Below are 115,343 nucleotides of genomic sequence, written 5' to 3'. Positions count from 1 at the left end.
TGTGGCCGAGGCCGCAAAGGTGATCGAGAACACCCAACGCGACCTGAACATCGCATTGGTGAACGAGCTGGCGATGATCTTTGGCCGGATGGATATCGACACCGATGCAGTTCTGCGCGCCGCGGGGACCAAGTGGAACTTTCTACCCTTCCGCCCCGGTCTGGTGGGCGGTCATTGCATCGGCGTAGACCCCTATTACCTGACCCACAAGGCAGAGGCCGTGGGCTATCACCCTCAGATCATTCTGGCCGGGCGTCGGTTGAATGACAGTATGGGCGGCTATGTGGTCTCGCAACTGGTCAAGCGGATGATGCGCGAGGGGATCAATGTTGCCGCCGCCCGCGTGCTGGTGATGGGTCTGACCTTCAAGGAAAACTGCCCCGACCTGCGCAACACGCGCGTTGTCGATATCATTGACGAGTTGCAAGACTATGGCGTCACAGTCGATGTCCACGACCCCCATGCGAATGCAGTTGCCGCGCAGAAGGAATACGGGATTTCATTGACTTCGCAGCCTGAAACCGGTGCCTATGACGGTATCGTTCTGGCAGTTGCGCATCAGGAATTTCTGGCGCTCGCCCCAGCCGAGATACGCGCCTTTGGCAAGGATCAAAGCGTGTTGTTCGACGTCAAATCCTGTCTACCGCCAGAGGCCAGCGACCTCCGGTTGTAAAAAAAAACCGGCGCTGTGCTGCGCCGGTTTATCCTGTCTTATCCGCCGAAATCGTCCAGCATGATGTCTTCGCGGTCCACGCCCAAGTCCAGCAGCATGTTGATGACCGACTGGTTCATGATCGGCGGTCCACACATGTAGAACTCGCAATCCTCGGGCGCAGGGTGGTTCTTGAGGTATTCCTCGAACAGCACGTTGTGGATGAAGCCGGTATAGCCTTTCCAATCGTCCTCGGGCTGCGCGTCCGACAAGGCGACATGCCATTCGAAATTGTCGAACTCTTCGGCCAGTTGGTCGAAATCCTCGACAAAGAACATCTCTTTCTTCGACCGTGCCCCGTACCAGAAGCTGATCTTGCGATCGCGGTTCTGCAACCGCTTGAGCTGATCGAAGATATGGCTGCGCATGGGGGCCATGCCTGCACCACCGCCGATGAATACCATCTCTTTTTGGGTATCGCGGGCGAAGAATTCACCAAACGGACCCGAGATGGTGACCTTGTCACCTGGTTTCAGGTTGAAGATATACGACGACATCTGACCCGCTGGGATACCTTCCGACCCTGGAGGCGGCGAGGCCACGCGGACGTTCAGCATGATCATGCCCTTTTCATCCGGATAGTTGGCCATGGAATAAGCCCGCTCAATCGGTTCGGCCACGACGGATTCGTATTGCCACAGATTGAACTTGTCCCAATCTTCGCGGTATTCCTCTTCCACGTCGAAATCGGTGTATTTCAACTGGTGCGCAGGGGCTTCAATCTGGATGTAACCACCGGCGCGGAAGTTCACATCCTCGCCTTCCGGCAGGTCCAGCGTCAGGGCCTTGATGAAGGTCGCCACGTTTTCATTCGAGCGAACGGTGCATTCCCATTTCTTGACGCCAAAGACCTCTTCGGGGACTTCGATGTCCATGTCCTGCTTGACTGCGACCTGACAGGACAGACGGTCACCGCACGAAGCCTCACGCTTGGTGATGTGGCTTTCCTCGGTCGGCAGGATCGAGCCGCCGCCAGAATGCACCCGCACCCGACACTGCGCACAGGTGCCACCGCCGCCACAGGCCGAAGGGACGAACAGCTTCTCGGCCGCCAGGGTTTGCAGCAGCTTGCCCCCGGCAGGGACCGAGATGGTTTTCTCACCGTTGATGGTGATGTTCACGTTCCCGGTCGACACCAGCTTGGACCGCGCAGCCATGATGATGGCCACCAGCCCCAACACGATCAGGGTGAAAAGAACGACGCCTAAGCTAAAGGTTTCCATGCGTCCCTCCTTACAGTTTCACGCCCGAGAAGGACATGAAGGCCATCGCCATCAGACCCGCGGTGATGAAGGTGATCCCAAGCCCTTGCAGGCCGTCGGGAATGTCCGAGTATTTCAGCTTTTCGCGCACACCCGCCATCGCAGTGATCGCCAGCGCCCAGCCAAAGCCCGAAGACAGACCATAAGTCGTCGCCTCGGCAAAGTTATAGTCGCGTTCCACCATGAACAGCGAGCCACCCAGAATGGCGCAGTTCACCGTGATCAGAGGCAGGAAGATCCCCAGCGCGTTGTAAAGTGGCGGGAAATACTTATCCAAAACCATCTCGAGTATCTGAACCATGGCTGCAATCACACCAATATATGAGATCAGGCCAAGGAAGGTCAGGTCCACATCCGGGAAGCCCGCCCAAGTCAGCGCGCCTGGTTTCAGCAGGTAGTTCAGCAACAGGTTGTTGGCAGGCACGGTGATGGCCTGCACAACCATGACCGAGATGCCCAGACCCAGCGCGGTCGAAATCTTCTTGGACACGGCGATGAAGGTACACATCCCGAGAAAGAAGCTGAGCGCAAGGTTTTCGACAAAGATGGCCTTTACGGCCAGTGAAATCAGACCTTCCATCAGTGGGCCTCTACCTGCTGAATTTTATATTCACGCTCTTCCACCTGGTTCGGCTTCCATGTGCGGAAGGCCCAGATGATCAGACCGATGATGAAGAACGCTGACGGAGGCAGCAGCAGCATCCCGTTGGGCACGTACCAGCCACCGTTGTTGACGGTCTCCAGAATGGTGATGCCAAACAGCGACCCGGCCCCGAACAGCTCGCGGATGAAGCCCACCAGCAGCAGGATCAGGCCGTAGCCCATACCGTTGCCCATGCCGTCGATGAACGACGCGACGGGCGGGTTCTTCATCGCAAACGCCTCAGCCCGGCCCATCACGATACAGTTGGTGATGATCAGGCCGACAAAAACCGACAGGGTTTTCGAGATCTCAAACGCATAGGCCTTAAGGATCTGGTCCACCAGGATCACCAGCGAGGCGATGATCACCATCTGCACGATGATCCGGATCGAGCCGGGAATCTGGTTGCGCAGGCACGAGATAAAGAAGGACGAGAACGAGGTCACGAAGATCACCGCCAGCGCCATCACCATCGAGACCTGCAGTGACGAGGTCACCGCCAGCGCCGAACAGATGCCCAGCACCTGCAGAGTGATCGGGTTATTGTCGACAAGCGGGTCGACCAGCATCTCTTTCTTGGTCTGAGACATCAGAATTCTCCTGCTTGCAGTTTGGCCAGAAACGGAGCGTAGCCCGCATCCCCCATCCAGAACCGTACAAGGTTATCGACACCCACCGAGGTCAGCGTCGCCCCGGCCAGCGCGTCGACGTAAAAGTCGGGGCCAGCGGCGGGCTGCGATTTGGCAACGGTGATCTGCAACTCACCCGCGTCATCGCGCAGACGTTTGCCATTCCACAGTGCCTTCCAGCGCGGGTTGTCCACCTCGGCCCCAAGGCCCGGCGTCTCACCATGCTGATAGAATTGCAGGCCGAAGATATCGTTGCCGTTGTTCTCCAGCGCGATAAAACCATAGAGCGTGGACCACAGGCCATAGCCATGCAGCGGTAGGATCACTTTATCCAATCCGCCCGCATCATCGCGCAACAGGTAGATCACGCGGTACTTGGACTGACGCCCAATGCCAGCCGGGTCATTGTCCAGCGCAACGCTCAGGTCCGGGTCGCTGGCCGCAGCGATGTCATCAAACGTGGCAGCGTCGAACTGATCGTCGACGAAAGCGCCCGTCGACAGTTCAAGTACATGCGGTTCGAACGCAGCGAACGCTTCGGAGACGTCGACACCCGGCTCATAGACACCGGCGACTTGCAGAACGTTGACCTGCTTGTCCTTCAGCGCGTTGGCCTCTTGCACCGGGCGCAGGCTGACGGCTGCGGCGGATACGACCATCGAGGCCACAAGGCAGACAGCGACCGCGACGATGATCGTTTTGCCGACAGAATCCGGCGAGGCGGCCAGAAACTTGGCAATCGCGCCTTTTGGTTCTTGGGACTGCGTATCAGACATGGCGACGCGCCCTCCGTTTAATGTTGGCCTGCACGACGAAATAGTCGATCAGCGGCGCAAAGACGTTTCCGAAGAGGATAGCCAGCATCATGCCTTCGGGGAAAGCAGGGTTAATGACGCGGATCATCACAACCATGACACCAATCAGCGCACCGTAGATATAGCGGCCCATGTTGGTGTGGCTGGCCGAAACCGGCTCGGTCACCATGAAAGCCAGACCAAAGGCGTAGCCGCCCAGAACGATGTGCCAGTACCAAGGCATCGCAAACATCGGGTTGGTGTCTGACCCGATCAGGTTCAGCAAGAGCGAGAAGCCGATGGTTCCCGCCAAACAGCCGAGGATCAGGCGGTAGTTGGCGATTTTTGTTGTCAGCAGGAAGGCCAGGCCGATCATACAGGCCAGCGTCGATGTCTCACCGAAACTGCCCTGAATGGTGCCGAAGAACGCATTGGCCCAGGTGATCCCGTCAGCCGCCAGCGCCTGAACGCCCTCGGCTGCGGTGATCCCCAACGCGGTCGCGCCCGAGAAACCATCCACAGGAGTCCAAACCGAATCCCCCGACATTTGCGCAGGATAAGCGAAATACAAGAACGCCCGCCCGACCAGTGCGGGGTTGAGAAAGTTCTTACCGGTGCCGCCAAACACCTCTTTGCCGATGACAACGCCGAAGATTATGCCCAAAGCGACCTGCCACAGCGGTGTCGATGCCGGAAGGATCAGCGTGTAGAGCATCGATGTGACAAGGAAGCCCTCGTTCACCTCATGCCCGCGCACGGTGGCAAAGATGACCTCGAAAATACCACCCGCGACCAGCGTCGTGATGTAGATCGGCAGGAAATAAAGCAACCCGTGCAACACATTGGCAAACAGGCTGGACGGATCCAGCGAGATACCGAACATCTGCAGCAAAGCAATCCGCCAGCCGGTAGCCGCATCCGGGCCAAGCGTCGCAATAGCTGAATTCGCCTGATAACCCGTATTCCACATCCCCCACAGGATGCACGGGATCGTCGCGATCACGACATAGGTCATGATCCGCTTCATATCCACGTAGGACCGTGCGTGTGGGGCGACGGTGGTGACGGTTTTCGGAGTGTAGATGAAGCTTTCGACCATCTCGTAGATGGGGAAATACTTCTCGTACTTGCCGCCCTTGGTAAAGTTCGGCTCAATCCGATCGAAGAAGCTGCGCAAACCCATGTGGATCAGCCCTCCTTTTCAATCTTGGTCAGGCAGTCGCGCAGCGCCAGCCCGTATTCATATTTTGCCGGACAGGCAAAGCCCACAAGACCCAGATCTTCTTCGTCCAGCTCCAGCGCGCCCAATGCCTGGGCAGTGTCCGTGTCCATAACCAACAAAGCGCGCAGCAATTGCGTCGGCAGGTAGTCCTGCGGCATCAGCTCTTCGAACACGCCCGTCGGCACCATCGCACGACGCCCGCCGTTCAGGTTTGAAGTGAACGCATACAGCTTTTTCGCAAAGGCCGAGCCCAATACCGGCTGTACGGCGAATTTCGACGGCATTGGAAGAATCCAACCCATCGTGTGTTGATCGTGATCTTCACGGATGATCGAAATCTGCCGCGCAAAGCGCCCCAGATAGGCGGTTGGACCTTCGGCCTGCGCGCCCGACAGGATCGAGCCCGAGATAATCCGGGGCGTCCCGTCCACATCGATCTCGTCGCGGGTCAAATCGTCGGTGGACGCGCCCATGACAGTACGGATCAAGCGCGGCTGTCGCGCGCCCGGACCGGTCAGAGCGATCACGATATTGGGGTCCAGATAGCCGGTCTGCATCAGGCGACCAATGGCGATGACGTCCTGATACCCGATGGTCCAGACCTGCTTGTCCCCCGCCAGCGGCTCGAGGAAATGGATATGCGTCCCCGCCAGCCCCGACGGGTGCGGACCTGCAAATGCGGCGGCTTCAACTCCCGGCACATCGGCACCCGGTATCGAGTCACCCTCTTTGTGGCACAGATAGGTCTTACCTTCGGTTAGGTTCGCGATCGCCGCCAGACCCGCAGCGAACGCATCCCCTGCATCAGCGATGATCACTGCTGCATCACCCGCCAGAGGCTCACTGTCCATCGCAGTCACGAAAATCGCCGCGGGTGCGCTTCCAGGTTCAGGCATCTTGGAGTAAGGCCGGGTGCGGAACGCCGTCCACAAACCCGCTGCGCATAGTTTCTCGGTGATCCCTGCCGCACTGTCGCCATTGCCCACGCCCGAGAAATCAATGCCAGTGTCATTCGGGTCCGAGACCTCGATTACCACGCTCTGCAGCACGCGTCGCGCGCCCCGGTTAATGGCTACGACCTTTCCGGTCATAGGGGCCACCATCATCGCGTCCGGCGCGTCCTTGTGGCAGAACAGTGCCGTGCCGCGCTGAACGGCATCGCCCTCTTGCACCAGCATCTTGGGTTTCAGGCCAATATAGTCGCCGCCGAGAACACCGACAGTCGAAAATTCGGGCCCCGGATGAATCGTCTGATCCGGCGCACCCTGCACCGGCAGCTCGAACCCTTTTTTCAGTTTGAAAGTTTGCATGTCGCTACGGTCTTCCAAGCCTCTTTCCCGTTCTGCCGTGTCTTTTTGCCGGGTGTCCGCCAAAAATCACTGCAGAGATAAACGCCAGCACCCGGCAATACATAAGCTAAGACTGCCTATGATGCGTGACTATGTCATAATCACGGTCCCTTTACGCGGGGAAACGATCAAACGCAAACCCGTTACCGCCCAAAGTGACCCGAGAATGTCACTTTCGTTTGAGAGAGCCTAATAAAATGCATATCGCACCCTGTGCGTGACCGTTGTAAGCACGCTTTATGAAACACACAAATGATCTTGAGATTTTTCTGGTCGCAACACCCGGCCTAGAAGCACCCCTGTATGCTGAGGCTGTTGAAAATCGGTTTCAAAACTCCAAAATCGTTCCCGGCGGTGTGAGCTGCCTTGGGTCATGGTCCGAAGTCTGGCGCGCCAATCTGTGTTTGCGCGGCGCGAATAAGGTTCTGGTTCGTCTGGGCAGTTTCCCAGCTGTGCATCTGGCGCAACTGGACAAGCGTGCGCGAAAATTTCCGTGGTCCGAAGTTCTGCGGCCCGATGTTGCCGTCAAAGTCGAGGCGACCAGCCGGAAGTCCCGGATTTACCACGCAGGTGCTGCTCGGCAGAGGATCGAACGCGCGATTGCGGAAACCTTGGGTGTCGAGATCTCGGCGGATGCTGGTTTGCGTGTGCTGTTGCGTATTGAAAAGGACATCTGCACTTTGTCTGTAGACACCTCCGGTGATCCTTTGCACAAACGCGGCCACAAACCTGCCGTTGCCAAGGCGCCAATGCGGGAAACGATGGCCGCAATGTTCTTGCGTGAATGTGGATTTGATGGGTCCGAGCCTGTTTTGGACCCGATGTGCGGTTCCGGAACATTCGTCATCGAAGCAGCTGAGATCGCTTTGGGCCTTCACCCGGGTCGCTCGCGAAAGTTCGCTTTCGAAGACTTGAAAAACTTTGATCAAGATAGCTGGAACGAGATGCGGAACGTCACTTCCGTCAAAGAGACCCAAGTGGTGTTCCGAGGCTCGGACCGCAACAGCGGCGCGGTTCAAGCGGCCAGCACCAATGCGGACCGTGCCGGTGTGTCGACCGTTACGGATTTCCAAGCTCGGGCTGTGGGCGATATCAAACCAGGTCACGAAACAGGTGGATTGGTGATCGTTAATCCGCCCTATGGCGCTCGAATCGGGGACGAGAAACGTCTTAGGTCGCTCTATGGTTCATTTGGCAAGGTCATGATGTCCAGATTCAGGGGGTGGCGTGCAGGGATCATCACCAGCTCTCCGTCCCTCGCACGCGCGACCCGCCTGCCCTTGTTGCCTGCAGGGCCTGTTGTCGATCATGGCGGTACCAAAATCCGTTTATATAGAACAGAGACGTTGCGCTGAGAGCCTTGGCTCGGGGACTGGTACTATATGATCCGTGTGTTCGAATACCTCTTGCACATCCAAAAGCCGAGGTATAGATCACGCGCCACGGTCGGAGTGTAGCTCAGCCTGGTAGAGCACTGTCTTCGGGAGGCAGGGGTCGGAGGTTCGAATCCTCTCACTCCGACCAATAAAACAAGGCGCCCAAGGGCGCCTTTGTTGTTTTCAAGACAGTGATCCGAGGTTCGTTGAACCTGAGCTTTAGTCGAACTCCAACGCACTGGCAGCTTTACGTAGATGCTCCGGGCTGTAGCGCGCGTAGACGGATGCGGTAATCCGAGAGTCTGAATGACCGAGAAACTGAGCAATCTCATCCATTGAGATACCTGACTCAGCCATATGAACAGCCGCCGTGTGCCGCAGGACGTGCGGTGACACATCAGGCAGGCCCGCCGCGACCGCGGCCGCCTTGAAGCCTTTCTTGATCGACTTCACTGGTCCGCCAGCCCATTCCACGACATACTCAGATAATGCGGCCTTCTGGGCATTCAAAAGCGCAGAATACAGGCTCTCGGTCATGGGGACGATGGCCCTGCCCTTCCTCCGTCCGTCAACAGTTCGGAGATTGATCTGACGGCGCTCAAAGTCCACCCGATCCCACGTGAGTTCTAACACGGCCGTTACCCTAGCTGCCGTCGACAGCATCAGCCAGATAGCCAACTTGATGTGATGTGCGCAGTCGACCGCCAGGAGCTGTGAAATCTCCTGGCGCGTCAGATACCTCTCTTTGGGGGCCGGTTTGCTGGGGCGCTCGATGTAGGGTGCTCTATCAATCAGCCCGGTCTTCTCAGCCCAATTCAAACAGGTCCTTAGCTTGCCAAGCTGCGTCCAGATCGTGCCGTCCTGAATACCTGCCTGTCGCCGATCGGTGATGTAGGCTTTACAGTCCCGCACGCTTATCTGTTCCGGACGAAAGGCACCAAACCAAGGCAGCACAGAACGGCCAGTGTATTGCATGCTTTCATGCACCGGCCGACCCTCGACTGTCACGCTGTAAGCATTCCAAATTGCGGCTACGGTCAGTTCATCCTTTCCGGATGTCTGGGCGAGAAGGACATCACGGGCTTCGGCCTCCGCGCCTTCGAGGGTGTCCGCAGCAAGACGATACCTGCGTCTGCGTCCATCTTCCTCATACCAGACAACGACGAAGCGGTTGTTGAGTCGACCGATGCTATATTCCTGCACTGCTCATACTCCTCTACTTTGTGTGCCGGGATGCGAAACTGACGGCGAACTCTGAAATGTTCTAGCTGACCGGTTTTGCAGAGCTGGCGGACAGTCTCAGAACTGCAGCTCCAGCGCTCTGCGAGAGTTTTGGGTGTATACGGCGGGGACAAATTGCGCTCCTTCTCTTTGGCAAAATCATTTAGCTTATAGCGATCGCGACGAGGGATGCGCCTAAGATTTCAATAAAATTCATAACTCATTGAAATGAAATAAAAGAATTTCCAGTCGAGATAGTAAATACTTCAAGACTTACACCTTGGAGCAGACTACGGCGGAAGCTGTCGGGTATACATTCGTTCTTCTTAGTTTGTTAAAAAACGTGCCGTTTGCGAGTAAAGACAAGCTTCACGCAAAAGTAGAGAAGAGTGTTTTGAAATCGTTCACTAGAACTGATTGTTGCCCCTCTAACCTCGCCTCCTAAGCCACCGAATGCGTCCATTCTGAAGACATGGCATGAGTTCACTCCTCCAAAAGATCGACCAAGAACTCGGACACCGGCTCAACACCTGACATCCAAAGGTGATCCCGAGCCCGTGTTGCCGCTACATACAGAAGGTGCCGTTCAGTGTTCATAACTTCGTCTAGTTGTGCCTCGTCTTTTGCAGATAGCAACCGTCTCTCGTCCGGGAGTATTCCGTCGTTTAACGCGCCGATCGCTACAGCACGATACTCAGCACCTTTTGCATCATGCATCAGCATGATTTGCACATTCTCTTCCGACAAGGCTGCGGCGTAACGTTCCGCATCAATTTCGTTTCTCAGCAATACTGCAAATTCGGAAGGCGGCACGTCGTCGTCTGACAGCCGACTACGCACCCATTGGACAAGCGCTTCAAGTTCAGCATCGGAATTGGCGAAAGAACGGAACACTGGCACGGGACCATCGAATACCGAGGTGACACCGGTCCTGGACTCTTCATTGCCGTCTGCCTCGACCAATGTTTCGGGAAGCAGCATGTCGCTTTGGCACCTTATCTGATGTGACGTTCGGTAATTCACCTTCAGACTGCGAGAACGCCCTCTTAATTCAATACCAGCCGCCGTCCAGGGGAACGGTGCACGGAATATGCGCTGACCTATATCACCGGCGAAAAACAAACCGTTCGGTTTGTTGCCGACCTGGCGACCAAGCAGCTTCAGTTCTGCAACTGAGATATCCTGCGCTTCGTCAACAAGAACGTGGTCGAAGGGTAGAGCTCCAAATTCGGAGAGTTCATGGGCAAGCTGTGCCTCGGTTGTTACGGACTCCCGCGCAAGCCGCTCGCGGACGGCTTCAAAAACTTTCCAGAGGGCGTCCCGGCGCGACGCCGCCACTCGGACTTTTCGCCCAAGGCGTGGCAGTTCGCGGTAAGCCTCTTGCGTGCGGATGTCCCACGCATCGACTACCAAAGTCCATTCGTCGAACAGGAAATCTGGATCAACTAGCACTTCCAAGTTAGCAGACGCTTCAACTAGGAAGTGGCGCAAAGATGTCTCATCAACAATCTCGCTATTTCCGAAGGCCTCGTGATGCAGTCGAGCAATTAGCACTGGCAGCGCCTCGACAACGATGCGTTTCATGGCATCTGGCGACGCCACCTGCGGAATTTTGTCTCGGAGGTTGTCCGCGAGCTTGCGGTTGAATGTCGTCAGCAAGACCTTCGAGTCAGTGTCTTCCGCCAAACGTGCCGCGCGGTGGAGCGCAACGACAGTTTTGCCAGTTCCGGCCGAACCAATCACACGAGCAGGGCCATTGAAGTCGCGATCTACGTATTCCTGTTGAGTGGGATGTAGGAAGACAGCCCATTTTTCCCACGGCGCATCCAGGGCAGCCTTAAGCTCCTCGACGTTTTCCAGAACGCGGAAGCGGCGCATCGTATCGGGGTGAGCCCATGGATCCGCTCCGTCCGCGGACACGGCAGCCGGCGTAGGTGTCTCACCAACTGCAGCCGAGAGGATAGCATTCGCCGCCTCGGTTGGCAGCCGCCCAGCAATATCGAGCACCGTGTCCTCAGTCACATCCCGCACGGTATCGAGCCAGTCTACCGGCACGCCCCAGGACAGGAGTGTATCGTCGTCCTGCTCAGCCAATGGTCTCGGCAATTCAACGGCTTTCTCGATGTAACGCTGAACAACAACCTCTTCGACCGTTTCACGTGCTTCGACGATCTGTATGGCGCCTGTGCGGGGATGGCTCTCAATCCTTCTTGTCTCGGCCCAACGGTATGCCGCATCATGGTGGCCGACCCAAGCCAGAAGGGTTTGTCCGTCTTTCTTATGTATAACCATCCGGACGTCGCGGTTCACGCGCGCAGTCCAGAAATTTGGGTCTCGGGCGCGGTCGACCCGGTGCATCGACAGGCCAGGCAGGCTCGGATCCATCTGAAAATCGAACGCTGCCGTCTTGACCTGCTTTTGCTCGTGGTGAGTTAGCTTGGCGAGTGCGTCGTAAAAGGTATCGGCGATGCGGTGGGTCATTCGAGCTCACGCTTTTGCATGTCCGCAACGAATTTGGTGAAGGCCTCATCTCGTCGCTTGCGGTCAAGGCGCTCCTTCTCTGCTTTTCTGACTTCCGATATCTGTCGCGACTTTCGAACCTTCTCCATTACCGCCCAACGCTCTTCGGGCGAAAGCACATGTAGGCCAGGAGCGTCGTCGCCCAATGCTGCATTCTTCTTCTTTGGGCGTCGACCACCAGGTTTCACACCCGCCCTGCGGTCATCGAGAATGTCCTCAATTCGGTCGCTTCTGTCGCGAGGCGAAATCTTACTTCCTTTTCCCACACATAAAACGGTCGAGCCACCTCGGTAACCACCTCCACTCATTTCTAAACCCCCAGCACCTTCATCACTTCATCTCCAAGATGGTTGATGACCTTGACCGCTACACGGCCGGACTTGGGGCGAGCGAAGGGGCGCGACACGGTGCGTTTCAGGCTGTCCCAGGCTTCCTCGTCGATCTCTCCCTTCAGCGTCGTCTTTAGCTGCTTGTAAGGGATGTCTGCGCCTGGGAAATAGGCGTGTCGGACGAAGAAGGATTCCTCGTTATAGTCAGTGTCAATGAACCAACAGGCGATGTCGTCCGGCTCGGACGACACCACTTGGCCAGTCGCTGGCTTGAAGATGTCCACGCCCAGCAGCTCGATCCGCAGTTTATCGCCTTCTTCTTTCACCTCGATGTCAGGCTCGCCGAACACAACAAACAGGTTACCGCCTCCTGCCTTAAGATCATCGGACATGTGCAGATCAGGATTCATCCGAGCCTGCAGGATCGGCAGGCGGCCCAGCTTGCGGAATTCGGCGGTGTGGGCGTCGTAGTTGAAGGCACATGTGATCAAGATGTCGAACCCCGCATCCACGGCCTCGCGCGCGGCGGCGGTCAGGTCGGCACGTTGCAGGGTTCCGTATTCCGGGCCGATCAGTATGCCAGCCTTGCGTTCCGTGTCGCCCTCAAAATAGCGGCCCTCAGCAGCCAACCATTCTCCAGGCCAAGGCTGGAGAGAGGTGAACTCCACCCTGTCGGTTTTGTCCACCTGTTGCACCCCAGCCTTCTTGAGGTTTTCAAGGATGGCGGCCCTGTAATTGTCTGCCTCAGACGCGTCGGAGGCGCGCTTGCCATGGGACGCGTCGACCTCGTCGACCAACTCTCCATGTTCGTTTACAGCCTGCGTGCGGTGGGGCGAGAGGCTTTCGACAGTAAACGGCCCGGCCACACGAACGCGCTTTTTGTCCTCATAAGGTTTGTCATAAAGAAATTCGTAATCGGCCTTGGCGGCGATGGAGGCGTCGATTTCTTTCTGTCGCGCGATCCGTGCCTCCCAGAAAGCAGCGAGCGCTTGTATTGCCGCTTCGGGCCAGCCCTCCGGTGCCTCGCGCGGGACTTCCCATTCCATAAAGCCGTTTGTAGGAGCCATCTCGCCGGAGGGCATTTCGACCTCGTCAGAGGTGGTAAAGTCAATCTCGGTCCCTTTGCGGCCGCCGCTGTCCACAGGATAATTAGCAGGGTGGTTCAAAAGGGCAGTGTTTAGGCCTGACAGAGCAGCTTCAACCGCCGGCTGGAGCTCAGTCCAGATCTGATCGATCTCCGTATTGTTGGCGATGGATTTCAGCGTGACATGGGGCACGCGCTGGTAGACGAAGCCGTGGCGGATGTCATTGTAGGTCGCAGCTGTAGCGGGGGCTGAGCGGGAGACCTCGGCTTCCTTCTTTTGGCCTGCCTCAGAGTCCTTGAGCAGATACCAGGGGTATTTCGCCCCCATGATTCTCGCACGGGCGAGGGCAAGAGCGACCCTTGAGGTGTCGACGGTGATCCAGCGCCGCCCCCATTGTTCGGCGACGTGGGCCGTGGTGCCGGAGCCGCAGGTGGGATCAAGCACAAGATCACCGGGATCGGTGGTCATGAGGAGGCAGCGTTGGACCACAGTGTTACCAGTCTGAACGACATAGATCTTTTCGCCACCGAATTGGTTTTGCCCCACTGTGTCTGTCCATAAGTTGGATGCGGGATAGACCGGGAAGTCGTTATACTTTCGCAAGTAGGAAGCGTTCCTACTTGTATCGAATATCCGCGCCGCTCTTTGGAGGCGCTCGAACCGTGGTCTATCCGTTTTCCAGTAATTGGGTTCAGGCCGAAATCGCATGCCTTTCTGAAACACGTCATACCGCGAACCAGGGCTTTGCGAGCGTATTGAGTCTGGAAAAATTAGAGCCGCGCCATCCGGCAGTTTGACGTCCCCATTTTTTGAAGTAAACCTTGACACAGGTGAGACCTCACCGAACTCATCCTGCACGCGCGAATATCCGGTTCCACCTGGACCACCGGGAACTTTGAAGTAGTAAAAGGGACGGAATTTCATTCCATCTTTTTTGCGAGAATACCAAACGATTATGTCAAAGACACCCGACAAGTCATTGCTTGTTGACGATGTGGTTTTCGCAAAGACTATTTCATTGACAAAGTTCTCCTCCCCAAACACTTCATCCATCAACGCTCGCACTCGGTGGACGTTCTCGTCTCCGATCTGAACAAAGCAGGATCCGCTCTCGGTCAGAAGCTCTCGCGCCACCACCAGACGGTCGCGCAAGTATTGCAAATAGGAATGGATACCATCGCGCCAAGTGTCGCGGAAGGCCTTCACTTGCTCAGGCTCGCGGGTCAGGTGCTCCAGCTTTCCGTCCTTAACGTCACGCGAGGTCGTAGACCACTGGAAGTTGGAGTTGAACTTGATGCCATAGGGCGGGTCTATATAGATCGCCTGAACCTGCCCTTTCAGCCCTTCCCGCTCGGCTAGCGAGGCCATGACCTGCAGCCCATCTCCCAGGATCATCCGGTTCGACCATTTGCGGTGGTGGCGGTAGAACTCGATCTCTGCCTCGCGATCTTCATCGGTGATACCGAAGTGATCAAATAGATCCGCGCCGCCGCCTTCCCCGTTGCGCTTGTTGCCGGCACGCAGGTCCTCGATGATCGCCTTTGGATGAACTTGTTCCTGCATGTAGATCGGCGGCGCATCCACAGTGACCGCCTCTTGATCAATGTCCTTACCGCGCCAGATCAGCTGCGGATCAAGATCCGGGTTCCGCTGCTCATAAGCGACCTTGATAGGCCGGGCGCCCTCAGGATCCATCATCGGCGCCAATTCCGGTGTTGGAATATTCAGCCGTTCGTCATCATGGGTAATTGGCTCTATGGGAGTTTTCTTGTCGGTCATTGAAAGGCCTTACGGTCGAATTTCGTAGCAGCGCTTTGCAGCACTTTTTCTTTGAATTCAGCGAGATCGTTTTTCCAGGTTGGCGGAAGCGCCTCTTCAAATGCGGCGTTTTCCTTAAGCATTGATGCGGTCCAATCAGTCTCACCATATCCCATTAGATACTTATCCAGGATCCGCTCGCCGCTAATACCCTGAAAAGGCGTTCCCTCTGCGCAGGCTGTGATGGTTTTGGCGCTTTCCGCAAACCCGCTTTCGTCGAGTAGTCTGTAGAACTCGACCATTCGATCGAGTGTATCCGCTTTTCGAGCACGAACAGCCTTTGCAGCTAGTCGATCAAATGGTGTCCAATTGTCAGGAGCTACAAACCACGTCAGCTTGGTCATTCCCGATACTATTCGAAAATTTCTCTTACGTGCGGGACTTGCCAGTTGTTCTTTTAGGGATTGGATAGAGGCGACTAATTTTGACGCACGCTCAGAGAATGAACTGAATTCTTGGCCAGAAAAAGCGTTCACGTGCTCGCTTACCACGTCAACACCTGAGTCATTAGAGGGGAGATTCCGTCTAAAGTTGTAGGTCAAGGCGATAGCTCGCACATCATCACGTGTAAGCTTGCTTTCGTTCCCGATTACCATCTTCGACCGCGGGCCGTCGAATGCCAACCACCAGCGAACGGCCTCGACCACCGCTACTCTGAACATTGTCTTGTGATCCGGGAATGTCACGCGGTGACCCTTCCGAGCATTTTGTCGATCGCCCGATCCAAGTCTGGACCGAAGTCATGAGCGGACCGAAGTTCAGCAAATCCCCAGCGTCCGAAGCCTTCGAGCCGATTGACGGCAGGGATCCATTTGTTGCGCATGGTTTCAGCCTTGAGCATGGCGTCGTGGCCGCGGAAGCCCTTGACCTCGATAACAAGAGTCGTTGGTTCTGGCGCGTCCAGTCGGATCAGGAAATCGGGCCGATAGATATGCGGCTCGCCTTCACGAAGGTATGGCACCTCGAAGCCGAGGTTGTGGTTCTTGGTGTAAGCTAGGACCTTTGGGTGATCCTCGATCCGGGCGGCCAGTTTGTCTTCCCAGTCACTGTCAGTAATGATCCAGTTCAGGTGACTGCGATCCGGACGCGGCCAGTAACGCGTGGCGACAGATGTGTTGAAATGCACGCCCATGGTCGACCCTTCGGGTTGGTAGGGGTCAAGAACAGCGCGCAAGATACTATCACCGCGCGGCCCCTCGATGAGTGCGCCAAAGATGATGTCACAAACTTCGTCGGCGAGTTCGCGATACAAGAGCTGGGCGGGCACCGTATCGCCCTTGCATTCGAAATGACCCTCTTTCAACCACTGCAGAACAATCCGCTTAGCCGGCATTAGCAGATGCATCTTTGGCGACCCGTTCTCGTCGCGCAGCTTCTCGAAAATCATGTGCTTGGCGACATTGTATGCGATCGTCGAGAGACGCGCGGTCTTGAGATAGTCAAGATTTAGCTTCTCACTTTCGCCAACGATGCCTTGCATGGTCACCACTGTAGCGGCGACTTTCTCGGGCGTCAGAACATACGGTTCAGTGTTTGAAAAATCGACCTCCAACCTCTCCGATGGCAGCTCGGCTACGTAGCCCTGCACACGTGGAAAAGTGATCTCGAGGTGATCGCGTTCGGGCGACATGGCACGCACCTGTATGACATCCCGCGGCTTCTGTGGCGGAGCTACACGAGGCTGGTCGGAGAAGTTCAGTCCATCAATACCCATGATGTCAGCATATTCCGTGCGGAATAGCTTGGTTTCAGGGTCGAGGTCGTAGGACAATCGGCGTAGAGCACGCCCGATGACTTGCTCGCAGATGAGCTGCGTGCCAAACGCGCGAAGACCGAGAATGTGGGTTACGTTGTTTGCGTCCCATCCTTCCGTCAGCATGGAGACTGACACAACGCAGCGCACCTGCTCTCCAAGACGGTCCTTTTTCCCGACGGTATTCATCACCTCACGAAGGATGTCGGCGTCCGTGAGGTCCTCGGATGAGCCACGCTCCGCTTGTTCTCTACGAAAGGCTTCGATCTCTTCTGCGTGAGCCGCCCGGAACGTCTTATCGATGTCGCCGCCTGCTTCAAGGGTTGCGCTGTCGATTAGGACAGTGCGCGGCCGAGGAAGCCGTTCATCGTCTGCAGTAGAAAAATTCGCAAAGAGAGGACATTTCCCGTGAACAACTTCAATGGTGCCGTCCGGGTTCTCACGTTCATACCCCGACATGTAGTCGCGAAGAAGCTCAGAGTTAGTTGTGTTGTTACAAACGACGATGAAAACGGGTGGTATTCCTACACCTTCTTGTTGCCAGAGTTTGAATGTCTTCTCGTAATGGCCGTAGAGGGCATCGATCGCCGTCTTTAGTGGAATAGGCAAGCTCTGAGGATTTGGTTTGGTTTGGCCCCGCGCCTTTTTAGGCATCTTTTTCCCGATTTCCTTCCAGAGATCACGGTAGAGCGGCACCTCTCCGCTAGGAAGATTGTCGGCAACGGGAACCCGAGGCAACTTCACGATCCCGCATTCTATTGCATCCATCAGCGAGAAGTCAGAAACGACCCAGGGAAAAAGTGTGCCTTCTACCCATCCTGAGCCGGCAAGAAAGAAGGGAGTGGCAGACAGATCATAGACGATCTGCACACCAAGTTGACGCTTAGCGGCTTCGAGCCCCGAGATCCAAAGGCGAGCGGCTTCGGCGTTTTCTTCAGCCTCTTTTTTCTCTTCGCCCTTGAGACGCTCTGTTTCTGTATTCGCGCGCTCGCGATAGCAGTGGTGAGCCTCGTCATTAATGACATTGATCTTACCCAGCCCCATTAGTTCAGGCATGACCCGTTTGATCATTTGTCCTTCATTTTCGAGTGTTCTCAACTGGTCTCCATGGCCTTGCAGAGCCGATCTTGTGCCCTTGGCAAGTTGCAGAGTCTCACGCAGCTTGAACGCATGATAATTGGTGAGAACAATTTTGGCCTTCTGCATCTCTTGCATGAGATCTGTCGGCACAAGGTTTAGTCGAGCGTAGTAATTTTCAGAATCATTTGGCAGCAGAACGCGCAGGCGGTCTCGGATCGTGATACCTGGGGTCACAATCAAGAAACCGCGCGAGTATGATTTGGAGTTAGGGCTTCGCACTGCATTGAGCGTTTGCCAAGCTATAAGCATCGCCATAACAGTGGTCTTTCCGGCACCTGTGGCTAGCTTCATCGCCACCCTGAAGAGGTCGGGGTTTGCCTCTGCGTTTGCGGCTTCCAGCCTTGCCCGGAAGCGTTTGCCCTGCGAACCCATCTTCGGCGCAACTTCGGCCAGAAAGATTGCTGTTTCCACTGCCTCAAGCTGGCAAAAAAACGGCCGGATCGTCTGGCTTTCATCCTTCTGGATGGCACGCCAGTGTTGCAACAACCTCTGTGTCGTTGGTGTTACCCGCCAATCGTTTGGATTAGGTATGGCCCGCCAGCTATCAACCTGACTACGCAAGTCGTTGACGAACTCAGTTACGTTGTAGGCCATCTCTTGGGACTCGAGGCCAGCCTCATTCAAACCAAGTTCCGCTTGCAAGCCACCGCTCTTCTTAACGCTCTTTGCCTTCGGCATCGCCGAGATAAGATCGGAACGTCGGCGACTCGGGACGATGCTATCTGTAGGCCGACCGCTCGCGTCAAGTTCCCAGTGCTCCGCAGGCACAAAGTAGGGCGAATTGAGGATGGGATGCTCGAAAAATGACACAAATGCCTCACGTAAATAGATTTTATCACCAAATCAGTTGATTGGCACACATGCAATGGTTGTTTCAAATGCGAGAAATTGAAGCAACCCATCGCGACGACACTGCAAGAAAAATATTTAATAGTTCAATCCTTCAGACTCCTAACGGCGCGTTTCTCCTTGTCCTGCACCTATTCAGGCTGGATATTTCTCACCTCGTCCAGACCCGCGACAATTTCGGTCTCAGAATCAGTGGCACGGTCTTCGAGTAGCGCAGATACCAGCCTTTCAGTTTCACCCAATTGTCTTGTAAGCCTGCTCTGGTAGGTAGCGGACAATTTGAGAACGCACCATCATTTCTCTGGCCACTCGTGCACGCGTGCATCGTGACTGGTTTTTCAACAGTAAGACCACATGAAAATACTTAGAATGAGTAATCACTTTAACCCCTGCAGAAATAGGACTTTCCCCCCAGGGCAACACAAGCCTTATCTGTGATGTCCTGGGGGGATAATCTGCATATAACAGGTGGTGAAGAGCTTCTGACACTAGGTGGCTTCCATTGACCTAGCAGCGCTCCGATCCCGGCTTTGAGGCCAAGCGGTTACAGTCTTTCGACTGAGCAACACGTCCGGCTTTCCTCCAACCTAGACGTGATCGGTTGTTGTGACCCGGATCTAAGCCCGATGCACATTGCAACCGTCTTTCTGTGCCATTTCGTCATACGACTGGCGGCAACCACTTGGGGCGTCCGATGCTTTCCACCGGGGAGCGATCCAAAGTGATCTTTCCTGCACCTTCCAGATAGGTGACTCGCTGCCCGGTCATTTTCCCGGCGCCGGCGTTTCTTGTTGGTCTGGTATGAGGTGTCAAAGAACATAGGCATCGAAGCGCGTTGTTCTTGGCTGACTGCTTGCTGCTTTGTGCTGCCGTAACGGCCTCTTAAAAATACCAAAATTCAGCTTCGCCCACAAGGCGATTTCCAGGGCGAAATGCACTTTTATCTTTAGCACGAGAGTTTTGCGTTTGGCACAAGGGGACAGTAGATATGTATAGAACACGCGCGCAATGCCGCAGTCTCCTATGCGCATCAACAGGCCGGCTGGGACGCTCACTGGCAGCGTCCAACGCAGTTTTCGACGCAAGACAGCACTGATGTTATAAAGCACGCCCTGAGCGCTCTCAGCGCTTTGGATCGTTCGCCCACAATGTGACCATTGCTACAGGAGGTTTGGACCGTCCGGATTCTGCGGACCCAGAACCCATCCCCTTAATCATGCGTGGGAAAACCTAGGACTTCGATGTTGTTGGGATCTGGCGAACGGGCTTGAGCGAGGCGCTGAGCCATTCCTCACCCACTTGCGTGATTGGGCCTATTGTTTGCGACTCAGCACCCATCAGACAGATCCAGCTGTTGCTGGTCTCCATTTTTTCAAACCCGAATTGTCCCTGCGACTCACGCTTTGGCCGACCACAACAGAACCAATAACTATGACTGCTCCTATGGACTGGGTGAAGCTAAGCGTTTGTCCCAAGTATACCCAGCCGAGCACGACAGCTGTAACAGGACTCATCATGCCGAGCATCGAGACTGCACTGGGCTCCAGGCGCGCTATTCCTCGGAACCAAAGAGCATAGGTTGCTGCAGCACCGATCAACCCAAGCCAAATCAGGCCGGCGACATTTGTCGCGCTGAGCGCAGGGAGAGGCGGCTCAAGAAACAGAGCGACTGGCAGCAGTATCAAACCACCGGCTGTTAATTGCCACGCTGTGAAACTCAGCGCCGAAACCGGAGGTTGCCATTTCCGGCTGAGAACAGTGCCAGCAGCCATTGACGCGGCTCCTCCCAAACCCGCTGCTATACCGATCCAATCAAGTTGTGCTTCTGGTCCGATCAGCAGCAGCGATACACCGATTACGCCAGTCGCGGCGGCGCCGAGCGCACCAAGTCGGATTGGGGTTCCCAGCCATCCCCAAGCCATCAAAATCACGATCATTGCTTGCAACGATCCCAGGGTGGCGGCCACACCACCAGGTAACCTATACGCAGCAACGAAGAGGAGCACCCAGAACAGAGCAAAGTTAAGACTGCCTAAGACGAAGGTTCGGCCGAGCCATTCCCGTGGTGGAACGCAGCGCGTCACTGCAAGCAACAACAAGCCAGCAGGCAGAGCTCGTAACGCAGCCAGGGTAATCGGATAGCCAGCCGGGAGCGCTTCGGTAGTTACCAGATAAGTGCTTCCCCATACCGCTGGGGCGAGTGAGGTGAGAAGAATATCGGTTGAGCGTGACATTTTATGTCTCCCGGCAGAGGCGTTTGAGAATTTGAGTGAGACGTCAGAAGCGCGCGGGTTACGCTGCTTCCGCTTGGAGGTTTGATCCAGCGAGACATGCGGCAATTCTTGCAACATGAGCTCCCTGGAACCGCGCTCCGGCTAGGTCAGTTTCGGTAGGCGTGCGGGAACCATCAGCACCGGCGATCGTTCCGGCACCATATGGTGCGCCGCCAATGATTTCTTTTGATGTAGTCTGGCCAGCAAATGTGTAGGGCATTCCGGCAATCAGCATCCCAAAGTGTTGAAGCGGGACTTGTGTTGTCAGAAGGGTGGCCTCGTGCCCGCCATGTTGCGAACCTGTTGATGCAAAGACCGCCCCGACTTTTCCAACCAGAGCATTTCTGGCCCAAAGCCCTCCGGCCTGGTCAAGGAAGGACTTCATTTGCCCAGCCATCATGCCAAATCGGGTCGGCGTTCCCAGAATTATCCCATCATAGTTTTCCAGATCTGCCGGCAAGGCGATAGGCGTATCATCCACGACATAGCCAGCCTGCTGGCGGACTTCCTCAGGGACGGTTTCGGGCACACGCCGAACGTCAACTTCAGTGCCGGGAACACTTCTTGCACCTTCAGCTTCGGCATCGGCCAATGTGTGGACGTGGCCATAGCTTGAATAGTAGAGAACGAGAATACGTGACATAGGATACCTCTCAGGGCTGTGACTTGTTCCCTGAGAGAATGGAATTTGTTGCGCCGCCAATTAAGGCGCGCTCTTTGACAACACTCTTTACTTGTATTGAATAATGTCAGGACCTGAGAGCCTGGCGCAGATGATCAAGAAAGGCTGTAACCTTTGCGTCCATTCCCAAGCGAGATGCTGTAACGGCGAATACTTCCGGCGCAGGCAGTTCGTGGTCAGGAAAAACTCGCACCAAGGCCCCGCTGGCTTCGGGAGCATCAGAGACGAACTCGGGCAGTGTTCCGATACCTTGCCCCGCTATTAGCAGATCCCGCAAAACGAGGCTGTTGCCGACGCGCACGCGTGGATCAAGCTCTAATGTTGTGACATCTTCGGCGGCCGAGAGCTTCCAGCTCGTCAAATGATCAGCAAGCAAAAAGCCGATGATTGCGTGGTTTTTCAGATCCGCTGGCTGGGTCGGCGTCCCATATCGCTCCAAATAGTCAGGAGACGCAAATATTCTTTGCCGCATCACGCCGATCCGTCGCGCAACAAGGGCCGAATCCGGCATGGCAGCACGGATGCGTATCGATAGATCGAAGCCGCCCTCGACCATATCGATCACCTTGTCGTCCATCGAAAGAGTAAATCGCAGATCTGGATAGGTTTCCAAGAACTCTGGAAGCATCGGTGCGATAACGGTTTGGCCGAAGGAACTTGACGCATTCACCCGAAGGTGCCCACGCATCGCTTTTGCACCTTCCCTGATGGTCTGTTCCGTTTTTTCGACCGCGTCGAGAATTCCAATTGCGTCTTGGTAATAGAGACTGCCAGTGTCAGTCAGTGACATGGATCGGGTCGTTCTGGTGAGGAGGACGGTTCCCAGACTTTCTTCCAGAAGCTTGATTTCTCTGCTGAGAAGCGCAGGAGAAACACCAAGGTCTTCCGCCGCGCGGGCAAAGCTACCGCGCTCAACGATGCGGCGAAAAGCTTGCATGACTGACAGTTTGTCCAAGTTATGACCCTTCGAAAAAGCTGCTTTTAACGTGTTACGCGATAGATCGGCTCGAAGACATGCCCAAACTCACATTCTTTCAGGTCGAGCTGATCCAATTCAGATCTGTTTGGGGAGCATCCATCACACCTATGATCAAGAGCTTGGGAGTGGTTCTCGGCTTTCAGCGCTCCTCCCTACAATCTCCCCATCACCAGCCTCTCTATTAGACAACCAGCTTTTAGGGCTGACCTAGCACTACTTTGTATATCAAGGCACAGTCAGCCTCTACGCGGTGCAGCTCACTATTCACGACTATTCCCCGACAATTAGCAATCGTCGGTTTCTCTGCTTCGGAGACGCTCAATACACTGCCTGGCTTAGACCTGTGCTTATGCACTGTATGAGGTTTTGTCTCTGGAGCGCTGTGCTCTGGCCTGAGTTGCGTCCGTCTTCTTCTGTGTGTCAGGTGTTAGATGGCCTGTGTTTCGTCGCTGTGCGCGCTTTTCTGGCCTGTGTTGGGATATGTAGATTCCGGAGAGCCATGTTTTATTGGGTTTGTTTCGATCAAAGGTTTACATTTTTCTGGAAAAAACCTGATTTCGGTCCGGATTTGTCAACTTAATGTAAACTTAGTGTAAACCTTTTGGCCCGAAATCGGCTGTTTTGAGGGGTGAAAGGTTTACATTCCGTCCATCCCGGCCGTCGCGATGTAAACCTTTGTCAACTTTATGCAACCTCTGAGGTTGCGCGAAATCCACATTACGCAGAGCAATCTGGAACGCATCTTCTTTTTTTTCGGCAATCCGGTAGCTATCAGAAAGAATAGAAAAAAGAGAATATGGCGAGCAATGATAACGAACGGTCAGGCGGACATTTCGCGCTTTCTTAAGCGCTGCGTTTCGATTGACCTAGAGGTGGACCCCATTTCCACCAGAATATTTGCATTCGCGGCCACAACGCACGCTGACTCCCGACCGGCCCTAGTTGAAAAAAGCAACTCCGCCTCGGCACTCTCGCAACTCGACACATATTGTAACGGTTTCGACAGTGTCATCGGTCACAATATCCTACACCACGACCTGCCCCACCTGGCCGCTGCGGCGCCCCGGTTCGCTGCCTTGGCTGAAGCACCAATCGACACACTCTGGCTCAACCCTTTGGCCTTCCCGCGAAATCCGTATCACCATTTAGTCAAACACTATCACGACGGACGGTTGCAATCTGGTCATGTCAACGATCCCGAAAAGGACGCGCGACTGGTCTTCGAAGTGCTGCAAAACCAGATTGAGGCGTTCGTCAAGCTAAACACAGTAACCCCAGATGCGCTGGTTGCCTATCATTTTCTTGTCACACGCCCTCCACGCAGCGGAGGGTTTGACGCACTTTTTACTGCTTTGCGTGGCATTAGCAGACCCGATGAAAAAGAAGCTTTTAACGCTGTTCGCCGGCTTTTGGCTGGGCATGTATGTATGCATCGGCTCGAACAGACTCTGGGTCGGATGGAAAACCCCAACCTTGCCTGGCCTTTGGCCTACGCCTTGTCGTGGATTTCTGTGGCTGGCGGCGACAGTGTCATGCCACCTTGGGTTCGCATGCAATTCCGCGAGGCCTCACTGATTGTGCGTCACTTGCGAGAGGCCGCTTGCAATGATGACTCTTGTCAATGGTGCGTCGAACAAAACGATCCCAAACGGGCGCTAGACCGCTGGTTCGGCTTTCCGTCCTTCAGACCCGAACCCATGGACGAATTTGGTCGACCCCTACAGGAACGCATTGTGGCCGAGGCAATGGCAGGCAAATGCGTTCTGGGCATCCTTCCGACCGGAACCGGCAAGTCGGTCTGCTATCAGATTCCAGCCCTTTCGCGGTTCGACAAGACCGGTGCGTTGACCGTCGTTATCTCACCGCTTGTCGCACTCATGGCCGATCAGGTGCAGGGCCTGGCGAGAGCCGGGATATCCTCGGCCGTCACGATCAATGGTCTTCTGTCGCTGCCTGAACGTCACGATGCTCTGGACAAAGTGCGCATGGGCGATGCTGCGATCTTGATGATTTCACCCGAACAGCTTCGCAACAAGTCAGTTCGCAGCGCTCTGGCACAACGCGAAATTGGCCTTTGGGTGCTGGACGAAGCACATTGCATCTCAAAATGGGGCCATGATTTCAGGCCCGACTACCGCTACGTCAGCCGGTTCATCAAAGAAAACTCCGGCGACGCCCCCGCTCCGATACTTTGTCTTACCGCCACTGCCAAACCCGAGGTAGTGCGCGATATAAGAGAGCATTTCAAAACACGACTGGATCAGGATCTGATCCTGCTTGACGGTGGTGCCTCGCGCACGAACCTTTCCTTTTCGGTGCGTGAAACCCAGCGCGCGACGAAACTAGCAGATATTCTGAACGCGATCGAACAGGGCTTGCCCGCCTCTGGCGTCTCCGGAGCCGTGGTTTATTGCGCGACCCGAGGTGCGACAGAACGCGTGGCCGAATTCCTAAAACAGCAGGGTGTGAGCGCCGAACGTTTCCACGCTGGTCTACCTCCAGAAGAAAAGCACGAGATCCAGGAGCATTTCCGGACGGGCGAATTGCGCGTAATTGCTGCGACCAACGCCTTTGGCATGGGCATCGACAAACCTGACATCCGTCTCGTAGTCCACGGCGACGTGCCTGGCTCGTTGGAGAACTACTTGCAAGAGGCAGGACGTGCAGGACGTGACCGTGACCCCGCTAGCTGTGTGCTATTGTTCAACACTGAGGATGTAGAACGCCAATTCAGCCTTTCGGCCCGTTCCCGCCTTGCGCGGCATGAAATAGGTGCCATCCTTAAAGCGCTGCGTCGATTGGATGTGCGCACTCGAGACGAAGGTAAGATCGTCGCCACTCCGGGCGAGATCGTGAGAGAAGAAAAAGACTTTGAATTCCAGCGTGACAACAACACTGAAGACACGCGCGTAAAGACCGCCGTTGCTTGGCTGGAGGAAGCGAGTCTGTTGCGGCGCGAAGAAAACAGCGTGCAGGTCTTCCCCGCATCCCTACTCGTGCGCGATGTGGATACCGCCGCCACCTTGTTGGATAAGGCAGACATCACGGGCGCTCGGCGCAAACAACTGCTGGCAATCGTGCGTCATATCGTAAACACCCCTGTGGGAGAAGGTGTTTCCACCGACGAATTAGCTGGAGCTAGCGGGCTCTCTTCCGCTGAGTTGCGCAAGGCGCTGACCGATCTAGAGGCGATGGGAATTGCCAGTGATGACACCAACATAACCATCTTCGTGCACTCTGGCGTGGCCGACGCGTCGCAAGCACGGCTGGATCAGGCCGCCCGGCTTGAAGAGGACCTAATCGCCGTTATGCGAGAAATGGCTCCCGATGCTGATCAGGATGAACCGATTCCATTCAACCTCTCTATTGCCTGCCAGGAATTGAGACAGCGCGGCCATGGCGAGGTGCGACCGGATCTGGTCGAAACCCTGCTGCGTGGCATGGCGCAGGATGGGCGTGACATGGAGGGTGGGCGCGGTAATCTATCCTTACGGAAAACGGCTCGCGGTAGCATACTTGTGCGACTTCAACGGTCGTGGCGCTATGTCGGTCAAACCGCGGAATTGCGCCGTCAGGGTGCACAACGCCTACTGGCGCATCTTCTATCCCTTGTGCCGAAAGGCACACACGGCAAGGACGTTCAGGTCGAGACCACTCTGGGAGCGATGCTATCCACAATTACCGGCGACACCCTTTTGCGCAGCAGCATCAAAGACCCAAACCGGCTGATGGACCGGGCACTTTTATGGCTGCATGAACAGCAGGTGGTTACGCTGGGTCGCGGGCTGTCAATTTTTCGCCCGGCCATGACAGTGCATCTTGGCTCCAAAGGCGGTGGTTTCACCGTCCAGCATTTTGCACCACTCGAGGAACACTATGACGAACAGACCATCCAAACCCATGTGATGGCAGCCTACGCAGAAAAAGGACTGGAAAACATTGAGACAGCGCAGCGCTTGTCCGACGACTATTTCGTGCTGGAGCAAGACGCCTTCATGCGCCGATGGATGCCGGGGCGCGGAACCGAATTCCGGCGTCAGGCCACTGGTGCCACCTATAAGGCAATTGTCGACGACTTGGGCAATCCGGTGCAGCAAAAAATTGTGCGTGACAACCGGGAACAAACCAACGTCCTTGTGCTGGCAGGACCAGGCTCGGGCAAAACACGAGTCCTGGTTCATCGCATCGCTTATCTGCTGCGCATCAAACGCGAGGATCCCCGCGGTATCCTCGTGCTGGCCTACAACCGTCACGCAGCTGCCGAAATACGTGAACGCTTGCGCCGGTTAGTAGGAGATGACTCAACCTTAGTAACCGTCTCAACTGTTCATTCACTGGCTATGCGATTGGTCGGTGCTAGTTTTGCTGGAACTCAAACAATCGAAGCCCCCGATTTCAAAGGTCTATTGCAGAGGGCCGCGGCCCTACTGCGAGGTGATGGCCTAAGCAAGCAAGAGGCCGAGGCGCTGCGTGACACACTGATACAGGGTTATCGCTGGATTTTGGTCGATGAATATCAGGACATTGGCCCCGACGAATATGCGCTGATCGCTGCTGTGGCGGGTAGAACGCTGGACGATCCCGATCTGCGACTCAGTCTCTTTGCAGTGGGTGATGACGATCAGAATATTTATGCCTTCTCCGGTGCATCGATCCGCTACATCCGCCAGTTTGAACAGGACTACGCTGCAAAACCGGTTTTCTTAACCGAGAACTACCGCTCTACCGGTCATATCGTCGCCACCGCCAACGCCGTGATTGCAGGGGCCGCCGCGCGCATGAAGCTGGGTCACGACATCACCGTTAACGAAGACCGGAGAATGACTGACCCCGGTGGGCAACTGGCCAAATTGGACCCAGTCGCGCAGGGCCGCGTCCAAATCCTTGAATGTCCGGCCGGGGATGACGCCCAGGCCATGGCTGCGCTGGAAGAATTGATCCGTATATCTCGTCTTGACCCCGATTGGACGTGGTCACGCGCCGCGATTATATCACGCGATTGGCGCAAGTTGATACCAGTGCGCGACTTTGCTGAAAACCTCGGCATACCTGTCGAAATGGCCAACGAAAACATGCCAAGCCTCTGGCGGATGCGCGAGATGCAGGCATTTGTCAAAGCCCTACGCGAGACCCCCACAGAGCTTTATTCGCTCGAACGATTGACCGAAGTGCTGAACACAATTCCTCCCTCGCTCTGGACCAACCGAATTGGCGAAGGACTAGGCCTTCTGGCACGCGAAGTCGGATCGCGAAGCTTGCCTGTCCCAGACATAGTCGAATGGTTCGCAGAATGGGCGCGAGATAGCTGGGACGAACAGCGAGGTCTAAAGCTACTTACGGCTCACCGTGCGAAGGGGTTGGAGTTTGACGATGTGGTCATCCTAGATGGTGGATGGGAGCGTCCCTCTAAAGCAGAAGATCAGGACGCCCCCCGCCGATTGTTCTACGTCGCCATGACACGTGCTCGCCGCAGCTTGGCCGTGATGAGCAACGACAACCACGAATACCTACCAACAGAAGCACCTTCGGTTCTGACCCGTCGCGTGTCACCCGACATGAAGGCGTTGCCCAGTCCCCGCCGTTTTTTTCAAGCAGCTGAAGCGCGGATGGTTGATCTTTCCTATGCTGGACGCCTGCATCCAGGCCATTCTTCTCTGAGTGCTGTTAATGCGGCACGCGTCGGTGATGCAGTGTTATTGGTAAAGGACGGCGACCGCTGGTTGCTACACAACGAAAAAGGGCAAGTGCTGAGCCGCATGTCCAAATCCTTCGCACCACCGCCAAATACCCGGTTTGAGAGGGGGGAAATCGCCGCCATCCTTAAATGGAGAAAAGAGGACTCAGGTGAAGCCTTCCACCATACGCTCCGCCGCGATGCATGGGAGGTGGTTTTGCCGGAACTCGTTTTCGTGTCCGTCAACTAGGACATCACTAACAATTTTCATGTTTCCAGAGGGATCCAGCGAGGCTTAGCACTTCAACCATTCCTCCCCGCCTTCCTACTACGCAATTCCATCAAGCTCTCCAAAGCTCGCATAGGCGCCGCAATAGCTGCACCCGGCGCAGGGTAATGCCGAGGTCGCTGTCATTGCTAACATCGCGCAGGAAACGCAGCCAGGCGCGTTCGTTAGGTGTCAGATCGTCATTCTTATCACACATGTATCTTATCTCCCGAAAATCGCGTTGATCGCGGCCTGTGACCTGCTGGTCAGTCTGGGATCGGTGTTGCTGGAAGCCTTACGGATCGCCTGCAACCAACCAACTTCGTTTGCAGTGACGGGTTCACCGAACACCTCCACAACGGCCTCAGCTGCCGTCCGGCCGATCGCCTGCTCCAGGGCGAGCCGCATCACGAAGGCCGGATCTGCTTCCAGAGCGTGCGCCAGGGCCGGGACGCGATCCAAGGCCACCTTGGAGCGGCCCTGCTTGATCATCGTGATCATGTTCTGGTTCACATAACCGGCCTGCGCCGCGATCTCCGCCTGGCTCTTGGTCGGCTTCAGTTCGAGCACCCGGCGTTCGACATACATCGCCATCCGGGTGTCTAAGTGCGGTTTCTTTGTCATCGCTATCCTCTCAGATCTGACGCAGCAAGCGCTGCATGTCTTCGATATAGCGAAGGGGTGATTGGGGATTCCGAGGGAAATGATACGCCGTTTGTGTTCCCGTATTCTCGTTAATAGAAAGCGAGCTCAATACTTCCGCCTTGACGGTCACGACGTCGTAGTTTCAATTTCTCTCATAGGTTTAGTGTTTTTTGGGGAAATATGTTGGCCTTCCGGTTCGTTCACACTGCAGATATTCATTTGGACTCACCGCTAAAGTCTCTAGCCATGCGCGACGAAGCACTGGCCGAAGTAGTTGGGAACGCGACCCGAACCACATTCAGGCGGATTGTCGATCTGTGCGTGTCTGAAGATGTCCAGGCGCTGCTGATTGCCGGCGACCTGTATGACGGCAGTCAAACATCAATGAAAACTGCTCGTTTCCTCGCTCTAGAGATGGAGCGCCTAGACGCAGCGGGCATTCCGGTTTTCATTATCCGCGGCAACCACGATGCGGCGTCCAAAATCACGCGTGAGCTAGTTTTGCCGGAAAACGTGACGGTGTTCCCGGGCAAAGCACAGGTCGTCGAGACTGACTGGAACGATCATTCAGTTGCTGTTCACGGTGTTTCATTTCGTGACCCCCATGCACCCGACACTCTGTTGAACCGTTTTGCGCCACCAGTGATGGGGGCTTTCAATATAGGAATGCTACACACGTCCCTCGGCGGAGCACAGGGGCATGATCCATATGCACCTTGCACGCTGGCCGAACTTCAAGCGACCGGGTTCGACTATTGGGCGCTGGGGCACATCCACCGGCGGACCATTCATACCGGCACGACAACTGTAGTCATGCCCGGAATACCGCAGGGTCGCGACATCGGCGAGGCCGGGAACAAGTCGGTTTCGCTGGTTTCGGTGGCCGACGACGGTTTGATCGCAGTAGAGGAACGGCACCTCGCGATGGCGCAGTTCGAACGGCTCTCGGTGGAATGCCACCTATTGTCTGACTGGCCAAACCTAATTGAGGCGCTGAAGCATGCTCTGCACACAGCGCGGCGTGACCACGCTGGTGAGCACCTGATCGTCCGACCGGTGCTGACCGGAGAAACTCCATTGGCCTGGAGAGCGGGTCGTGACCTCGACCTGCTACACGCCGAGGCGCAGAACGTCGCCGAGCAGATCGGCACGCTTTGGATCGACAAGATCGAGCTTGCGTTGTCCGCCGTCAGCAATGCGCCCACTGGAGGCGCGTTAGAGGAACTGGCTCAGATCATCACGCAGCGAGGTCTTCCCCTTGATGATCCGGCCGTTCTGGAAGACGTGGAACGTCTGCTGAAGTATATCCCACGAGAGTTGCGAGCGCTCCTGGGTGATAGTCAGGAAGAGACAGCCGCGACTATTGTCCATGCGATGCAGCAGGGTGCAATGGAGGTTCTTGCGCGCCTCGAAGAGACCGATGGTTGAGCGATGCGATTGAACCGGCTCGACCTCACCCGTTTTGGCAAGTTCACTGATCTGAGCCTGTCGTTTCCCGTCCAAACACCCGGTAACCCCGACCTGCACGTGATCTACGGTGCAAACGAAGCTGGGAAATCCACCTTGCTCGAAGGTTGGCTGGACATGCTGTTTCAGATCCCCGTGCGAAGCAGCATGGGATTCATTCACCCCTATCAGTCGATGCAGTTGGGGGCCGTGCTAGAAATCGACGGGCAGACGCATGAACTGCTTCGGGTCAAGAAACGTGACAATTCTCTGCTCGACGCCAGCGGTGAACCGCTGGGTGAAGCGCTGCTGCATGGCGGTCTGCGAGGACTCGACCGCACATCCTATGCGGCGATGTTCTCGCTCAATCGACAGACCCTGGACGAAGGAGGCGAAAGCATCCTCGCCAGCAAGGGGGATCTCGGTGAGTTGCTGTTTCAGGCAAGCGCGGGGATGACCGATTTGGCGGCGCAGTTGGACGAATTGAATACAGAGTCGGAGGGGTTCCTGAACAGGACCGGACGCAAGGGTGCGTTGCGCGATCTTTGTGCCGCCTACGACGACTTGGGAAGGCAGATTAAGGAATTGGACACTGCTGCTTCCGAGTATGCTCGCCTATCGACTGAATGCGATCGGACCAAAGATGCCTGGCACAAGGCGCGCGAAGCGGCAGAAGCTGCACAGACCGATGTAATCGAGACCGAACGTCACATCGCAGCACTACCGCTTTTGCCGCGGCTGGACCGTCTAGAGGCGGAGATCGCCAGTTACGGTTCGCTGCCAGAACCTCCAGAGGGATGGCTTGCCGAACTTCCCGAACTTGACCGCACGGAGACCGCCATTGCCACCCGACTTGAGGCCGCGAAAAAGACTGTGGCAGGGTTGGTAGCCGAATTAAACGACCTCCCACCCGACGGGGTGGTTCTGAAAGCACGCGAGGACATCGAGGCGGCGGAACAATTGAAATCGGCCCATGACACCGCGGTGGAGGACTTGCCCAAGCGGCACGGAGAGCTCGAAGCCAAGACGCAAGCAGTCAATGATTGCCTGTCTCGACTGGGGCACGTCGGGGCGGATCCGACCAAGCTGTTGCCCGAGGCAAGAAGCCTGGGGCGCCTGCGCGCGCTGATCGAAAAAAGTTCTGGTGTTGAAACCGCGTGCGATTCTGCGACTAGAGAATTGCAGCTTGCTAAAGATGACCTCGAGCGCGCTGAGCGGCGTTTAAGTAAGGCTGGAGGCAGCGTGTCAAATTTGGGTGGGCTGGCCGGTTTGGTGCAAAACCTTCGCCGCGACGATCCTGTCGGCGCACACGACCGTGTAAGCACCGAGCTTGAAGAGAAGGAAGCGCGTTTGAAATCGGCCCTGTCTGCGCTTTCGCCCTGGACGGGAAACAACGATGAACTGGCGAGTTTGACTCCACCAGACGACGCCGCTCTTGAGCAATTGGACGCGGAAATCGCCGAGGCTGATAGGGCGATCGACCGGGCGGATGATTGGCTGGATCAACTAGAACAGTCTGTGACCCAAGCTCTCGCTCGACGCGATGCAGTCGGAACAACTGCCGTAGTTACTCTGGAAGAAGCAGCTCAAGTGCGAACACGTCGGGAATTAGAATGGTCCCGCCACCGTGCGGATCTGACGGACAAAACTGCAGAGTGCTTTGAGGTTGCGATGCGCCTCGACGACCAGGTGACTGCCACACTTGCGGATCAGCGCGCCCATGCCGAAAAGACAGCCGAGGCCGAGCGTGCGTTGGTCGAAGCCCAACAACAAGTTGACGCTGCCAAAGTGAAATCGGCCGAGGCCATGGAGCGGCGCAAAAACCTGGCGAAACGGCTTGCCGGAATCGCTGCCAGGGTCTCCCCCGCACTCCCCACCGACATCGACCTGCCAACTTTCCGCGCTTGGCTCGACAAGCTCGACATAGCACAGGATGCCCTGGTCAAGCACGATGACAAGGCGCGCGATCTTGCCCGGCGCGTGCAGGTCGTTGCCCAGGCTCGTTTGGATATTTCGAACGCTTTCTCACAGGCGGGCCGCGCAATACCCAAAGTTACGAGCCTGGCCCTAGCCCTTGAAACCGCTCAATCTCTCTTGGACCAGGCGTCTAAGGTTGAGGCTTTGAGCGAGACCGAAGCCGAGGCCCGCCAGAACCTGACCAGACGTGAGCGCAACAAACTAGAGGCAGACGACGCGCGCGCCGCATGGCAGGTGGAGTGGGAAGCCGCCTGTGCCGACACTTGGATGGCTGACGCGCCGCCCGCTGTCGACGAGATGCGTGCGATCCTCGAAGAGCTCGACCAACTACGTGAACATCAGGACCGCATCGGTGAACTGACCCACCGGATAACGACCATGCAATCCAACCGCGAAAGGTTTGAAAAAGAGGCTCGCGATTTGGCGGTTCGCATCGAAATGCCTTCCGATCTGCCAGCGACTGATCTGTGGCGTGACATCACCCGGCGACAGCGCGCAGCGGAGAGCCGCGAAGATCAGCGAGCCAACCTCTCAGATCGTTTGACGACGGCCAAACAAGCCCTCTCGGAGTTGGAAGAGGAAGCCGAGATTCATCGCAATCGGACCGTCGAATTCTCCCGTCACTTTGAAGTTGAAGTTTGGGCCGAAGCGCGCGACGCGCTCACGCGAGCAGGGGAACTGTCGAAACTGCGTGAAACTCAGCGCGAACTGACCGAAGACCTCTGTGCAGGGATGCGATGCGATACAGTCGAAAAAGCACGTGCGCAACTGCGTGATCTAGATGCCGATGCGCTCGCCGCACGCGCCGACAGCCTGCGGACCGATTTGAAAACCCTGCGCACAGCACAGGAAGAAGCACAGGACGACTTCCGCAAGGCGGAAGACGCCGTCGAAGCGGTCGGTGGCGATGACGCAGTTGCCCGTCTGGAAGAACAACGCCAGACATTGTTGCTTGAGATTGAGGACGGCGCCCGGCGCCACCTACGGCAGCGTTTGGGGCTCTTGGCAGTCGAAGCTGCTCTCAGGAGCTATCGTGACACTCACCGCAGCGGTATGCTCGAACGCGCATCAGAAGCCTTCCGCATCATGTCGCGGGACCGCTACTCCGGCCTCGCCGCACAGCCGGATGGTTCCCGCGAAGTATTGGTGGCGCTGGCCGCTGGGGGTGGCTCGAAACAGGCTGACCAACTCTCAGACGGCACCCGGGCTCAGCTCTACCTTGCGCTACGCATTGCAGGCTACCACGAGTTTGCTCGCAACAACGGCCCAGTGCCGTTCATTGCCGATGACATCATGGAAAGCTTCGACGACGACCGCACCGCCGAGGCCTTCGGCCTGCTAGCTGAGATGAGCAAAAGCGGTCAGGTGATCTACCTGACTCATCACGCGCATCTCTGCGACATCGCGAGAAATGCTTGCCAATCTGTGTGTATTCACGAGTTACATGAGTAGGTTGTCGAAACCGTTAAAACGCCGTCGCTTAAATGTAAGAAATCAAGGAGGCTACCCAAGTATGCCGCAAGAGACTTGGTCGCGGTGGAGATGTTACTTCTACACAGGGATGCATTCTGCAACCAATCTAACTGAAGAGGTCGATTGTTGATTCGGATTCAGGTGAATGTGCGCGTTAGTCGCTTGAAAAGTATTGAGAATTGATGTCTATCTGGTTTGAGAGGTGGGCTTTGAAACTAATTTTTTGTTGTCAGTTGGAGTATTAAGTGCAGCAGACGCTATTCAAACATCCTGTCTCGGTTGTCCGAAGGATTCCAGCTTGGTAGAAGGCCTGAAGCATGTCACTGGTTTTGAAGACGGTTCGGGCTTTTCCGCGAGGTCGGACGACAGAAGAATTGCTTGTTCTCGTTGGTGCGGCTTTTTCACATGACAAGCGGCTTGCGACTCTAAGCGAACTGGAGACTCTATTTCGCGATGGTTTGATAGCTAAAGGCAAGGACGGTCGCTGGCGTGCAAAGGTCGACGGTTTAAAACCCAGACATGAGAGCGTGTCGGCTTCGAGAGGTAGAGGACCGGAGGGCTTCGTTGATGTCATTCACGCTGCCAACGCTTCCTTCTCCTTGGAACCGACGGCGGTCGAACTTCCTGATCAAGAGGACGAAAGTTCAGATGCTCCGGATCCGCAGGCGCTGCTGAGATATTGGCGCTCGGCCTTGCGTGCCGATCCACGAGGAGCCACGACCCAGGTTCTCGACAAACATGGAATCGAGTGGGCGTTGATCTCTGGGCGTGGCCCTATCAGTCCCGAAGAAGGGCGAACTCTGACTGTTTCAATTGAACTCGACGCGATTGATCCTGTCTTTCGAGAGGCTCTGGTGCGAAGGGAAGGTCACGAGAACGCGCTCGCAGTGGGTTGGCCGATGGCGGTCGGACGACGTGGCGGAGTTCCTGTCTTCCAACCCGTTGGTATGTTCGCAGCAGCTTGGGACCGCAAGGATGACCGGCTAATCCTGACGATTGATGCCGATGATGTCCTGGTGAACCCTGATTGGGTCAATAGTGCCGCTCGTGCCAGCGGTTGGAAGCGCGACGACCTCGCTGACCTTTTTTTCGCGGACGATGGGCTGGGGCTGCGGGCTCAGGATTTTGTGGAGAAGGTAAGGATTGCCGTTGCCAGTCAGATACGTGGTCGCGTTGTCGGCGCGGACCTCGCCACTCAGCTCGATGCCTCGGCTCAAGGGATATTTGACAGCGCTGCGATCTTCCTTCCAACTGACTCTTCCTTCACCGCGGGTGCTGCTCGTGACCTGGATGCAATTGCGACATGGCCGAAGGACCGCCTTGAGAGAACTGCGCTTGGCGCAGTATTCGGGCTGGACGTTCAAGACGGCACGGACAAGGCTGCTGCAATCGACGCAGTTCCGCTAAACCAGGAACAGTTGCGCGCGGTTCGATCAGCATGCCAAGCACCTTTGACTGTCGTGACCGGTCCGCCTGGGACTGGCAAAAGCCAAGCGATCGTATCTATGGCCGCGTCAGTGCTCGCAGATGGTGGCAGTGTTCTCGTCGCCTCCAAGAACCATCAGGCGCTTGATGCTGTGGAGGACCGTCTTGGCTCTCTTGCTCCGGACGTCCCATTCGCCATCCGGACACTGAACCCGAATGATGAGACGGATACGGGCTTCAAGGACGCCCTCAAACAACTCATCGACAGCGAAAATGTGACGCGCAACGCCCCTCTTGACGATTTTGCATTGGGCCAGCTGAAAAGTGACGCGATCGCAAGAAGCGAAATGGTCAGCATGATCGACAAGATCACGGATTTGGAATGCGAAATTTCCGATATTCTGGACCGCATTCAGGTCCGAGAGGATCGCGGGCGACCCGACAACCAAGACCCAGAAGACGTTGGACCAAGACAAAGTCCCCTGCTCCGCTTTGTCTCTTGGATTGGTTCGTTTTTCGCCAAGCGCCTCGCCAAAGAAGCGCCGGCGACAGACCGTGCTTCGTCTCGTCTCGGTATGAGCCTCAGAGAACTTCAAAGGGCACTGGCCGACAAAAGATCTGAACGCGATGCGCTTGGGACACCTGACGACCCGATCGCCCTAGGCGAGAAGATTCGGGAAGCGACCGAGAAACTCCTGCCTGGCATTCTGTCTGCCCGGACACATCTCCCGGAGGACGAGCGACGCGAAATCGCCGAACTCTACGATGACTGGACATTCGATGGTGGGCGGGGACATCCCCCCACAGACCTTTCGCGCGTCCTCATTTTACATCGGCCCTTGTGGCTTGCGTCGATCTTGGGAACGCCTCGACGCATACCTCTCGATGACGGGCTGTTCGACCTTGTGATTTTCGACGAGGCGAGCCAATGCGACATCGCGACGGCCGTTCCGTTGCTGGCGCGCGCCAAGCGGGCAGTCGTTGTTGGGGACGATCGACAACTGTCATTCATCCCGCAACTCGGTCAGGCTCAGGACCGCAATCTGATGCAGGCTCAGGGTCTACCGGTTGCCAAAATGGGGCGCTTCGCACAAAGCCGCCGTTCACTATTCGATTTCGCATCGCGCGTATCTGTTGCCAAAAACAGGATTACGTTGAAGCACCAGTATCGCTCGGCGGGCCCGATCGTCGATTACATCAGCGAGAACTTTTACGGCAACCAGTTGCAGACCTCGTATGACCCGAGGCGTCTGAGAGTGCCAGAAGGGGTGCGCCCCGGCCTCGCATGGGAACATGTTCCTGCGCCCGCGGTCCCGCAAATGGGCAACGTCAATTCGTCGGAAGTGAGCGCAATTGTTCGCCACCTTAAAAAGCTGATCGTTGAAGACAAATACACGGGCAGCATCGGGATCATAACGCCGTTTCGCGCCCAAGTGGCCGCAATAGAGAGCGCGGTCGATGCCGTTCTCGATGAACCCAAGCGCATTGCCTGCGAGCTCAAGGTTGGCACAGTCGACGGTTTCCAGGGACAGGAGCGGGATCTCATCATGTTCTCGCCGTGCGTCGGTCCACGCAGCCCGCAGTCTGGCTTGACCTTCTTTCAGCGAGATACTCGTCGCTTGAACGTTGCGATTTCGCGGGCCCGGGCGGTTGCGATGATCTTCGGCGATCTCGATTTTGCACGTTCAGGGCAATCGAAGGCGCTGGCCAAGCTAGCTTCGAGGGCGACGGAAGCGCGGACTAAACGAGGCGAAGGTGTCTTCGACAGCGATTGGGAACGCAAAGTCTACCACGCTCTTAAGAACCGCGGTCTGGATCCACAGCCCCAGCACGAAATAGCTGGGCGGAGGCTCGACTTCGCGTTGTTTGGAGCGAATGGCGTAAAGCTCGACCTCGAGGTCGACGGACGCAGATGGCACGAAAGTCCGGACGGACGTCGAAAGACATCCGATCTCTGGCGCGATCATCAACTGAAGTCCATGGGTTGGCGGGTGCGCCGGTTCTGGGTGGACGAACTTTCAAGGGATATGGAGGGGTGTCTTGACCGAGTCGAACAAGACCTATCGTAAGTCGAGCAGAAACACCGCAGTTGCGTTGGGGCTGGGTGGGGCGGCCGTCCTTGCCTCGGGCTTTCTAGTTCTGCAAATCAACTCCCTCGACCGTCGATATGGCCGTATCGAGGAAAATCTCGGCTACTACACCGGGGAACTACAATCCGCGCAACAGCAACTGGCTCTTGCTCGTGAGCAATTTCGCGAACTTTCTGACCAGAAGCAAAGTTTGTCTCAGGAAGTCGCGAGCGCCGAAAGCAGCCGGCAAAGCGCGGCTAAGAGAGAGGCGGATGCGCAGGCTCGTCTCGAACACAGCCAGGCTCAATTGACTGCAGTGCAAGACCGTTTGGCCGAAGCACAAAAAACGATTGCGGATGCGCAACGAATTGAGCGCGAAACTACTCAGGCTTTGCAGCGAAGAAATAGCCTCGTAACAGAGGTGGTCGACCTTGAAGGCGAGGTGCAGACCCTCAAAGAGAGCCAGCAAGAATTGTCTGCGGGGGTCGATCAAACACAATCGGCTGTCGATCGCCTTGAAGAGAGAAGGACTGATCTCCAGCGCGAAGTGGATAGACTTGCGCCCGCTGTTGAAGACCTTCGTGCGCAGGAGCGTCGTGTCGAACAACTGCGAAATGACGAGGATCGTCTCGAACAGAGCCGCGCCGATTTGAATGCGAATATTGCAAGTGCACGAACTGAATTGGCGACCAGGGTAGACGAGGCCGTAGCCGCCGAGGAGAGGCTACGCGCGCGTCAGGCACAGGTCGCATCTGCAGAAGCTCAACTTGAAAAGCTGAATTCAGAACTCGATGACCTTGAGGCTAGAAAAACCGACATGCAGGCAAGCGTCTCGGGTGCAGAGACGCGACTTTCTTCATTGCAAAACGAAATGGAGGTCGCACAGAATGCGGTGACGCGAGCTGAAGCTCAGCGCGCTCAAACCACGGAAGCACTTAACATCGCTCAGGAACAGTTATCGACGCGAAGCGCTCAGCTTTCTACACTTCAGTCGCAGATCGCATCGGCAGATGAAGAGCTGGCCGAACTTGCCGAGAAACGGGCGGAATTCAGCAAATTGCAGGCTGAAGTAGATCAGCTGCAAGCACGTCGAGCGACACTTGAGGAAGTGCTGCCCGAACTCGAGAGGCGGGTTCAGGAAAAACGGGCCAACTTGGGCTCGATCACGACAGAAGCGGAAACAGAGCTCGGGCGTGTTGCTGATCTCAAAGGCCAGGCTTCCAGTCTGAAGGCCGAAGTCGAGCGCCTCAAACAGCGACACGACGAACTCCAGATGGAGACGCAGACCGCCGCGAGTGCGGCGCAGGCCGCCCGAGCGTCCCTTCAAGCCGAGCGCACTCAACTTGAGGAAATCGAGGCACTTTCGAACGCGCGGACGACTGACCTCAGGCGTTTGAGAGAGGCTCTCGCTGCTGCCGAAGATGAGCTTTCCGAGACACGAGCGGAACTGTTGAAGCGACAGCCAGTGGACGAGGAACCAGTATCAACCACAAGTGAAAGCGCTGGCACTGGTGAAAAAGCTCAGTCTGACAACTCCGAGCCATCGAGCAGCGATCAGTGAGGTAACCGAGAATGCTTACGGACAATACAATACTTGTGCTGGCGATTGCGGGTGTCCTGATACTGCTCGCCGTAGTTCAACTTTTTTTGGCCGCCCGCCACGACAGGGCAGTAACGGCAGCAGGCCCGATTGAGGAGCTTGCCGTTTACGAGAAGCGGCTTGAAGAAAAGCAGCGGCTCATGGACGACCTCGAAGCAGAAGTCGAAAAACGCCGAGAAGCGATGGCCATCGTCACCGACATCGAGGCTGAGGTCGACGGTCTGCGGCGTCAGAAGGAGGAGCTTCTTACAGAATGGGAGAGCCTCCGAGAACGCCGGGACGAAGTTGCGGCTGTTCGCAAGGAAACAGAGGACGCTGTTGTCGAACGCCAGCAACTCGAAACGGAGATCGCTCCGCTGCGGGCGGAGTATCTGGAGGTTAAGGAACGTCTGGAAAAAGCAGAAGAGCTCATCGAGCGCACTGATGATTTGAAGAAGGATCATGACCGAATTTCCAAGCGTGTCGAAGAGCTTCGCAACCAACAGCAGAAGCTCGAAGAAGCTGAAGAAAGAGTTTCTCGTCTCGAAGAGCGCTTCTTCGAACTTGAGGCGTCAAATGCCCGGCTGGAAGGTCGGAAAGCGTCTCAGGAAAGCCAGTTGGCAGAATTGGAAAGCCGCATAGCATCGGAACACGAAGTATTGGCCGCGACCCATACCGAACATTCCCGGTTGGATGCCGAAGTAGCCGCGATGAACCAAGAGACACGTCGCTACAAGGGGGAAATTGAAACTCTCCAAGAAACAAGGAGCGCGCTTGACGCTCGATTGGCGCACCTCAAGGCCGAGATAGCTCGCCGAGAAGGTCGAACTGTCGACGGGGACGCCGGAGATACAGATCCGCTCCGCGAACTCAAAGAAACGCCACCAGTCATCACGGCAATGAGGACGTGGGACAAAGCGCCCCGAGAGAACGAGGCGGACGCCATCAAACGCGTTGAACGGCGCCTTCGTGCAAAAGGTCTCGACTATCCTGCTCGCACGCTTCGTGCCTTCCATACGGCCATGAAAGTCAACGAGACAACCCAGATGGCAGTCCTTGCCGGCATTTCTGGGACCGGCAAAAGCCAGCTCCCGCGTCAATACGCGGCCGGTATGGGCATCGGGTTTTTGCAAGTTCCTGTGCAGCCGCGTTGGGACAGTCCGCAGGACCTGATGGGCTTCTATAACTATATTGAAGGCAAGTTTCGACCCACAGACATGGCACGCGCTCTTTGGGCGCTCGACGAGCTTAACAACGACGACGCGGAACAGGATCGCATGATGATGATCCTGCTGGACGAGATGAACCTCGCAAGGGTCGAATACTACTTCTCGGATTTCCTCAGCAGGCTGGAAAGCCGCCCCCGCCCCGACGATGTCGGCGATGCAAACGAACGCAAGGACGCTGAGATCGAGCTGGAAATTCCGAACATGGAACGGCCACCCCGGATTTTTCCAGGTTACAACCTCTTGTTCGCGGGAACGATGAACGAAGATGAAAGCACGCAGTCGCTGTCCGACAAAGTTGTCGACCGTGCTAATATCCTTCGTTTTTCCGCCCCGAGGAAAATCAAAGACGGACGGGCAGAAGGAACGGTCGAGCCTACGTTGGCTCTTTCTCAACAAACATGGGAAAGCTGGGGGCGGTCGAGTGTGTCTGTCGATGGTGATCGGAGTGTCACCAGCCGGATCGAACAAATGGTTGATCTGATGCGGGATTTCAAACGGCCTTTCGGGCATCGGCTCGGACGTGCCATCATGGCTTACGCAGCGAATTATCCCGAGGTGGAAGGCGGCCGTGGTGTCGACGACGCTCTCGCAGATCAGGTCGAGATGCGCCTTCTCCCGAAACTCAGGGGTGTGGAAACAGATATGGCCGGTCCCCAATTCTCAAAATTGATAAACTTTGTGGAACGCGATCTGAGGGACGACGCCCTGGCGCAAGCGATCGGTGAGTCAATGTCCCTCGCCGAGGCAACTGGACAGTTCGTGTGGAGCGGGGTCACGCGTTGATGCGGTTTCTGGCCCGTCCATGGGCGACAAAAGCCCTTGGAGGGGACGAAGCCTTTGGGCCCGAAGACAGTCTGATCGGTAGCTACCAAGGGGCGAACCCAGGCGGCTATGAATACGTGACGCTCTTGAAAGGAAACGTCCGAGGTAACGATACCGGAACAGTTCTGTTTCCATATCCAAAGCGTGAGGAAGCTGTCGGGCCTGCGCGTAAGGGCTTCCCGGTGCGTCCAAGGTCGGGGCACGATCCTGCCACTCCGGACGAAGAAGAAGGCGCAGAGGCCCTTCGGCACATGAACGAAGTTCTTGCGCGCATCCAGGAGCTGGAAGAAGCGATTGAAGACCCTAGCGATACATGGGGGCGCTTGAGGGATGCTTGGAAGCGTGCCGAGGATGAAGCCGAGCCCAAAATGGCAGAGATCGTTCGGCAGGCGCGGGGCATGCTTCCGGTGCTTCGCGATCTGGAAAAACGCATCCGCCGGGTTCTACGTAGGCACCGGGAGCTGACTCCCCTTGATCGGGTGCAGGAGATGGATCGGGCCTCGATGGTGTGGCTTAGCCGACAACCAGGGCGAAACATTGCGGAACGTGCAGGTTCTTCGCAACGAATTCTTGCGACGGTTCGCCGTGAGAATTTCGATACGCTCGAGAACCGTGTGCTGCATGCCTACACGCGTCTTGCCACAGATGTTGCACGCGAATGGACCCGTGAGCACCCTCGTGCAAAGGACAGTGTTCGCTACAAACAGGTTGAGGCTTTTAGAAAGGCCTGTCGAGTATTGTCGCGAACACTCAGTGACCTTGATGTCATGATCGCGTCGGCCGGCGTCCAGCCAAACTATGTGCTCATTCAAGATCGCAACTATCGCGAGGTTCATGAGGGATGGCTTAGGCTTCTTTTACGCCGAAAAATTGAAGATGATCTTTGGGCTTGGCAGGCCGAAACTTGGACGGATTTCTCTGTTCTGTCGATCATCCTTGCCATCGACGAATTGGACGAGGCAGAACTTGTCGCTCAGTCGCCGATTTCGTGGTGCGGTGAGGCAACAGGTGGACGCTGGTTCAATCAGGATCGGCCGATCGCCGTCTTTTGGCTTCGCGACACCAACCGCATTGTTGAAGTCCAAGCACGCCCTGAGCGACCAGGAATCATGTTGAGCGCGGCACAAGCGCACGTCGCCCTCAGAATTTCCGATCCAAAACGGGCTGACCTTCCGCGCAGGGTCGCGGTATGGACGCCACATGCGATGCGTAGAATTGACCTCAAGGATGCTGTGCAGGGGGCAGCTCAACTGCTTCACCAAATCCAGCCCCTCGCTCAGACGGAAATTTTACGGAATGGGCTGATCATGACCCCAGCACGTGGAGTCGCTGCTGGAGAGAGCGCAGCTTATGGGAGAGCGAGCGCTACGGCAATCGCCATAGGCCCTGCCGGTGAAGACCTCTCGAAGGGATTCCAAGCGGTGCGCGACTTTATTCGCAGTGAGCTATACGAGGTCGCAACATGACCGACCGAAAACTGTGCGGTTTCGACCTCAACGGATGGAGGGATTTCGTCGCGAAGAATTGGCACTCTGTTCCGGGTGAAGACGAAATCATTGGGCCTACCGACATCGTCCCAAGTGGCCCGCTTTCGTCGATTGTGCGGATCGGAGAAAGCCGCCTCTCAGGTTGGATCGGAGGACCGCAGGCTGACATTGCTCCGCATGGTCGCGGTGGTGGTTGGGGGGATGTCGGGTCAGAAGGAAGACGCATTCCCGTTCGGTCACTGCTGGAAATGCAGGATGACGGTGTCGAAAAACTCGCTCAGGCATTTTTGGGATCTGCTAGCGGTTCAGCAAACACGGTCGTTTCGATCGATGAGGGCCCGGATGGCGATGAGGTCATCCAGGAGCACCTTCTCGAGGCAGTTGCTCGAGGGAAGTTCCGCAATGGTGCATTGGTCTGGCGGCCTGTTCTTACCGCGTTGTTCGCCATTCATCGCGATCAGGTTACTGAAGGGCATCTTGTAGGCGTCGTCTCCCATCAGCGCCGAGGCTTGTCTGTTCAAAAACTGCGTATTCGAAGCGCCAGGAATGTTCTCGCTCCGGAGAGACGCGAAGCCGCTGCGCAAATACCGTGCGACGCTGGATACGAGTCCCTTTTCCAATGTGCCCGCAACGCCGCTGTTGGAACCGAGGGTTTTTCGGCGCGAACAGCTCATCGTGCCATCGCAAATTCGGTCGGAAAAGCTGGCTTAGGGATGGATTGCTATCCTGAGATGCTCCGCGTGCCCAACGGTGATTGGGAACTCTTGGACCTTACCAATTATGATGCGTCTGAAGCGGTCAGTATACCGTGTTCAGAGCTTAGTCTGGCCGATTGCGACATCGTTCTCTTTGAGACACTGGCGGAAGGTAGGCTCAAAGAACGCTTGAGTGATGCTATCCAAGAAGCGTCGCCAGTTGAGGTGCATTCACTTCCCGCAACGGCTGTTGCGGAAGGTGCGTTGGAAGCAGCACGCCGAGCCGGGGACGGGGAACCGATCTTCTTCGACTTTCTACCACGATTGTCCACCATCGTGTTCGGATCGGACGGCGCAAAGAATTTCGATCTTATACGGAAAGAAGAAACGCTCGAAGCAGGTCGGATTTACAGAAGCCCTGAAGCAGCATCTCTCGCAATTCCGGCAGGGCAGGAGAGCGTCTCAGTATTCCTGCGGAAAGAAGAAGCTCCCTGGCCTCGAAAGGCAAGCGTATCGCTTGGAACTCCCCTGAAGCATCAAGCCGCCGTTTCGCTTTGGGTAGAACAGAAGCCGGCCGCCGGGCGTGCGCGAATCCTCATGGAAGCGCCGGACTTGGGGCGGAATTTCGTGGTGGATTGGGATGAAGCACTGGAAGAGGAAAGGCCCTGGTCTGAGATCATAGAGAGTTTGGATACGCAAGTATCAATTCCCAAACGTCTGGTTCTTCCCTGCGGCATGGAGGCATGGCACGACAGCGACCGTTCCGCGGGTATGCTAACTTTGCTCGAATCCGAACCTAATCGCAGCCGCACGGATTGGGCGACCCTTCGGCAAAAACTTTCACAGCGTCCATTTGGCAAATACTGCATCTCAAGTGACGGCGACGTGCCTCCGGAGATCGCGGCAGAAACCCTTGAGCGGTTTGAAATTCTGACCAGCAAAGCGCTTGAGGTTACTGAAAAGCGCCTGAGGGGCGAAAGCGGTTACGGAACGGAAGACAACGAGGCTCTCAAATTCTTGAGTTGGCAGTTCCGCCGATGCCCGCGCGATGTCGCGACGTGGCTGATGGACTGTATTGAAGCGTCCGGGCGCAACCACCCGTTCGTCAAACATCAAGCAAGTTGGGTTCTCGTATATCAGGGCCTTGGCCGCATAGTCGGAAGCGAAGAAGACGAAGCGAGAGCAATGCGGTTGCTTCTGACATCGTCCATTGAGGACTGGACCTGGAACCGGCAAAGCGCGGCCATGGCTTTCATGCTGTCTCGTTCTGACAGCGCTCCATCTTACCTGAAACGAGAAGACGTAGTGAAGCTGACCAAGAGGACAATTGCGGACTTCCAACGTAATATCGGCGGCCAATATACAATGTTTAACTACGCGCCTTTCCTACTTGCAGGCCTGGTAAGATGGCGTCTCGTTGATCCTAGTGCATTGGTGATCGGGGCCGACCCGTTGGCGGATGACCTCTTGGCTATCATTGAGAAAACAGAGCGCGACCTGAAGGCCCGTCGTGGGGCCAATACTAATTTCCAAAGGCGGCGGTTGAAGTTCTTGCCTATCCTCCAAGACCTTAAGTCAGAACTGGCGGGAGAAGGTTCGAATCCTGACCTATTGTTGGATATCTATGGAGCAAGTGGAACGTGAACATGAGCGCGCAGGTAGTCTGAGAATTGGCGTGACAGAGCCAAACAATATCCCTAAGAAGCGTGATGTTCAACATCTTTACTTTTTGTTGAACATACGCCATGTTCAACAAAATTAAAATCCGTTGAGCACAGTGGAAGCCAAGATGTTCACGCGCCATTCATCCATAGCACATGCCGCTTATCACGATCTCCTGCGTTCACTGCGGGACGATTCTGTTTCGGACATCCGAGGCACCCCCACACGAGTCGAACGCAACGACAGGACCTACTGGTATGACACCTACCGGGTCGGTTCCGATGTCAAAAAGCACTACTTGGGAGAGGATTGTGAGGAACTGCGCGGCAGGCTGGAACAGCACAAAACTTTGAAAGCCCAACAGGAAGACCGCCGCCGCAACCGGGCGCGCCTCGTGCGGCTCCTAAGAGCAGAAGGTTTCCTGGGTCTGGACGCTGCCACGGGCAGCCTGCTCTCTGCGATGGCAACGTCCGGCGTATTTCGTCTAGGCGGCACCATAGTGGGGACGCACGCCTTCCGCCTTTACGAAGGTGAATTGGGTGTGCGTTTCGACATGGATATGACCGCTCACACGGATGACATCGACATCGCCAGCTTTTCCAGGTTGTCGCTGGTGCTGGAGGACACTGCATCACCACCGCTGGAAGATGTGTTCCGCGATTTCGACTTCATGGCGCAGCCCAGTCTCACGGCTGGACGCACCTGGCGTTGGAAACAGACACGAGGCGACACGCTGATAGAATTCCTCACTCCATCATTTGGTGAGGATGAGGATGTGCGCGAACTGCCCGCTTTGGGAGTGGATGCGCAAGGACTGCACCATCTGAACTACCTCATCGCGGAGCCAATCAACGCTGCTGTAACCTACCGGAGTGGCGTTTTGGTGCAAATCCCGCAACCAGAACGCTATGCCATCCACAAGTTGATCGTCGCGGACCGTCGCCGTCCCGGTGAAAATGCCCTCAAAGCAGAAAAGGACAGACGACAAGCCGCGTTTCTAGTCGAGGTGCTTGCTCAGGATCGGCCGGACGAATTGAATGACGCCTACGAAGATGCACTCTCTCGTGGCCCCAAGTGGCGTTCTAGGATTGAGGCTAGCCTGGACCGCATGCCGAAAACGCAGCGGCTGTTACGGGAATTGCAGGATTAACGCGCATGTAGACAGTGCTCTCAGGTTCAATGAACCTGTCGAACCGTGTCTTAGTTGGTTTGCTTGGCAAAGCAGGTTGAAAAACAGGGCCCCTTTGACCAAAAATCAATAACTTGGCCACCTGCGCCGATCTTCGGGAGGCAGGGGTCGGAGGTTCGAATCCTCTCACTCCGACCAATAAAACAAGGCGCCCTAGGGCGCCTTTTTGTTTTTAGAGGAATGGCCGCAACGATATCCGCAACGTTTCGTTCGATAGATGTGCTCAGTTCGTTCACTACGGGCATCCACCAACTGCCGAATTAGCACTTCATATCTTCCAGTCCATAATTCCCGCTGCGTTCTTAAGCGCATCTTCAATGACGCGGAGGCCTTTCAATGGGCGTGTGACATAATCTGTCCCAAAACCGCTCGAATAAGATTCGAGCCAGATTTGATCGTTGCTTCTGAGGCTCGCAACACTCCTGTAGCAAGTAAAATCAAACCGGCGAGACACCATTCACATTCAGGTAGATCGCGTAAAGGCTGCTGGTTCCGGCTGCGAACAGCCGGTTCAGCTTGGCGCCGCCAAAACATACATTTCCGACCATCTCGGGTATGTGCACCTTGCCGATCAGATCTCCTTGGGGGTTCAGGCAATGAATACCGTCTGCGGCGGAACTCCAGATGCGGCCTTCACGGTCTGGCCTGAAACCGTCGAACAATCCGGCAGAGCAATTGGCGAAAACCTCACCTCCTGAAAGGGTTTTTCCGTCTTTCGATATGCTGAACCGGCGAATATGGGCCGGGCCTTCGGGGTCATGCGTGATACCGGTATCCGAGATATAGAGTGCGCTCTCATCCGGTGAAAAAGCCAAGCCATTAGGTTTGACGAAATCAGTTGCAACCGCTGTCACCTCGCCCGATGCCGGGTCCACGCGATACACGTGGCAAGCGCCAATCTCGCTGTCGGCGCGCTCTCCTTCATAGTCCATCATGATCCCGTAGGAGGGGTCCGTGAACCAGATGGACCCATCCGATTTGACAACCACGTCGTTCGGTGAGTTCAAGCGCTTTCCCTGCCATGCGTCCGCCAGAACCGTGATGGATCCATCATGCTCGGTTCGGGTGACACGCCGGGTCAGATGTTCGCAGGACACCAGCCGACCCTGCCGGTCCACAGTGTTGCCGTTGGCATTGTTCGAAGGTTCCCGAAACACCGAGACCGAGCCATCGGTATCGTCCCAGCGCATCAGACGATTGTTGGGAATGTCAGACGGAATACGGCCGGAACGGTTCCTGAAAGCGCTTCAGCAACAAGGCACAACGCTACCCCGCGAAATCAAACGGCTGCGTGTCGATATCGCCAAGGAGCACCTAAAAGAAGACCGGATGACAATTGCGGAGATTGGTCTGATGCTTGGCTATTCCGACAAGTCCCACTTCACTCGCTTTTTCCGAGGTCAAACCGGAATGACACCAACCAGGTTCCGCCTTGGCTTGTAATTAAGTAGCAAATACCTGGAGTGGTTATCCACTACTTAACAAGTGCGGGCCGACAAGACAGTGTCAGACTTCAAACACCTTCAAATCGGCGAAAAGCCAAAGCGATCAACCCGGCGAGGACCATATAGACCAAGGCCAACAGCAGAAGCGGCTCGTATACGATAAACGTGTCAGATCGAACCCGCGAAGAGACTGCGTAAATCTCGACCACCGTGATCGTTGCGACCAAGGGTGTCGCTTTGAGCTGCAGGATCGTTTCTCCGCCCAAAGTTGGCAGCACGTTGCGCACAGCCTGGGGCAGCCATATCCGGCGGAACATCGTAAAACGTGGCATTCCGAAAGACTTTGCAGCCTCAAGCTGCCCTTTCGCGACACTGGAAAACGCACCCCGCATCACCTCGCCTTCATAACCAGCGAAGGACAAGGTCAACGCAAGCACCGCATAAGGCCATGCTTGGCGCAGGTAGGGCCACAGCTCTGACGACCTAATCCAAGGAAACTGCGGAAACAGCGAACCCAGTCCGTAATACAACAGCCAAATCTGCAACAGCAGGGGCGTGCCTCGGATTATGGTGCAAAACACTCGGGCAGGTGTTGCCAGGTACCAAGGGCCGATCGCCTGCGCCAAGCCCAGCGGCACCGCCAATAAAAACCCCAGAACGGTTGTCACCACCAGTAGCCAGATCGTCGTCCAAAGGCCCTGCAACGCCAGCGGCGCGTATTGCGGGATCCAATCCCATCGCAACGAAAAGGCACACCAGATAATCAGGGCTGCAAACAACAGCATCATAACGATCCGGTGCGGCTGCATCAGCGCTTTCACGGTGATCACGAGGAACCCCCTTTCAACGAAGGCTGACCACGGCGCGCCCATTTCTCGATACGGGCAAAAACCGCACCCGAGAAAAGGGTGACCATGAGATACAGAAAGCCCGCCGCCAGAAAGAAGGTAAAGTAAGCACGGGTACTGCTTGCCGCCTGTCGTGTTTCAAGTGTCAATTCACTGAACCCGACAACGGCCAGCAAGGCCGTATCCTTGGTCGCGATAAGCCACAGATTGGCCAAGCCTGGCACCGCAAATCCCATCATTGCTGGGATCGTCACGCGACGCATGATCATAAATGCGGGCATTCCATAGGATTTTGCCGCTTCGATTTGCCCGACAGGAACCGCCTTGATAGCCCCACGAAGCACTTCGGTGGCATAGGCCCCCTGTACAACGCCCAAGACCCAGATGCCTGCGGCGACACCGCTGATTTCAACTCGACCTCCTCCGAACGCCTCAGAGATCTTGTTGATGATATCGCTGCCGACATAGTACAGGATCAAGATCAACACCAGTTCAGGCACCGCCCTGATCACCGTTGTATAAATGGCAAGAAGGTCACGTGTGACCTTCCCCCCATAGAGTTTCCCGTAGGCACCGAACAGCCCGATTATCAGCCCCATTCCAAAAGCGCCCACGGCGATCTGCAGGGAATTGGCAAGCCCGCGCAACAGGTTGCCGCCCCAGCTTGACAGCGACAGCAACTCGGCGCTGGCGCCGAGGCTCAGTGTCTCGAATAGTCCGGTCACAACAGCGCCTTAGTAGATGCTGGTGGTGAAATAGCCCTCGGTGATTTTCTCGTGCGTGCCGTCAGCCAGGATCGCCGCGATCCCTTTGTTCAGCGCTTCCAGAAGCTCGGTATCGCCCTTGCGTACGCCTGCACCCACACCACGGCCCAGAATCGCCGGATCATCCGCAACGGCTCCCTTGATCTCGCAGCAGCTGCCATTGTCCGAGTTCACGAAATCCGCCATCGCGATGCTGTCTGCCTGGGTCGCATCAATTCGGCCTGCGAACAGATCTTGATTGGCTTCGTCCTGAGTCTGGTAGACTTTCAACTCGGCGTCCTTGAAGTATTCCTGCGCATAGGCTTGGTGAATCGTCGAGGCCTGAATGCCAATGATCTTGCCAGCCAGCGATTCAGGCGTAGGCTCAATATCAATTGATTTGTCGGCCACAATCACCGCGGGCGTATTGTAGTACGCATCACTGAAGTCGATAGTTTTCAACCGCTCTTCGGTGATCGACATCGAGGCCATGATCGCGTCGATCTGCTGACCAGTCAAAGACGGAATGATGCCGTCCCAGGCAACAGGCGTAATCACGCAGTCAAGCTCGGCCGCAGCACAAACCGCTTCGATGACCTCAATTTCCCAGCCAACCCAGTTGCCCGCGCTGTCCGGCGAGGCGAATGGTGGATAGGGTTCAGCTGCAATACCAATCTTGACTTGCTCGGCTGCAGCACCGCCTGCCGCCAGCATGGCTGCGGCAGAGACTGCAGTCAGGAATGCTTTGATTTTCATAAGTTTCTCCGTGTTGATAGCGTTTATTTTTGTTTTATCCGACCGAGCTGAGGAATTGCTTCAGCCGCTCGGATTGCGGATTTCCAAAGATCTCGGCAGGTGGGCCCTGCTCTTCGATACGACCTTGATATAGGTAGACGACGTGGTTCGCGACCTCGCGGGCGAACTTCATCTCATGCGTGACCAGCAGCATGGTCCGCCCCTCAGCGGCCAGGTCACGGATCACGGTCAGAACTTCTCCGACCAGTTCAGGGTCCAGCGCGGATGTGGGTTCGTCAAACAGCATGGCAGACGGATCAACGGCCAACGCCCGTGCAATCGCGGCTCGCTGCTGCTGACCACCCGAAAGGTAAGCGGGAAACGTGTCCTCCTTACCGCCCAGGCCAACCCTGACCAGCAATTCACGCGCGCGCTCTATCGCTTCTGCCTTTGGGACCTTCAGGACATGCACCGGCACCTCGATCACGTTCTCTAACAAGGTGCGGTGCGTCCACAGATTGAATTGCTGGAACACCATCGCCAGTTTGGTGCGAATACGTTCGATTTGCTTCTGGCTGGCTGGGCTGCCATCTGCCCGCATCGCGACCTCTTCGCCGCCGATGACGATTTTGCCCGACGTTGGCGTCTCCAGAAAATTGATGCAGCGCAGCATGGTTGACTTACCAGAACCCGAACCACCGATGATCGCAACAACATCACCTTGATGCGCGATCAGATCCACGCCTTTCAGAACTTCTAAATCGCCAAAGGATTTATGCAAATCCTCTACCCGGATCGCCTCTCGGCGGGTGTCGGGTTGCTGTGCTGATGCGGCAGCGGCTGTGTCCATTTTTTGCGACCCCAATTTTCCGATTGCAGTAAGCCGCGAACATCGTAATTATGCAAGCGTATAATTATTGCAACCAGCGAAAACGAACCAGTTGTGAGCGAAGAACGCAAAAAATTCAGGCGCGAGTCGGCCGAATCCCGGCAGGAAGCTTTGATTCTAGCCACGCTGGAACTGGTTGCTGAACAGGGCGTGCGCGGCGCCACGGTGCGGGGAATCGCAGAACGCGCAAATGTCACGGGGGGGCTGATCCGCCACTACTTCAGCTCCAAAGAAGATCTGATCGTCGCTGCCTACGAGCACCACATGAACACGATGACCGACCAGACCTTTGCACTTGCGACGGGCACAGAGGTCGGCGCGCAAACCAGGCTCGCCGCTTTCGTGACGGCGTCTTTGACACCACCCGTTGTCGACCCCCGCGCCATCGCCCTGTGGGCCAGCTTTCTGAACAAGGTGCAGCACGACCCACAGATGAAAGCGACGCATGAACGGACATATGCCTATTTTCGGGACCAGCTTGAGGAACTGATTGCAGCCTCGCTGAACGAAGTTGACCGGCCCGCGCCCCCTGCCCGTTTGCGGCAATTGGCCATTGCGTGCAACGCGGTGATCGATGGTCTGTGGCTTGAAGGCGGGGCGCTGCCGGACGCATTTGAACAAGGTGAACTGGTTGAAATCGGGCTGCAGTCCGTTTCCGCCATTCTCGATTTGGATCTAACGCAGGAGAGCAAGCCCAAATGAGGCTGACAGCAATCACCGAACGGCTGGCCGGATTGGGCGGCGGCAAGTGGGAAGTCCACCTGAAGGCGCGCGCATTGGCCGAGGCAGGCGCAGACCTCGTGGAAATGACGATCGGCGAACCGGACGTGCCAACACCGCAAGAGTTGTGCGACGCGGCGGCCTTGGCATTGCATTCGGGCCGCACCGGATATTCAAACGGGCGCGGAGAGGCCGGGCTTTGTGCAGCTTTGGCCGAAACATACACCGAAAGCCGTGGGCGGCAGTTTCTGCCTGAAAACATTCTGTGTTTTCCCGGCACGCAGACAGCACTTTTTGCGGTGATGCAGGGCCTCGCAGAAGCCGGGTCCGAAGTTCTAGTCGGCGATCCCATGTATGCGACCTATGAGGGTGTCATCCGCGCCAGCGGGGCTGAACCGGTTCCGGTGCCGCTGCGCGCTGAAAACGGGTTTAGACTTCAGGCTGACGATCTCGCCGCGCGTATCACGCCGCGCAGCCGGGCGATACTGCTGACCACTCCTCACAACCCGACAGGCGCGATCCTGACTGCGGAAGATATCGGTAAAATCGGTAAAATTGCGCAACAACATGACCTGTGGATCATCTCGGACGAAGTGTACGAGCATCTGGTGTTCGATGATGCCAACTTTGTGTCGCCGCTTTCTGATCCGCAGCTGGCAGACCGGGTCATCGCGGTCTCGTCGATATCGAAATCCCACGCCGCCCCCGGTTTTCGCAGCGGCTGGTGTGTGGGCCCGGCCGAGTTTTGTGCAGCGCTTCTGCCGGTCTCCGAAACCATGCTGTTTGGCAATCAACCCTTCATCGCGGACATGACGGAAAAAGCAGTACGGGACGGATCGTCGGTCGCGGCGGGCATGGCATCCCGCTTTGCAAGCCGCGCCCTGATCCTGGAACATCGGCTACACGCCGAAACCGGGCTTGTCGTACACCGCCCAGAGGCCGGCATGTTTGCGTTGGTCAATGTATCAGCCTGCGGCATGGACGGGGACACTTATGCTTGGGACCTGCTGGAGCATGGCGTTTCCGTCATGCCTGGCTCGGCCTTTGGCGAAAGCCTTGCAGATTGGGTCCGGGTCGCCTTGACGATTGACGACGAGCGTTTCGCAAAAGCACTGGACCGCATCGTTGCCCATGCAAACCTCAGCGATCGGAACGTCGCATGACCAAACAAACAGTGGGCGAAGCATTGGTCGCAGGGCTGAAACAGCGCGGCGTGTCTTGTGTCTTTGGCATTCCCGGAGTGCATACGGTCGAGCTGTACCGCGGCCTTGCGGCCTCTGGAATCCGTCATGTCACCCCTCGGCATGAACAGGGTGCGGGCTTTATGGCTGACGGCTATGCGCGCGCGTCGGGTAAACCTGGCGTAGCTTTTGTTATCACCGGTCCCGGCCTGACAAACACCCTGACCCCGATGGCGCAGGCACGCGCGGACTCCGTGCCAATGCTGGTGGTCTCGGGCGTCAACGATACAGATACGCTCGGCCAAGGATATGGCCATTTGCATGAACTGCCCGATCAGCACGCCCTTGCCAAAACTGTGGCGCTGGTTTCTGAACATGTGAGCCTGCCCGGTGATCTGGACCCAGCTCTGGAGCGCGTTTTTGCGACCTGCTGCTCGGAACGTCCCGGCCCCACTCATATTGAGATCCCACTGGATGTGGCAGGACACGCAGCCGAACGCGCCCCTATCGCCAAGACCCTACCCAGCTGGGCCCCGGACGGCGACGTGATCCAACAGGCTGCCGCGCAGCTCTTGGCCGCAAAACGCATTGTCATCCTGGCCGGTGGCGGTGCGAAAACCAGCGCCGAAGGCCTGAAAGCCTTAGCCGAGCGCCTAGACTCTCCAGTCGTGCAAACCGTCAACGCGCGTGGGTTGATGCATGATCATCCATTGACCGTTCCCGCTAGCCCCAGTTTGAAATCTGTACGCGTACTGATCGAAGACGCCGATTGCGTTCTCGCTTTAGGGACCGAGCTGGGCCCAACAGATTATGACATGTACGCTACGGGAAAGATGCCCATGATGCCCGGTCTGATACGTGTTGATGTTTGCCCGGATCAATTGGCCCGTCATGACACGAAAATTGCCATACAGGCCCGGACTGATCAGGCAATATCCGCATTGCTTGCTACCCTGCCCGACCGGCCCGACCAGCGGGATGGCGCAGGTCGCGCCGAAAAAACCCGCGCCGCAGCTTATGAAGAGATCGGTCCGGACTACCGCGCCCAGGTCGAGATCCTGGCAGCCATGCGCGCGACTGTCCCCAACGCGCTTATAGTGGGCGATTCCACACAACCGATCTACGCAGGTAACCTCTATTATGACCACGACCGTCCGGGCGGATGGTTCAATGCCGCCACCGGTTATGGCGCGCTCGGGTATGGCATTCCGGCCGCTATCGGTGCAGGAATTGCCGATCCTCAGGCCCCTGTGATCTGCATTGCCGGCGATGGTGGCGCCCAATTCTCGCTGCCCGAGATTATGGCCGCGGTGGATCACAACCTGCACATTACCTTTGTCTTGTGGAACAACCACGGCTACGGCGAAATCGCGACGTCAATGCAGGATGTTGGGGTTGAAGTGATCGGATGCGACCCGACCCCACCTGATTTTGCCGCCACCGCAGCCTCGTTTGGCATACCATATGAACGGGTTTCTCAGAACCCTGCTAAGATAGCGGCCGCGTTGGCTTCGGCCCGCGCGCGAAACTGCCCTTCAATTCTGGAAATCGACATTACCGGGGATCGCCCGGATCAGGAGTAACTCATGCGGAATCCGACCTTTGAATTTGCACGTGCCATCACCCGCAAGCCCGCCACGACAATTGCAGAAGGGTTGCGCGCCGAGGATATCGGCAATCCAAACCTGGACGGGATGCTAGCCGCGCATTCGGCCTATGTCAGTGCGCTGCGCAGCACTGGGGCAGAGGTGATCGAGCTTGAACCGCTTGACGCTTATCCTGATGCACAATTTGTCGAGGATACCGCACTTTGCCTTCCACAAGGTGCAATTCTGATGCGTCCCGGCGCGCCCTCTCGCATGGGTGAAGTGGCGGAAATAGCATCGACGATCCGTGCCTGCTATGACGACGTCCGCGAGATCAAAGGCCCCGGCCATGTCGAAGGCGGCGACATTCTGGTGACCGGAAAGGAAATCTTGGTGGGCCGTTCGGATCGCACCGACGCGGCAGGCGTGGCCGAGCTGGCGGAAATTGCCAATGAGTGGGGCCATGCTTTGCGTGAGGTGTTTACGCCTGAAGGCGTGTTGCATTTCAAGACCGATTGTTCGCTGATGGATGCCGAGACCATCCTTGCAACCAAGCGCCTGGATGCGTCCGGGTGTTTTGAAGGCTACCGGGTTTTGCATGTCGCCGACGGTGAAGAAGCGGCTGCCAATGCAATTCGTTTCAATAATCTGGTACTGATGGCAGCAGGTTTCCCGCGCACAGCCGACACTCTGGACAAGGCGGGATTTGAGGTTGTTCAGATCGACAATACCGATTGCGCTAAACTGGATGGCGGGATGTCCTGCCTGTCCTTGAGGTTTTGAGGGTGTCAGGGACAGGCAGTACAACTGGACTTGAAGCATAGTTTATGTCTCAAGCCTTTTGACAATCTGTTCTGGATTAGGCGAGCAATTCCCCAGATTGACCGACCATTAGCGTTCCACCATTGGCCACCTCGACATAGACACCCATGTCCATGTGACCCATCACCTTTCGAATAAGATAGGGTACATTCAAGTCCCGCTCGGCCGTTATCGGGTTAACTTCAGTTGCTGCGCACCTTTTGGTTCGCGAGAGAATTTTCAGCTTAACATCACCAAATCTCAAAACTGAACCAACGGAATCTAGCTCGGCAAACGCAGGTAACCCGTCAATCTCGATATTCGATCGGAAGCGCGCTGGGTGGACATTCGCGTTCAGTTGCTTGCCCAGTTCTTCCACAGAAGCCAGATTCAAAACGGATATCGCGCTCATCATTTTCGGTGATACCACAGACACATCCGTAAACCGATGAGGCGAAGACGAGACGAACTTTGGCGGTTCGGGATCTTTTAAACCAATCTCCGACGAAAGAAAATTTGCCGCGCTCATCCGATCTTCGGGCGTTCGCATATTAAAGCGTCGTATCTTGCTGTCAGCTTTGATCTCAAGAGCTTGGGTCTCGGGGTCAAAATTTGTTTGAATGCCTGCCAGAGCAGCCTCATTTAACAAAACGACAAAACGATCTTTCGGCAGTGGTTTGGGGTTCTGCTCATCGAAACCCGAGTTGTATCTAGCAAATCCGAACAACCGATCACCAGGAATGCCCTCTCCTGCTCGCAGCGTCACAGTTTGCATAGGCTCCGAACTCAAGCCTTTTACTGGGTAGCGGCTCATTCGGACGATAGAGAGATTTTTCATAAGTCTGCACCTTACCAATCGAGTGACCCAATACCCAGAGCAGGCTGCGCTGTTTGACGCTATCTACAATTCGCAAAGGTATAGACCAAATAATCTGTGAGCGCTTCAGACGCGGCTTAGCTAAACCTACTGGTTGCATGATGACTGCGATCACGAGCTTCGCCAATTTTAGTCGATATGGCCATTTAGAATATCTCCGCCAAAACAACTCATGCATAAAACTGATTTTATAATAAACATAATAATCAGATGCTTATAGCAAATCTTTGCGATTTTCTCCTATCTATTGAGGTACGAACCTCAAAAATTTCTGGACTTGAGGTGCGTACCTCAAATAGCCTTGGTCATATGCCGCGATTCGCACATCCTCGATTGACGGCGCAAAAAAGGGAGGAATGGATGACTTACACAAAACTGGCTTCGGCCAGCGCAATAGTCCTTGCCGCTACTACTCTTTCTACCAAGGCAAATGCTGAAGATCTGACACTATGTTGGGCTGCGTGGGATCCGGCCAACGCGCTTGTCGAGCTGTCAAAAGAATTTGAAGCAGAGTCTGGCCACACGATGAACTTCGAATTTGTTCCATGGCCAAATTTTGCGGACCGGATGCTAAATGAGCTGAACTCTGGGGGTAAACTCTGCGACCTGTTAATTGGTGACAGCCAATGGATCGGCGGTGGTGCCGAAAACGGTCATTATGTCCAACTTAACGAATTCTTCGATGCTGAAGGCATAAGCATGGACGACTTCGCGCCAGCCACTGTCTACGCTTATTCGACCTGGCCCAAGGGTACACCAAACTACTATGCGCTGCCTGCGATGGGCGATGCGAATGGATGGTTCTACCGCAAGGACTGGTTTGAAAACCCCGATATCCAAGCCGCCTACAAAGAGGCGACCGGTCAGGATCTGCGCGAGCCTCAATCTCAGAAAGAGCTCTTGCAGATCGCGCAGTTCTTCCAAGGTCGTGAAATCGACGGCAAGACGGTTTATGGGGCCGCAATTTTTACCGAGCGCGGCTCGGAAGGGATCACAATGGGTGTGACCGGGGCACTGTATCCATGGGGCTTCAAGTATGAAAACACACCTGGCTCGTATGACATGGAAGGTGCCGTAAATTCACCAGAAGCAGTGGAAGCACTGGAATTCTACAAAGAGTTCTACGAAACGGCTACACCTCCGGGATACACCAACTCTTATATGGGTGAGAGCTTGGACGCCTTTAAATCCGGTCAGGTCGCCATGGCGATGAACTGGTTTGCCTTCTTCCCTGGTCTGTATGCCGACCCCAATACCGGCGGTGACAAGATCGACTTCTTCGTGAACCCACCGCAAAATCAAGCGGGTTCAACACTTGGTGGACAAGGAATTTCTGTAGTCAGTTATTCCGACAAACAGGACGCCGCGCTCGAGTACATAAAGTGGTTCGCGCAGCCAGACGTTCAGGCCAAATGGTGGGAGCTGGGTGGTTACTCGGCACATAACTCAGTGCTGGAAGATCCCGGTTTCGTTGATAGCCAACCGTTCGCGGGTGACTTCCTTGAAGCAATGGGCGGTGTGCAGGATTTCTGGCAAGAGCCTGCTTATGCTGAGCTTCTGCTGGCAATGCAGAAACGCATCCACGACTACGTGGTCGCTGACCAAGGTACAGCTCAAGAAGCGTTGGATCTTCTGATCGAAGATTGGACGGAAGTCTTCGAAGACGAAGGCAAGCTGTAACCCGGACACAGGCCGGAGCGGGAGCAATCCCGCTCCACCTTCACCCGTGAGTCCGAAACCAACAAGAACTGGCAAAGAGATGTCTGACAGGACCGTAGATCGCGTTGCGCAGGCAACGCCCGAGCGAGTTGCGCGAAAAATCCGGGGATTATCCGATCGCGCGATCGCCTGGATATTCATCTCCCCAACGATTTTTCTATTGCTGGCGATCAACATCTTTCCGTTGATTTGGACCATCCAACTGAGCTTTACCAACTACAAGGCCAATCGGATCGGGCGTGAAGTCAAAGATGTCGGTCTCAGGAATTACGAGCGTATTCTGACGGACTCTGACACTTGGCTGAACATGCAGGCGACGGCGCATTTCCTGTTCTGGACGATCTTTTTTCAAGTTCTGATTGGGTTCACGCTGGCATGGTTGATCAACAAAAAATTCAAAGGCAACGATCTTTGGACTACGATCATCGTGCTGCCGATGATGCTGTCTCCGGCGGTTGTCGGAAACTTCTGGAAGTTCCTGTATCAACCTCAGATCGGCTTGTTTAACTACATAGTGTCCTGGTTTACCGGCAAGGACCCATCGAGCTTTGAAATGCTGGGATCGGTCACGTTGGCCCCATGGGCGATTGTGATTGTCGACACCTGGATGTGGACCCCCTTCGTGATGCTGATCTGTCTGGCCGGTCTGCGCAGCATTCCAGATTACATCTACGAGGCGGCTGAGATCGACAGGGCCAGCAAGCTGCGGCAGTTCTTTACGATTACCATCCCGATGGTGCTACCGTTCCTTATGTTGGCGGTGCTGTTCCGGGGAATTGAGAACTTCAAGATGTTCGACCTGGTGGTTCAGCTAACTGGCGGTGGTCCGGGTTCTGTTACGGAACTCACCTCGATCAATCTAAAACGAGAGGCGTTTGAAAAGTGGCGTACAGGCTATGCCTCGGCCTATGCGATCATCCTTTTCGTCACCGTGTTCGGCCTTGCGTCGATCTACGTCAAAGCCCTGAACAAGGTGAAACAGAGATGAGTGGTTTTTCCGTCACTGAACCTTCGAACCGGTCCAAGTGGATCGCAGGCTTTCTGGTCATCACTTATGCGCTGATCACGATGATCCCGCTGGTCTGGATTTTGCTGACTGGCTTCAAATCCCCGGCCGATGCGATCAGCTATCCGCCCAAAGTGGTCTTTGACCCAACGCTTGAAGGGTATGTGAATCTCTTCACCACGCGCACGCGGCAAACGCAGGAGTTTCTGGAAGCCAACCCGCCGCAGAACTGGGCCGATGAGATCGTGCGCCAATACGACATGGTGATTGTCGGGCCATCAAAGTTCGGTGAGCGTTTTATGAATTCGGTTATCATCGGGTTCGGCTCGACCTTCCTGAGTATTTTCCTTGGCACGCTGGCCGCCTATGCGTTCAGTAGGTTCAAGGTCCCGCTCAAGGACGACCTTCTGTTCTTCATCCTCAGTACAAGGATGATGCCGCCGGTTGCTGTTGCTATCCCAATCTTCCTGATGTTCAGGAACCTTGGATTGAGCGATACGCACCTGGGAATGATCCTGCTTTATACAGGGGTTAACATCTCACTGGCGGTTTGGTTGCTGAAGGGTTTCATCGACGAAATCCCACGAGAGTACGAAGAAGCCGCCCTTATAGATGGCTACACGAGGTTTCAGGCATTCTACAAAGTGGTGCTGCCGCAAGCCGCCACAGGCATCGCATCAACTGCGATCTTCTGCCTGATCTTCGCGTGGAATGAATACGCATTTGCCGTGCTGCTGACCTCCGCGAACGCGCAAACAGCGCCGCCATTTATCCCGACCATTATCGGTATCGGTGGCCTGGACTGGCCGGCTGTGGCGGCAGGTGCCACGATCTTCCTTATCCCGGTCATGATTTTCACCATCCTAATGCGCAAACACTTGCTGCGCGGGATCACATTCGGAGCCGTGCGCAAATGAGCGAGTTTCTTACCGGATTACTACGACTCCGCCGCGGCCCATGGGAGATGGTCGCAACCATCCTAATTGCACTGGGTGTCTTCATGCTGATGCAGCCCTTTGTCCTTTGGGCCTTCACCTACTCTTTCATCGTCACGCTGATCGGAACCGTCATGTTCATCATCGTCAGCCATTTCCCGGAGTAGAAATGGCCCAGATCGTAGTCAAAAACGTAAAAAAGATGTTCGGCGACTTCACCGCTGTACGCGAAAGCTCGTTCACGATTGAGGACGGTGAGTTTTTCATGCTTCTTGGGCCATCCGGTTGCGGAAAGACGACGACGCTGCGGATGATCGCAGGGTTGGAACTTCCAACCTCGGGTGAAATCTACTTGGACGGTGAAGAGATCAGCCAGCGACCGCCATCAGAGCGAGACATCGCTTTCGTGTTCCAGATGTTCGCGCTGTATCCCCACATGAACGTGCGCAAGAATATCAGCTATCCACTGATATCGCAGGGTATGCCCCGCGCCGCTGTAAAGGCCAAAGTCGAGGAAGTCGCAGGAATTTTGGGGATCAAGGACATCCTCGATAGCCCAGTAGGTGGACTTTCAGGCGGCGACAGGCAGCGCGTGGCGCTGGGGCGCGCGATTGTTCGCGAGCCCAAGGCGTTCATGATGGACGAACCTCTTGGTGCCTTGGATGCCGAATTTCGCGAGCATATGGCGGAAGAACTGCGCGCTCTTCATGATCGCATGGGCGCAACCACTGTGTACGTTACACATGACCAGCTGGAAGCCATGCAGATGGGCGACAAGATCGTGGTGATGAACAACGCTGTGATCGAGCAATTCGGTACTCCTCAGGAAATCTACGACAAACCGGCCACAATGTTCGTTGCAGATTTTATTGGGTCTCCTTCGATGAACTTCCTGCCGTTTCAGGGAAAGGTCGCGCCTGGCTCGGAAATGGTTCGACTGAATGGCCATGACGAAGCCGTGCCCAAACTGATGGAAGGGGCGGAAGGTGACCTGGTTTTCGGCGTTCGTCCCGAGCATGTTTTTCTGTCAGACGACAGTGCCTACCGGGCCAAAGTCCTGGCAGCGGAATATCTGGGAACCACCCAGATCGTGACACTGCAAAGCCCGAACGGAGAGCTGAAAGCCCGCATTGATGCGCGTGAAGTGGTTAATCCCGGCGAGACGGTAGGACTGGAATTTCGCTCACCTGCAGTAACCCTGTTTGAAAAATCTACCGGACGCGCGTTGAGATCCGCTTTGAACGACGAGGTACTAAGCAATGGCTGAAGTCGTTTTGCAAAATATCTCGAAGTCATTCGGTAGTCTAAAAGCGGTGGATGGTATATCGATGACGATCCCCAACGGTGCCTTTGTGGTGTTGTTGGGGCCGACGGGCGCAGGGAAAACAACGACGCTAAGATTGATATCCGGACTTGAGAAACTGGATTCAGGAACGGTGCACATTGCCGGGCGTGACGTTGGAATAGATACGCCTGCCCAGCGTGATGTAGCGATGGTTTTCCAGCAATACTCGCTATACCCCCATATGACAGTACGAGAGAACCTGTCTTTTCCCCTGCGGTCACCGATCCTAAAAACACCCGAAGATGAGATCGCCAGGAAGGTTGGCGAGGTCGCGGAAATTCTCCAAATTCCGCACAAGCTGGATAACAAAGCAACTGAGCTGTCCGGCGGCGAAATGCAGCGCGTTTCAATTGGACGGGCGCTTGTGCGGGACCCCCAGATATTCCTGATGGACGAACCCCTCAGCTCTTTGGACGCTAAACTTCGAGCGGATTTGCGTGTGGAACTGAAAAGGATTCAGGCAGACCTAGGATCAACCTTACTATACGTGACCCATGATCAGGTCGAAGCCATGACAATGGCGACGCATATCGGCGTTTTGGAAAACGGCAGGCTGGTTCAGTACGGTACCCCTCGCGACATCTATGAAAATCCCGGAAGTGTGTATGTTGCCAGCCGCTTGGGACTGCCACGGATCAACATCCTTCCGTCCGCGTTATTCGGAGGCGATCACAAAGGTCCGCAGATTGGTCTTCGCCCGGAAAACATCATCGAAGGTGAAGGCACGGATGCACGTGTAGTGCGTGCCGAACACTTGGGAGATCAAACGCGGCTGCACCTAGACTTAAACGGCCACCCGGTTGTGACCCTGATTGATATCCATCAGGACTACCCCTCTGGGAAAGTAATAAAAATCCGACCACACAACCCATTGTATTTTGACGCGTCCGGCACGCGAGTGACTTAAGGAGCAAAAGCATGGCCCAGTTCCTCAACACGAAAGAAACTCTGGTGACAGAGGCCATAGATGGTCTTCTTGCGTCATCCGGAGGACAACTTACCCGGCTGGACGGTTACCCGCACATCAAAGTCGTCTACAGGTCCGATTGGGACAAGTCGAAAGTCGCTTTGGTTTCGGGCGGAGGGTCTGGGCACGAGCCAGCCCACGCGGGTTTTGTTGGCGCTGGTATGCTGACAGCAGCAGTATGTGGAGAAGTATTTGCATCCCCGTCAGTTGAGGCGGTTTTGGCTGGCATTCTCGCCGTTACGGGTGAGGCTGGGTGCTTGCTTATCGTGAAGAATTACACAGGTGATCGGTTGAACTTTGGTCTGGCGGCTGAGCGCGCCCGCGCATTGGGCCGCAAAGTAGAGATGGTTGTTGTCGATGATGACATCGCCCTGCCCGACCTTCCGCAACCGCGTGGCGTGGCAGGAACGCTGTTCGTGCACAAGATCGCTGGTGCGCTTGCTGAAGATGGTGCTGACTTGGACACCGTCACCAATGCCGCAAGAACCACTATAGCGAAGGTCGTCAGCATCGGTATGAGCCTGGACACCTGCACCGTCCCAGGTTCTCCGAAAGAGGACAGGATTGCGCCCGGCAAAGCGGAACTCGGCTTGGGCATCCATGGCGAGCCCGGTGTACAGCAGGTGGAATTCTCGAATGCTGTATCGGCCATGTCCACAGTGGTGGGTAAGCTGAAGCAACGGGTGGGTTCCGGGGATTGTGTGGCGTTGATCAATAACCTTGGCTCTACAACACCATTAGAAATGGCTGTCCTCACTCATGCCCTGTCTGAGACCGATATTGCCAGCCATATAATTGGCCCAGCACCAATGATGACATCGTTGGATATGCACGGATTTTCTGTTTCTATTCTGCCCGTAGATCAACACGAATTGTCAAAACTAGAAGCTCAGGTTGATCTGGTTGCTTGGCCCGGTGTCAAATCCATCACCCCAATAAAAGTAGCGCCTTTGCCTGATGGTTTGGCTCCGATCGATCCAATTCCTTCGAATAATTCTGCGACGAAGGAAACGATCTCTCGTTTGTCTGAACTTCTCATCAACGCTGAGAAGAACCTGAACGAGCTGGACGCCAAATCCGGGGATGGCGACACGGGGAGCACTTTGGCGACTGCAGCAAGGGCGTTGCAAGGTAGCCTTGACCGAATGCCGCTTGCTGACTTGACACAACTGTTTCCGGCGTTGGGCAATGAATTGAGCCAGACGATGGGTGGTTCTTCCGGCGTAATACTTGCAATCTTCTTTAACGCCGCTGGAGATGCCTGTGCGAGCGGCGCTTCGGTACCGAAGTCTTTGGTCGAAGGTCTGAACCGCGTTAGCCAAGTCGGCGGCGCCAAGGTCGGTGACAGGACCATGATTGACGCCTTGGCACCTGCGCTTGCCGCACTCCCATCTGGCCTTACTCACGCGGCAAAGGCAGCTCGCGAAGGTGCAGACAACACGGCCAAAATTCGCCGTGCGAAGGCGGGCCGGGCAGCCTATGTTCCCGAAGAAAACCTAGTTGGACATAACGATCCCGGCGCTGAGGCTGTTGCTTTGTTGTTTGAAGGCTTAGCGCGGGAGATTGAAGGCTGAAGAACACGTGGAAGACCAAAAACAAAAACTAGAATTGGTTAAAAAGCCAACTGTCAATGACATCGCGCGTGTTGCGGGTGTCAGTCTGGCGACTGTTGACCGGGTCTTGAACAGACGCCCCGGCGTGCGGGCCGTAACCGTACAGAAAGTACAAAAGGCAATTGATGAGCTGGGCTATGTGCGCGACACGGCTGCGGCCAACCTTGCGCGAAACCGAGTTTACAACTTCCTCTTTGTGTTACCGGACACGGATAACGAGTTTGTAGAGGCGATTAGCAGTCAGATCGCAGAGCAATCTCGTGACCAATTCATCGAGCGGACACGTACTTCGATAAAGAAGGTAGCTCCGTTTGAGCCGCAGGATATCGTCAACATTCTGGATACTGTCGAAAGCTTGGACGTTGATGGAGTTGCCGTTTTCGGTCCTGAAACACCTTCTGTCCGCGACGCCGTAAAGAGGGTCAGAGATAAGGGCGTTCCAGTCGTCGCCTTGGTGTCTGACTTGCCGAGTTCTGAGCGGGACCACTTTGTGGGAATCGATAACGTGTCTGCAGGACGCACAGCTGCCCAGTTGATGGGGCGATTTGTAGATCGCAAAGGCAAAGTACTGGTCCTGACAGGTTCTCGTTTGGCCCGCGATCACCTAGAAAGGCGTCAGGGTTTTGATCTTGTTGTGGCAGAGGATTTCCCTCATCTCGAAGTCGTGGCATCGGTCGAGGGCCGGGATGACCCAGATCTGATCTACACTTTGCTGCCCGAAATTTTTGAAACCTACCCGGATCTGGTCGGAATTTATTCGTCAGCTGCGGGCAATGCAGGTCTGATTCAATTTCTTTCCGAGAACAAGCTCAGTGAAGATCTGGTGATCATTGCTCATGAGCTCACACCGCTTAGTCGGGAAGCGCTTAGGCTGGGTACATTTGACGCTCTAATCTCGCAAGACACCGGCCACATCGTTCGTTCCGCCGTACGTCTGCTGCGCGCAACTTCGGACAAGGTTCCATTCAACAAAGCGCAGGAACGCATCCGTATCGACATCTATCTGAAGGAAAATTTACCGCCATAGAGGCATAGGTTTTGGGGAGGAATTATTATGAAGACGATCAAAGGTCCAGCTTTGTTTCTTGCGCAATTTGCGGGGGACGAAGCACCGTTCAATTCGTGGGACGCGATCACCAAATGGGCGGCGGATTGTGGATACAAAGGCGTTCAAGTGCCCAGTTGGGACGGCCGGCTATTCGACCTTGAACAGGCCGCGTCCAGCACCGGTTATTGCGATGACTTCAAAGGCAAAGCCCAAGAAAATGGCGTCGAAGTTACCGAACTTTCAACGCACCTTCAGGGCCAGCTAGTCGCCGTTCACCCAGCCTATGACAGTGCGTTTGATGGCTTTGCAGCCGAAACCGTTCGGGGAAACCCGAAAGCCCGCCAAGAATGGGCCGTGGATCAGGTTAAAAAGGCACTGTCAGCATCAAAAAACCTAGGCATTTCGGCACATGCAACATTCTCAGGCGCATTGGCATGGCCCTATGTCTATCCTTGGCCGCAGCGACCTGCAGGCTTGATTGAAACGGCGTTTGATGAACTCGCTCGTCGTTGGGTACCGATCCTTGATCACGCCGAAGAATGCGGCGTTGATGTCTGCTACGAAATTCACCCTGGAGAGGATCTCCACGACGGCGTGACCTACGAAATGTTTCTTGAGAGGACGGGCAATCACCCTCGCGCGTGCATGTTATACGACCCGTCGCATTACGTTCTTCAGTGCCTCGACTACCTGGACAACATCGACATCTACAAGGACCGAATACGCATGTTCCATGTTAAGGATGCCGAGTTTAATCCAACCGGTCGTCAGGGCGTTTATTCCGGGTATCAAAGCTGGGTAGATCGGGCCGGACGGTTTCGGTCGCTTGGTGATGGCCAAGTGGATTTCGGTGCAGTCTTCTCAAAGATGGCCGCGAATGACTTTGATGGCTGGGCTGTGGTCGAATGGGAGTGCTGTCTCAAACACCCCGAGGATGGTGCGCGCGAAGGCGCTCGGTTTGTGTCAGATCACATTATCCGTGTGACCGAGAAAGCTTTTGATGACTTCGCTGATGGTGGTGCCGACGAAGCCGCAAATCGTGCAATGCTGGGGATTAAGTGATGGTCACAGGACGCAGTGAAGAAACGTCAGGACGCATTCGGCTTGGCATGGTTGGCGGCGGAAACGACGCCTTCATCGGCGGCGTTCATCGCATAGCCGCGCGACTGGACGACAAGTTCGAGCTGGTTGCTGGAGCTTTGTCTTCGACACCACAGAAATCTCTTGAAAGTGGTGAGGCATTGGGCCTCGAACGAGTTTATGAAGACTTCAAGCAGATGGCGATAAGGGAAGCCCGGCTGAAATCTGGGATCGAGGCGGTGTCAATCGTTACGCCAAATCACGTCCATTATGCAGCCGCACGTGAGTTCCTGAAACGCGGTATTCATGTCATTTGTGACAAGCCACTCACTTCGACCCTTGCCGATGCAAAAAAGCTGGTCAAAGCGGCAGAAAGCGCGAACGCCCTATTCATTTTGACCCACAATTATACGGGCTATCCGATGGTTCGGCAGGCGCGTGAAATGGTTGCCAACGGCGATATTGGCAAGATCCGCGTGGTTCAGGTTGAATACCCGCAGGACTGGCTGACCGAACAGCAGGACTTCAAACAGGCGGAATGGCGAACCGATCCCGAACGCTCGGGCGCGGGTGGATCAACCGGTGACATCGGAACCCATGCTTACAACCTTGCCTGCTTTGTGACCGGGCTGACAGCGGAAAGCTTGGCGGCGGATTTGCAGGCCTTTGTGCCGGGGCGCAAAGTCGATGACAACGCGCATGTCTTGCTTCGTTTCGAAGGCGGAGCGCGTGGGATGCTGTGGTCTTCTCAGGTGGCACCCGGCAATGAAAACGCACTTCGTTTGCGCGTCTATGGCGAAAAAGGGGGATTGGAGTGGTCTCAGGAAGATCCCAATTACCTTTGGTTCACGCCATATAACGAGCCCAAGCGCCTGATCACCCGAAATGGAGCTGGAGCTGGTGACGCTGCCAATCGGTTGAGCAGAGTTCCTCCGGGCCATCCCGAGGGATACCTAGAAGGTTTCGCTAATATCTATGGAGAAGCTGCTGAGGCGATCCTAGCTTTCCGAAACGGGATTTCACCTGACGCTTCGATTGTCTATCCAACGGTTCACGACGGGCTCAATGGTGTTAAGTTTGTAGCCGCTTGCGTGCAAAGCTCTTCAAGGAATGCGGCTTGGGTCAAGTTGGAATAAATCCCGGTGCAACGTTCAGATCACACACCACTGCGAGATCTTCGAAACCGGAAACGAAAGCTGGCGCTTTAAAAAACAGCGGAAAACGTTAATACCAAACCCCGCAGGCCCGCCACAACTGCGTTAAATGGAGGTTGCGCGGCGCCAGGCCTGTTCATCACTAAGGCGATCAAAATTGGATGACGACTGACATAGCCTTGATTTTGTAAGCGTTGCATGTAGCCCCGGACCAGGGTCTTTCGACGACAGAACCGTCGCAGTAAATTGGCCTCACGAACATGATACAGCACCCAAAACGATGGCTGGTTTCTTCAGCAAGTCTTTAGAGATTTGATCGCAGCGAAGTGAACTGATCAGCTTGTCCGTTGTTTGTAATAGGTGTCTTTGTGCACAATTAGCCCATCGCGATAGGTCAGGATGTCGACGCTGAAGAACTCTTCTTTCGAACCATCCTTATGCGTCGCGGTGCGCCGGTATTCACAGTAGGCTTTGTTGCCCGAGATCGCGCAGTCTAGCGTTTCCCAGTGCACGTTTTCGACTTTTTCGAACAGCGCAGAAAATGCACCCCGGATCGTTTCGGCGCCTTCCAGACGCACGCCATGCTCGTCCGGACCGACGGCGTGATCAAATGTGGCGTCGTCTGCGAAATGCTTCATAACGGCATCGATGTCATTGGCATTAAACGCGTCGCCGACGGCGTCGACGAGGTCTCGGGTCAAAGCGGTCATGATTGCGGTCCTTTTCCTTGAAGCATATCGCAAGTGTGCGTGAAGAAAGGGCTTGCCGGGTCGACAAGCACGTTCAATTCGTCAAAGTGATCGACGTCCGGGACGATGTAGAGGCCGACCTCGCGGTCTGAGGTCCCATATTTTTCGACATACATCCGAGCTTGCCGGTGAAATTCGTCGGTTTCCGCGCCACCGACAACGACCAGCTGCGGTGCATTCGTGATTGGCGGGTGGTTGGTCATCGGGCTTTCCGCTTCGGCCTCTTTCGGCGTCATCCGGATACCGGCATTCAGCGCTTCAGTCAGGCGCACCGGTTCCAGATAGCTGAGCGGGGACACCGGGATGCCGGATTTGATCAGGTCTGCAGGAAGATCGTCGCCAAGCGAGGGCCAATCGGTCGCCATCATCATCTGCGTAATATGGCCGCCAGCCGAATGACCCATCACGGTGATACGGTCTGGTTTAAGACCCAAATCACGCGCATTGCGCCAAATAAAAGCCATCGCTTCGCGGATTTCTTCGGAAATATGCGTGATGGTTACCGATGGGCACAGGTCATAGCCGACGATTACAACATTGCACCCTGCCGCGACAAAGGGCGGAGCGATGAAGCTGTAAATCGACTTGTCGCCGCGTTGCCAATAGCCGCCATGGACATACACCAGTGTTGGGGCATCCACATCCGGACAGCGGAAAACATCGAGCTTTTGTTTCTCACCTTCGCCATAGCGGATATCGAGGCTGCAATCGGATGTGGCGCGCGCGGCCTCGCTGTCGCGGCTCCATGCGGGAATGACAGTCTCTTCATAGTCAGGCCGCCCTGCCCGCAGATTGTATTGCGCGTCGAACTCATCAGGACTGAAGCGGGTGTGATAGGTCAGATGATCTTTCATGGCGAAGCCTCGGGTTGGGGTGCTGAGAAAAATGCACCACGGCAATAGACAAGTGGGGGGATGGGCACGTGGGTGTAGTTAACGACACGACCCAGAAGGATTTCATGATCGTCGGCATCGACCCTGCTGTGAACCGTGCATTCCAATTGTGCCGACGCTCCGGGGATCAGCGGGGTCGCGGTTCCGGCGGTCCATTCGGTATCGGTAAACCGGTTTTCGACATCACTGGCGAAGTGCACCGCCAGGTCTTTCTGATCGGCCGACAGGATATTGACGGCGAAATGATCGCATTGCGCCAGCGCCGGAGAGACACGGCCGGACTTTGCGACGCAAACCGAGACAACCGGCGGCTGCAATGAGACCGAGGTAAAGGAATTGGCGGTCAGGCCCCATGGCGCACCGTCCGCGTCATAGGTGGCGATGATGGTCACCCCCGTCGGAAAGGCACCAAGGGCGCGGCGATAGTCGCGGACGTCCATCATAGCACCCCTTCGCTGGCACAGGCTTTTTCCAGCGCAGCCCATTCATCGGGGTTGGTCCCGAAATGACGCATGACGTGATCGCGGTACGCGGGGCGGGTCGCCAGTCGCTGATACCAGGCCTCGACATTCGGCAAGGGCGGGCGGTCGACCTCGACGTTGAAGTAACGATAGGCCACACAGCCCAGGGGAATATCGGCCATCGTAAAGCTGTCCCCGCAGACATAGGCACGATCCGCAAGGTGTTGATCCAGAAGTGTCAGGGTCTCATGCGCCTCATCACGCAGCTTTGCGATCTTTTCCGGGTCGCGCTGGTCGAGTTGCGTGCGCACCGTTGCGAAGAACAGGTAGATCACCGGCCCAAACGCACGGCTGGCCGACCACTCCATCCACTGATCCGCAATCGCACGGCTCTGAATGTCCGATGGGCTCAGCGTTCCCGCACCGTAGCGGTCACAGAGATAACGTACGATGGCGAGGCTTTCCCACAATGCAAAGTCGCCATCACGGATCGCCGGGATCATCCTGTTAGGATTGATCTGCGCGTACATTTCGGTGTCGAGCTTGCCAAAGCTGCCGCCGGCCAGTTGCAGCGTATAGTCCAACCCCAGCTCATTCGCTGTCCAGATCACCGGAATCACATTCGATGAATAGGGACGTCCCCATATTTCAAGCATGTTCCAGCATCCTTTTTTGCGCGATGGATTGCGTGCCGAACTTGGGAACCACGTGCTCGAACAGGCGATGCCAGCTGGCGAGGATCTTTTCGTAAGGCACACCGGTATATTGCTGCATCAGCATGAGGTGATCGAGGCCGATGGTTTCCTGCCGCTCGGCAAAGCGATCCGCGACGTATTCGGCATCGCCCACCACAATGATCCCGCGCTTGTTGAGGAAATCAAACCAGTCCATATCCTCATCTTCCGGCGTCATCTGTTCACCGACATCCAGATAGCCATGCTTGGTCCATTCCCCTTTGGGACGCGACCCGCCGAGGAATTCATAATAGGCATTGATCGGGCCGCGGATCGTGTTCACCGCCTCTTCGATGCTTTCACCGACATAAAACGCCGTGCAAACACCAACGCCCTCGCCCAGCTTTACTTCACGCCTTTCGCGTTGCGACAGGGCCTGACGATAAGGCTCCCAACAGGCAAGCGTTGCCTTGGGACCCGCCGCCATCGAGATCACGCCCCAGCCACGTTCGCCTGCCAGTTTGAACGTGGGCGGAGCGTTCGACATCAGCCAAACCGGCGGATGCGGGTTGGAATAGGGGCGCGGATGCACATACATCGCTTTGTATTCGCCGTCTTCGTCGTGGTAGCGCGGGTCCTGAGGATCAAAGAACCGGTTGGTCTCTTTCCATCCGGGAACCGGGAACTGATAGAACTCTCCGTGATGGGTGAACGCCTCGTTGGTCCAGGCTTTCAGGATAATCTCAAGGCTTTCCTGATACAGTCGCATCACCTTAGCATTATCGCGCCGGTCCGCGTCCTTATTGAATTGAAGGGTCGAGCGTTCGTTGATGCCCTTGGCAACGCCAAAATCAAACCTGCCTTGAGTCATATTATCCAACATTGCAGCATCTTCGGCGACACGCAGGGGGTGCCAATCGGGCAAGATGATGGGGGCCGTCCCAACCCGCAGTTTCTTGCAGTGTGCGGCCACGTGCGTACCCATCTGGATCGGGTTGGGCGGCGCATTCATATAGCCATTGTGAGCAAAGTGATGCTCGGTAAACCATGCTGTCGTGAAACCAGCCTGCTCGGCTAAGGAACACTGTTCGAGGATCATTTCCAGCGTGCGTGCCCATGGAATCGTCTCGCCGGGGCTAAAATTGGCAATCAAATCAAAGCGCATAGCTTCCTCCCATGCAGTCCAAGCGTGGTTGATTTTTCCCCCTTATTTCAACTAAGTTGATTTTGTATCGATAAGTCAACTGAAATCATTTATCCTGAAGACATGAAAAATGACATGTCCCAGACTGACGCCCAACGGCTCGGCAGTGAAATTCGCGAAGTGCGTAAAGCGCGTGGACTGACCCTTCAGCACCTGTCCGAAGCGGTGTCATGTTCCAAAGCCTATCTCAGCAGGATTGAACTTGGCGCGGCCAAGGTATCAGAGGGCCTGCTTGCCGAAATCAGCGATGCGCTGGCTGTTGACCCGGGTTGGTTCTTTCCCACACAGGCGGGAGAAGGTCCGCTGGAACGCAAGCACGTCGTGCGACGCGAGAACCGCCGGGCGCTGTCTGCGATGTATACGCGGTCAACAGATGAGCTGGGCTTTGAGGACGAATTACTTTCCAGCACGTTGTCCGGCCAGTGTTATCTGATACTGTCGCGATTCCGTCCCGGCGCAGGACAACCGCCCGAGCCGCTGGAAGGGTATTCCTTTGAAGGTGAGCAACACGCCATCGTCCTAAGCGGTGAAGTTGACTTGCGTCTCGGGGACGAGATCATTTCTTTGCGTGAAGGAGATAGCTTCTCCTACCCGTCCATGATCGCGCACCGCTTTCGCAACAAGACAGAAAAAGAAGCGACAATGGTCTGGGCGATGTCACCTATACGCATCACCTGGTGACGTTGGGCCTTGTCAAAGGCTATCCAAGAAAAGCTATGCGTATGTAGCGGTCGCAAACGTTTTGGCCGCCGTTCGTCCCACCTGCTTGCATTCGACGGTGACCAAGGATTTAAGTTCGGACATTGCTGCCGTCCGCTCTGTCAATTCGAGCATCAGCGAGCTGCGTATTTAAGATTTTCTTGTTTGTTAAGACAGCAATGATCCCGCTGCGGGACAAAAAGTGGCGTAGATTTTATTGAAAGTGCTGACAACTATTCGGTCAGACGGACGGCCTTGTAAAGCTGCCGAAACCGCGTCAATCTTTCGAACAACGGCGCCAAATCTGCGGGCTCGAACCTGTCGGTTGATGGCGGTTGAACTGCAAGATCAGTTCTCTCCAAAGCGCCTAAACCCAAAGCTGCCAGCCTTGCCGCACCATAAGCCGGACCGGAATCTGCCCCAGCTGACCGCACAATTGGCTTTCCGGTCACCGTCGCGATCAGCCTCAACAACAGATCTGATTTGCTGCCTCCTCCTATCGCCGCGAGCTCCGGCAAATCTTCGATTGTGCCGCCGAAACTCTGCGCCGCATCGGCAAAGCAGAAAGCAATCGCCTCTACCACGGAACGGCAGATGTCTGCGCGTGTTGTGGAATCCTCCAGTCCAAAGAAACAGGCTCGGATATGCGGGTCGCCATGAGGGCTGCGCTCACCCGTCAGATAAGGTAGAAAGACTGGAACTCGATCCCTGCTGGCCGTTTCGGCAAGCGCGACAACCTCGGCCGCGGACAGTTCCAACTGGCTGCCTATCCATGAAATCGGCCGTGCACCATTCAACATTGCTGCCATTTGATACCATCGGTCGGGCAGTGTGTGCGCAAAAGCATGCACATAACGTTCGGGGTTCGGCTTGTAACTGTGATCTGCCACAAACAACTGGCCAGAAGTCCCCAGGGATATAAATCCGCGACCCGGTTCGGTGGCGCCCAAAGACACAGCGCCTGTTGCTGCGTCTCCGCCTCCGGCAACAACTGGAGTTCCAGGTTTCAAGCCGGTCTCAGTCGCGGCTTGCGCTGTCACAGTCCCAACGACACTGTGCCCATCGAACACCTGCGGCAGCCAATCCAATGCTACATCTGTGGCTTCGGCGATACCTGCGTGCCAGCCGCGCGACGCCTGATCGAGCCACATTGTCCCAGCAGCATCGGACGTATCAGTTCCCAATTCGCCATGCAGCCGTAAACCGATGTAGTCCTTGGGCAGCAGGATGTGAGCCAGTTGGGCATAGTGCTTTGGCTCATGCTGTTTTAGCCATGTAATCTTGGGCGCGGTGAAGCCCGGCAAAGGGAGGACCCCAGCGATTTGACCAATCTGCGGCAAGGCCTGTCGCAGTTCGTCGCATTCCTGCGCCGCTCTGCTGTCATTCCACAGGATTGCCGGGCGGATTGGGCGCAGATCACGGTTCAGCAATACGGCTCCGTGCATCTGACCTGACAACCCGATTGCCTTCACCTCTGACAGTTTGGTTTGCTTAGAAAGCTGGCCTAAAGCGTCGCGTGTCGCCTGCCACCAAAGATCCGGGTGCTGCTCTGACCAACCGGGTTTAGGAGAAGAGGTCTTTGTACTCACCGAAGACGTTGCAAGAATTCGACTGGAATCCGCGCAGACAAGTTTGACCGCTGACGTGCCGATATCGATCCCGAGATACATTCAAACCCCTTACCTGCACAAAAGTCCGGAACTTGTCTTGCTATTGATCTTTTTAGCGCGCGCAAAGAATATGTAAAAATAGGATAAGATCAAGGCGGCTGAGATCCGCAGGCAGACTGGCATGACCAAGATAAAGAATATGGAAGAATTCGCAGCCCTCAGCGGGATCTCGCGTCCCACTGTGTCTAAATACTTCCACGATCCAGACAGTGTTCGTCCATCGACGAGGGCTCGCATCGAAGAGGCGCTGGAGCGGTTCGACTACCGTCCGAACATCTATGCTGTGAACCAGAACCGTAAACTGACAAAGAATATTGGCATCGTCGTGCCCTATTTGGCCGATCCATTCTTTGCCGAAATTGCGCGGTATCTTGAGCAAAGCTGTATCGCAGCGGGGTATCGCCCGTTTCTGTTCAGCTCTCACGGTGAACAAAAGTTGGAAAACGAAATCCTGGACGGTTTGCAATCTTTGAAACCAGCAGGCGTGTTGTTTGCGCCCTTGGGACGTATCTCAGACAAATCTGCAATTGAGAAATTCTGCGCTAGCGTGCCGACAGTTCTGTTTGACAGCAACCTCGACGGTTTGGGCGCAGCGTTTATCGGGTCCGATAATTTCAGCTTTGTGTCTCAGACCGTGGAATACATGACCCGTACTAGCGAGCCGCCTTCGTTCTTCGAAATGCGGACACCTGCAAACCCCAATGCAAACAAACGGCGAAAAGCTTATATCGAGGTGATGGAACGTCTGGGTTTTGAGCCGCATGTGATCAAAATCGAAGGTACTGGTTGGGCCTTTGAAGAGATTGGGCGGCTCGGCGCGCTCAAGGTGCTGGATGAACGCAAGTTGCGCACGGATTCAGTTCTGTGCAGCAATGACCGATTGGCCATCGGCTTTCTGGCAGCGTGCTTTGAACAGGGGATTCGCGTCGGGCGAAAAGACGATTGCGCTTTGCGTGTGGCTTCAAATGACGATCATCCCTTTGCAAAATTTACCTGCCCGTCACTGACTACCGCAGCGCACGATTATGATAATGTGGCGGCGCGAAGCGTCGAAACACTTTTCGAACTCATTGAAAACGGAGGGAAATTTGAAAATCGGACGGAGACTCTGTTCCCGGCTCGGTTGGTTTTAAGAGAATCCGCATAACACTACAAAATTAACGCGCGTAAAGTTTTTATTGACTGCGCGACAATTTGCGATCTAACCTCTCTGCACGACATCCAAGCTCAGGGAGGACAGGGATGTATCTGAAGCACGCACTTCGTGCGGCGACTGCAATGACTTTCGTCGCAACGGCAGCGGCCCATGCGCAATCCATCACTATCGCGACTGTAAACAACGGCGATATGATCCGGATGCAGGGCTATACAGACAAATTTACCGAAGCGACTGGAATTGACGTCGAGTGGGTAACGCTGGAAGAGAACGTCTTGCGCCAGCGCGTCACCACCGACATCACCACCAAGGGCGGTCAGTTCGACATCATGACAATCGGCATGTACGAAACCCCGATCTGGGGTGCTAACGGCTGGCTGGTTCCGCTGGATGGTTTGTCCGAGGACTATGACGTTGGCGATATCCTGCCCGCAATGTCAGGCGGCCTGAGCCATGAAGGGACGCTCTACGCGGCGCCGTTCTATGGCGAAAGCTCGATGATCATGTATCGCACCGACCTGATGGAAAAAGCAGGCATGGAAATGCCCGAAGCGCCAAGCTGGCAATTCATCAAAGAGGCCGCGGCGGCCATGACCGACCGTGACGCTGACATCAACGGTATCTGCCTGCGCGGCAAAGCCGGTTGGGGCGAAGGTGGCGCGTTCATCACAGCCATGTCCAACTCGTTTGGCGCGCGCTGGTTTGACGAAGACTGGAAGCCCCAGTTCGACCAGCCAGAATGGGCCGACACGCTGAATTTCTACGTTGAAATGATGTCGGAATCTGGTCCCGCAGGCTATGCCACAAACGGTTTCAACGAGAACTTGTCCCTGTTCCAGCAGGGCAAATGTGGCATGTGGATCGACGCGACCGTTGCGGCGTCATTTGTGACCAACCCCACAGACTCGACCGTAGCGGATAGCGTTGGTTTTGCACTGGCACCTGACACCGGATTGGGCAAGCGCTCCAACTGGCTTTGGGCTTGGGCATTGGCTATTCCGGCCGGCACACAGCAAGAAGACGCAGCCAAACAGTTCATCGAATGGGCAACGTCCAAAGACTACATTGAGCTGGTTGCCGAAAACGAAGGTTGGGCAAATGTTCCGCCGGGTGCGCGCACCTCTCTGTATGAGAATCCGGAATATCAGAAGGTCCCGTTTGCCAAGATGACGCTGGACTCGATCCTGTCCGCTGATCCGAACAACCCGACGGTCAAGCCGGTTCCATATGTTGGTATCCAGTTCGCTGCGATCCCGGAATTCGCAGGCATCGCGACCCAGGTCAGCCAAGAGTTCTCGGCGGTCTATGCCGGGCAGCAAACGGTCGAGGAAGCACTGGCCAAGGCACAGGCGTTTACCGCAGAAGAAATGGAAGCCGCAGGGTACTGAGGTCTTCTCCCCGCGGGCGGGCAGTAATCTGCCCCCCGCCTTACCCTTCCACAATTCGCGTTTTTCTCGCAGGCTGAGTTACGCCTGAACAGAGAGGGTTTGCGTTATGGCTACTCAACATTCCCGATCCGTTGCTCGCCTGATGATGGCACCTGCAGTGGTCCTGCTACTTGGCTGGATGCTCGTGCCGCTGACGATGACGCTATATTTTTCCTTCAAGAAGTACCTGCCTCTGCGGGGCGGTGATCTGGGCTGGGTCGGTTTAGACAACTATGTTCGATTTGTTTCATCCAGTTCATTCTGGCCGGCAGTTCAAGCAACACTTGTGATTGTCGGAGGGGTCCTTGTCATCACTGTTGTTCTGGGCATCCTTCTCGCGATGCTTTTGGATCAACCGATGTGGGGTCAAGGTGTTGTCCGCATTCTTGTAATCGCTCCATTCTTCGTCATGCCCACCGTGTCCGCTTTGGTCTGGAAGAACATGTTCATGGACCCGGTCAACGGCCTGCTGGCGCATCTGTGGCGCTTTTTCGGGGCCGAGCCAGTCTCATGGCTGTCCGAAGCATCCATGACCTCGATCATAATGATCGTCTCGTGGCAGTGGCTGCCCTTTGCGACGCTGATCTTACTGACCGCTATCCAATCTCTGGACAGCGAACAGCTGGAAGCGGCCGAAATGGATGGCGCACCGGTTCTGAAGCGCTTCTACCACATCATTCTGCCGCATCTGAGCCGCGCGATCACCATCGTAATCCTGATCCAGACAATCTTCCTTTTGTCGATCTTCGCCGAGATCTTCGTGACCACCGGCGGCGCATTCGGTACCCGTACACTCACCTACCTGATCTTCCAGCGTGTGTTGGAGAGCCAGAATGTTGGTCTCGGATCAGCCGGAGGTGTCTACGCAATCATCTTAGCCAACATCGTAGCGATCTTCCTGATGCGCATCGTCGGCAAGAACCTGGACGCGTGAGGAGGTAAGACCATGGCCCGCACCGTCACAACCCGCCGCAAATCGCTCAATACCGCCTTGGCCTGGGCCGTTGGTCTGCTGATCTTTTTCCCGATCCTCTGGACCATCCTGACCAGCTTTAAGACCGAGGCGCAGGCGATCGCCAGCCCACCGCTGTTTTTGAACTTCAACTGGACGTTGGAAAACTACGCCATCGTGCAGGAACGCTCGGACTATATGCGGTTCTTGTGGAATTCGGTCATTATCGCCGGAGGCTCGACTGTTCTGGGTGTCATCATCGCGGTACCCGCCGCATGGGCAATGGCCTTTGTGCCGTCCAAGCGCACCAAGGACATTCTGCTGTGGATGCTGTCCACCAAGATGTTGCCTGCAGTTGGTGTTCTTTATCCGATCTACCTGCTGTTCATTCGGTTGGGCCTGCTGGATACGCGCGGAGGGCTGGTGGTTGTCCTGATGCTGATCAACCTGCCGATCATTGTCTGGATGCTTTACACCTATTTCCGTGAAATCCCCGGCGAAATTCTGGAAGCCGCGCGGATGGACGGGGCGACGTTAAAAGAGGAAATCCTCTATGTGCTGACCCCCATGGCCATCCCCGGCATCGCCTCGACCGTTTTGCTGAACTTCATCCTGGCCTGGAACGAGGCATTCTGGACCCTCAACCTTACTGCCGTCGACGCGGCCCCGCTGACGGCCTTCATCGCCAGCTATTCCAGCCCCGAAGGCCTGTTCTTTGCCAAGCTTAGCGCAGCTTCGACAATGGCAATCGCACCAATCCTGATCCTTGGCTGGTTCAGCCAGAAACAACTTGTCCGCGGCCTGACCTTCGGCGCTGTGAAATAAGGAACACGACACATGGGACGTATTCAACTCAAGTCCGTGACCAAAAGCTTCGGCGATGTGCAGGTCATTCCGCCGCTGGACCTGACCATCGAAGATGGCGAGTTCACCGTCTTCGTCGGCCCCTCAGGCTGCGGCAAATCCACCCTTTTGCGTCTGATCGCTGGATTGGAGGATATCACCTCGGGCTCTATCGACATTGACGGCGCGGACGCCACCGATGTCCCGCCCGCGAAACGAGGGCTGGCGATGGTGTTCCAGTCCTATGCTCTGTATCCCCATATGACCGTGCGCAAGAACATCGCCTTTCCCCTTCGTATGGCGAAACTGGATCAGGCCGAGATCGACAAGCGCGTCGAAGGCGCCGCCAGCGTCCTGAACCTGACCGACTATCTGGACCGCCGTCCAGGACAACTATCGGGCGGCCAACGCCAGAGGGTTGCGATCGGGCGCGCGATCGTGCGCGAACCGGCGGCATTTCTGTTCGACGAACCTTTGTCGAACCTCGACGCGGCGCTGCGGGTCGGCATGCGGCTGGAGATTAGCGAATTACACGAACGCCTCGCCACCACCATGATCTACGTGACCCATGATCAGGTCGAAGCCATGACGATGGCCGACAAGATCGTCGTCCTTCAGGCCGGAGTAATCGAACAAGTTGGCAGCCCGCTAGAGCTGTATCGGACACCGCGCAACCTGTTTGTTGCGGGTTTCATTGGCTCCCCAAAAATGAACTTCATTGAGGGCGACGAGGCCGCAAAACACGGTGCTCAGACCATCGGAATACGGCCTGAACATATCACAGTCTCAGAAACCGAAGGGGACTGGTCCGGGGTGGTGAGCGTTTCCGAGCATCTGGGTTCGGATACATTTTTCCATGTCCACGAGACCGGGCTGGCTGACACAATCACTGTCCGCGCTGATGGCGAGGTCGGTTTCCGTCACGGCGACCGCATTCACCTGACACCACGCGCCGATGTGATACACCGGTTTGATGCCAAAGGCTTGCGGATCGAATGACACGTCTGGCTGGCAAAACCGCCCTGATTACTGGGGCCGCGCGCGGCATAGGGCAGGCCTTTACGAAAGCCTATGTTGCGGAGGGAGCCCGTGTCGCCATAGCCGATATCGACATCCAGCGTGCGCAGCAAGCCGCGACTGAGATCGGTACTGCGGCTTTGGCCGTGGAAATGGACGTGACAAACCAGCCGAGTATCGACGACGCCATCGCCTGCACCGCAGCTCAATTCGGCCCGATCGATATTTTGATCAACAACGCAGCGATCTTCACCGCCGCCCCGATTGTTGATATTGAGCGCGCCGACTACCAACGTGTCTTCGACATCAACGTCGCCGGCGCCTTGTTCACCCTGCAGGCCGTCGCGCGCCATATGATCGCGCATGGCACCAAGGGCCGTATCATCAACATGGCGTCACAAGCAGGGCGGCGCGGTGAGCCTCTGGTCGCCGTTTATTGCGCCAGCAAGGCGGCGATCATTTCCCTGACTCAATCTGCAGGGCTGAACCTGATCGCACACGGGATAAATGTGAACGCCATATCTCCGGGTGTGGTGGATGGCGAGCACTGGGACGGGGTAGATGCGTTCTTCGCAAAACACGAAGGAAAACCCCCCGGACAGAAGAAATTAGAAGTGGCCGCAGAAGTTCCCTACGGCCGCATGGGCCGGGCCGAAGACCTGACCGGGATGGCGGTGTTTCTCGCCTCGGACGAGGCAAAATACATCGTTGCACAAACCTACAATGTCGATGGCGGAAATTGGATGAGCTGATGAGCCCTGTGACACACGCAACCCCACCGATCCAACTGCGGCGAGACAAGCTTGCAGAGCTGCCATCTACCGTTGGAACTCCTAGCTATCAGCATTCGGACTTGACGCCCGGTATCGTTCATATCGGCCTTGGTAATTTCCACCGTGCCCATCAGGCTTGGTACATTCATCAGCTCATGCAGCAAGGCAAGGCCCGCGATTGGGCCATCATCGGAGCAGGAGTACGCAGTTATGACGCTGAAATGCGCCAGAGGCTGCTAGCGCAGGGCTACCTGACCACTCTGATTGAGCTAGACCCTAAAGGCGTATCGGCGGAAGTCATAGGCCCGATGATCGACTATCTGCCGATTGAGGCAGGAAACGCTGCACTGGTCCGCGGGATGGCTGATCCGTCTATCCGCATTGTATCTTTAACTGTGACTGAGGGCGGCTATTTTCTGGATGCCAACACCGGCGCTTTCGACGCGGATCACGATGATATTCTCCACGATGCGGCAAACCCAAATCGCCCCCGCACCGCTTTCGGCGCAATTGTTGCAGCGCTCGGGATACGTCGTGCAAATGGCTTGACCCCCTTCACCGCGCTGAGCTGTGATAACCTGCAAGGCAACGGCACTATCCTTCGAAACTGTATCGTTGGGTTAGCGCGCCTGTCGGATCCTGATCTTGCCGATTGGATCGACCGGAACGGCGCATTTCCCAATTCGATGGTAGACTGCATCGTGCCAGCGACTACAGATCAAGTGATTTCTCAATGCCACGCGCTTGGTGTTGACGACCACGCCCCAGTTTCACATGAGAACTTTCGCCAATGGGTCATCGAAGATGACTTTTGTGCAGGGCGTCCACCTTTTGAACAGGTTGGGGGCACACTGACCGATGATGTTCACGGATACGAGGCATTGAAGCTACGCATATTGAACGGAGGCCACCAACTGCTTGCGAATGTTGGCGAGATACTAAATGTCCCGACGATTTCAGCCTGCATGCAAGACTCCGACATACTTGCGTTTTTTAAAAAGGTTCAAATAGAAGAAATTCTACCCCATGTCGACGCTGTTCCTGGAACGACCCCGCAAGAGTACCTTGGGCTGGTTGAACGTCGATTTGAAAACACGGCAATTCACGACACAACGCGTCGGGTCGCGTTCGACGGATCGGCGCGTCACCCTGGGTTCGTGCTGCCGTCGATACGCGATGCAATTGCTTCAGGCGCTTCCATAAAAGGACTGGCTCTAGCTGAAGCTTTATGGTGCAGGATGTGCGCTGGGATTCGCGAGGATGGCTCAGAAATCGCCGCCAATGATCCTGTTTGGGAAGATCTGAGAAAAACTGCGCTAGCAGCCAAAACTGATCCCGGACTTTGGCTTGCGCAGGATCTGTATTGCGGGGAATTCGGCGATGGCTCACAGTTTACCGTAGCCTTTGACCATTGGTTGGACGGGATTTGGAAAAATGGGAGCAGAGCGGCCCTAGCTGAATATGCTTCTCATAGCTCTTCTTCGAACTAGCTTCCCGCAATTCCAATCAAGCAGCTGAGCGAACACTGGTTCTAGCCAAGTAAAACAGCGTCAATTTTCGAGACAGTACCTAACAAACGATGCAGCTACAGTGATTTTCAGCTTCGCGCTCAGCCCTAAGTTTAGACATGTCTGCTTCGGGTCGAGGCCACTCATCAGCAACCATTGAGCCAACGGCAATCCTAAGATAGGGCATCACCTGTGCGGGGTTGCGACCAGCGGTTTCAACAATTTTCATGCCGCCATCGATGATCACTTTGATCAACGCCGGATAGTCCGGCGCGTTGACGGTTGGCAGGAAGGTGACGTTCACGGCGACTGGTTTATCGGACATGTCCTTGCATTGCGCGATCTCATAGGCGAGGTCGGCGGGCGTCTTTTGCGTCAGCCCCGTGATGGTGCCCAAACCACCTGCATTTAAAACGGCGGTCACCAGTCTCGCAATTCCTGCTCAGTGCGTTCCGGTTTGAATAATTGGATGCTCAATTCCAGACATTTCAGTGATTGCTGTCTTCATATCGTGAGCTCCTGCAACCTCGGTTCTGGCCGTGGGTTTTCAAGCGCAACAAAGACTGACGCATTGTGGAAGCAAGAATATCCCATCTGGGTTAAACACTCAGCCTGCCCTAAGCGGGCAGGCTCTTGGTGATTTTGTTAGTTCTCTTGGTCGCCCATTTCTGCTTGTAGATGGGTCACTCTGCAGCGACGCTTTCCATTGCGTCACCTCTACTTCTCCAGCGGAAATAGAACATGAATGGCAGAACGACCAGATACATCGTGATCGAATACAAAGCCGAAGGCAGCGCCATGGGGACTTCCCCGAGTGAAGAACTCGTGCCAGTGATCACAATGGCCAGTGTGATACCCAGAGGCGAGTTTTGGACGCTGGTTTCGATACCAACCGTTTTGCCCTCGCTCTTGTTAAGCCTGAGAATTTTACCAAAAGCCAAACCAATTAGCATCAGCACCAACGGCAGGGTCATGGTCGAATACCCGAGGGTGGGCATGTAAGCGATGATCAGATCTCGGTTTGCCACAAATAACGCGAGGATCAGCAGCGCCCAAAAGACGACTGCCGTATTCTGAAGGGGATGCTCCAGCCTACGCGCCATGTTGTTGAAGAGATGCCGCACGATGATGCCGGTTATGACGGGCAAAGTTGTGACGAGGAAGGTGAAGATCGCTATCTCGAAAAACGAGAAATCGGGTGCGCTTTCGCCCATGAAATACAAAACCGACCAAGTGGCCAGCGGTGGTACAGTTATGAAGGCCATGACGCTGGTGACCGCAGTCATCGAAACCGAGAGCGCCAGATCACCACGCGATAGTTTGGTAATAACGTTGCTGCTGACACCGCCGGGGCAGAAGCTGAGTAGCATTAATCCCGCCGCCATGACCGGCGGCAGATTGAATGCCATTATGACGCAAAACGCAGCAATCGGTAGCAGAACGATCTGCGAGAATGCCCCGATGGCGAAGGCGGTGCGGCGACGGAACACCCGGCGGAAATCGTCGATTTCCAGACCAAGCCCCAATGAGGCAGAAATCCAAAAAGACAAAAACACCGTCCCGGATTAATCCGTAGTGGTCCGGACAACTTCAGAAAGTCGCTGAAAACGGAACAAAGTTCGGAGCATGTGTGCGGAGGTTGGCATGAGGACCATTTGCCGTTTTTCTTAGCTAAATAGTGCCGCTTACAGTTTTGTTTGAGGTAGTACTTAATTGTGCCAGACGCATAGCATACGGGCAGACGGGACTTCTTTCTTAAGCTATGACTAACTATCCGACGGCGCACACGCATTGCAACGTACCTGCTTAGCTCATTTAATCGCGGTTACTCCCCCTAATTGCGCGTAAAGATTTTTGAATTTCTTTGACGATAATAGGTGCTACAAGTCGGGCTCCAGCGTTGCTCATATGATCATCGTCATGATAGTAAATGCCGTATTCATCGGCATTCAGACAACGCATCGTTTCGTGGTTACAGAGCGACTTTTGAACTTGCGCACCAAATACGTTAGGTATTTCTAAAGTAAGTCGGTCAAACAGTGAATTAACGTACGATGTACGTTCAATGTAGGCAGCGTAAGATGTGGTAATGGTAGCATTTCCATCATCAAAGAGAATTTTTTTCAAACCGTAACTCGGAACATTCCAGCCTGCTTCTGGAATAGGATACACGAGTACAACATTAAAGTTATTTGCAAGGTCCCGTATACTTGTCTCAATTCTCTCAATAACACGCACACGTCTTTCATGATCATCCCACTTGCTTTCGGAGCGCTCGAGCAAGTCAACCCAGACAAGTCCCCCTTTTTCCACCCCGCCTTCGGTATTGTCGAAGCGACTTCCATCAAGGAATATCTGAAACCGTGATGCGAGTACCACGGTGCCGATACCCTGTTCTTTGGCCCACTCAAAAGTTCCAGATAGGAAGTCTTGACAGCTAGATGCACCCTCTGCAGTGAAACGTCGGAAACCCAGCAAAGGCAGACAACTTTGATGCGACACCGAATAATATCCGACACCGGCACGGTCTAAAGCCTGGCCTACCCCTCCTCTGAGTGCGTTTGAATGACTGTCGCCGATAATCAGCACGTCAATTCCTATGCCACTCGTTGAGGTACAATGAGACACAGGATGCTCTAATTTATTGCCGCCATTATCAAAAAGACAAGATAGGTCCAATGTATCCTTTTCCGCTGCAACAAAGCGCGTAATTTCTGTGCCCCATCGCCATTCGAAACCACTGCCGAGATACCCTGCCAACCCAATCGCCAAAAAAGAAGCGCCACTCGCTGCGAACACGCTACGCTGGGTTACAATTTTGGAGTTTCCAAGTTTTCTGACAGGCTGCTCTACCCAATACCATGTTGCATATGCCAATATCAGGGACACAATAACCAGCAATGACATCACAGTATGGCTTGGTTCTGTAAGGCTACGCAGTCGTGCAAATGCAAACACCGGCTGATGCCACAAATATGCGCTATACGAAATCAAGCCGATACCGACAAAAACGCGTGTCGATAGCAATCGGGCAGTCCAAGTGTTCTTGTCCGCAAAGAGAATAATCAGAGCCGTGCCTGCCACAGGTCCGAGAGCAAAGACACCAGGGAAAGGAATACTTTCATCATAGTAGAATATTGCAAACACAATTAGAGCCAGTCCAGTGGCGCTAAGTAAACTGCTTGACCGCTGCTTCTGGCCAAAAGTTAGAAATGCACATATTGATCCTGCCAAAAGTTCCCAAGCGCGAGTTGGTGCAAGATAAAAATTTGCAATTGGAAAACGACGCGAACCCCACTCAGACAGAAGAAAGCTGAACGCGGCTATCGCAACTATGCTCCAAAAGACCTTATTTCTCCCGAACCGCCATGCCAGCAGCAAAAAGACCGGGACAATGAGATAAAACTGCTCTTCAACTGCCAAGCTCCAAGTGTGGAGTAGAGGCTTCAACTCAGCGGCGGTGCCAAAGTACCCGCTTTCCTGCCAAAACAGTATATTTGAGCAGAATAAAATCACAGCAATCAAACTTTGTGCAAAGTCCATTAGCTGCGATGGCAACATCCACATATAGGCGAAAGGCAGGCAAGCGAGCATCACAACAAAAAGCGCCGGCAATATTCGTCGCGCTCTGCGTTCATAAAAGCGTAAAATAGAAAAAGAACCCTGCTCCAGCTCGCCAATCAGTATGCTTGTAATCAGATAGCCGCTGATGACAAAAAAAACGTCAACGCCCACGTATCCACCACTGAACACGCTATAGCCCGCATGAAACAAAATGACCGGCAGCACAGCAACAGCACGCAAACCGTCAATCTCTCTTCTATACCGCATAACTCCTCAAGAATTTTGCCACTTAAAAGGCTTAAATTATTGTAGTAAGTTTAAAAAGTTAAACCTTTCAGCAAACTCTACGCCACTTCTCCAGAGTCTTGCGTCCAAAAAACTAGCCGAACTCCAACGTAAGCGCTGAAAAACTTCACTTTTTCCTATCTGATCTATTTCCCAACCCCTATTCGCACTCAAAACGGCGTTTGCGCGACCGTTTAGTTGCATTTAAAAAAGGAAAACATGAAGCTTCCAGATCTCCCCATGTTTCAAGGCAAACGCTTCGGCATCGAAACGCATTAATACAGTACCTTTGGCCCGGTGAAACAGGCGGATGAGGGTCCGACATTCGTGCGCCACGCAGGACGGGTGTCCCAAGTCGTCATGACTGAGGATCTGTTCGACGCGCTTCGGCCAGACCCGCGACGTGCCTAGGGTATTTACGAAATGACACTCCGCGAGGAGCTTCTCCCATTTGAAGCTTTGAACAGGTCAATCGCCGAGAATGAAGGTGACGAGAGTTGGAAGTCTGACGTCAATCCGGGCGTAGTCGGTCCGTCACAGCGTCTGAAATTTCGCGACCCATGGATGTTTGACGCTCCAATAAAGAATATGAACGTCGGGGTATGGGTGATATGTGAAGCAATCTTTGGTTGAGTAATCAGCCCCCCCTGCGGTGCCAACACATCATCACTTTATTCTGCCTACTAGCGGACATTGATCCTGTTTATAGAGAAACCCAGCGATGAGCCGAGATTGCATTTCTTCTACATTGCCGCGAATGTCCACATATGAAAAAGCCGACCAAAAGTGACCTCTTTCAAAGAGCCAAACAGGAGTTGCTCAGACGGATTAACTCGCCCGCAGTGTCCTCTGATTTCCTTTCCCAAAACGGAGCGCCGGCTGACCTGATCGAATTTGCTTTGAGTGCAATTATGCGTTGTGCTGAAACACAGGCTGCTAGAATGGTCTTCTCCGGGAAGTTCAGAAGGCTTTACCAGCCGTTTGTTTCCATCGTGCGTGATTCAGAAAATAGGGTGTAAGTCTTGATCTGCGAACCAGCAGGACAGGTGTTACGCTTGGGGAATCGCTAGATAGTTACGATTGACGCTTTCTACTTTAAGGCGACTCTTGCTTTTACCTTGTCGAACGCCTGTTTCGTACAGTTTCTACAAGGCCCCCACTTCGTTTTCTGCTTCACATCTCGAAGGGTGGCTTTGAACAGCGGCGTTGCTGTACCCGGCTCAGCTGGGCGTCGACAAAGGCCTCCATAGCAGACGCTCCGCAGCTCGAAATGCTGCGACGCAGCGCTGACAAGGCTCCAACGGCCGCAAAGGGCCGAATATGACTTGTTGCATTCAGCCGTTAAACCAAATCGGCGCATCGTCTTCTGACCAAGTTGCATACTTTCTCATCACCAGCAAAAAAGCTTCACTGTTTAGGAACTGATCCAACCAAGCGATTAAACTTGGCCACTTCTGTGCATCAAACCAAGCCCTGTCTATATATGCAACTGGCGAACAAATGGCAGAAGCGCTAGATCCGCTAGGGTGGGTCTCTCCCCAAAAAGCCAGGCCCGCCCAACTAACCGTTCGTTGAGGTCGAGCAAGTAGCCCATCGCTTTCTTGCGTTCCTCATTGAAGTCTAGATCCGGATAACGCGTAGCGTATTTTGTGTGATCCAGTGCAGTTTTGAACGGGCCATCATTTGCCGAAATTAGGCCCCAGCCTTCTGGGGGCATGTCCAAAAGCCGCTGCGGGTCATTTTGTTGGAGCGCCCAAACCATGATTTCCAAGCTTTCATCTATGACTTTGGCTGGAAGTCGAAGCGCGGGCACTGTGCCGGACGGAGATGTTTGCAAGAAAGCTTCTGGTTTGTCCCGCAAGAGAACTTCGCGCAGCTCGACTTTTACACTTGAACTCGCAAGTGCGAGCCGGGCTCTTATCGCGTAAGGGCATCGACGAAACGTCCAAAAGATTGGGTAGTTGTCCATACTAGATTTTTTCTCCAGATCTATCCGTCTGGTCAAACCTCCAATTGATGGTCAATTGGTACTCCTGCTTACTCTGTATGGGCAGACAGGTGTGGTGATCCTGCGGCCTCAACAAATAAACGCTGCAATGGCGACAATGTCAGCTTTGCGGCCGCGGCCGTAGTGTCAATAACGAACGTTGGCCGTTTGAGAGACGCTGAGTGGGGACCTCAAACGTCAGGTTTGCTGCAGCCTAATGCAAACGTGAAGCCACGATCCTGTATTCCCGGCTTAGTATCTCCCAAGGGATTTCCCTTCGAAGGAACTAATATGCTTCGCCATCTGTTCGCTATTGCCGTCGTACTCTGTTTCGCTTCCGACATGCTTTGGGCGCAGACCGTTGGGCCGTCGCGGGACTATGTGACGGCTGAGTTTGGGGCACCACCGACGATCCAGGAAGGATCTCTGGATGCTTCTGTAAAAGAGGCCTTGGAAGAGATTTTATTGATCGCAGTAGCGCAGGCCGCATGGGACCCTGCAAATGCTGCGGCCTTTGATACAATCGCGCAAACGTATGATCCTCGACTAGTTTGGATCATCACCGACATGCAGCGTTTTGCTTGGAGGCCAGAATTCTACGCTGCGCTGACACGGGCCGCGGCGACGATCCTCGACATTCCTTTAAATACCGGACTTCGGCGCCCGGAGATTATCAACAAGATGATCGCGTGGGACATTCCCGCCTATCCGGGCTACCTCGCCCATAAGCGCCATGTCTTCACTAACTATGTTTCCGGTTGGGACAAAATCTTTGTCGAGGGCGATATCGCATGGCAACTCGTGGATTGGGGCGGGGTTTACATCGATGCGCGTCCCTATGACTCGACTGATGATGTCTGCCATTGCATCCCTGCCGTCGATAATCCCGAGATCAGTATCGCAGCCGAGGCGACTTGGTTGGAAGATGATGATGTTATCTTCGGCATCGTGGTGAACGGTCAGGCGCGCGCCTATCCTCGGAGGATAATGGAAGTACGTGAAATGGTGAATGACACACTCGGGGGGCGTGATCTTGGTATTCCCTACTGCACGCTTTGCGGAGCCGCGCAAGCCTACTTTACTGATCGATTACCGGCAGGCGTAAAGCGGCCCATTTTACGAACGTCTGGCCTGCTTATCCGCTCGAACAAAGTCATGTATGACATCGAAACACATTCTGTTTTTGACACATTCCTTGGCAAGGCCGTGACGGGCCCATTGGCTGATATCGGGCTCCAATTGGAACAAGCGACGGTTATCACGACTAATTGGGGTTCTTGGCGCGAGGCTTATCCGAACACAACGGTCCTGGTTGAAGCTTTGGCCCTAGGTCGCGACTTCAACCTGCGCGAAACACGCGACGCGAATGGCCCAATATTCCCGATAGGAGACGTCGATCCACGCCTGCCTGTGCACGAAGACATAATCGGCACAATCACGGCCAACGGAACTCCAGTCGCCTTTCCCCGTGCAACAGCCGTGGCTGCATTGGTTGCAGGGCAAGACGTCGCGTTTGAAGACGTGAGATTGGAACTATTTGCAGGGGGTGTAAGGGCTATCGGATTAAACGGCGAAGAACGGTTGAGCCATCAGGCCTTTTGGTTTGCTTGGTCGCAGTTTTACTCGGAGACCGTCTTATGGACCGAATAGAGTGAACGTTTGCTTCGTGAGAGCTGCACTGCATCGGCAAGCGCATCGGTCAAGGTCCGGAACGGGCCGCAAGTGACAACTTGCTGATTATCTGAAGGATGGGAGCAAATTCGAGATCCAGAGAACTGTGTAGGACGTAATGTACGTATAGAGACAATTAAGAGGTCGCGATGTTTCGTTCATACTTGCTGGCAACGGCCATTGGCTTTCTTTCGACCGGAGCGCTCCATGCTGGACTTGAGGTGCGCTTTGTCGAGGGTGCGATTTGGGTTCCTCGACCCTGAGAGTAGACCTTTCGCCATCTTCCGACCGTCTGATTTTTGATGTGTCGGAGGCTGGCGCAGGGATGGAGGTGTTTCGACCTCTTGAAGTTATCGATGGCGCAGAAGCTTTGCTCGATGTGCCTTCGGTTGTGGACGGACAGGACTTCATTGACCTCCAGATTGTGTCCCTCCAGATCGGATCCAGTATTTCCTTTACCATCGACGTCGATGACACCATCGGTCAGAGGAAGATCACTGTCAGCGGTTCAGAGATTGCCGGCGCCAAAGTGACATATGCGAAAGAAGGTGAAAGCAATAACGCGGTTTTCTCTTCTGACGCGCAAACCTTGCCGTCGATCCCAGATTGCTGATGGCCGTTTGTGTGGTTAAGTCATACGAATGAGGTTTCAAAGATGACAAAACTGTTGATACGGGTTGGCTTCTTAGTCCTCGTGTTGGGTGGTGGCATCCTGATAGGAGCACTGACTGCACCAGGTGCATGGTACGCGAACCTATCCAAACCCGTGTTCAACCCGCCCAACTGGATCTTTGCTCCGGTTTGGTCGCTGCTCTATGTACTGATCGCCTGGGTGGGATGGCGTCAGTTCGAGGCGGATAAAAGCTCTGTCAAAATGAAGCTATGGTGGGCGCAAATGGGCTTGAACTTCCTATGGTCACCAGTCTTCTTCGTGTTGAATCTGCCTTGGTTCGCCTTCGTTGTCATTCTATCGCTGTTGATCGTGATTGCCGCCTTCATTCAACAGGTGCGCAGATCAGATCCGATCGCAATGTTGGCCTTTCTACCGTATCTGGCCTGGGTAGCCTTCGCTTCGGCATTGAACCTATTGATCGCGATTTTGAATTGAACACAAGCAGAGTGCGTACCACCACCTACGTCTGACCGCTTCACGGAAGCCGGAACCCGTTCACTTGGACAGGTACTTGGTGCGGGCTAGTTATATCTGCATCACGCAATAGGTGAGTGAGGGCATGGCAAGTGCAAGTGGTATGGTTCAAACGGGACTTGCGTGTGGAAGATCATCGGGCACTGGCACGAGCCGCTCAGCTTGGACCAACTTTGCCAATATACGTTGTCGAACCAGAGCTTTGGCAACAGCCGGATGCCTCCGCAAGGCGCTGGAGTTTTGTTTCTGAAACACTCACAGAATTAAGGGCAGATCTTGCTCGGTTAGGCCAGCCTTTGGCTTTGCGGTTCGGTCCAATTGTAGACATTTTGGATGAGTTAAATCAGGCTGGGCTGTTGCACGCTCTTTGGTCCCACGAAGAGACCGGTAACGATTGGACCTATCAGCGAGATCTGAAAGTTGCCGCATGGTGCCGTGAACAGGGGGTGCCCTGGACCGAAGTACAAAACCATGGCGTCTGGCGAAAACTCAGATCGCGGGATGGGTGGGCGACCCGCTGGGACAGGCTTATGGCTGAGCCAATCACACCTGTGCCCGCATTGCCGCCAGTTGAACTTGAACTCGGGCACATACCGACGGTACGCGATCTGGGCTTGGCCAGTGATCCTTGCCCGCAACGTCAGGCCGGGGGTAGACGTGCCGGTTTGGAACGCCTTGCAAGCTTTCTGTCCAGTCGCGGCGAGAACTATCAGTGCGAGATGTCCAGCCCGGTGTCGGGTGCAGAGGCGTGCTCCCGGCTTTCTCCGTATCTCGCCTGGGGTGCTCATTCGATGCGTGAGGTTACGCAAGCTTGCGACGCGCGTCGTCGGAGCCTTCCGCAAGGGGCGCGAAACTGGCAAAAATCTTTGCGCTCTTTCTCTGGTCGGCTGCACTGGCATTGCCACTTTATCCAAAAGCTTGAAGACGACCCCCTGATCGAATTTGAGAACTTGCACTCGGTTTACGACGGTCTGCGTCCGCAAACCCCAAGCACCGAGCCTCTAGGCGCATGGAGTGCGGGGGAAACCGGATATCCGTTTTTGGATGCCTGTATGCGATCTCTACAGGCGACGGGATGGCTTAACTTTCGGATGCGTGCGATGGTAATGGCGGTGGCAAGTTTTCATCTATGGCTGGATTGGCGTGCACCTGGGCTGCATCTGGCGCGTATGTTCACCGACTATGAACCTGGCATACATTGGAGCCAGGTCCAGATGCAATCGGGCACTACGGGCATCAATACAGTGCGCATCTACAACCCGGTCAAACAAGGATATGATCAGGACCCGGCTGGGATATTCATCCGAAGATGGTTGCCTGAACTTGCTGAAATTCCCGATAGATACATTCATGAGCCTTGGAAGTATGAGGCTTCAACCCAAGTGATCGGGCGGCGCTATCCTGTTCGTATTTTTGACCACCTTGCGGCGGCAAAAGCCGCACGCAAACGAGTCTGGGCAGTACGACGTGGCCCCGAGTTTCGCTCGGAGGCCCAAGCGATTGTTGCCAAACACGCCAGCCGAAAGACAAACCGCAAACAACGCTCGAAAAAGGACACTGCAACCCAATTGAGCCTGCCCTTCGGAGATGCTCTATGAAAATGCGTAAGAAATCTGATCTGCCCCAGAAAACCTGCACCAGATGCGGTCGTCCGTTCACATGGCGCAAGAAATGGGCGAAGGTTTGGAATGAAGTCCGCTATTGCTCGGTCCGGTGTCGGCGAGCGCCATGAGCGGTGTGCTACCGGGACTAGCCTTGAGCGACGAACCGATCGCGTTCACCCCAACACGTGCAGCCGGGTTGCAACGTCTTGAGCGCTTTGCGGCGCGCACCGGTCGCCATTACGCAAGCACGCGAAACTACGACTTCGGCGCTGAACGGCGCACGAATGTTTCGGCTTTGTCACCTTGGATACGGCATCGGCTCATAACTGAAGAAGAAGTGCTGATACGTGTACTAGCCTCGCATCGCCTCGGGCAGGCTGAGAAATTCGTGCAAGAGGTATTTTGGCGCACATATTTTAAGGGCTTTCTGGAACAACGACCCAGTGTCTGGTCCATGTACCAATTCGAATTGGTCAAAAGCTATCAAGCGTTGGAATCTGATCCAAGCCTGCAGTTGACCTACAGCCAGGCCGTGTCCGGCGCGACCGGAATCGACTGTTTCGATCACTGGGCGACAGAGCTGATCCGAACGGGATATTTGCACAACCATGCGCGCATGTGGATGGCGTCGATCTGGATTTTTACGCTTCGCTTGCCATGGGAACTGGGTGCGGATTTCTTTCTCAGGCATTTGCTCGATGGTGATCAGGCGTCGAATACACTCAGTTGGCGATGGGTCGCTGGGTTGCACACGAAAGGCAAAACCTACCTGGCCCGCCCCGAGAACATCGAGAAGTATACCAACGGTCGTTTTAGTCCGACAGGTCTTGCACAAGTGGCTGATCCTTTGACTGAAGCTGCCGATCACCCAAGGCGACCAATCGCGCCATGCAACGCGCCACCTTCGGGACCTTATTTGCTTTTGCTGACCGAAGAAGACCTAAGTAGTTACGATATTATGCCGCACGAACCGGCAGGTGTGTTGGGTCTGCTGGCGACTCATGGTCGGTCTCCGCAGCCAATTGGCGAGGCGGCGCAAAGATTTACGAAGGACGCATTGCGCGGCATTCTGGCGAGCACTGACGTGCAGCCTCAATCCGCCGATGACTGGAGTGTCCCAATCCTCGCGGCCGCCCAGCGGATCGGGGTCAGAACCGTCGCCACCGCCTATCCTCCCATTGGTCCCGTACGGGCGCGTCTGGACCGAGCCGAATCCAAATTGGCCGAGGCGGGCGTGCTACTGCATCGGGTAAGACGCAACCACGATAGTATCGCTTGGCCCTACGCCAATGCGGGCTTCTTCAAGTTGAAAACGAAGATCCCCACCATTCTGGCAAATCTTAACTTGTTGCGATGAAGCGGCGCGCGCCGCATAGCCGACGATCGCCGACCCGACAAATGACCAACCATTTGCCAAAGGAGCCACGCGGCATAGTTCGTTGGTAAATACAGCGCTCCGGAACGACCATGCCCATCGCCACGATCCTTCTGCCCAACCAGCTTTTTGCCGATCATCCGGGCTTTTCAGAGCCCCCGGATCAGGTGATTCTGTTCGAGGATCCGCTCTTCTTTGACGATGCGAGATATCCTGCGCGGATGCATAAGCAAAAGCTCTGGCTCCATCGCGCCAGCATGGCACGCTATCATCAGGATTTGATCGCCAAAGGCTTGAACGCCGATATCTACCTTTATGAGAAGCGAACAGATGCGTGCTTGGGTCTGTTGCAACAGCTGGCCAGGGACGGTGTCGATCGCGTGGTGATGGCCGACCCAGTGGACTTCATCGCTCAAAGCCGCTTGAAAAAGGCTGCAGAGGCCGTGGGCATCTCTCTGGAAATACGCCCATCACCCGGCTTTCTGAACACACCAGCAGATAACGCAGAGTGGATCAACGGCCGCAAACGTTGGTTTATGGCCGAGTTCTACAAAAGCCAGCGCCGTCGTCTGGGTGTCTTGATGGACGGTGATCAACCTATGGGTGGCCATTGGAGCTTTGACAAAGACAATCGCAAAAAGGTTCCCAAAGCGATGCTCGGGAGTCTGCCCTGGATTGATTGGCCAGCACATGACGCCATTGATCACGCTGCAAAGAATAGTGTGATCGCAGATTTTCCGGATGCGCTCGGATCGTTGGACACGCTCTACTACGCGACATCCCACAGAGCGGCTGCGGATTGGTTGAAACAATTCCTGGAACGTCGATTTGATCGGTTTGGGGACTTCGAAGACGCCATCGTCGAAGGGGAAAGCTGGTTGTGGCACGCCGTTCTGACCCCCGCGCTGAACATCGGGCTGCTGACGCCCAGACAAGTACTGGACGCGACGCTTGAACACGCGCAGACACGGGATATCCCACTCAACTCGGTCGAGGGGTTTGTCCGACAGATCATTGGCTGGCGAGAGTTCATGCGCGCCACCTATGAAGACCTCGGCGTCGACATGCGGACCACAAATCATTGGGGCCACAGCCGTAAGATGCCCGCCTCGTTTTACGATGGCACCACGGGCATCGACCCGATTGACGACACAATCAGGCGCATTCTGCAGACCGGCTATTGCCATCACATCGAACGTCTGATGGTGCTGGGTGGTTTCATGTTCCTTTGCGAGATCGACCCTGATGAGGTCTATCGCTGGTTCATGGAGATGTTCGTAGACAGCTATGACTGGGTCATGGTCCCAAACGCCTATGCCATGAGCCAGCATGCAGATGGCGGACTTATCACCACCAAACCCTATTTTTCGGGTTCAAACTACATCCGAAAGATGAGTCATTGGAGCAAAGGACCTTGGGCAGAGGTCTGGGATGGCCTGTATTGGCGTTTTATCTTCAAACATCTGGATAAACTTGCACACAATCCGCGCTGGTCAATGATGTGTCGAGCAGCAAGGCGGATGAATGCGGAGATCAAGGAAAAGCATCTAAGCGTTGCGGATGCTTTCCTGGATCAGCAGCCCTGAAAGAGCTATCGGGCATCGATCTATGAATTACCCGGTTCTACTAGGAAATCCATCCTAGGAAAGATAGACAGCCGACCATCTGAGCCATAGGCGACCGAACGAAGACGCTGCCTTCTCCCTCGGGCAACCCTATTTGACAATACCTTGTGCTCAGCTGCGCCTGAGGGCTGCACAAATATTGTCGAATAGCATTGCCTCGCCCCCATCCGCGTTCGCCACATGACAGATCAGCAGTAACAGGCGCCTTCGGCGTCTGGTCTGCAAATCAGCCCTTAATTTGCCCAAAAGGAAGTCAGGATCAACGCAAACAGATCCTTCTCCAACACTGGACGCCACCCGCGTTGCCGCAACACTTCGTTATTCGATATCAAATGCGATTCAATTGCATTTTCTTTCGCGTCAGGCAGGAGATGTGGGCTGCTGGCGGACTACGGACGCTTCTCTTTTCCGTTGCGCATCCCTGACCAGGGCGGCAAGCCGATAGAAACCGTGAGCCATTTTTGTGTAGGGCGTAAGGAGGAAGAGCGCCAGGACTGATCCAAGATGGACAGCAAGCAACACGGGCATAATTGCCGACCAACCGAAAGCGTAGAGAACAAGCCCGCTTAACGCTACAAAGCCAAGCAGTAAGATGAATCCGATATCTCCACCCCAAGCTGAGACGTCGCCAAGATTGCGGTCCGACTTCTGTTTCAACAGGACCATCGCGCAGCAACCGAGAGTGAGCAAAACGCCCCCTTGTACGCCAAACAGCTTTGGCAATGACCAGAACCCGTAAGGTGCGTGATGGTCGAACCCGTAGTGCATGATCGTAGCTACTGAGGTTGAGGCAAAACACAGCAAAAACCCGTACATGATTGCATGATGCACCGTGATTGCGGAACGAGCCCAGAAACAGCTTCAACGATTTTGATTCAACCAGCCAATCACCGGGCACATAGTCGATCACCAAGTGCGCGAAATCCGGCTGCCCCGTCATCGGACACAGCGAGGTAAACTCGGGCGCAGTGAACCGCACGCAATAGTCGATATCGGCCTGCGGGTTCTGTACCCGTTCCAGTTCTGCCGCCTCGGGCGAGGTAGGCAGTTCGGTTTTCCCGCCCAATTGGGTCAGATCGCTGTAGATGGTTTCCATTGTCTTCTCCTGATGGGGTTTCAGACCCCGCGTTTGTTGCCCCACAAAAGGACATGCAGTTGCGGCAGCACCCGAGGGGTGAACCAGCCATCTGCGGTGACTTTATCGACCAGCCACAACAGCCGGTCCGACAGGATTTGCGGATCGACAGGCTGAGTGGGGTCGACCGTCTCATTGCTCGGCTGTAGATACAGTGGCAGCGCCGGATAGCGATCCGCCGCGGCACGGGCCCAAGCGTAGTCACGTTCGTCAAAGATCACGATTTTCATCACTGTTTTGGGGCCGTTTCCAGCAGCCAACAAGCAGGCGTCGAACGCAGCCCAATCTACCGTCTCCCCACTGGAGGGCGGTTTGGGACTAAGAACCAGCGTATCCAGTTCGCTGAACCACGGTTTTGCGATGGAGCCCTGCGTCTCGCAGGCGAACCGATAACCCTCTGTCCGTCCCAACGTGATCAGAGGGGCAAAGTCCTGAATGGCAGGGTTGCCACCCGACAGCGAAACGGTCAAAGGCCGCCCGCCCGACAGGTCGCGCACCCGGCTCCAGACTGCATCCGTGGTCATCGCCGCCCAGTCATGACGATAGGCAGTATCAACCGCATGCAGGCTGTCGCACCAGCTGCACCGGTAATCGCACCCGCCGGTGCGCACGAATACAGTTGGTTCACCGATCAGCGCGCCTTCGCCCTGAATCGTGGGGCCGAAAATCTCGGCAATGCGTAGGCGGGTCATGGGCGATACTCGGCCCATGTTTTCGGCGTTTCGCTGACCCGTACGGCGGCGGTCTCCGGCCAGCGGGCAGCGCACCAGTCATAGAAATGGCGCGCCATATTCTCGGCCGTGGTCAGGATGTTCATCACATCGTTCAGGTGGCGATGATCAAACGTCTCGTCGATATAGGTCTTGAGCGGCTTCAGCTCGCCATAATCGCGGACAAACCCGTCAGCGTTCAGGTCTGTGGCGGCCAGTTCGACCTCAACCACATAGTTATGCCCGTGCATTCGCGCGCATTGGTGATCGTCGGGCAGATGGGTCAGCTGGTGCGAGGCGGAAAAGTGGAATTCCTTGGTGATCCGATACATCAGGCGCTTTCCTTCTGTGCCGTGGCGGCCACCCAGAAATCGGGGTCGTCATAGATGGTTGGGTCGGGGACACCCGCCAGATGGAACGCCTCGCGGCGTTCGACGCAGGTGCCGCAGCGCCCGCAGTGATTGTCACCACCCTTGTAACAGGACCATGTCTGCGCAAAGGGGGTGTTCACACGCGCGCCCTCGGTCACGATGTCGGCTTTGCTGCGATGCACGAACGGCGTGAACAGCGATACATCGGCATAGCCGTCCAGCGCCAGTTTCTGCATCGCTTCAAAAGCCTCGGTGAAGGCGGGACGACAATCGGGATAGATAAAGTGATCCCCACCGTGCACTGCGGTGGCCACAGCATCCGCCCCACGGGCGGCGGCGGCACCGAATGCAACGGTCAGCATGATGGCATTACGGTTGGGCACCACGGTCACTTTCATGCTGTCTTCGGCATAATGCCCGTCAGGCACATCCACATCATCGGTCAGAGCCGAACCGGTCAGAACCGCCCCAACGGGGCGCAGGTCGATGATGTCATGGGGAACGCCAAGGCGCAGCGCGCATAGCGCAGCATAGTCCAGCTCTTTGCGGTGACGCTGGCCATAGTCGAAAGAGATCAGGCCCGCCAATTCGTGATCCTGCGCAACCATATGCGCCAAAGATACCGAATCCAGCCCGCCCGAGCAGATTACGATCGTTTTCATATTTTGAACCCTTGTTTTGTTACCCGGGTAGGCTGCGACCGGGATGTGCCCTGTTATACAGGGGCCTTAGACTTGGCAAGCGGCAACGAAACACCCAATCCACACTGTCGCACACGTTTTCGGCATAGCTATTGGTCGCGTCGTCTACGCCGGGCGGAATGCCCGAATGTAATCGATAGCAAAGCCCTCAGTTCTTCACACGACAGTGAGCAAAGCGCTAATTGGAAAAAAAATATTACCAATTTCTGGCTCACAGGTTATGCTATCCTCGCATCGACATGGCCTGACATGTGCATGGCGATGATCAATGGGAGGAAGAAATGACCAAAAAGCTCATCACGCGCCGCAGCGCGTTTAGAACTATTGCAGGTGCAAGTGCGGCCACGCTGGCGGCCCCTCATATCGCGACCGCAGCGGGTGAAACCACCACCTGGAAGATACAAACATCCTGGCCCGGGGGCATCGGGTTGCAGACGTTCAAAGACTGGTGCGCTACGATCGAAGAAAAAACCGGCGGTGAGCTGGCCTTCCAGGCCTTTGGCGCCAATGACGTGGTTGGGGATTTCCAACTGGCCGACGCAGTGAAGAACGGTGTGCTGGACGCTATCAACCCGTTCACCATCTACTATCAGGGCATCATCCCTGCCGCCGTTTTCCTCAGCTCATACCCGCTGGGGCTGCGTCAGCCGCATGAATATGACACGTTCTATTACGGTCTGGGCGGCATCGACATCGCGCGCGAGCTGCTGGGCCGTCAGGGTCTGCACTTTGTGGGGCCGGTGCATCACGGGCCGAACATCATCCACTCGAAGGTTCCGATCCGCTCGGTTGACGACTTCGCGGGCCGCAAGATGCGCCTGCCAGGCGGTATGGTTGCCGAGGTTTTCTCGGAACTGGGTGCTGAGACAACCGTTCTACCGGGCTCGGAAATCTTCCCGGCGCTGGAAAAGGGCACTATCGACGTGGCCGACTTTGTGGGCCCCGCCGTGAACCACGCCTTGGGCTTCAGCCAGGTGACGGACTATATCGTCATGGGACCTCCGGGCTTTATGTCAGTTTATCAGCCGGTCGACATCATGGACATCACCGTGGGCAAGGCCGCGTGGGACAAGCTGAGCCCACAGATGCAGGAATTCGTGGAAATGGAAACCCACGTCTATTCGGATTTGCACCACGCCGCCATTCAGGCCGCCGACCAGGAAGCTTGGAAAAAATTCGAAGCGGAAGGCACCGAGATCACTCGCTTGTCGCAGGACGATGTCGAGCTGATGACCGAGGTCGCCGTGCCGATCTGGTTCAAATATGCCAACCGCGACAAAGATGCGGCGCGGGTCTTCAAGATCCAACTTGACTACATGATGTCGGGTTCCTTGGGCTATGTGACGCCTGAAATGATCGAAGGCTATACGCTGGACCTGTAGTCCGCTGAAGCCTAACCAAAAGTCCGCGCGAATTTCGCGCGGGCATGCCTTTTCCTTGGAATTCGGAACGTACTATGCCGAGCGTCGATTTCACGCTGCCGCACTGGCTATATTGGGTCGGGCTGATCGCCTTTCCGGCCCTGGCCATGGTGCTGGCACGCAAAGCCCAACCTGAACAGCGCACCTATGGGTTACCGTTGGGCTATCTGATCCTTGTCACCGGAGGAATGCTGGGCCTGCACCGCTTTTACTTGCGCAGCTTGCTGGGGTTGGTCTATCTGCCAGTTTTCCTGCTGATCCTCTACGCCAATGGCGAAGAGCGAACGGCCCGCAACGAATTCTCGAATGCGGTCAATATCGTCCGTCAGGCCGAGCGTACGATCACGCGCGAAGCCGAACGGGTTGCAACCGCCGAGGAAGGGCTGGAAGAACTGCGCGCCGCCGCCGAGGCTGCGCAGGATGGGACAGCATTGCAAAAACGCCGAGCCGAGCGTGCTCTGGAGCGGGCCGAGAAGGCCATTGAAACCGGGCGCGAACGTCTGGCCGAATCCGAAACCGCCCTAGCCGAGGCGCAACCTCTGGCCGAGGCCAGCGGCGCAAACCGCGCTTTGTGGAGTTCGGTAGCACGTTATGCGTTCTATGCAATTCTGGCCTTTATGGCGATCGATGCTCTGATGCTACCGCGACTAGTGGCAAGTGCGCGCGCCAAGGCTGCTGCGGATCCGCATGAGCCTGAAATGGAGATTGATGAAGAAACTGCTGCACGGGCTGCAGAAATGGACCCCGGTGCACGCAAGGCGGACCAGGATTATGCCGAGAACTGGATTGACCGCCTGTCTCTCTATGCAGGTGAGTTCGTCAGCTATTGGGCCGTAATCGCGGTATTCGTCTACTACTACGAAGTGATCGTGCGCTATGTGTTCAACGCCCCCACAAACTGGGCGCATGAATCCATGTATCTGATGTTCGGGATGCAGTACCTGATCGCCGGGTCCTATGCGATGCTGACCGAAAGCCATGTGCGTGTGGACATCTTCTATGCACCGCTGACCAAGCCGAAACGGGCGTGGGCGGACCTGTTCACCTCAATCTTCTTCTTCATCTTCGCGGGAACACTGCTGGTGACGTCCTACATCTTCGCGATGGATGCGATTGCGGTTCCGACCGGCAACTCGGTCGTCTCGGACTGGGCGCGCGGAGAGATGAGCTTTTTCCAGATGTTCGGAGCGCTGACTTTTGGCGATTGGACCGATCCGAATATTCGCTGGGGTGAAATCAGCTTTAACGAATGGGAAATCCCGCTGTGGCCAATGAAATGGATGATGGTCGTGGGCGCGGTTCTGTTGATTTTGCAAGGGGTGTCGAAACTGTCCAAAGACATCCGAACGATTGCACGGGGGTACTGACCGATGGGTCTTGATATGTCCATCGAGCTGTTGACGCTCGTTATGTTCGGCTCGCTGCTGGTTCTGCTAATGGCAGGCCTGCCGCTGGCCTTTGTGACCGGAGGCCTGGCCTGTGTCTTCCTGTTCGTTCTGGGGGATGCGCGTGCACTGAACATTGTGCCCAGTCGGATTTTCCCGCTGATGACGAACTATCAACTATCCGCAATTCCACTTTTCATCTTTATGGCCTCGATGTTGGAAAGGGCCGGAATCATCAACGACATGTTCGATGTGATCTACAAGGTGCTCGGTGGGCTTAAAGGTGGTCTGGCTGCGGCAACAATCATCGCCTCGACCGTTCTGGCGGCGATGGTGGGTGTGATCGGCGCAGCTGTGGTGACGATGGGAATCATCGCCCTGCCCGCCATGCTGAAACGCGGCTATGACACAAAGATCGCCATGGGTTCGATCATGGCCGGGGGGACGCTGGGCATCCTGATCCCGCCCTCCATTCTGGCCATTATCTACGCCGTTGTTGCCGAACAATCGGTTGGGGAGCTGTTCATCGGCGCGGTCATTCCCGGCCTGATGCTGTCGGGTATGTACATCATCTATGTGGTGGTGCGGTCCTATATCAACCCGGTTCTTGGCCCGCCAATCCCGGTTGACGAGCGTATCTCGAACCGAGAAAAAATGCGCCTGCTGGGCAAGATGTCCGCGCCCATTGCGCTGATCGTAATTGTTCTGGGCGTGATCTTCTCGGGCGTTGCAACCCCGGTTGAGGCGGCGGGTATCGGCACCTTCGGCGCCTTCATCGTGGCCGCGATCCACAACAAGCTGGACTGGCCCACAGTGCGCGAGGCGTGTCTGACCACGCTGAAAGCCTCGGCTATGGTGATTTGGATCATGTTCGGTGCAACGATCTTTGTGGGACTTTACGTTCTGGAAGGCGGTCAGCAATTCGTCCAAGAGACGATGCAAGGCGCGGGTCTGGGCCCTTGGGGTATCCTGATCGTGATGCAGATTCTGCTGGTGGTTCTGGGCATGTTCTTGGACTGGGTCGGCATCCTGTTGCTGTGTGTCCCGATCTTTGTACCGATCATCAAGGCGCTGGGGGCGGCTGCCTTTGGGTTTGATGACCCCAATGATTTGGTCTTGTGGTTCGGAGTTCTGTATCTTGTGAACATGCAGATGAGCTTTTTGTCACCACCTTTCGGCTATGCGCTGTTCTACTTGCGCGGTGTAGCGCCACCGTCGATCCCAATGACGGACATTTTTAAAGCCGCCTTGCCGTTCTTGTTCCTTCAAATTGTCGGGTTGGTGATCTGTATGCTGTTCCCTTGGGTGGTGACCTGGTTACCAAACATTGTTTACGGATAGACGTCAGGCGCGGGCAGAGTAAAATCTCTGCCCGCGGGCGTTAAACCTAGGCACAATCAAGCGGCGGACGCGCCTTTCAGTGCGCTTTCGATAATTGATTTCAGGTGCCGAGCGTCAATCGGCTTTCGCAGCAAAGGCAGACCCACTTCCTCACAATACTCGGTCAATTCTGGCGAACGATTGGCCGAGATCACACAGGCAGGTAATGGACCGAATTCCTGCCATAACACGTCTATCGCCTCAGTTCCGGTCATACCTTTGTTCAACTGGTAGTCGGCAACCACAATATCCGGAAGAATGCCAATTTCCTGCAGCAAGCCAACCGCTTGTGCCTGACTTTCGCATTCCAAAACCTGCACGCCCCAGGATTCCATTGTCATGGTCAACGCCGTGCGCAGATTTTCGTCGTTCTCAATCAACAAAACAACCGCGCGTGTCAGAACCTTGGTGTCTGGCGAAGCCAAATCAGCAGACCGGCCATAACAATGAGACGCCGGTTTAGCCAAAGGCACCTCTACCGAGAAGACCGACCCCTTTCCCAATCCGGAACGTAACTTCATAGGATGTTTCAACAGGACACACGCGCGCTCAACGATAGCCAGCCCAAGTCCCATTCCTTCGGCAGCGCTGGCATCCGAATGAAGCCGTTGGAATTCCTGAAAGATGATATCTCTCTGATCCGGTGCAATTCCGATACCGGTATCCCAAACCTCGATCACGATAGAATCTTTTCGACGCCGGGCGCCAACCAGTACCTTGCCTGCTTCAGTGTAGCGAATGGCGTTTGACAGAAGGTTCTGCAGGATGCGCCTCAAATAACTTGCATCGCTTTGAACCAGCGCGCCGCAAGAGACGACGCGCAGCTCCAATCCCTTGGCCTGTGCGACCGGACGAAAGGAATCTTCGAGCTGCGAAAACACGTCATCTATTGGCAATGTCGACAAATGGACAGTTGCCCGTCCTGAATCCAGTTTAGAAATATCAAGCAGCGCATCCAAAATATGTTCAACGCTGCTAAGTGCACTTTCCGCCTTGGCGGCCACGTCCCTCGCGTCTGTTTCGTTCAACCCACTTCCAAGAGTGGCAACGTAGAGCTTAGCCGCCGACAGCGGTTGCAGCAGGTCGTGACTTGCGGCGGCAACAAAGCGCGATTTCGAAGCATTTGCCCGTTCCGCGTCCTTAAGCGCATCCGCAAGCTCTTCGGTGCGGGCTGCGACGCGCTGTTCCAGCAAGGCTTTCGAGTCGTACAACGCCTGGGCAGATTTACGCTCAGCGGTCACATCGGTGAACGAAATCACAAATCCCCGGTCGGACATTTCCTGCGCGAAAACAGACAGGATCTTTGCCCGACCGCTATGCATCTCGAACCTCAACGGTGGCCGTTCGGACGTTCGGTTAACCCACGCAAGCAGGTCGGCGTCACTTACGCCCTGTGCAAAGCGGATTGTGGTGCTCAGGCGATTGAACAGAGTTTTGAACTGCGCACCCATCTGGAACTGCGCATTTGGGATTGCCAACAATTCACTGGCCCGGTTGTTCCAACCAATAAGCCTCAGCTTACTGTCAAAGATACATACACCCTGATCGATATGTTCCAGAGTAGCACGGATAAGTCGGGCCTTGTCGTCAAGAATGCGGTCCCTCTCCTGACGTTCGATACGCATGATATCCGTGACATCAGTTTGCAAGATCACTGTGCCACCGTCGGGTGTCCGATGTTCAGAGACTTGCATCCAACGATTGCCATTCAACCTGACGTTAAAAACAACGTGGTCATCCGCATGGCGCGCGATACGACGTTTTGCCCAGTCCCACGGCGACACTGCCTCGGGGAGTGACAAAAACCGCGAGCGACTAACCAGTTCAACGTACTCGGTAAATTGCAAACCAGGCACCAGATGAGGCTGGATATCGGGCATGTGTATACCAAAGCGGCTGTTGCACAGCACAAGCTCTTCTTCCAAGTTGAACAGGGCAAAGCCCTCTTGCACCGTTTCTATTGCATTCGCGAGGTCCGCCCGCGCCGCCTCTGTTGCCTGATTGGCTTGAGCCAGACGAGCATTGGAGTCGTTCAGCAGATCCAGCGCACGTTCAAGATCGAATGTCCGAGCGCGGACTTCCTGTTCCAGCACTGCAGCCCTTTGAAACTGTGCGTAAGCTGCGCCGCTTGCATCAGTCGATTCCTCAACCCTGCGCATCAGTGCCTCGGCGATCTTCAAAAGCTTTTCATTCTGCCGGTCTGGTGGATCGTCCGGGTTGATCAGGGATTCAATCATGTCAATCCTCTTCCGGCGGGTAAATCGCAACCCCCGTCAACGTTTGGTTGACATGGATCGAATTGAATTGCTCGCCATAAGTAGAAAACCCAACCACGTGATTGTCGGCGAGGATTGCAGACAAAGCACCCGTCATCTGTTTTTCCTGCGCTTCCAGACGCCTGAGGATACAGTCGCACCCAAGAATAGTATCCGGAGCCTCGGCTTCTGTTAGGCCCTCGATTTCTTGCTCGAGATGCTCGACCATGTCGCGAGGTTCAGCCAAAGTCAGAACCAATCCTTCGTCGATGGCCGAGAAAAACACCAAATCCCCGTTCTCATCCACGCGCTGAATGGCCCGAACGTGATGCTGCCCGCCAATCTGTACGACGACCGGATGCGCAGCAAAGGTGAAGGTCGTCAACTGTTCGGGGTCTTTGCCCAGAATACGGGCGTATTCGCGCGCGGCAGGTTCTGCGTTGATCTCACGAACGATCCGCCGGGCGGGGTCGGCTTTGGTCACGACCATTCGTTGCGCTGTTGGCACCAGATGATCTGTCTTGAAAACCTTGATCGGACATCGAGTTCGTATTTGCGCCAGAATTGCAGCATTTTCCAATGCCTGCCCGTCGTGCAGGACGTAAGTTGTTTCGAAATCCGTTCCATCCCCGGCGGAACCCCCAAACAACGGAACTGGCCCTAACCCCAACGCGAGTTCTGAAGTCAGCGCGTCTTCTTTCGTTGAAAGCCCGTCAATCAATAAAAAGGTGAATTCGTGGTGCCAGTCAGGGTTTGCCTCCGTCATTTCATTACGGTTTCGGATCATCTGATGAATCAGATCCTTAGCCAGAAATGTATCCAGATCAGGTACTGGCAAGATGCGAGCGTCGAAATGTGATGCAGGCAAGCCGATGGCCACGATCTGGTTTTCTGTATAGCCGGCCCCCGCCAATTCACCGGCTGTTGTACAACCAACCACTGGCGCGGGCGCAAAGGCTTCGGTTGCCTGTGCAATAACCGATGCAGCGTCAGCTCTATCCGTCACAAAAAGAATGACCAGAGATAACTCTCCGGCACCGAAAGTCTTCAATAGTCCGGTGACCGCGTCTTCGGTGTCGTATGGCACACATGCAGTTCTTACGATACCTGGCGCGCGGGTCGGAGCCGTTGCCCACCCGACAGCTTGGTCCATCGAGCCTCCTCCCTAAAGCGCGACGATTTTCTGTGAGTATGCAGCTTAACTCGACTCTTGCAAGACACTGGCAAAGGACGCTTTCTTTGCTATCAAAACGGCCTGCGTACGACTTTGGACACCCAGCTTGCGCATGATTGCAGTGACATGCGCTTTGACCGTGGTTTCGGCGATCGAAAGGTCATAGGCAATTTGCTTGTTCAGCTTGCCTTCACAGATCAGCTGAAGAATACGGGACTGCTGATTGGTCAACGTTGCAAGCCGCCCGACTGCATCGCTTTGTTCATCTGCGCCGTCCAGATCGATCAGAACGCATCCATCCGGCAAAAAGACATTGCCCGCGTGAACGGTTTCGAACGCGGTTCGAAAGACGTCACGCTGGCTGTGTTTTGGAACGTACCCAGACGCACCCGCGTGAATAACCTGGCTAATCACCCGATTGTCCGTCATTGAAGACACAACGATCACAGGCGCATTTGCGACGGCCTTCAGACGGACAAGCCCATCCAATCCGTCAACGTCAGGCAAGTTCAGATCCAGCATGATTGCGTCAGGTTTCAAACCTCCTGCAATCATCTCAAGCGCATCTTCCAGACGGTCGGCGGTGTGGATTTCACGGATATGAGCCACGCTTTGTAATGTCATCGACAAAGCGTCACAAAACAAAGGATGATCATCGACGATCAGCACATTCTCGAAATCGTTTTGCCCGACGGCATTTGCAAGCATTCGCATTGGCCTTTGCAATCATGTTGCCCAACCTACCAAAGCGTAGCAAGAGAACAGAGTCACGCCAACTGGCGGAAAGTCGTATAAAAAACGCGCGCCCAAGCGAGGCGCGCGTCAAAGTCATGAGTTGCGGAGAAGATCAATTTGCCGACGCTAGCTCCTTGGGCAATCGGAAAGTCCACAGCGTGCCGCCCTGGTTCAGATAGTTAACCTTCTTTGCCACTTCGCCGCCCCAAAGCGGAACTGCGCCACCCCAGCCAGAGATGATCGAGACATACTGCTCGCCATCCTGTTCCCATGTCACAGGCTGGCCGACAATCCCGGACCCTGTTTGGAACGACCAGAGTTTCTCGCCGGTCTCATCATCCAGCGCGATGAACTCGCCTTCGGGTGTGCCAAAGAACACCAAACCACCGGCAGTGGTCATCACACCTGACCATAACGGCGCGTCGTTTTTGTACTCCCATTTCCACTCCCCGGTATCCGGGTCGATGGCTTTAAGAGAACCGATGTGGTCTTCGTAATTGGGCTTGATGGTAAAGCCCGCGCCCAGATAGGCGGCACCTTTCTTGTAGGTGATCGGCTCGTTCCAGATATCCATACCCCATTCATTTGAAGGCACATAGAAATTACCGGTGTTTTGAGAGAAGGCCATTGGCATCCAGTTCTTGCCGCCCAGGAAGGACGGCGAGGCAAAGATAACCTCACCTTTCTTACCATCGGCTGCTGCAGCCGGGTCACCGGGACGATTGTTTTCGACAAAGATCGGGCGACCCGTGTCATCCACGCCATCGGCCCAAGTAATGTCTTTGACAAAAGGCGTCGCCGAGACGAAAGCACCGTCTTCGCGGTTCAGAACATAGAAGTAACCGTTGCGATCCGCTGTGGCAAAACGCTTGTTGCCATCACGGTCTGTATAGGCCACGACTTCGTTGACACCGTCATAATCCCAACCCTCGCGCGGGGTGGTTTGAAAGTGCCACTTGATGTCGCCAGTCTTTGGGTCGATCCCAATACGGCTGGCGGCATAGAGGTTGTCGCCTTTGTTGCCTTCAGTCGGAGTTCCAGCGTCCCGCAGCCACGAGTTCCAAGGCGCTGGGTTGCCCGCGCCAAAGACCAGCGTATCCGTGTCCGCATCATAAGACCCACCCAGCCAGGTCGCCCCGCCACCGGTTTTCCACATGTCACCGGGCCACGTTGCGTTCAGCTCTCCGGTCATAGTGCTTTCTTCACCATTCAACGTGCCCATGTGGCCTTCAATCACCGGGCGTTCCCAGACCAGATCACCAGTGTTCACATCGCGCGCTTGAACAGCCCCGACGATGCCAAACTCGCCCCCGGAATTGCCGGTGATCACCAGTCCATCTACGATCAATGGAGCAGCGGTATAGGAATATCCCGCCTTGTAGTCGGCAATCTTATCACGCCAGACAACGTCTCCAGTGTCCTTGTTCAGCGCCACAATCCGTGCATCCAACGTTCCGAAGATTATCTTGTCGCCGTATATTGCGGCCCCGCGATTAACCACGTCACAACAGGGCAGGATACCTTCGGGTAGACGGGCATCGTATTGCCAGACCTCTTTACCGGTCTCAAGATCAATCGCATACAGGCGAGAGTAAGAGCCGGTGATATACATCATGCCGTCGTAGATCAGCGGCTGGGTTTCCTGTCCGCGTTGTTTTTCCCCTCCAAGGCTGAAAGCCCAGGCCGGCAGCAGGTTTTTGACGTTGTCCCTGTTAAGCATGTCCAGTGGGCTATAGCGCTGAAGGTGCCGCCCCATACCGTTGGTTACGACTTGCGTGGTGATCGTTTGGTCATTGGCCAGATCGTCTTCGGTAACTTCTGCATAGGCCGCGCCTGCTGCAATCACACTTGCAACAGTTGCCATGATAAACCGGCTCATCTGTGTCCTCCCTAGACTTATGTCTTTCCTCCGCGCCGAATCTCCGACGCATCGGGATTGCAGGCGAGAGTATTATTGGCGGGCAGAACTCGTGGTGAAATTGCACAATGGTCGTAGGGCGGAAATCATGGCTTTCAAGCGCGATCGTCAATTATTCTGGATAAACCAGTTTTCCTGACCAGCTTCGGCCAACGCTCGGTTCTAGTCTGAGATGCTGCTTAGATATGCCAGAATAAAGTCTTGAACCGTGCGATCATCGATGCCGACATGCCGCATCTTGGTGCCCGGCATGAAGCCGTCGTTGTCTTCCATCCATGCCCGCAGAGCGGCCGGTGTCCAAACGATACCGGAACCAGCCAGAGCATCCGAATACTGATAACCTTCTACAGTCCCTGCTTTGCGCCCAACGACACCGTCAAGTTGCGGACCATAACTTGGACCAGTTGCATCTGGCGCGTGACAGCGTCGGCATTCAGAGAAAAAGAGCGTCTCGCCCGCCTCAATCTTGACTCGGTCGAATGTGGATTGAGCAAGTGTTGGCGCTTTCGAAACGGAACTGACGGCGAGGCCGAGTAGCAGGGTAAGATGTTTCATGTGGTCCTCCTAACGTTGGCCGAACTGTAAATCCGCGGCCATCGATACCGGCTTGACGTGGGTCAAGAAAACCGAGGAAGAGCATCATCCTTTAGTCGTAGTTCTCAGAAAAAAAACTGGGTTCAGAATAGAGGTGCGTATTTCCACTCGTCAGCGTCGGGTGTGACTTCGTTAGGATCATAGCCCGAATCCCTTAGGCGTTTGGCGATCCTGAGGCCGTCCTGTGCGGCCTCGTCAACATAGGCCCGACCCAGTTCCTCGTTCCTTGTTACACCGTGACCACGCAAAAGGTTGAGACCATAGTTGAACTTGCCCACCGGATCGCCCAGATCGGCGGCGCGCTTGTCCCATGCGGCCGCTGCATCAGGGTCATAGGGTCCGGCCAGCCCATTGTTATCCAACTGACCCATCCAGGTCATTGCACCGGTGTACCCTGCTTCGGCACAGGTGCGAAACAAGCGTCGCGCCAGATCGTGGCGGCCTGACTTTGTCATGTAGTAACCAGCAGCGCAGGTGGTCATGTCGGTTACGCCATTGTCGATGTTGCTGAGGACTTTGCCCCAGCCCGTGTCCTGCGGGTTAAGCGTTCCGTACTCGTCCTCAATGGTCTGCGCCGTGACTGCAGACGCCAAAAGCAGAAAAAACGCAGCAATGCGGATCATGGCAGTACCCTCCGGTTTTCGACAATGTACAGTAGAATGTACAGTAGTCGGCCTACGATTTCACCGTGGTATTGGTCGTAGATGCTTAGCCGCGCTTCATGCCACGCGCCGGATCGTAGCCCCAAAAAGCAAACCCAAGAAAAATAATACCCGCCAATATCGTCCACCCCAATGCCACAGCATTAAACTGCCCATAGAGCGCGAATCGGATTAGCTCGACCGCGTGCGTAAAAGGGTTAAGCGCGCAGATATCTCTTAATACGGCCGAACTTTCTGCCATCTTCCAAAGTGGATAAAGTGCTGAAGACAGAAAAAACATCGGAAAGATCACAAAGTTCATGACGCCCGCAAAATTCTCAAGCTGCCTGATCGCCGAGGACAAAGCCAAGCCCAACGCGCCCAGCATCAATCCAGCGACGATCAGCGCTGGAAACACGTAGGCGTATCCGATCCAGGGCATGTCGATACCGTAAACCGCAGCGACCGCCAGAAAAGTATAAACCTGCAGGATCGATATCGTCGTGCTTGCCAACAAGCGACAAAACAGCAACCACCACCGCGGCAAAGGGCTGGTGAGCAGTAGCCGCATCGACCCCATTTCACGGTCGTAAACCAGGCTGAGAGAGCTTTGCATGCCATTGAACAACATGATCATGCCGCACAGGCCGGGGACGATGTAGATCTCATAGGTGATATAAGTCTGGTACGGCGGAGTAATCGACAAACCCAATGCTGCGCGAAAACCAGCAGCGAAGACAACTAGCCAAACCAGAGGACGTACAAGCGCCGCAACAAACCGGCTGCGTTGCCGCACGAACCGCAAGGCTTCTCGGATCAAGATTGCGCGCAAAGCGATCATTGCATCGATCATGAAGCCGCTCTGGTCATCGACAAAAAGGTATCCTGCATCGGAGCGCCGCCAGTGATGTCTCGGCAAATACCCTGATCCAGCAACTTACCACGATGAAGGATCGCCACTTGGTCGTCTGGCCCGATCTCGTCGGTCAAGTGGGTAGCCCACAACACCGTCAAACCGTCTTGCGAAGACAGGTCATGCACATGTTTGGTGATGGCATGACGCGACGCAGCATCAAGCCCAACGGTTGGCTCGTCCAACAAGAGGACCGAAGGCACATGTATCAGGCATCGTGCTATTTCCAACCGTCTGCGATGACCTCCATTCAGATCACGCGCACGTTCAGTAGCACGTTCAGCCATATCCAGACGCTCTAGTACGGCTGTGATGCGGCCCTCAGCTTGGCGGCCGGACATACCGTGCAAAGCGGCAAAATAACTGAGGTTTCGATGAACCGTCAGGTCCAGATCAAGCGTAGGCTGTTGAAAAACGACCCCTATCTTAGCCAAGGCTTTCCGCGGGTGTTTCGCGATGTCAATTCCAGCGATTTCAATCTCACCCTGCCTGGTGGTGAACAACCGTGTCAGCAGGGAAAACAGCGTTGACTTACCTGCCCCATTCGGGCCCAGCAACGCACAAAACGCGCCCTGCGGGACGTGAAAACTCACATCATCAAGAGCGCGTTTCTCGCCATAGGCATAGCTGACGTTTCGGACCGTTAGCCCTGTCACTTAATGGTAATCTCCAGCCGCTGTGTCTCACCGGTGCTGCCCGGCACTTTCAGATAGTAGCTGCCCGGCTTGATCGCGACAAAGCCTATTTCCATTTCACCGGCCTCGTCGAATTCGATCGAATCCAAACCCAGCGGCCGGATCTCTAAACCTTCTACCACAATCTCATCGACCCAGATGGCACGAAAGAACTCGGGGCCGATGATGGCAAGCTCCTGACTTCCGTCACCTTGAATTTCGAACTCGTAGTAAGTGCCGGATTTTAGTTCCCACGGAGAATCGGCCAAGGGTTCTCCGGCTGAAAGGATGATGGGCGGTAGGTCTTCCTTGTTTTTGGCCGACAACAACCCGGCCAGGCCGAACCCCGAGTCATCGTCGGCATTGACGAGGCTGGGTAAGGTCATCGCGGCAGCAATTGCCAGCGTGGATAAACGCTTCATTTGAATTCTCCCTGATCAGTTTGTCGGGCGGAACGCTGCGCCCCATGGGAACCGCCCGACCTTGATGGTTTTGATTGGTTCACGTTTTGCAACATCGATGACGGTCACATCGCCGGACACACCATTTGTAGTGAACAAGAGTGATTTGTCCGCGTTGAAATCCATGTGCCAAACCCTACGACCGACGAGGATGTAATCCTCAACCTCATAGGTGTCGGGATTGACCGCTGCGACGTGGTTCGAAGGTCCAAGCGCGACAAAGGCAGTTTTGTCTTCGTTGGACAGTTCAAACCCTACGGGCTGAACTCGATCAGGATGCACACCTTCGACTTCAAATTCAATCTTGGCTTTTTCGGTCTGGGTTTCCACATCAAAGACAGTGATCGTACCGCCAATCTCGGAACTCACCCAAAGCTCGGTTCCATCCTTAAGGAATTCGGCGTGGCGTGGGCGGGAATCGACCAGAGTATTGGCGAAAAGCTCCTGCGTTTCCGTGTCGATCCAATGAGCCATATTGGTGGTTTCAGAAGTCGTGATTGCGATTTTTCCATCCGGCGACACCGCCATGCCTTCGGGTTCGATCCCGACGTCGATCTGCGCGATAACCGTTCGCGTTTCAGTATCGACCACAGTGGTGATCGCGTCATCCTCGTTGGCGATGTAAAGATGACGATCATTGGGATGTAGAACGAACTGCTCAGGGTCTTCGCCAGATGGCAAGTCGTGCAGTATCTCTCCGGTTTCGGGATCCATGACCTGAACCGAGTCGCTGTCGGAGGCGCAGATGTACAGCACCGAGAAATCTTTCGAAAACGTAATTCCCCTCGGCCGCTCACCAGTTTCAATCGTGCGGATGACCTCAAGAGTCTCGATGTCAATCACGCTGAGCGTGTCGTCTTTTTCGTTGCTGATCCACATCTCATCCGCTGCTGCGGGAACGCACAATGCAGCAGAGGCCAATAGTGTCGCTAGTCTCATGCCCGTTACTCCTTGAATGCCTGACACTGACTTTCCGCCTCATCAACTCCAAGCGTATCCAGTTCTGTACGCTGATGTAGAAAGCCTTCCAGTGGCGCCATGGCGACCACCGCGCGGTCTGTGACCAAAGGAATTGGTTGCCGCAATTGCCCATTCCAAAACCTGAAGTTCATCGCCCTACCCTTGAACCCGGCAAGTTCGAATTCATCCGACAAAATATAGTCACGCAAGACCGCAGGGTCGTCGGACTGGGTACGTGTCACGGCTTCGCCCAGCGTTCGGTATGCCGCCCATGCGGCGTAGTCTTTGGACATCATGGTTCGGCCCGACTGCTCAAAGAACCGATTCTGCATCTGGGCCGCACCCCATTGTTCGACCACACGCGACCATGTGACGGGCTTAAGACCATCGGAACCAGCAACAGGGCGCGCCTTCCAGGTGTTGAATTCGACGTAGCGGCCGAAATCGTCCAATTCATCGGCCAATAACAGGACGTCATAGTCGCCGAATTCCTGCGTGAACAACGGAACTTCTTGCGCTGCGTTGCGACGCAGGTCAGCATCAAAAACCCAGGTCTTTTCAGCCCTCAGATCAAGACGGAATTTCTGCAATGACCGTTTCAGCGCGTCGGCAAAAGCTTGATCTTCTGGGTGGTTTCCAGAGATCAGAACCAGATCCTGCCAGCGGCGTTTGACCAGAAATTGAGCCAATGCGTCCGTGCGCATTAGCCCCGACGGCAAAGTGTGCAGCAGGTTCGGCCGACAGTCCTGCTCGCGTATGGAAAGTTCAGGGGAAGATGCATTGAAAAGCACCGCACCATCGGCCTCGACCAAGTCCGCGACCTGCAACTGAGCAGAGGCAGGCGCATCAAGAATTAGAAACGGACTGTCCGACAATGCCTTACGCGCTGCTGTAATCCAATCCTCACCGTCAGAAACGGTAGTGACTGTAAGCGTGTAGTCGTGTCCCAGAAACTTAGCGGTCGTCAGATTGTCTTCCAGCGCCAGTTTGGCACCCGCCGAACCAAGATCATCTGGAATCGGATCAAGGTTGGATAAAACGGGTGGACGCGCGACCTGCTGTTGTAGGTAAGTCACTGAAATACCAATCTCTGCCAACGCAGTGCCAGGCAGAAGTATCAGTGCCGCTACCGCACGGAACATCTTAATCATTTTCGCGCCTCCTCCTGCGCCGCCTTAGTAAAAACGGCCAAAATGCAGCCCACCATAAGACCTTAGTCGCAAACCTGCACGGATGTGCAACCAAGGTCGAATTTCACGCTGAGTCCTGCTGCGGTATGACCGTGAAAAGCATCGTAAAGGAGGAGAAGATGCGTCTTGGATTTCACAGCACATTGCTGGGCGGCCTTGTTGCCGGAGGTATGGCGCTGGCCCATGGCGATGTCGCCCCACAACCAGTCAACACAGACATCCTTCCAGATGTTGGAGAAGATTGGCTGATTGAAAACCCCTATCGCGACCAGGGCGAAGAGGTATGGCAGGCTGCAATCGAAATAGGCGATTCCGGCTATAACCAGAATTGTGCCCGCTGCCATGGTCTTGGTGTCGTATCGGGAGGGTTAGCCCCTGATTTGCGGTATCTTGAAGCCGAGGAATATGGCGACGAATGGTATGTAGAGCGGTTCCGCGAAGGTTATACGCAAAACGGTATTACTAAGATGCCCGCCTTTGGCGAATTGTTAGGACAAAAAGCAGCGTGGGCCATTCGAACCTATATCGAAACGCGTCCGGATGACGGCGCGCTGGACGATCACTCGGACCGCCTGAAGGAAATCAGGGATCTTCTGGCAGCAATGGCCGGCGGCGCCGAGGGGGACACGGCAGCGCTTCAATCGGAATTGACCCAGATCGCCGAAACTATCGAAACCGGATCCGGCGCGCCCGTGGCCGACAGCGTGGCTCTGCGTGCGGCGGTATTGATATCTGGGAATGCACCCAATTTCGCCGAAGCCGCTGAACAACTTACCATTGGATTGTCCGCCGCGCAGTAGCGCGGCAGAATGGGGCGCATGATCAAGTACGTTTTCGTTTTCTCCCTGTTGGCCACCACCCTGTTTTCAGGACCGGTTTTGGCCAGGTGCGAAGATCATGTGCCCCAGCCCAAACCTCAGAACGCAAGCCGAGATATCGTCGGTGCCGATCTCGATACCATAATCGACCGCGGTTATATTGAATTCGCAGCCTACGAAGACTTTCCCCCTTGGTCGTTTGAGAGAGACGGTACTATTCAAGGTGTCGATATTGAGATTGGAAAACTCATCGCCAGTGATCTAGGGGTCGAAGCTCGGTTCAATCTGGTCGCTGCCGGAGAGAACCTTGAAGCCGACTTGCGCAATTGGATCTGGAAAGGCCCGCTGATTAACGGCCGAGTTGCAAATGTGATGTTGCATATCCCCTACGACAGCGAGTTCGCGTGCCGGGTCGAGCAGGTTGTTTTTACTGGCCAGTACCACGACGAAGAAATCGCAATTGCCTATCGTCGGGATGCCTACCCCGAGGATCCTCCGGTCCCGGCTTATTTCCGGTTCGATTCGGTAGCGGTCGAAAATGACTCAATCGCGGATTTCTACCTATCCGCCTTTCCGGGGGGGCAACTTTCGCGCAACATTCGTCGGTTCAAGACAGCCGAAAAAGCTATGGAGGCATTGGCGGCAGGCGAAACCATGGCTGCTATGGGACCTCGGGGCCAGCTTGAGACCGGATTGACGCCTGACTTGGGAGTCCATGCGCCACCGCTTCCTGGGTTTGCTGTCAGCACCTGGACGAATGGTGTCGCCGTTCACTTTGCGTATCGCGGCCTCAGCTACGCCGTGGATGACGCCATTTTTGCAGCGCTTCAGGACGGGCGTATTGCTAACATCTTTGCGGAATATGGCCTGACACATTCGCCCCCGAAACTGCGGTGACTACACCCAAGGTCTTATAGGCACCGGGCAGATCACCGCGTAGCTTAACCGAAAATACTGGAGGGAGTGACATGGAACTACATGACAGCCGCGTCATTGCGGCCCCACGTTCCAAAGTCTGGGAGGCACTGCTATCGGCCGACATTCTGAAAGAATGTGTCCCCGGCTGCAAAGAAATGTCGGGAACAGCCGAAGATGGGTTTGCCGCGACAGTGGTGCAGAAGGTCGGACCCGTAAAGGCGACCTTCAAAGGTGAAGTGACCCTTTCGGACATGGTGGATCAGGAAAGCGTCAAGTTATCTGGGGAAGGCAAAGGCGGGGCCGCCGGATTTGCCAAGGGTGCAGCAGATGTCACCTTGTCGGATGCGCCCGAGGGAACATTGCTGGCCTACAATGTCGATGCGCGTGTGGGCGGCAAGCTGGCTCAGCTAGGGGGGCGGGTCATTGATGGTGTGGCCAAGAAAATGGCCGACCAGTTCTTTGAAAATTTCCAGAATGCGGTCGAGGAAGAACCTCAGCCCGTGCCTACCGAGGCTGCGCCCGAACCGGCAGCGGCCGCTGCTGTGTCCGAAGTGTCGCCTGAGCCAGCTCCGGCAGCGCCGCCGCCGGAAGAGAAAAAAGGATGGTTCAAGCGCCTGTTCGGTGGTTGAACCGAAAATTAAAGGGAGGAAAATCTGATGAAGGTTTCGATGACTGTGAACGGCGTAGCTGTGAGCGGTGATGTTGAGGGTCGGACGTTATTGTCTGGATTTTTGCGT

96 protein-coding genes, 1 tRNA gene and 3 pseudogenes (1 of these 100 running past the window's edge) are annotated in these 115,343 nt (G+C 55.3%); 50 read left to right on the top strand and 50 right to left on the bottom strand.

The genetic code is table 11. The annotated features are described in order from the left end of the window. Positions 1-673 carry the 3' portion of a Vi polysaccharide biosynthesis UDP-N-acetylglucosamine C-6 dehydrogenase TviB gene (tviB, locus tag AC2FNR_RS02510; RefSeq protein ID WP_496847869.1) on the top strand. 611 nt of this gene lie to the left of the window's left edge, so 673 of the gene's 1,284 nt are visible here — the last part of the coding sequence; the start codon falls outside the window, past its left edge; the stop codon is at positions 671-673. A gap of 38 nt (positions 674-711) precedes the next feature. Here the strand turns inward: tviB and nqrF are convergent, their stop codons facing one another. The 6 genes from nqrF to AC2FNR_RS02480 are packed head-to-tail and all read right to left on the bottom strand — an operon-like array spanning position 712 to position 6,572. Continuing rightward, positions 712-1,935: an NADH:ubiquinone reductase (Na(+)-transporting) subunit F gene (gene nqrF / locus AC2FNR_RS02505; protein ID WP_170356557.1), complete on the bottom strand. Its 1,224-nt coding sequence runs from the start codon at positions 1,933-1,935 to the stop codon at positions 712-714. 10 nt (positions 1,936-1,945) lie between these two features. After that, positions 1,946-2,554, bottom strand: coding sequence for an NADH:ubiquinone reductase (Na(+)-transporting) subunit E (gene nqrE / locus AC2FNR_RS02500; RefSeq protein ID WP_496847868.1), 609 nt, complete (start codon positions 2,552-2,554; stop codon positions 1,946-1,948). Next, positions 2,554-3,207 carry an NADH:ubiquinone reductase (Na(+)-transporting) subunit D gene (locus tag AC2FNR_RS02495; RefSeq protein ID WP_117873115.1) on the bottom strand — a complete coding sequence of 218 codons (654 nt, stop codon included), beginning with the start codon at positions 3,205-3,207 and terminating at the stop codon, positions 2,554-2,556. The genes nqrE and AC2FNR_RS02495 overlap by 1 nt, the downstream gene beginning before the upstream one ends. Then, positions 3,207-4,022, bottom strand: coding sequence for a Na(+)-translocating NADH-quinone reductase subunit C (locus tag AC2FNR_RS02490; protein WP_496847867.1), 816 nt, complete (start codon positions 4,020-4,022; stop codon positions 3,207-3,209). Before AC2FNR_RS02490 ends, AC2FNR_RS02495 begins: the two co-directional genes overlap by 1 nt. Beyond that, the gene (locus AC2FNR_RS02485) at positions 4,015-5,223 is read right to left on the bottom strand and encodes an NADH:ubiquinone reductase (Na(+)-transporting) subunit B (protein ID WP_170356560.1); all 1,209 of its coding nucleotides are present in this window, start codon (positions 5,221-5,223) and stop codon (positions 4,015-4,017) included. The genes AC2FNR_RS02490 and AC2FNR_RS02485 overlap by 8 nt, the downstream gene beginning before the upstream one ends. 5 nt (positions 5,224-5,228) lie before the next feature. Beyond that, positions 5,229-6,572 carry a Na(+)-translocating NADH-quinone reductase subunit A gene (locus tag AC2FNR_RS02480; protein WP_496848159.1) on the bottom strand — a complete coding sequence of 448 codons (1,344 nt, stop codon included), beginning with the start codon at positions 6,570-6,572 and terminating at the stop codon, positions 5,229-5,231. 278 nt (positions 6,573-6,850) lie between these two features. Between AC2FNR_RS02480 and AC2FNR_RS02475 the strand changes: the two genes are divergently transcribed. Then, positions 6,851-7,966 (top strand): THUMP domain-containing class I SAM-dependent RNA methyltransferase, encoded by a 1,116-nt coding sequence (locus AC2FNR_RS02475; RefSeq protein WP_496847866.1) that lies wholly within the window; start codon positions 6,851-6,853, stop codon positions 7,964-7,966. Between the two features lie 92 nt (positions 7,967-8,058). Next, positions 8,059-8,135, top strand: a tRNA-Pro gene (locus AC2FNR_RS02470). A 71-nt stretch (positions 8,136-8,206) separates the two neighbouring features. Here AC2FNR_RS02470 and AC2FNR_RS02465 read toward each other — a convergent pair. The 10 genes and pseudogenes from AC2FNR_RS02465 to AC2FNR_RS02420 form a co-directional block, all read right to left on the bottom strand. After that, a complete protein-coding gene (locus AC2FNR_RS02465; protein ID WP_496847865.1) occupies positions 8,207-9,190 on the bottom strand; it encodes a tyrosine-type recombinase/integrase in 984 nt (327 codons plus the stop codon). 17 nt (positions 9,191-9,207) lie between these two features. Next, positions 9,208-9,342, bottom strand: a pseudogene (locus AC2FNR_RS02460) (helix-turn-helix domain-containing protein); the annotation flags it as partial. A 349-nt stretch (positions 9,343-9,691) separates the two neighbouring features. Beyond that, a complete protein-coding gene (locus AC2FNR_RS02455; RefSeq protein WP_496847864.1) occupies positions 9,692-11,689 on the bottom strand; it encodes a 3'-5' exonuclease in 1,998 nt (665 codons plus the stop codon). After that, positions 11,686-12,036: a hypothetical protein gene (locus AC2FNR_RS02450; protein ID WP_496847863.1), complete on the bottom strand. Its 351-nt coding sequence runs from the start codon at positions 12,034-12,036 to the stop codon at positions 11,686-11,688. The genes AC2FNR_RS02455 and AC2FNR_RS02450 overlap by 4 nt, the downstream gene beginning before the upstream one ends. A 2-nt stretch (positions 12,037-12,038) precedes the next feature. Next, positions 12,039-14,921, bottom strand: coding sequence for a site-specific DNA-methyltransferase (locus tag AC2FNR_RS02445; protein ID WP_496847862.1), 2,883 nt, complete (start codon positions 14,919-14,921; stop codon positions 12,039-12,041). Then, complete coding sequence (locus AC2FNR_RS02440) at positions 14,918-15,646, bottom strand: hypothetical protein (protein WP_496847861.1); 729 nt, start codon at positions 15,644-15,646, stop codon at positions 14,918-14,920. The genes AC2FNR_RS02445 and AC2FNR_RS02440 overlap by 4 nt, the downstream gene beginning before the upstream one ends. After that, complete coding sequence (locus AC2FNR_RS02435; protein WP_496847860.1) at positions 15,643-18,663, bottom strand: BPTD_3080 family restriction endonuclease; 3,021 nt, start codon at positions 18,661-18,663, stop codon at positions 15,643-15,645. Before AC2FNR_RS02435 ends, AC2FNR_RS02440 begins: the two co-directional genes overlap by 4 nt. A 1,376-nt stretch (positions 18,664-20,039) precedes the next feature. Then, positions 20,040-20,936, bottom strand: coding sequence for an EamA family transporter (locus tag AC2FNR_RS02430; protein WP_496847859.1), 897 nt, complete (start codon positions 20,934-20,936; stop codon positions 20,040-20,042). A 58-nt stretch (positions 20,937-20,994) separates the two neighbouring features. Continuing rightward, positions 20,995-21,618 (bottom strand): NAD(P)H:quinone oxidoreductase, encoded by a 624-nt coding sequence (wrbA, locus tag AC2FNR_RS02425; protein WP_496847858.1) that lies wholly within the window; start codon positions 21,616-21,618, stop codon positions 20,995-20,997. Positions 21,619-21,724: 106 nt separating this feature from the next. Next, positions 21,725-22,612: a LysR family transcriptional regulator gene (locus AC2FNR_RS02420; RefSeq protein WP_496847857.1), complete on the bottom strand. Its 888-nt coding sequence runs from the start codon at positions 22,610-22,612 to the stop codon at positions 21,725-21,727. A gap of 830 nt (positions 22,613-23,442) precedes the next feature. Between AC2FNR_RS02420 and AC2FNR_RS02415 the strand changes: the two genes are divergently transcribed. Further along, positions 23,443-28,560, top strand: a complete 5,118-nt coding sequence (locus tag AC2FNR_RS02415; protein ID WP_496847856.1) for a RecQ family ATP-dependent DNA helicase — start codon at positions 23,443-23,445, stop codon at positions 28,558-28,560. Between the two features lie 91 nt (positions 28,561-28,651). Here AC2FNR_RS02415 and AC2FNR_RS02410 read toward each other — a convergent pair whose 3' ends face one another. Next, positions 28,652-28,795: a hypothetical protein gene (locus tag AC2FNR_RS02410; RefSeq protein WP_496847855.1), complete on the bottom strand. Its 144-nt coding sequence runs from the start codon at positions 28,793-28,795 to the stop codon at positions 28,652-28,654. 5 nt (positions 28,796-28,800) lie between these two features. Next, positions 28,801-29,202 carry an XRE family transcriptional regulator gene (locus tag AC2FNR_RS02405; protein ID WP_496847854.1) on the bottom strand — a complete coding sequence of 134 codons (402 nt, stop codon included), beginning with the start codon at positions 29,200-29,202 and terminating at the stop codon, positions 28,801-28,803. Between the two features lie 201 nt (positions 29,203-29,403). On the opposite strand from AC2FNR_RS02405, the gene AC2FNR_RS02400 reads away from it, so the two are divergent. From AC2FNR_RS02400 to AC2FNR_RS02365, 8 genes are all read left to right on the top strand, one after another. Further along, complete coding sequence (locus AC2FNR_RS02400) at positions 29,404-30,651, top strand: metallophosphoesterase family protein (RefSeq protein WP_496847853.1); 1,248 nt, start codon at positions 29,404-29,406, stop codon at positions 30,649-30,651. A gap of 3 nt (positions 30,652-30,654) precedes the next feature. Further along, entirely contained in the window at positions 30,655-34,098 is a 3,444-nt protein-coding gene (locus tag AC2FNR_RS02395) for an AAA family ATPase (protein ID WP_496847852.1), read from the top strand. 620 nt (positions 34,099-34,718) lie between these two features. Then, positions 34,719-37,613: an AAA domain-containing protein gene (locus tag AC2FNR_RS02390; protein WP_496847851.1), complete on the top strand. Its 2,895-nt coding sequence runs from the start codon at positions 34,719-34,721 to the stop codon at positions 37,611-37,613. After that, a complete protein-coding gene (locus AC2FNR_RS02385) occupies positions 37,585-39,174 on the top strand; it encodes a coiled-coil domain-containing protein (RefSeq protein WP_496847850.1) in 1,590 nt (529 codons plus the stop codon). Before AC2FNR_RS02390 ends, AC2FNR_RS02385 begins: the two co-directional genes overlap by 29 nt. A 35-nt stretch (positions 39,175-39,209) precedes the next feature. After that, positions 39,210-41,204 (top strand): McrB family protein, encoded by a 1,995-nt coding sequence (locus tag AC2FNR_RS02380; protein WP_496847849.1) that lies wholly within the window; start codon positions 39,210-39,212, stop codon positions 41,202-41,204. A 290-nt stretch (positions 41,205-41,494) separates the two neighbouring features. Then, positions 41,495-42,709 (top strand): hypothetical protein, encoded by a 1,215-nt coding sequence (locus tag AC2FNR_RS02375; protein ID WP_496847848.1) that lies wholly within the window; start codon positions 41,495-41,497, stop codon positions 42,707-42,709. Further along, a complete protein-coding gene (locus AC2FNR_RS02370) occupies positions 42,706-45,069 on the top strand; it encodes a hypothetical protein (RefSeq protein WP_496847847.1) in 2,364 nt (787 codons plus the stop codon). The genes AC2FNR_RS02375 and AC2FNR_RS02370 overlap by 4 nt, the downstream gene beginning before the upstream one ends. A gap of 145 nt (positions 45,070-45,214) precedes the next feature. Continuing rightward, a complete protein-coding gene (locus AC2FNR_RS02365) occupies positions 45,215-46,237 on the top strand; it encodes a nucleotidyltransferase family protein (RefSeq protein WP_496847846.1) in 1,023 nt (340 codons plus the stop codon). A 476-nt stretch (positions 46,238-46,713) separates the two neighbouring features. Here the strand turns inward: AC2FNR_RS02365 and AC2FNR_RS02360 are convergent, their stop codons facing one another. Next, on the bottom strand, positions 46,714-47,466 hold the full coding sequence (locus AC2FNR_RS02360) for an SMP-30/gluconolactonase/LRE family protein (RefSeq protein ID WP_496847845.1): 753 nt from the start codon (positions 47,464-47,466) through the stop codon (positions 46,714-46,716). Positions 47,467-47,482: 16 nt separating this feature from the next. Here AC2FNR_RS02360 and AC2FNR_RS02355 point away from each other — a divergent pair, with 16 nt between their 5' ends. Further along, positions 47,483-47,719 carry a helix-turn-helix domain-containing protein gene (locus AC2FNR_RS02355; RefSeq protein WP_496847844.1) on the top strand — a complete coding sequence of 79 codons (237 nt, stop codon included), beginning with the start codon at positions 47,483-47,485 and terminating at the stop codon, positions 47,717-47,719. Positions 47,720-47,789: 70 nt separating this feature from the next. On the opposite strand, the gene AC2FNR_RS02350 is transcribed toward AC2FNR_RS02355, so the two are convergent. From AC2FNR_RS02350 to AC2FNR_RS02335, 4 genes are read right to left on the bottom strand one after another with little or no spacing between them, the layout of a single operon-like run. Beyond that, entirely contained in the window at positions 47,790-48,593 is an 804-nt protein-coding gene (locus AC2FNR_RS02350; protein WP_480869593.1) for an ABC transporter permease, read from the bottom strand. Further along, on the bottom strand, positions 48,548-49,294 hold the full coding sequence (locus tag AC2FNR_RS02345; protein WP_496847843.1) for an ABC transporter permease: 747 nt from the start codon (positions 49,292-49,294) through the stop codon (positions 48,548-48,550). Before AC2FNR_RS02345 ends, AC2FNR_RS02350 begins: the two co-directional genes overlap by 46 nt. 9 nt (positions 49,295-49,303) lie before the next feature. Beyond that, entirely contained in the window at positions 49,304-50,068 is a 765-nt protein-coding gene (locus tag AC2FNR_RS02340) for a transporter substrate-binding domain-containing protein (RefSeq protein WP_170356310.1), read from the bottom strand. 34 nt (positions 50,069-50,102) lie between these two features. Then, entirely contained in the window at positions 50,103-50,897 is a 795-nt protein-coding gene (locus AC2FNR_RS02335) for an ABC transporter ATP-binding protein (RefSeq protein WP_496847842.1), read from the bottom strand. A gap of 93 nt (positions 50,898-50,990) precedes the next feature. On the opposite strand from AC2FNR_RS02335, the gene AC2FNR_RS02330 reads away from it, so the two are divergent. Genes AC2FNR_RS02330 through AC2FNR_RS02315 form a run of 4 tightly spaced genes read left to right on the top strand, consistent with a single transcriptional unit; the run spans position 50,991 to position 55,206 of the window. After that, the gene (locus AC2FNR_RS02330; RefSeq protein WP_170755717.1) at positions 50,991-51,638 is read left to right on the top strand and encodes a TetR/AcrR family transcriptional regulator; all 648 of its coding nucleotides are present in this window, start codon (positions 50,991-50,993) and stop codon (positions 51,636-51,638) included. Continuing rightward, entirely contained in the window at positions 51,635-52,819 is a 1,185-nt protein-coding gene (locus AC2FNR_RS02325; RefSeq protein WP_496847841.1) for a pyridoxal phosphate-dependent aminotransferase, read from the top strand. The genes AC2FNR_RS02330 and AC2FNR_RS02325 overlap by 4 nt, the downstream gene beginning before the upstream one ends. After that, positions 52,816-54,420: a 5-guanidino-2-oxopentanoate decarboxylase gene (locus tag AC2FNR_RS02320; protein WP_496847840.1), complete on the top strand. Its 1,605-nt coding sequence runs from the start codon at positions 52,816-52,818 to the stop codon at positions 54,418-54,420. The genes AC2FNR_RS02325 and AC2FNR_RS02320 overlap by 4 nt, the downstream gene beginning before the upstream one ends. Before the next feature lie 3 nt (positions 54,421-54,423). Further along, positions 54,424-55,206, top strand: a complete 783-nt coding sequence (locus AC2FNR_RS02315) for an arginine deiminase family protein (protein ID WP_496847839.1) — start codon at positions 54,424-54,426, stop codon at positions 55,204-55,206. A 76-nt stretch (positions 55,207-55,282) separates the two neighbouring features. Here the strand turns inward: AC2FNR_RS02315 and AC2FNR_RS02310 are convergent, their stop codons facing one another. Then, entirely contained in the window at positions 55,283-56,062 is a 780-nt protein-coding gene (locus tag AC2FNR_RS02310) for an MOSC domain-containing protein (RefSeq protein ID WP_496847838.1), read from the bottom strand. 399 nt (positions 56,063-56,461) lie between these two features. Between AC2FNR_RS02310 and AC2FNR_RS02305 the strand changes: the two genes are divergently transcribed. The 10 genes from AC2FNR_RS02305 (at position 56,462) to AC2FNR_RS02260 (ending at position 66,950) form a co-directional block, all read left to right on the top strand. Continuing rightward, positions 56,462-57,781 (top strand): ABC transporter substrate-binding protein, encoded by a 1,320-nt coding sequence (locus AC2FNR_RS02305; RefSeq protein ID WP_170724798.1) that lies wholly within the window; start codon positions 56,462-56,464, stop codon positions 57,779-57,781. Positions 57,782-57,860: 79 nt separating this feature from the next. Further along, positions 57,861-58,808 (top strand): carbohydrate ABC transporter permease, encoded by a 948-nt coding sequence (locus AC2FNR_RS02300; RefSeq protein WP_170332156.1) that lies wholly within the window; start codon positions 57,861-57,863, stop codon positions 58,806-58,808. Continuing rightward, the gene (locus tag AC2FNR_RS02295; RefSeq protein ID WP_170755712.1) at positions 58,805-59,743 is read left to right on the top strand and encodes a carbohydrate ABC transporter permease; all 939 of its coding nucleotides are present in this window, start codon (positions 58,805-58,807) and stop codon (positions 59,741-59,743) included. Before AC2FNR_RS02300 ends, AC2FNR_RS02295 begins: the two co-directional genes overlap by 4 nt. Beyond that, positions 59,740-59,928 carry a hypothetical protein gene (locus tag AC2FNR_RS02290; protein WP_155150119.1) on the top strand — a complete coding sequence of 63 codons (189 nt, stop codon included), beginning with the start codon at positions 59,740-59,742 and terminating at the stop codon, positions 59,926-59,928. Before AC2FNR_RS02295 ends, AC2FNR_RS02290 begins: the two co-directional genes overlap by 4 nt. Positions 59,929-59,930: 2 nt before the next feature. Beyond that, the gene (locus AC2FNR_RS02285; RefSeq protein ID WP_496847837.1) at positions 59,931-61,028 is read left to right on the top strand and encodes an ABC transporter ATP-binding protein; all 1,098 of its coding nucleotides are present in this window, start codon (positions 59,931-59,933) and stop codon (positions 61,026-61,028) included. Next, positions 61,021-62,013 carry an ABC transporter ATP-binding protein gene (locus AC2FNR_RS02280; protein WP_496847836.1) on the top strand — a complete coding sequence of 331 codons (993 nt, stop codon included), beginning with the start codon at positions 61,021-61,023 and terminating at the stop codon, positions 62,011-62,013. The genes AC2FNR_RS02285 and AC2FNR_RS02280 overlap by 8 nt, the downstream gene beginning before the upstream one ends. Positions 62,014-62,024: 11 nt before the next feature. Then, on the top strand, positions 62,025-63,647 hold the full coding sequence (locus AC2FNR_RS02275; protein ID WP_496847835.1) for a dihydroxyacetone kinase subunit DhaK: 1,623 nt from the start codon (positions 62,025-62,027) through the stop codon (positions 63,645-63,647). Between the two features lie 7 nt (positions 63,648-63,654). Then, the gene (locus tag AC2FNR_RS02270; protein WP_170356299.1) at positions 63,655-64,713 is read left to right on the top strand and encodes a LacI family DNA-binding transcriptional regulator; all 1,059 of its coding nucleotides are present in this window, start codon (positions 63,655-63,657) and stop codon (positions 64,711-64,713) included. A 27-nt stretch (positions 64,714-64,740) separates the two neighbouring features. Then, on the top strand, positions 64,741-65,796 hold the full coding sequence (locus AC2FNR_RS02265; RefSeq protein WP_496847834.1) for a sugar phosphate isomerase/epimerase family protein: 1,056 nt from the start codon (positions 64,741-64,743) through the stop codon (positions 65,794-65,796). Continuing rightward, positions 65,796-66,950 (top strand): Gfo/Idh/MocA family protein, encoded by a 1,155-nt coding sequence (locus AC2FNR_RS02260; protein WP_496847833.1) that lies wholly within the window; start codon positions 65,796-65,798, stop codon positions 66,948-66,950. Before AC2FNR_RS02265 ends, AC2FNR_RS02260 begins: the two co-directional genes overlap by 1 nt. A gap of 353 nt (positions 66,951-67,303) precedes the next feature. Here the strand turns inward: AC2FNR_RS02260 and AC2FNR_RS02255 are convergent, their stop codons facing one another. Genes AC2FNR_RS02255 through AC2FNR_RS02235 form a run of 5 tightly spaced genes read right to left on the bottom strand, consistent with a single transcriptional unit; the run spans position 67,304 to position 70,910 of the window. Then, the gene (locus AC2FNR_RS02255; protein ID WP_170755706.1) at positions 67,304-67,678 is read right to left on the bottom strand and encodes a nuclear transport factor 2 family protein; all 375 of its coding nucleotides are present in this window, start codon (positions 67,676-67,678) and stop codon (positions 67,304-67,306) included. Beyond that, positions 67,675-68,571: an alpha/beta hydrolase gene (locus AC2FNR_RS02250; RefSeq protein ID WP_496847832.1), complete on the bottom strand. Its 897-nt coding sequence runs from the start codon at positions 68,569-68,571 to the stop codon at positions 67,675-67,677. Before AC2FNR_RS02250 ends, AC2FNR_RS02255 begins: the two co-directional genes overlap by 4 nt. Then, a complete protein-coding gene (locus AC2FNR_RS02245; protein ID WP_496847831.1) occupies positions 68,568-69,053 on the bottom strand; it encodes a flavin reductase family protein in 486 nt (161 codons plus the stop codon). The genes AC2FNR_RS02250 and AC2FNR_RS02245 overlap by 4 nt, the downstream gene beginning before the upstream one ends. Further along, positions 69,050-69,727: a glutathione S-transferase family protein gene (locus tag AC2FNR_RS02240; protein WP_496847830.1), complete on the bottom strand. Its 678-nt coding sequence runs from the start codon at positions 69,725-69,727 to the stop codon at positions 69,050-69,052. The genes AC2FNR_RS02245 and AC2FNR_RS02240 overlap by 4 nt, the downstream gene beginning before the upstream one ends. Next, a complete protein-coding gene (locus AC2FNR_RS02235) occupies positions 69,720-70,910 on the bottom strand; it encodes an LLM class flavin-dependent oxidoreductase (RefSeq protein WP_496847829.1) in 1,191 nt (396 codons plus the stop codon). Before AC2FNR_RS02235 ends, AC2FNR_RS02240 begins: the two co-directional genes overlap by 8 nt. Before the next feature lie 114 nt (positions 70,911-71,024). Here AC2FNR_RS02235 and AC2FNR_RS02230 point away from each other — a divergent pair, with 114 nt between their 5' ends. Continuing rightward, the gene (locus AC2FNR_RS02230; protein WP_496847828.1) at positions 71,025-71,630 is read left to right on the top strand and encodes a helix-turn-helix domain-containing protein; all 606 of its coding nucleotides are present in this window, start codon (positions 71,025-71,027) and stop codon (positions 71,628-71,630) included. 251 nt (positions 71,631-71,881) lie between these two features. Here the strand turns inward: AC2FNR_RS02230 and xylB are convergent, their stop codons facing one another. Continuing rightward, positions 71,882-73,318 (bottom strand): xylulokinase, encoded by a 1,437-nt coding sequence (gene xylB / locus AC2FNR_RS02225; protein WP_496847827.1) that lies wholly within the window; start codon positions 73,316-73,318, stop codon positions 71,882-71,884. Between the two features lie 121 nt (positions 73,319-73,439). On the opposite strand from xylB, the gene AC2FNR_RS02220 reads away from it, so the two are divergent. From AC2FNR_RS02220 to AC2FNR_RS02190, 7 genes are all read left to right on the top strand, one after another. Then, positions 73,440-74,465, top strand: a complete 1,026-nt coding sequence (locus AC2FNR_RS02220; protein WP_496847826.1) for a LacI family DNA-binding transcriptional regulator — start codon at positions 73,440-73,442, stop codon at positions 74,463-74,465. Between the two features lie 95 nt (positions 74,466-74,560). Continuing rightward, on the top strand, positions 74,561-75,862 hold the full coding sequence (locus AC2FNR_RS02215) for an ABC transporter substrate-binding protein (RefSeq protein WP_170356289.1): 1,302 nt from the start codon (positions 74,561-74,563) through the stop codon (positions 75,860-75,862). A 106-nt stretch (positions 75,863-75,968) separates the two neighbouring features. Continuing rightward, positions 75,969-76,835, top strand: a complete 867-nt coding sequence (locus AC2FNR_RS02210) for a carbohydrate ABC transporter permease (protein WP_170356288.1) — start codon at positions 75,969-75,971, stop codon at positions 76,833-76,835. Positions 76,836-76,847: 12 nt separating this feature from the next. Continuing rightward, the gene (locus tag AC2FNR_RS02205) at positions 76,848-77,678 is read left to right on the top strand and encodes a carbohydrate ABC transporter permease (RefSeq protein ID WP_170356287.1); all 831 of its coding nucleotides are present in this window, start codon (positions 76,848-76,850) and stop codon (positions 77,676-77,678) included. Positions 77,679-77,690: 12 nt separating this feature from the next. Continuing rightward, on the top strand, positions 77,691-78,695 hold the full coding sequence (locus AC2FNR_RS02200; protein WP_170356286.1) for an ABC transporter ATP-binding protein: 1,005 nt from the start codon (positions 77,691-77,693) through the stop codon (positions 78,693-78,695). Continuing rightward, positions 78,692-79,465 (top strand): L-iditol 2-dehydrogenase, encoded by a 774-nt coding sequence (locus AC2FNR_RS02195; protein WP_496847825.1) that lies wholly within the window; start codon positions 78,692-78,694, stop codon positions 79,463-79,465. The genes AC2FNR_RS02200 and AC2FNR_RS02195 overlap by 4 nt, the downstream gene beginning before the upstream one ends. After that, positions 79,465-80,976 carry a mannitol dehydrogenase family protein gene (locus AC2FNR_RS02190; RefSeq protein WP_496847824.1) on the top strand — a complete coding sequence of 504 codons (1,512 nt, stop codon included), beginning with the start codon at positions 79,465-79,467 and terminating at the stop codon, positions 80,974-80,976. Before AC2FNR_RS02195 ends, AC2FNR_RS02190 begins: the two co-directional genes overlap by 1 nt. 79 nt (positions 80,977-81,055) lie before the next feature. Here the strand turns inward: AC2FNR_RS02190 and AC2FNR_RS02185 are convergent, their stop codons facing one another. From AC2FNR_RS02185 to AC2FNR_RS02175, 3 genes are all read right to left on the bottom strand, one after another. Further along, complete coding sequence (locus tag AC2FNR_RS02185) at positions 81,056-81,418, bottom strand: hypothetical protein (RefSeq protein ID WP_496847823.1); 363 nt, start codon at positions 81,416-81,418, stop codon at positions 81,056-81,058. 259 nt (positions 81,419-81,677) lie between these two features. Continuing rightward, positions 81,678-82,544 carry a bile acid:sodium symporter family protein gene (locus AC2FNR_RS02180; RefSeq protein WP_496847822.1) on the bottom strand — a complete coding sequence of 289 codons (867 nt, stop codon included), beginning with the start codon at positions 82,542-82,544 and terminating at the stop codon, positions 81,678-81,680. Between the two features lie 265 nt (positions 82,545-82,809). Then, a complete protein-coding gene (locus AC2FNR_RS02175; protein ID WP_496847821.1) occupies positions 82,810-84,825 on the bottom strand; it encodes an acyltransferase family protein in 2,016 nt (671 codons plus the stop codon). Between the two features lie 785 nt (positions 84,826-85,610). Here AC2FNR_RS02175 and AC2FNR_RS02170 point away from each other — a divergent pair. Then, positions 85,611-85,862, top strand: coding sequence for a hypothetical protein (locus AC2FNR_RS02170; RefSeq protein WP_496847820.1), 252 nt, complete (start codon positions 85,611-85,613; stop codon positions 85,860-85,862). A gap of 458 nt (positions 85,863-86,320) precedes the next feature. On the opposite strand, the gene AC2FNR_RS02165 is transcribed toward AC2FNR_RS02170, so the two are convergent. Continuing rightward, positions 86,321-86,812, bottom strand: a complete 492-nt coding sequence (locus AC2FNR_RS02165) for a glutathione S-transferase N-terminal domain-containing protein (protein WP_496847819.1) — start codon at positions 86,810-86,812, stop codon at positions 86,321-86,323. 309 nt (positions 86,813-87,121) lie between these two features. Between AC2FNR_RS02165 and AC2FNR_RS02160 the strand changes: the two genes are divergently transcribed. From AC2FNR_RS02160 to AC2FNR_RS02130, 7 genes are all read left to right on the top strand, one after another. Continuing rightward, positions 87,122-88,480, top strand: a complete 1,359-nt coding sequence (locus AC2FNR_RS02160) for a DUF3179 domain-containing (seleno)protein (RefSeq protein ID WP_496847818.1) — start codon at positions 87,122-87,124, stop codon at positions 88,478-88,480. A gap of 352 nt (positions 88,481-88,832) precedes the next feature. Continuing rightward, positions 88,833-89,114 carry a hypothetical protein gene (locus AC2FNR_RS02155; protein WP_496847817.1) on the top strand — a complete coding sequence of 94 codons (282 nt, stop codon included), beginning with the start codon at positions 88,833-88,835 and terminating at the stop codon, positions 89,112-89,114. A gap of 42 nt (positions 89,115-89,156) precedes the next feature. Beyond that, entirely contained in the window at positions 89,157-89,609 is a 453-nt protein-coding gene (locus AC2FNR_RS02150) for a TspO/MBR family protein (protein ID WP_496847816.1), read from the top strand. 116 nt (positions 89,610-89,725) lie between these two features. Beyond that, complete coding sequence (locus AC2FNR_RS02145; protein ID WP_496847815.1) at positions 89,726-91,246, top strand: FAD-binding domain-containing protein; 1,521 nt, start codon at positions 89,726-89,728, stop codon at positions 91,244-91,246. Between the two features lie 2 nt (positions 91,247-91,248). Further along, positions 91,249-91,380, top strand: coding sequence for a DUF2256 domain-containing protein (locus tag AC2FNR_RS02140; protein WP_496848157.1), 132 nt, complete (start codon positions 91,249-91,251; stop codon positions 91,378-91,380). Next, positions 91,377-92,609, top strand: a complete 1,233-nt coding sequence (locus AC2FNR_RS02135; protein WP_496847814.1) for an FAD-binding domain-containing protein — start codon at positions 91,377-91,379, stop codon at positions 92,607-92,609. Before AC2FNR_RS02140 ends, AC2FNR_RS02135 begins: the two co-directional genes overlap by 4 nt. Before the next feature lie 110 nt (positions 92,610-92,719). After that, entirely contained in the window at positions 92,720-94,213 is a 1,494-nt protein-coding gene (locus tag AC2FNR_RS02130; RefSeq protein ID WP_496847813.1) for a cryptochrome/photolyase family protein, read from the top strand. Between the two features lie 399 nt (positions 94,214-94,612). On the opposite strand, the gene AC2FNR_RS02125 is transcribed toward AC2FNR_RS02130, so the two are convergent. The 5 genes and pseudogenes from AC2FNR_RS02125 to queC form a co-directional block, all read right to left on the bottom strand. Continuing rightward, positions 94,613-95,068 (bottom strand): hypothetical protein, encoded by a 456-nt coding sequence (locus tag AC2FNR_RS02125; RefSeq protein WP_496848155.1) that lies wholly within the window; start codon positions 95,066-95,068, stop codon positions 94,613-94,615. Positions 95,069-95,078: 10 nt separating this feature from the next. After that, positions 95,079-95,348 (bottom strand): annotated as a pseudogene (gene queF, locus AC2FNR_RS02120) (preQ(1) synthase); the annotation flags it as partial. A 20-nt stretch (positions 95,349-95,368) separates the two neighbouring features. Next, a complete protein-coding gene (gene queE, locus AC2FNR_RS02115) occupies positions 95,369-96,079 on the bottom strand; it encodes a 7-carboxy-7-deazaguanine synthase QueE (protein ID WP_496847812.1) in 711 nt (236 codons plus the stop codon). Then, complete coding sequence (gene queD / locus AC2FNR_RS02110) at positions 96,076-96,429, bottom strand: 6-carboxytetrahydropterin synthase QueD (RefSeq protein ID WP_170356227.1); 354 nt, start codon at positions 96,427-96,429, stop codon at positions 96,076-96,078. Before queD ends, queE begins: the two co-directional genes overlap by 4 nt. Further along, complete coding sequence (queC, locus tag AC2FNR_RS02105; RefSeq protein ID WP_496847811.1) at positions 96,429-97,130, bottom strand: 7-cyano-7-deazaguanine synthase QueC; 702 nt, start codon at positions 97,128-97,130, stop codon at positions 96,429-96,431. The genes queD and queC overlap by 1 nt, the downstream gene beginning before the upstream one ends. A 320-nt stretch (positions 97,131-97,450) precedes the next feature. Between queC and dctP the strand changes: the two genes are divergently transcribed. From dctP to AC2FNR_RS02090, 3 genes are all read left to right on the top strand, one after another. After that, entirely contained in the window at positions 97,451-98,551 is a 1,101-nt protein-coding gene (gene dctP, locus AC2FNR_RS02100; RefSeq protein WP_170356225.1) for a TRAP transporter substrate-binding protein DctP, read from the top strand. 74 nt (positions 98,552-98,625) lie between these two features. Then, positions 98,626-99,957, top strand: coding sequence for a TRAP transporter small permease subunit (locus AC2FNR_RS02095; RefSeq protein WP_170756024.1), 1,332 nt, complete (start codon positions 98,626-98,628; stop codon positions 99,955-99,957). A gap of 15 nt (positions 99,958-99,972) precedes the next feature. Then, positions 99,973-101,316, top strand: coding sequence for a TRAP transporter large permease (locus AC2FNR_RS02090; protein WP_353392356.1), 1,344 nt, complete (start codon positions 99,973-99,975; stop codon positions 101,314-101,316). Between the two features lie 56 nt (positions 101,317-101,372). Here the strand turns inward: AC2FNR_RS02090 and AC2FNR_RS02085 are convergent, their stop codons facing one another. The 11 genes from AC2FNR_RS02085 to AC2FNR_RS02035 all read right to left on the bottom strand — a co-directional run bounded on the left by AC2FNR_RS02085 (position 101,373) and on the right by AC2FNR_RS02035 (position 112,831). Next, positions 101,373-103,592 (bottom strand): hybrid sensor histidine kinase/response regulator, encoded by a 2,220-nt coding sequence (locus AC2FNR_RS02085; RefSeq protein WP_496847810.1) that lies wholly within the window; start codon positions 103,590-103,592, stop codon positions 101,373-101,375. A gap of 1 nt (position 103,593) precedes the next feature. After that, the gene (locus tag AC2FNR_RS02080) at positions 103,594-104,763 is read right to left on the bottom strand and encodes an FIST N-terminal domain-containing protein (RefSeq protein WP_496847809.1); all 1,170 of its coding nucleotides are present in this window, start codon (positions 104,761-104,763) and stop codon (positions 103,594-103,596) included. Positions 104,764-104,808: 45 nt separating this feature from the next. Further along, a complete protein-coding gene (locus AC2FNR_RS02075) occupies positions 104,809-105,498 on the bottom strand; it encodes a response regulator (protein ID WP_170756021.1) in 690 nt (229 codons plus the stop codon). Positions 105,499-105,631: 133 nt separating this feature from the next. Then, positions 105,632-107,398 carry a PQQ-dependent methanol/ethanol family dehydrogenase gene (locus AC2FNR_RS02070; RefSeq protein ID WP_496847808.1) on the bottom strand — a complete coding sequence of 589 codons (1,767 nt, stop codon included), beginning with the start codon at positions 107,396-107,398 and terminating at the stop codon, positions 105,632-105,634. Positions 107,399-107,599: 201 nt separating this feature from the next. Then, positions 107,600-107,992, bottom strand: coding sequence for a c-type cytochrome (locus AC2FNR_RS02065; RefSeq protein ID WP_496847807.1), 393 nt, complete (start codon positions 107,990-107,992; stop codon positions 107,600-107,602). A 122-nt stretch (positions 107,993-108,114) separates the two neighbouring features. Further along, entirely contained in the window at positions 108,115-108,654 is a 540-nt protein-coding gene (locus AC2FNR_RS02060) for an SEL1-like repeat protein (RefSeq protein WP_496847806.1), read from the bottom strand. A gap of 85 nt (positions 108,655-108,739) precedes the next feature. Next, positions 108,740-109,525 carry an ABC transporter permease gene (locus tag AC2FNR_RS02055; RefSeq protein ID WP_496847805.1) on the bottom strand — a complete coding sequence of 262 codons (786 nt, stop codon included), beginning with the start codon at positions 109,523-109,525 and terminating at the stop codon, positions 108,740-108,742. Then, positions 109,522-110,241, bottom strand: a complete 720-nt coding sequence (locus tag AC2FNR_RS02050; RefSeq protein WP_496847804.1) for an ABC transporter ATP-binding protein — start codon at positions 110,239-110,241, stop codon at positions 109,522-109,524. The genes AC2FNR_RS02055 and AC2FNR_RS02050 overlap by 4 nt, the downstream gene beginning before the upstream one ends. Next, a complete protein-coding gene (locus tag AC2FNR_RS02045; RefSeq protein WP_496847803.1) occupies positions 110,238-110,681 on the bottom strand; it encodes a cupredoxin domain-containing protein in 444 nt (147 codons plus the stop codon). Before AC2FNR_RS02045 ends, AC2FNR_RS02050 begins: the two co-directional genes overlap by 4 nt. Positions 110,682-110,696: 15 nt before the next feature. Next, the gene (locus AC2FNR_RS02040; RefSeq protein WP_209196094.1) at positions 110,697-111,659 is read right to left on the bottom strand and encodes a YVTN family beta-propeller repeat protein; all 963 of its coding nucleotides are present in this window, start codon (positions 111,657-111,659) and stop codon (positions 110,697-110,699) included. Positions 111,660-111,664: 5 nt separating this feature from the next. Beyond that, positions 111,665-112,831: an ABC transporter substrate-binding protein gene (locus AC2FNR_RS02035; RefSeq protein ID WP_496847802.1), complete on the bottom strand. Its 1,167-nt coding sequence runs from the start codon at positions 112,829-112,831 to the stop codon at positions 111,665-111,667. Positions 112,832-112,989: 158 nt separating this feature from the next. Here AC2FNR_RS02035 and pedF point away from each other — a divergent pair, with 158 nt between their 5' ends. The 4 genes and pseudogenes from pedF to AC2FNR_RS02015 form a co-directional block, all read left to right on the top strand. Next, complete coding sequence (gene pedF, locus AC2FNR_RS02030) at positions 112,990-113,670, top strand: cytochrome c-550 PedF (protein ID WP_480869758.1); 681 nt, start codon at positions 112,990-112,992, stop codon at positions 113,668-113,670. An 18-nt stretch (positions 113,671-113,688) separates the two neighbouring features. Then, the gene (locus tag AC2FNR_RS02025) at positions 113,689-114,585 is read left to right on the top strand and encodes a substrate-binding periplasmic protein (protein ID WP_414478925.1); all 897 of its coding nucleotides are present in this window, start codon (positions 113,689-113,691) and stop codon (positions 114,583-114,585) included. Between the two features lie 71 nt (positions 114,586-114,656). Next, positions 114,657-115,235: an SRPBCC family protein gene (locus tag AC2FNR_RS02020; RefSeq protein ID WP_480869762.1), complete on the top strand. Its 579-nt coding sequence runs from the start codon at positions 114,657-114,659 to the stop codon at positions 115,233-115,235. 24 nt (positions 115,236-115,259) lie between these two features. Then, positions 115,260-115,343: pseudogene (locus AC2FNR_RS02015) on the top strand ((2Fe-2S)-binding protein); the annotation flags it as partial.

It is taken from the genome of Ruegeria sp. SATB045, assembly GCF_059613525.1.
Note: the sequence above shows the minus strand (reverse complement) of the source record. Positions and strands in the feature narration are given on the sequence as shown.

Bases quoted from the DNA above. Each gene is read 5' to 3' on its own strand.
- AC2FNR_RS02025 (WP_414478925.1), top strand. From the start codon at position 113,689: ATGATCAAGTACGTTTTCGTTTTCTCCCTGTTGGCCACCACCCTGTTT.
- AC2FNR_RS02485 (WP_170356560.1), bottom strand. From the start codon at position 5,223: ATGGGTTTGCGCAGCTTCTTCGATCGGATTGAGCCGAACTTTACCAAG.
- AC2FNR_RS02150 (WP_496847816.1), top strand. From the start codon at position 89,157: ATGACAAAACTGTTGATACGGGTTGGCTTCTTAGTCCTCGTGTTGGGT.
- wrbA (WP_496847858.1), bottom strand. From the start codon at position 21,618: ATGTCACGTATTCTCGTTCTCTACTATTCAAGCTATGGCCACGTCCAC.
- AC2FNR_RS02160 (WP_496847818.1), top strand. From the start codon at position 87,122: ATGCTTCGCCATCTGTTCGCTATTGCCGTCGTACTCTGTTTCGCTTCC.
- AC2FNR_RS02480 (WP_496848159.1), bottom strand. From the start codon at position 6,572: ATGCAAACTTTCAAACTGAAAAAAGGGTTCGAGCTGCCGGTGCAGGGT.
- AC2FNR_RS02055 (WP_496847805.1), bottom strand. From the start codon at position 109,525: ATGATCGATGCAATGATCGCTTTGCGCGCAATCTTGATCCGAGAAGCC.
- AC2FNR_RS02190 (WP_496847824.1), top strand. From the start codon at position 79,465: ATGAGCCCTGTGACACACGCAACCCCACCGATCCAACTGCGGCGAGAC.
- AC2FNR_RS02280 (WP_496847836.1), top strand. From the start codon at position 61,021: ATGGCTGAAGTCGTTTTGCAAAATATCTCGAAGTCATTCGGTAGTCTA.
- AC2FNR_RS02070 (WP_496847808.1), bottom strand. From the start codon at position 107,398: ATGAGCCGGTTTATCATGGCAACTGTTGCAAGTGTGATTGCAGCAGGC.
- AC2FNR_RS02095 (WP_170756024.1), top strand. From the start codon at position 98,626: ATGCCGAGCGTCGATTTCACGCTGCCGCACTGGCTATATTGGGTCGGG.
- AC2FNR_RS02360 (WP_496847845.1), bottom strand. From the start codon at position 47,466: ATGCGCTGGGACGATACCGATGGCTCGGTCTCGGTGTTTCGGGAACCT.
- AC2FNR_RS02060 (WP_496847806.1), bottom strand. From the start codon at position 108,654: ATGATCCGCATTGCTGCGTTTTTTCTGCTTTTGGCGTCTGCAGTCACG.
- AC2FNR_RS02400 (WP_496847853.1), top strand. From the start codon at position 29,404: ATGTTGGCCTTCCGGTTCGTTCACACTGCAGATATTCATTTGGACTCA.
- AC2FNR_RS02455 (WP_496847864.1), bottom strand. From the start codon at position 11,689: ATGACCCACCGCATCGCCGATACCTTTTACGACGCACTCGCCAAGCTA.
- AC2FNR_RS02395 (WP_496847852.1), top strand. From the start codon at position 30,655: ATGCGATTGAACCGGCTCGACCTCACCCGTTTTGGCAAGTTCACTGAT.
- AC2FNR_RS02250 (WP_496847832.1), bottom strand. From the start codon at position 68,571: ATGAAAGATCATCTGACCTATCACACCCGCTTCAGTCCTGATGAGTTC.
- AC2FNR_RS02065 (WP_496847807.1), bottom strand. From the start codon at position 107,992: ATGAAACATCTTACCCTGCTACTCGGCCTCGCCGTCAGTTCCGTTTCG.
- AC2FNR_RS02090 (WP_353392356.1), top strand. From the start codon at position 99,973: ATGTCCATCGAGCTGTTGACGCTCGTTATGTTCGGCTCGCTGCTGGTT.
- queE (WP_496847812.1), bottom strand. From the start codon at position 96,079: ATGACCCGCCTACGCATTGCCGAGATTTTCGGCCCCACGATTCAGGGC.
- AC2FNR_RS02355 (WP_496847844.1), top strand. From the start codon at position 47,483: ATGTCAGACGGAATACGGCCGGAACGGTTCCTGAAAGCGCTTCAGCAA.
- AC2FNR_RS02300 (WP_170332156.1), top strand. From the start codon at position 57,861: ATGTCTGACAGGACCGTAGATCGCGTTGCGCAGGCAACGCCCGAGCGA.
- AC2FNR_RS02205 (WP_170356287.1), top strand. From the start codon at position 76,848: ATGGCCCGCACCGTCACAACCCGCCGCAAATCGCTCAATACCGCCTTG.
- AC2FNR_RS02125 (WP_496848155.1), bottom strand. From the start codon at position 95,068: ATGTACGGGTTTTTGCTGTGTTTTGCCTCAACCTCAGTAGCTACGATC.
- AC2FNR_RS02135 (WP_496847814.1), top strand. From the start codon at position 91,377: ATGAGCGGTGTGCTACCGGGACTAGCCTTGAGCGACGAACCGATCGCG.
- AC2FNR_RS02365 (WP_496847846.1), top strand. From the start codon at position 45,215: ATGTTCACGCGCCATTCATCCATAGCACATGCCGCTTATCACGATCTC.
- nqrF (WP_170356557.1), bottom strand. From the start codon at position 1,935: ATGGAAACCTTTAGCTTAGGCGTCGTTCTTTTCACCCTGATCGTGTTG.
- AC2FNR_RS02475 (WP_496847866.1), top strand. From the start codon at position 6,851: ATGAAACACACAAATGATCTTGAGATTTTTCTGGTCGCAACACCCGGC.
- AC2FNR_RS02295 (WP_170755712.1), top strand. From the start codon at position 58,805: ATGAGTGGTTTTTCCGTCACTGAACCTTCGAACCGGTCCAAGTGGATC.
- AC2FNR_RS02450 (WP_496847863.1), bottom strand. From the start codon at position 12,036: ATGAGTGGAGGTGGTTACCGAGGTGGCTCGACCGTTTTATGTGTGGGA.
- AC2FNR_RS02245 (WP_496847831.1), bottom strand. From the start codon at position 69,053: ATGATGGACGTCCGCGACTATCGCCGCGCCCTTGGTGCCTTTCCGACG.
- AC2FNR_RS02255 (WP_170755706.1), bottom strand. From the start codon at position 67,678: ATGACCGCTTTGACCCGAGACCTCGTCGACGCCGTCGGCGACGCGTTT.
- nqrE (WP_496847868.1), bottom strand. From the start codon at position 2,554: ATGGAAGGTCTGATTTCACTGGCCGTAAAGGCCATCTTTGTCGAAAAC.
- AC2FNR_RS02305 (WP_170724798.1), top strand. From the start codon at position 56,462: ATGACTTACACAAAACTGGCTTCGGCCAGCGCAATAGTCCTTGCCGCT.
- AC2FNR_RS02375 (WP_496847848.1), top strand. From the start codon at position 41,495: ATGAACGAAGTTCTTGCGCGCATCCAGGAGCTGGAAGAAGCGATTGAA.
- AC2FNR_RS02370 (WP_496847847.1), top strand. From the start codon at position 42,706: ATGACCGACCGAAAACTGTGCGGTTTCGACCTCAACGGATGGAGGGAT.
- AC2FNR_RS02410 (WP_496847855.1), bottom strand. From the start codon at position 28,795: ATGTGTGATAAGAATGACGATCTGACACCTAACGAACGCGCCTGGCTG.
- AC2FNR_RS02260 (WP_496847833.1), top strand. From the start codon at position 65,796: ATGGTCACAGGACGCAGTGAAGAAACGTCAGGACGCATTCGGCTTGGC.
- AC2FNR_RS02235 (WP_496847829.1), bottom strand. From the start codon at position 70,910: ATGCGCTTTGATTTGATTGCCAATTTTAGCCCCGGCGAGACGATTCCA.
- AC2FNR_RS02290 (WP_155150119.1), top strand. From the start codon at position 59,740: ATGAGCGAGTTTCTTACCGGATTACTACGACTCCGCCGCGGCCCATGG.
- AC2FNR_RS02075 (WP_170756021.1), bottom strand. From the start codon at position 105,498: ATGCGAATGCTTGCAAATGCCGTCGGGCAAAACGATTTCGAGAATGTG.
- AC2FNR_RS02335 (WP_496847842.1), bottom strand. From the start codon at position 50,897: ATGGACACAGCCGCTGCCGCATCAGCACAGCAACCCGACACCCGCCGA.
- AC2FNR_RS02035 (WP_496847802.1), bottom strand. From the start codon at position 112,831: ATGATTAAGATGTTCCGTGCGGTAGCGGCACTGATACTTCTGCCTGGC.
- AC2FNR_RS02350 (WP_480869593.1), bottom strand. From the start codon at position 48,593: ATGGGCGCGCCGTGGTCAGCCTTCGTTGAAAGGGGGTTCCTCGTGATC.
- AC2FNR_RS02210 (WP_170356288.1), top strand. From the start codon at position 75,969: ATGGCTACTCAACATTCCCGATCCGTTGCTCGCCTGATGATGGCACCT.
- AC2FNR_RS02085 (WP_496847810.1), bottom strand. From the start codon at position 103,592: ATGATTGAATCCCTGATCAACCCGGACGATCCACCAGACCGGCAGAAT.
- AC2FNR_RS02265 (WP_496847834.1), top strand. From the start codon at position 64,741: ATGAAGACGATCAAAGGTCCAGCTTTGTTTCTTGCGCAATTTGCGGGG.
- AC2FNR_RS02175 (WP_496847821.1), bottom strand. From the start codon at position 84,825: ATGCGGTATAGAAGAGAGATTGACGGTTTGCGTGCTGTTGCTGTGCTG.
- AC2FNR_RS02045 (WP_496847803.1), bottom strand. From the start codon at position 110,681: ATGAAGCGTTTATCCACGCTGGCAATTGCTGCCGCGATGACCTTACCC.
- dctP (WP_170356225.1), top strand. From the start codon at position 97,451: ATGACCAAAAAGCTCATCACGCGCCGCAGCGCGTTTAGAACTATTGCA.
- AC2FNR_RS02315 (WP_496847839.1), top strand. From the start codon at position 54,424: ATGCGGAATCCGACCTTTGAATTTGCACGTGCCATCACCCGCAAGCCC.
- AC2FNR_RS02445 (WP_496847862.1), bottom strand. From the start codon at position 14,921: ATGACCGACAAGAAAACTCCCATAGAGCCAATTACCCATGATGACGAA.
- AC2FNR_RS02230 (WP_496847828.1), top strand. From the start codon at position 71,025: ATGTCCCAGACTGACGCCCAACGGCTCGGCAGTGAAATTCGCGAAGTG.
- AC2FNR_RS02320 (WP_496847840.1), top strand. From the start codon at position 52,816: ATGACCAAACAAACAGTGGGCGAAGCATTGGTCGCAGGGCTGAAACAG.
- AC2FNR_RS02240 (WP_496847830.1), bottom strand. From the start codon at position 69,727: ATGCTTGAAATATGGGGACGTCCCTATTCATCGAATGTGATTCCGGTG.
- AC2FNR_RS02215 (WP_170356289.1), top strand. From the start codon at position 74,561: ATGTATCTGAAGCACGCACTTCGTGCGGCGACTGCAATGACTTTCGTC.
- AC2FNR_RS02340 (WP_170356310.1), bottom strand. From the start codon at position 50,068: ATGAAAATCAAAGCATTCCTGACTGCAGTCTCTGCCGCAGCCATGCTG.
- AC2FNR_RS02275 (WP_496847835.1), top strand. From the start codon at position 62,025: ATGGCCCAGTTCCTCAACACGAAAGAAACTCTGGTGACAGAGGCCATA.
- queD (WP_170356227.1), bottom strand. From the start codon at position 96,429: ATGTATCGGATCACCAAGGAATTCCACTTTTCCGCCTCGCACCAGCTG.
- AC2FNR_RS02170 (WP_496847820.1), top strand. From the start codon at position 85,611: ATGAAAAAGCCGACCAAAAGTGACCTCTTTCAAAGAGCCAAACAGGAG.
- AC2FNR_RS02165 (WP_496847819.1), bottom strand. From the start codon at position 86,812: ATGGACAACTACCCAATCTTTTGGACGTTTCGTCGATGCCCTTACGCG.
- AC2FNR_RS02490 (WP_496847867.1), bottom strand. From the start codon at position 4,022: ATGTCTGATACGCAGTCCCAAGAACCAAAAGGCGCGATTGCCAAGTTT.
- AC2FNR_RS02495 (WP_117873115.1), bottom strand. From the start codon at position 3,207: ATGTCTCAGACCAAGAAAGAGATGCTGGTCGACCCGCTTGTCGACAAT.
- AC2FNR_RS02040 (WP_209196094.1), bottom strand. From the start codon at position 111,659: ATGAGACTAGCGACACTATTGGCCTCTGCTGCATTGTGCGTTCCCGCA.
- AC2FNR_RS02140 (WP_496848157.1), top strand. From the start codon at position 91,249: ATGCGTAAGAAATCTGATCTGCCCCAGAAAACCTGCACCAGATGCGGT.
- AC2FNR_RS02285 (WP_496847837.1), top strand. From the start codon at position 59,931: ATGGCCCAGATCGTAGTCAAAAACGTAAAAAAGATGTTCGGCGACTTC.
- AC2FNR_RS02325 (WP_496847841.1), top strand. From the start codon at position 51,635: ATGAGGCTGACAGCAATCACCGAACGGCTGGCCGGATTGGGCGGCGGC.
- AC2FNR_RS02415 (WP_496847856.1), top strand. From the start codon at position 23,443: ATGATAACGAACGGTCAGGCGGACATTTCGCGCTTTCTTAAGCGCTGC.
- AC2FNR_RS02130 (WP_496847813.1), top strand. From the start codon at position 92,720: ATGCCCATCGCCACGATCCTTCTGCCCAACCAGCTTTTTGCCGATCAT.
- pedF (WP_480869758.1), top strand. From the start codon at position 112,990: ATGCGTCTTGGATTTCACAGCACATTGCTGGGCGGCCTTGTTGCCGGA.
- AC2FNR_RS02405 (WP_496847854.1), bottom strand. From the start codon at position 29,202: ATGACAAAGAAACCGCACTTAGACACCCGGATGGCGATGTATGTCGAA.
- xylB (WP_496847827.1), bottom strand. From the start codon at position 73,318: ATGTATCTCGGGATCGATATCGGCACGTCAGCGGTCAAACTTGTCTGC.
- AC2FNR_RS02080 (WP_496847809.1), bottom strand. From the start codon at position 104,763: ATGGACCAAGCTGTCGGGTGGGCAACGGCTCCGACCCGCGCGCCAGGT.
- AC2FNR_RS02020 (WP_480869762.1), top strand. From the start codon at position 114,657: ATGGAACTACATGACAGCCGCGTCATTGCGGCCCCACGTTCCAAAGTC.
- queC (WP_496847811.1), bottom strand. From the start codon at position 97,130: ATGAAAACGATCGTAATCTGCTCGGGCGGGCTGGATTCGGTATCTTTG.
- AC2FNR_RS02430 (WP_496847859.1), bottom strand. From the start codon at position 20,936: ATGTCACGCTCAACCGATATTCTTCTCACCTCACTCGCCCCAGCGGTA.
- AC2FNR_RS02220 (WP_496847826.1), top strand. From the start codon at position 73,440: ATGACCAAGATAAAGAATATGGAAGAATTCGCAGCCCTCAGCGGGATC.
- AC2FNR_RS02310 (WP_496847838.1), bottom strand. From the start codon at position 56,062: ATGAAAAATCTCTCTATCGTCCGAATGAGCCGCTACCCAGTAAAAGGC.
- AC2FNR_RS02195 (WP_496847825.1), top strand. From the start codon at position 78,692: ATGACACGTCTGGCTGGCAAAACCGCCCTGATTACTGGGGCCGCGCGC.
- AC2FNR_RS02200 (WP_170356286.1), top strand. From the start codon at position 77,691: ATGGGACGTATTCAACTCAAGTCCGTGACCAAAAGCTTCGGCGATGTG.